At 64.3% G+C, this 115343-nt stretch carries 98 protein-coding genes, 1 tRNA gene and 1 riboswitch (2 of these 100 cut by a window edge); of the genes, 58 read left to right on the top strand and 41 right to left on the bottom strand.

Annotated elements, in window-relative coordinates:
• From OJB03_RS03780 to leuS, 10 genes are all read right to left on the bottom strand, one after another.
• Nucleotides 1-1068, bottom strand: partial view of a FlgD immunoglobulin-like domain containing protein gene (locus OJB03_RS03780; protein ID WP_263785409.1) — the 5' portion only. 549 nt of this gene lie to the left of the window's left edge; 1068 of the gene's 1617 nt are visible here — the first part of the coding sequence; it begins with the start codon at nucleotides 1066-1068; the stop codon falls past the left edge of the window.
• Nucleotides 1065-1586, bottom strand: coding sequence for a hypothetical protein (locus tag OJB03_RS03775; protein WP_263785408.1), 522 nt, complete (start codon nucleotides 1584-1586; stop codon nucleotides 1065-1067). Before OJB03_RS03775 ends, OJB03_RS03780 begins: the two co-directional genes overlap by 4 nt.
• 81 nt (nucleotides 1587-1667) lie before the next feature.
• Nucleotides 1668-2915: a site-2 protease family protein gene (locus OJB03_RS03770; RefSeq protein ID WP_263785407.1), complete on the bottom strand. Its 1248-nt coding sequence runs from the start codon at nucleotides 2913-2915 to the stop codon at nucleotides 1668-1670.
• Nucleotides 2916-2978: 63 nt separating this feature from the next.
• Nucleotides 2979-4193, bottom strand: coding sequence for a pyridoxal phosphate-dependent aminotransferase (locus tag OJB03_RS03765; protein WP_263785406.1), 1215 nt, complete (start codon nucleotides 4191-4193; stop codon nucleotides 2979-2981).
• Between the two features lie 134 nt (nucleotides 4194-4327).
• The gene (accC, locus tag OJB03_RS03760) at nucleotides 4328-5695 is read right to left on the bottom strand and encodes an acetyl-CoA carboxylase biotin carboxylase subunit (RefSeq protein WP_263785405.1); all 1368 of its coding nucleotides are present in this window, start codon (nucleotides 5693-5695) and stop codon (nucleotides 4328-4330) included.
• A complete protein-coding gene (locus OJB03_RS03755; protein ID WP_263785404.1) occupies nucleotides 5692-5856 on the bottom strand; it encodes a hypothetical protein in 165 nt (54 codons plus the stop codon). Before OJB03_RS03755 ends, accC begins: the two co-directional genes overlap by 4 nt.
• A 104-nt stretch (nucleotides 5857-5960) precedes the next feature.
• A complete protein-coding gene (accB, locus tag OJB03_RS03750; protein ID WP_263785403.1) occupies nucleotides 5961-6596 on the bottom strand; it encodes an acetyl-CoA carboxylase biotin carboxyl carrier protein in 636 nt (211 codons plus the stop codon).
• Nucleotides 6597-6641: 45 nt separating this feature from the next.
• Nucleotides 6642-7220, bottom strand: coding sequence for an elongation factor P (gene efp, locus OJB03_RS03745; RefSeq protein ID WP_263785402.1), 579 nt, complete (start codon nucleotides 7218-7220; stop codon nucleotides 6642-6644).
• A gap of 173 nt (nucleotides 7221-7393) precedes the next feature.
• Complete coding sequence (gene bshB1, locus OJB03_RS03740; RefSeq protein WP_263785401.1) at nucleotides 7394-8152, bottom strand: bacillithiol biosynthesis deacetylase BshB1; 759 nt, start codon at nucleotides 8150-8152, stop codon at nucleotides 7394-7396.
• 58 nt (nucleotides 8153-8210) lie between these two features.
• The gene (gene leuS / locus OJB03_RS03735; RefSeq protein ID WP_263785400.1) at nucleotides 8211-10802 is read right to left on the bottom strand and encodes a leucine--tRNA ligase; all 2592 of its coding nucleotides are present in this window, start codon (nucleotides 10800-10802) and stop codon (nucleotides 8211-8213) included.
• 190 nt (nucleotides 10803-10992) lie between these two features.
• Between leuS and OJB03_RS03730 the strand changes: the two genes are divergently transcribed.
• The 10 genes from OJB03_RS03730 to OJB03_RS03685 all read left to right on the top strand — a co-directional run bounded on the left by OJB03_RS03730 (nucleotide 10993) and on the right by OJB03_RS03685 (nucleotide 26515).
• Nucleotides 10993-11424, top strand: coding sequence for a CoA-binding protein (locus OJB03_RS03730; protein WP_263785399.1), 432 nt, complete (start codon nucleotides 10993-10995; stop codon nucleotides 11422-11424).
• Between the two features lie 442 nt (nucleotides 11425-11866).
• The gene (locus OJB03_RS03725) at nucleotides 11867-13171 is read left to right on the top strand and encodes a rhodanese-like domain-containing protein (RefSeq protein ID WP_263785398.1); all 1305 of its coding nucleotides are present in this window, start codon (nucleotides 11867-11869) and stop codon (nucleotides 13169-13171) included.
• A gap of 235 nt (nucleotides 13172-13406) precedes the next feature.
• Nucleotides 13407-13988: a hypothetical protein gene (locus OJB03_RS03720; RefSeq protein ID WP_263785396.1), complete on the top strand. Its 582-nt coding sequence runs from the start codon at nucleotides 13407-13409 to the stop codon at nucleotides 13986-13988.
• A 146-nt stretch (nucleotides 13989-14134) separates the two neighbouring features.
• Nucleotides 14135-15481 (top strand): ABC1 kinase family protein, encoded by a 1347-nt coding sequence (locus tag OJB03_RS03715; RefSeq protein ID WP_263785395.1) that lies wholly within the window; start codon nucleotides 14135-14137, stop codon nucleotides 15479-15481.
• A 257-nt stretch (nucleotides 15482-15738) separates the two neighbouring features.
• A complete protein-coding gene (locus OJB03_RS03710) occupies nucleotides 15739-16440 on the top strand; it encodes a TetR/AcrR family transcriptional regulator (RefSeq protein WP_263785394.1) in 702 nt (233 codons plus the stop codon).
• Nucleotide 16441: 1 nt separating this feature from the next.
• On the top strand, nucleotides 16442-18160 hold the full coding sequence (locus OJB03_RS03705; RefSeq protein WP_263785393.1) for a TolC family protein: 1719 nt from the start codon (nucleotides 16442-16444) through the stop codon (nucleotides 18158-18160).
• A 109-nt stretch (nucleotides 18161-18269) separates the two neighbouring features.
• Nucleotides 18270-19424, top strand: coding sequence for an efflux RND transporter periplasmic adaptor subunit (locus OJB03_RS03700; RefSeq protein WP_263785392.1), 1155 nt, complete (start codon nucleotides 18270-18272; stop codon nucleotides 19422-19424).
• 150 nt (nucleotides 19425-19574) lie between these two features.
• A complete protein-coding gene (locus OJB03_RS03695) occupies nucleotides 19575-23501 on the top strand; it encodes an efflux RND transporter permease subunit (protein WP_263785391.1) in 3927 nt (1308 codons plus the stop codon).
• A gap of 320 nt (nucleotides 23502-23821) precedes the next feature.
• Nucleotides 23822-25009, top strand: coding sequence for a CNNM domain-containing protein (locus tag OJB03_RS03690; RefSeq protein WP_263785390.1), 1188 nt, complete (start codon nucleotides 23822-23824; stop codon nucleotides 25007-25009).
• A gap of 30 nt (nucleotides 25010-25039) precedes the next feature.
• Nucleotides 25040-26515 (top strand): UDP-N-acetylmuramate--L-alanine ligase, encoded by a 1476-nt coding sequence (locus OJB03_RS03685; RefSeq protein WP_263785389.1) that lies wholly within the window; start codon nucleotides 25040-25042, stop codon nucleotides 26513-26515.
• 1 nt (nucleotide 26516) lies between these two features.
• Here OJB03_RS03685 and OJB03_RS03680 read toward each other — a convergent pair whose 3' ends face one another.
• Nucleotides 26517-27587: a cobalamin-independent methionine synthase II family protein gene (locus OJB03_RS03680; RefSeq protein WP_263785388.1), complete on the bottom strand. Its 1071-nt coding sequence runs from the start codon at nucleotides 27585-27587 to the stop codon at nucleotides 26517-26519.
• A 134-nt stretch (nucleotides 27588-27721) separates the two neighbouring features.
• Between OJB03_RS03680 and OJB03_RS03675 the strand changes: the two genes are divergently transcribed.
• Together OJB03_RS03675 and OJB03_RS03670 are read left to right on the top strand one after the other, a co-directional pair.
• Nucleotides 27722-28528, top strand: a complete 807-nt coding sequence (locus OJB03_RS03675) for a helical backbone metal receptor (RefSeq protein WP_263785387.1) — start codon at nucleotides 27722-27724, stop codon at nucleotides 28526-28528.
• Nucleotides 28529-28588: 60 nt separating this feature from the next.
• Nucleotides 28589-29809, top strand: a complete 1221-nt coding sequence (locus OJB03_RS03670; RefSeq protein WP_263785385.1) for a dipeptidase — start codon at nucleotides 28589-28591, stop codon at nucleotides 29807-29809.
• A 340-nt stretch (nucleotides 29810-30149) separates the two neighbouring features.
• On the opposite strand, the gene OJB03_RS03665 is transcribed toward OJB03_RS03670, so the two are convergent.
• The 13 genes from OJB03_RS03665 to OJB03_RS03605 form a co-directional block, all read right to left on the bottom strand.
• Nucleotides 30150-31415, bottom strand: coding sequence for an ATP-dependent DNA helicase (locus OJB03_RS03665; protein ID WP_263785384.1), 1266 nt, complete (start codon nucleotides 31413-31415; stop codon nucleotides 30150-30152).
• Nucleotides 31416-31484: 69 nt separating this feature from the next.
• On the bottom strand, nucleotides 31485-32963 hold the full coding sequence (locus tag OJB03_RS03660; RefSeq protein WP_263785383.1) for an NAD(P)H-binding protein: 1479 nt from the start codon (nucleotides 32961-32963) through the stop codon (nucleotides 31485-31487).
• Between the two features lie 96 nt (nucleotides 32964-33059).
• Nucleotides 33060-33149, bottom strand: a tRNA-Ser gene (locus tag OJB03_RS03655).
• Nucleotides 33150-33241: 92 nt separating this feature from the next.
• The gene (gene atpG, locus OJB03_RS03650) at nucleotides 33242-34168 is read right to left on the bottom strand and encodes an ATP synthase F1 subunit gamma (RefSeq protein WP_263785381.1); all 927 of its coding nucleotides are present in this window, start codon (nucleotides 34166-34168) and stop codon (nucleotides 33242-33244) included.
• Nucleotides 34169-34312: 144 nt separating this feature from the next.
• Nucleotides 34313-35968: a F0F1 ATP synthase subunit alpha gene (gene atpA / locus OJB03_RS03645; protein ID WP_263785380.1), complete on the bottom strand. Its 1656-nt coding sequence runs from the start codon at nucleotides 35966-35968 to the stop codon at nucleotides 34313-34315.
• 59 nt (nucleotides 35969-36027) lie between these two features.
• Nucleotides 36028-36600: an ATP synthase F1 subunit delta gene (gene atpH / locus OJB03_RS03640; protein ID WP_263785378.1), complete on the bottom strand. Its 573-nt coding sequence runs from the start codon at nucleotides 36598-36600 to the stop codon at nucleotides 36028-36030.
• A 54-nt stretch (nucleotides 36601-36654) separates the two neighbouring features.
• Nucleotides 36655-37146 carry a F0F1 ATP synthase subunit B gene (gene atpF, locus OJB03_RS03635; RefSeq protein WP_263785377.1) on the bottom strand — a complete coding sequence of 164 codons (492 nt, stop codon included), beginning with the start codon at nucleotides 37144-37146 and terminating at the stop codon, nucleotides 36655-36657.
• Nucleotides 37147-37479: 333 nt separating this feature from the next.
• Nucleotides 37480-37710, bottom strand: a complete 231-nt coding sequence (gene atpE, locus OJB03_RS03630; RefSeq protein ID WP_011403674.1) for an ATP synthase F0 subunit C — start codon at nucleotides 37708-37710, stop codon at nucleotides 37480-37482.
• Between the two features lie 102 nt (nucleotides 37711-37812).
• Nucleotides 37813-39000: a F0F1 ATP synthase subunit A gene (gene atpB / locus OJB03_RS03625; protein ID WP_263785375.1), complete on the bottom strand. Its 1188-nt coding sequence runs from the start codon at nucleotides 38998-39000 to the stop codon at nucleotides 37813-37815.
• A gap of 108 nt (nucleotides 39001-39108) precedes the next feature.
• Nucleotides 39109-39417 (bottom strand): hypothetical protein, encoded by a 309-nt coding sequence (locus tag OJB03_RS03620; protein ID WP_263785373.1) that lies wholly within the window; start codon nucleotides 39415-39417, stop codon nucleotides 39109-39111.
• Between the two features lie 207 nt (nucleotides 39418-39624).
• The gene (locus OJB03_RS03615) at nucleotides 39625-39936 is read right to left on the bottom strand and encodes an AtpZ/AtpI family protein (RefSeq protein WP_263785372.1); all 312 of its coding nucleotides are present in this window, start codon (nucleotides 39934-39936) and stop codon (nucleotides 39625-39627) included.
• Nucleotides 39937-39987: 51 nt separating this feature from the next.
• On the bottom strand, nucleotides 39988-40443 hold the full coding sequence (locus tag OJB03_RS03610; RefSeq protein WP_263785371.1) for a bactofilin family protein: 456 nt from the start codon (nucleotides 40441-40443) through the stop codon (nucleotides 39988-39990).
• Between the two features lie 95 nt (nucleotides 40444-40538).
• Complete coding sequence (locus OJB03_RS03605; protein WP_263785370.1) at nucleotides 40539-41435, bottom strand: M23 family metallopeptidase; 897 nt, start codon at nucleotides 41433-41435, stop codon at nucleotides 40539-40541.
• 302 nt (nucleotides 41436-41737) lie between these two features.
• Here OJB03_RS03605 and rpsT point away from each other — a divergent pair, with 302 nt between their 5' ends.
• A complete protein-coding gene (rpsT, locus tag OJB03_RS03600) occupies nucleotides 41738-41992 on the top strand; it encodes a 30S ribosomal protein S20 (RefSeq protein ID WP_263785368.1) in 255 nt (84 codons plus the stop codon).
• 338 nt (nucleotides 41993-42330) lie between these two features.
• A complete protein-coding gene (locus OJB03_RS03595) occupies nucleotides 42331-43305 on the top strand; it encodes a PKD domain-containing protein (protein WP_263785367.1) in 975 nt (324 codons plus the stop codon).
• A gap of 271 nt (nucleotides 43306-43576) precedes the next feature.
• On the opposite strand, the gene lysS is transcribed toward OJB03_RS03595, so the two are convergent.
• From lysS to OJB03_RS03580, 3 genes are all read right to left on the bottom strand, one after another.
• Nucleotides 43577-45121 (bottom strand): lysine--tRNA ligase, encoded by a 1545-nt coding sequence (gene lysS, locus OJB03_RS03590; protein ID WP_263785366.1) that lies wholly within the window; start codon nucleotides 45119-45121, stop codon nucleotides 43577-43579.
• A gap of 141 nt (nucleotides 45122-45262) precedes the next feature.
• A complete protein-coding gene (locus OJB03_RS03585) occupies nucleotides 45263-45880 on the bottom strand; it encodes a hypothetical protein (RefSeq protein WP_263785365.1) in 618 nt (205 codons plus the stop codon).
• Nucleotides 45881-46052: 172 nt separating this feature from the next.
• The gene (locus OJB03_RS03580) at nucleotides 46053-46985 is read right to left on the bottom strand and encodes a Rossmann-like and DUF2520 domain-containing protein (protein WP_263785363.1); all 933 of its coding nucleotides are present in this window, start codon (nucleotides 46983-46985) and stop codon (nucleotides 46053-46055) included.
• A gap of 259 nt (nucleotides 46986-47244) precedes the next feature.
• On the opposite strand from OJB03_RS03580, the gene OJB03_RS03575 reads away from it, so the two are divergent.
• The 7 genes from OJB03_RS03575 (at nucleotide 47245) to purF (ending at nucleotide 55153) form a co-directional block, all read left to right on the top strand.
• The gene (locus OJB03_RS03575) at nucleotides 47245-48468 is read left to right on the top strand and encodes an alanine dehydrogenase (protein ID WP_263785361.1); all 1224 of its coding nucleotides are present in this window, start codon (nucleotides 47245-47247) and stop codon (nucleotides 48466-48468) included.
• 13 nt (nucleotides 48469-48481) lie between these two features.
• Nucleotides 48482-48730, top strand: a complete 249-nt coding sequence (locus OJB03_RS03570; protein WP_263785359.1) for a hypothetical protein — start codon at nucleotides 48482-48484, stop codon at nucleotides 48728-48730.
• A gap of 190 nt (nucleotides 48731-48920) precedes the next feature.
• Nucleotides 48921-50303: a sodium-dependent transporter gene (locus OJB03_RS03565; protein ID WP_263785357.1), complete on the top strand. Its 1383-nt coding sequence runs from the start codon at nucleotides 48921-48923 to the stop codon at nucleotides 50301-50303.
• Between the two features lie 169 nt (nucleotides 50304-50472).
• A complete protein-coding gene (locus OJB03_RS03560; protein ID WP_263785355.1) occupies nucleotides 50473-51843 on the top strand; it encodes a sodium-dependent transporter in 1371 nt (456 codons plus the stop codon).
• A gap of 26 nt (nucleotides 51844-51869) precedes the next feature.
• Nucleotides 51870-52337: a hypothetical protein gene (locus OJB03_RS03555; protein WP_263785352.1), complete on the top strand. Its 468-nt coding sequence runs from the start codon at nucleotides 51870-51872 to the stop codon at nucleotides 52335-52337.
• 154 nt (nucleotides 52338-52491) lie between these two features.
• On the top strand, nucleotides 52492-53385 hold the full coding sequence (locus OJB03_RS03550; protein ID WP_263785349.1) for a carbohydrate kinase family protein: 894 nt from the start codon (nucleotides 52492-52494) through the stop codon (nucleotides 53383-53385).
• A gap of 235 nt (nucleotides 53386-53620) precedes the next feature.
• Complete coding sequence (purF, locus tag OJB03_RS03545) at nucleotides 53621-55153, top strand: amidophosphoribosyltransferase (protein ID WP_263785347.1); 1533 nt, start codon at nucleotides 53621-53623, stop codon at nucleotides 55151-55153.
• Nucleotides 55154-55205: 52 nt separating this feature from the next.
• Here purF and OJB03_RS03540 read toward each other — a convergent pair whose 3' ends face one another.
• The 3 genes from OJB03_RS03540 to OJB03_RS03530 all read right to left on the bottom strand — a co-directional run bounded on the left by OJB03_RS03540 (nucleotide 55206) and on the right by OJB03_RS03530 (nucleotide 57978).
• A complete protein-coding gene (locus OJB03_RS03540) occupies nucleotides 55206-55631 on the bottom strand; it encodes a hypothetical protein (protein ID WP_263785345.1) in 426 nt (141 codons plus the stop codon).
• Nucleotides 55632-55735: 104 nt separating this feature from the next.
• The gene (gene ggt, locus OJB03_RS03535) at nucleotides 55736-57529 is read right to left on the bottom strand and encodes a gamma-glutamyltransferase (RefSeq protein ID WP_263785343.1); all 1794 of its coding nucleotides are present in this window, start codon (nucleotides 57527-57529) and stop codon (nucleotides 55736-55738) included.
• A 68-nt stretch (nucleotides 57530-57597) separates the two neighbouring features.
• Complete coding sequence (locus OJB03_RS03530; protein WP_263785341.1) at nucleotides 57598-57978, bottom strand: diadenylate cyclase; 381 nt, start codon at nucleotides 57976-57978, stop codon at nucleotides 57598-57600.
• Between OJB03_RS03530 and OJB03_RS03525 the strand changes: the two genes are divergently transcribed.
• Entirely contained in the window at nucleotides 57977-59125 is a 1149-nt protein-coding gene (locus tag OJB03_RS03525; protein ID WP_263785339.1) for a serine hydrolase domain-containing protein, read from the top strand. The genes OJB03_RS03530 and OJB03_RS03525 overlap by 2 nt on opposite strands.
• 32 nt (nucleotides 59126-59157) lie before the next feature.
• On the opposite strand, the gene OJB03_RS03520 is transcribed toward OJB03_RS03525, so the two are convergent.
• Nucleotides 59158-62154: an AsmA family protein gene (locus OJB03_RS03520; RefSeq protein WP_263785337.1), complete on the bottom strand. Its 2997-nt coding sequence runs from the start codon at nucleotides 62152-62154 to the stop codon at nucleotides 59158-59160.
• A 213-nt stretch (nucleotides 62155-62367) separates the two neighbouring features.
• Between OJB03_RS03520 and OJB03_RS03515 the strand changes: the two genes are divergently transcribed.
• The 5 genes from OJB03_RS03515 to OJB03_RS03495 all read left to right on the top strand — a co-directional run bounded on the left by OJB03_RS03515 (nucleotide 62368) and on the right by OJB03_RS03495 (nucleotide 67585).
• Nucleotides 62368-62517: a hypothetical protein gene (locus OJB03_RS03515; RefSeq protein ID WP_263785336.1), complete on the top strand. Its 150-nt coding sequence runs from the start codon at nucleotides 62368-62370 to the stop codon at nucleotides 62515-62517.
• Nucleotides 62514-62798, top strand: coding sequence for a sensor histidine kinase (locus OJB03_RS03510; RefSeq protein ID WP_263785334.1), 285 nt, complete (start codon nucleotides 62514-62516; stop codon nucleotides 62796-62798). Before OJB03_RS03515 ends, OJB03_RS03510 begins: the two co-directional genes overlap by 4 nt.
• 1180 nt (nucleotides 62799-63978) lie before the next feature.
• The gene (locus tag OJB03_RS03505) at nucleotides 63979-65097 is read left to right on the top strand and encodes a hypothetical protein (RefSeq protein ID WP_263785332.1); all 1119 of its coding nucleotides are present in this window, start codon (nucleotides 63979-63981) and stop codon (nucleotides 65095-65097) included.
• A 132-nt stretch (nucleotides 65098-65229) separates the two neighbouring features.
• On the top strand, nucleotides 65230-65649 hold the full coding sequence (locus OJB03_RS03500; RefSeq protein ID WP_263785330.1) for a type 2 periplasmic-binding domain-containing protein: 420 nt from the start codon (nucleotides 65230-65232) through the stop codon (nucleotides 65647-65649).
• Nucleotides 65650-65698: 49 nt separating this feature from the next.
• Nucleotides 65699-67585, top strand: coding sequence for a methyl-accepting chemotaxis protein (locus OJB03_RS03495; RefSeq protein WP_263785328.1), 1887 nt, complete (start codon nucleotides 65699-65701; stop codon nucleotides 67583-67585).
• 244 nt (nucleotides 67586-67829) lie between these two features.
• On the opposite strand, the gene OJB03_RS03490 is transcribed toward OJB03_RS03495, so the two are convergent.
• The 3 genes from OJB03_RS03490 to OJB03_RS03480 all read right to left on the bottom strand — a co-directional run bounded on the left by OJB03_RS03490 (nucleotide 67830) and on the right by OJB03_RS03480 (nucleotide 73474).
• A complete protein-coding gene (locus OJB03_RS03490; RefSeq protein ID WP_263785326.1) occupies nucleotides 67830-68945 on the bottom strand; it encodes a mechanosensitive ion channel family protein in 1116 nt (371 codons plus the stop codon).
• A gap of 54 nt (nucleotides 68946-68999) precedes the next feature.
• Nucleotides 69000-72560, bottom strand: a complete 3561-nt coding sequence (gene smc, locus OJB03_RS03485) for a chromosome segregation protein SMC (RefSeq protein ID WP_263785323.1) — start codon at nucleotides 72558-72560, stop codon at nucleotides 69000-69002.
• 272 nt (nucleotides 72561-72832) lie between these two features.
• Nucleotides 72833-73474: a PorT family protein gene (locus OJB03_RS03480; protein WP_263785322.1), complete on the bottom strand. Its 642-nt coding sequence runs from the start codon at nucleotides 73472-73474 to the stop codon at nucleotides 72833-72835.
• A 321-nt stretch (nucleotides 73475-73795) separates the two neighbouring features.
• Between OJB03_RS03480 and OJB03_RS03475 the strand changes: the two genes are divergently transcribed.
• Nucleotides 73796-74731, top strand: coding sequence for a 1-phosphofructokinase family hexose kinase (locus OJB03_RS03475; RefSeq protein WP_263785320.1), 936 nt, complete (start codon nucleotides 73796-73798; stop codon nucleotides 74729-74731).
• A 134-nt stretch (nucleotides 74732-74865) separates the two neighbouring features.
• On the top strand, nucleotides 74866-76938 hold the full coding sequence (ligA, locus tag OJB03_RS03470) for an NAD-dependent DNA ligase LigA (protein ID WP_263785316.1): 2073 nt from the start codon (nucleotides 74866-74868) through the stop codon (nucleotides 76936-76938).
• A gap of 123 nt (nucleotides 76939-77061) precedes the next feature.
• Here ligA and OJB03_RS03465 read toward each other — a convergent pair whose 3' ends face one another.
• The gene (locus OJB03_RS03465; protein ID WP_263785312.1) at nucleotides 77062-78057 is read right to left on the bottom strand and encodes an integron integrase; all 996 of its coding nucleotides are present in this window, start codon (nucleotides 78055-78057) and stop codon (nucleotides 77062-77064) included.
• 220 nt (nucleotides 78058-78277) lie between these two features.
• Between OJB03_RS03465 and OJB03_RS03460 the strand changes: the two genes are divergently transcribed.
• The 8 genes from OJB03_RS03460 to OJB03_RS03425 all read left to right on the top strand — a co-directional run bounded on the left by OJB03_RS03460 (nucleotide 78278) and on the right by OJB03_RS03425 (nucleotide 88389).
• Nucleotides 78278-78751 carry a hypothetical protein gene (locus tag OJB03_RS03460; RefSeq protein ID WP_263785311.1) on the top strand — a complete coding sequence of 158 codons (474 nt, stop codon included), beginning with the start codon at nucleotides 78278-78280 and terminating at the stop codon, nucleotides 78749-78751.
• A gap of 837 nt (nucleotides 78752-79588) precedes the next feature.
• Nucleotides 79589-80530, top strand: a complete 942-nt coding sequence (locus OJB03_RS03455; protein ID WP_263785309.1) for a hypothetical protein — start codon at nucleotides 79589-79591, stop codon at nucleotides 80528-80530.
• Between the two features lie 380 nt (nucleotides 80531-80910).
• Complete coding sequence (locus tag OJB03_RS03450; protein WP_263785307.1) at nucleotides 80911-81543, top strand: DUF3667 domain-containing protein; 633 nt, start codon at nucleotides 80911-80913, stop codon at nucleotides 81541-81543.
• A gap of 1593 nt (nucleotides 81544-83136) precedes the next feature.
• On the top strand, nucleotides 83137-83949 hold the full coding sequence (locus OJB03_RS03445) for a hypothetical protein (RefSeq protein ID WP_263785305.1): 813 nt from the start codon (nucleotides 83137-83139) through the stop codon (nucleotides 83947-83949).
• 192 nt (nucleotides 83950-84141) lie between these two features.
• Complete coding sequence (locus OJB03_RS03440; protein WP_263785304.1) at nucleotides 84142-84738, top strand: hypothetical protein; 597 nt, start codon at nucleotides 84142-84144, stop codon at nucleotides 84736-84738.
• 255 nt (nucleotides 84739-84993) lie between these two features.
• On the top strand, nucleotides 84994-85569 hold the full coding sequence (locus tag OJB03_RS03435) for a hypothetical protein (RefSeq protein WP_263785300.1): 576 nt from the start codon (nucleotides 84994-84996) through the stop codon (nucleotides 85567-85569).
• Nucleotides 85570-86126: 557 nt separating this feature from the next.
• Nucleotides 86127-86558, top strand: coding sequence for a hypothetical protein (locus OJB03_RS03430; protein WP_263785298.1), 432 nt, complete (start codon nucleotides 86127-86129; stop codon nucleotides 86556-86558).
• 1312 nt (nucleotides 86559-87870) lie between these two features.
• Nucleotides 87871-88389 (top strand): DUF421 domain-containing protein, encoded by a 519-nt coding sequence (locus OJB03_RS03425; protein WP_263785296.1) that lies wholly within the window; start codon nucleotides 87871-87873, stop codon nucleotides 88387-88389.
• A gap of 75 nt (nucleotides 88390-88464) precedes the next feature.
• Here OJB03_RS03425 and OJB03_RS03420 read toward each other — a convergent pair whose 3' ends face one another.
• The 3 genes from OJB03_RS03420 to OJB03_RS03410 form a co-directional block, all read right to left on the bottom strand.
• Nucleotides 88465-89658 (bottom strand): PorV/PorQ family protein, encoded by a 1194-nt coding sequence (locus OJB03_RS03420; protein WP_263785294.1) that lies wholly within the window; start codon nucleotides 89656-89658, stop codon nucleotides 88465-88467.
• A 44-nt stretch (nucleotides 89659-89702) separates the two neighbouring features.
• A complete protein-coding gene (gene rsmB, locus OJB03_RS03415) occupies nucleotides 89703-91049 on the bottom strand; it encodes a 16S rRNA (cytosine(967)-C(5))-methyltransferase RsmB (protein ID WP_263785292.1) in 1347 nt (448 codons plus the stop codon).
• 76 nt (nucleotides 91050-91125) lie between these two features.
• Entirely contained in the window at nucleotides 91126-91587 is a 462-nt protein-coding gene (locus tag OJB03_RS03410) for a hypothetical protein (RefSeq protein ID WP_263785291.1), read from the bottom strand.
• 264 nt (nucleotides 91588-91851) lie between these two features.
• On the opposite strand from OJB03_RS03410, the gene OJB03_RS03405 reads away from it, so the two are divergent.
• Together OJB03_RS03405 and OJB03_RS03400 are read left to right on the top strand one after the other, a co-directional pair.
• The gene (locus tag OJB03_RS03405) at nucleotides 91852-92343 is read left to right on the top strand and encodes a hypothetical protein (protein WP_263785289.1); all 492 of its coding nucleotides are present in this window, start codon (nucleotides 91852-91854) and stop codon (nucleotides 92341-92343) included.
• 104 nt (nucleotides 92344-92447) lie between these two features.
• Nucleotides 92448-94070: a tetratricopeptide repeat protein gene (locus OJB03_RS03400; RefSeq protein WP_263785287.1), complete on the top strand. Its 1623-nt coding sequence runs from the start codon at nucleotides 92448-92450 to the stop codon at nucleotides 94068-94070.
• Between the two features lie 33 nt (nucleotides 94071-94103).
• On the opposite strand, the gene OJB03_RS03395 is transcribed toward OJB03_RS03400, so the two are convergent.
• Nucleotides 94104-94880, bottom strand: coding sequence for a TrmH family RNA methyltransferase (locus tag OJB03_RS03395; protein ID WP_263785285.1), 777 nt, complete (start codon nucleotides 94878-94880; stop codon nucleotides 94104-94106).
• Between the two features lie 121 nt (nucleotides 94881-95001).
• Between OJB03_RS03395 and OJB03_RS03390 the strand changes: the two genes are divergently transcribed.
• Both OJB03_RS03390 and OJB03_RS03385 read left to right on the top strand, forming a co-directional pair.
• A complete protein-coding gene (locus OJB03_RS03390; RefSeq protein WP_263785283.1) occupies nucleotides 95002-95796 on the top strand; it encodes a hypothetical protein in 795 nt (264 codons plus the stop codon).
• A 168-nt stretch (nucleotides 95797-95964) separates the two neighbouring features.
• A complete protein-coding gene (locus tag OJB03_RS03385) occupies nucleotides 95965-96690 on the top strand; it encodes an SDR family oxidoreductase (protein ID WP_263785281.1) in 726 nt (241 codons plus the stop codon).
• A gap of 59 nt (nucleotides 96691-96749) precedes the next feature.
• Here the strand turns inward: OJB03_RS03385 and OJB03_RS03380 are convergent, their stop codons facing one another.
• A complete protein-coding gene (locus tag OJB03_RS03380) occupies nucleotides 96750-97160 on the bottom strand; it encodes a hypothetical protein (RefSeq protein ID WP_263785279.1) in 411 nt (136 codons plus the stop codon).
• A 222-nt stretch (nucleotides 97161-97382) separates the two neighbouring features.
• Here OJB03_RS03380 and OJB03_RS03375 point away from each other — a divergent pair, with 222 nt between their 5' ends.
• The 17 genes from OJB03_RS03375 to OJB03_RS03295 all read left to right on the top strand — a co-directional run bounded on the left by OJB03_RS03375 (nucleotide 97383) and on the right by OJB03_RS03295 (nucleotide 113860).
• Entirely contained in the window at nucleotides 97383-97997 is a 615-nt protein-coding gene (locus OJB03_RS03375) for an RNA polymerase sigma factor (protein ID WP_263785277.1), read from the top strand.
• Nucleotides 97994-98449, top strand: a complete 456-nt coding sequence (locus OJB03_RS03370; RefSeq protein ID WP_263785275.1) for a hypothetical protein — start codon at nucleotides 97994-97996, stop codon at nucleotides 98447-98449. Before OJB03_RS03375 ends, OJB03_RS03370 begins: the two co-directional genes overlap by 4 nt.
• Nucleotides 98450-98602: 153 nt before the next feature.
• Nucleotides 98603-99739 (top strand): TRAP transporter substrate-binding protein, encoded by a 1137-nt coding sequence (locus tag OJB03_RS03365; RefSeq protein ID WP_263785272.1) that lies wholly within the window; start codon nucleotides 98603-98605, stop codon nucleotides 99737-99739.
• 120 nt (nucleotides 99740-99859) lie between these two features.
• Nucleotides 99860-100507: a uracil-DNA glycosylase gene (locus OJB03_RS03360; protein WP_263785270.1), complete on the top strand. Its 648-nt coding sequence runs from the start codon at nucleotides 99860-99862 to the stop codon at nucleotides 100505-100507.
• Between the two features lie 287 nt (nucleotides 100508-100794).
• Complete coding sequence (locus OJB03_RS03355) at nucleotides 100795-101505, top strand: hypothetical protein (protein WP_263785268.1); 711 nt, start codon at nucleotides 100795-100797, stop codon at nucleotides 101503-101505.
• A gap of 78 nt (nucleotides 101506-101583) precedes the next feature.
• Nucleotides 101584-102543, top strand: coding sequence for a helix-turn-helix transcriptional regulator (locus tag OJB03_RS03350; RefSeq protein WP_263785267.1), 960 nt, complete (start codon nucleotides 101584-101586; stop codon nucleotides 102541-102543).
• A gap of 30 nt (nucleotides 102544-102573) precedes the next feature.
• On the top strand, nucleotides 102574-103422 hold the full coding sequence (locus tag OJB03_RS03345; RefSeq protein WP_263785265.1) for an alpha/beta fold hydrolase: 849 nt from the start codon (nucleotides 102574-102576) through the stop codon (nucleotides 103420-103422).
• A 641-nt stretch (nucleotides 103423-104063) separates the two neighbouring features.
• Nucleotides 104064-104453, top strand: coding sequence for a hypothetical protein (locus OJB03_RS03340; RefSeq protein WP_263785264.1), 390 nt, complete (start codon nucleotides 104064-104066; stop codon nucleotides 104451-104453).
• A 98-nt stretch (nucleotides 104454-104551) separates the two neighbouring features.
• Nucleotides 104552-104898, top strand: a riboswitch (cobalamin riboswitch).
• Nucleotides 104899-105114: 216 nt separating this feature from the next.
• A complete protein-coding gene (locus OJB03_RS03335; RefSeq protein WP_263785262.1) occupies nucleotides 105115-107091 on the top strand; it encodes a TonB-dependent receptor plug domain-containing protein in 1977 nt (658 codons plus the stop codon).
• A 12-nt stretch (nucleotides 107092-107103) separates the two neighbouring features.
• Complete coding sequence (locus tag OJB03_RS03330) at nucleotides 107104-108294, top strand: YncE family protein (RefSeq protein ID WP_263785260.1); 1191 nt, start codon at nucleotides 107104-107106, stop codon at nucleotides 108292-108294.
• 58 nt (nucleotides 108295-108352) lie between these two features.
• Nucleotides 108353-108895: a DUF6580 family putative transport protein gene (locus tag OJB03_RS03325; protein ID WP_263785258.1), complete on the top strand. Its 543-nt coding sequence runs from the start codon at nucleotides 108353-108355 to the stop codon at nucleotides 108893-108895.
• 21 nt (nucleotides 108896-108916) lie between these two features.
• The gene (locus OJB03_RS03320; protein ID WP_263785256.1) at nucleotides 108917-109861 is read left to right on the top strand and encodes an ABC transporter substrate-binding protein; all 945 of its coding nucleotides are present in this window, start codon (nucleotides 108917-108919) and stop codon (nucleotides 109859-109861) included.
• A gap of 27 nt (nucleotides 109862-109888) precedes the next feature.
• Nucleotides 109889-110119, top strand: coding sequence for a (2Fe-2S)-binding protein (locus OJB03_RS03315; RefSeq protein WP_263785253.1), 231 nt, complete (start codon nucleotides 109889-109891; stop codon nucleotides 110117-110119).
• 88 nt (nucleotides 110120-110207) lie between these two features.
• Nucleotides 110208-110957: a PIG-L deacetylase family protein gene (locus OJB03_RS03310; RefSeq protein WP_263785251.1), complete on the top strand. Its 750-nt coding sequence runs from the start codon at nucleotides 110208-110210 to the stop codon at nucleotides 110955-110957.
• Nucleotides 110958-111085: 128 nt separating this feature from the next.
• A complete protein-coding gene (locus tag OJB03_RS03305; protein WP_263785249.1) occupies nucleotides 111086-112144 on the top strand; it encodes a sensor histidine kinase in 1059 nt (352 codons plus the stop codon).
• A gap of 97 nt (nucleotides 112145-112241) precedes the next feature.
• On the top strand, nucleotides 112242-112991 hold the full coding sequence (pgl, locus tag OJB03_RS03300; RefSeq protein ID WP_263785246.1) for a 6-phosphogluconolactonase: 750 nt from the start codon (nucleotides 112242-112244) through the stop codon (nucleotides 112989-112991).
• Nucleotides 112992-113365: 374 nt separating this feature from the next.
• The gene (locus tag OJB03_RS03295) at nucleotides 113366-113860 is read left to right on the top strand and encodes a co-chaperone GroES (protein ID WP_263785244.1); all 495 of its coding nucleotides are present in this window, start codon (nucleotides 113366-113368) and stop codon (nucleotides 113858-113860) included.
• A gap of 48 nt (nucleotides 113861-113908) precedes the next feature.
• Here the strand turns inward: OJB03_RS03295 and OJB03_RS03290 are convergent, their stop codons facing one another.
• Nucleotides 113909-115343, bottom strand: the 3' portion of a protein-coding gene (locus tag OJB03_RS03290) for a hypothetical protein (RefSeq protein WP_263785241.1). Its footprint extends 389 nt past the window's final position; only the last 1435 of its 1824 coding nucleotides appear in the window; the start codon falls outside the window, past its right edge; its stop codon occupies nucleotides 113909-113911.

Genomic DNA, 115343 nt, shown 5'->3' with positions numbered 1-115343 from the left:
CACGAAGAGCCCGTTCTCGGTGGCGGCGTAGACGCGCGTCTGACGGGCCGCCACGTCGTTCACCTGTTCCCCGATGAGGGGCTGCCGGAAGGTCTCGCCCCCGTCCGGCGTCACCGTGAGCCCGCTGCGCTGGAGCACACTCCCCCCGTCGGCCCGCAGGGTGGCGATCCAGATCGGGTTGCGCCCATTGGGGCGCGGCTGCTCGGCCAACCCAAGCACAAACTGCCCCGTCAGGCTGTTGGGGGTGCCGTCCGGCCGAAAAAGGCGCCAGGCCCGGTCCCCAGACGGGCCGACGTCGTCCGGCGTCGAGCGGTTGAGGCCGGCGGCGGTGCCGGCCCATACCGTGCCTGTCTCGTCCACCAGCACACTCAGGGCCCGGTGGTTCTGGAAGCCCCGTCCGTCATCGAGAGGCGGGGCTACCAGGAAATCAGTCGGCGTGGACGGCTCAATGCGGGTGCTCGTGTCCGGGGGCAGCACGGCTCGCGTCCAGGCCGAGTCCTGCTCCGTCCAACGCCGCAGGCCACTGCGCCCCCCAGCAGTCCACACGGTATCGGCCTGGGGCTCGATCGCGAGATCCCGAGGAGGGCTCCCGGCCTCCTGCGTGATCGGAACCGCCGGGAGCGTACCTGTACCGTAGGTGATCGTCGTGTCCGCCGCGTCGTCGAGCGGGACCGGTCGCGTCGCGAAAGACGCTCCGCCGTCGGTCGACACCAAAAATCCGCCCGCCCCAATCGCATCGCCCCCAGCGTCGAACGCGAGGCCCGCCCAGACGGTCGAGGCGCCTCGTATGCCCCCCTCGGCGGCCAGCGAGAACACGACATTGCTTCCCTCTCTGAGCCGACGCTCCACCACCGGATCGTCCGGCGTGAACAGGCGCGCCTCGTCCTCCACGTACACGGTGAGCAGGGGCCCCGCCCAGAGCGAGTCGCCCGCCGACGCTAGCTCCTGGACCGTATTGCTGGCCAGGCCCGTCGTCGGACGTAGTTCCTGCAGGCGCGGCGGCCCCTGTCCCCACGCCGGCGCGGCGGCCAGCCCCAGCACGAAAAGCCACACGAGAATGCGGTTCACGAGTCGTCCGGGCGGCGATTCAGCTGCATACGAAGAGCGTCCCCTGCGGCCTCTGACGTGTCCGTCGGCACAAACCGGAACTGTCCCGTCACCTGGTTGCCCGACAGGCTGTCGTCGTCTACGGCAAAGACGCGGACCGTATAGATCTCGTCGACGAGAGGAACTGAGAGCGGGAGCGTTCCTCCATACAAGGGCGGTTCCACGGCAGACAGAGTCCCTGAGATTGTACGCCGCGGATTTGACGACGGCTCAAAGACAAACGCAACGCGCTCCACCGTTCCGTCCGGATCCGCCACTCGCGCCGACACATCGACCTCGACCTGAGCCATAGTATCTACGACCTGCACATCGGACTCATGGAGGCTGTCCGGGGTCACCCGAAGATCCGTTACCGACGGCCCCCGCGGAGTGCGCTCCGGGGCCGGCACCGTGTCGCACCCGCCCCACAGGACCAGCCCGCCTGCAACCAGCCCGGCCCCCAGCAGACGTCCCAGGATGGACAACGTCGAGTTTTCCATGGGTAAGACGCGAATCGGTTTAGGGGTCTCAAGCGTCCTGCACTAGTTTGCGCGGCGGCGACATGCCCAGAGTGTCCGGCGCTAAACCGTGCTCAGGGGCTGCAGGCTGAAGCAAAGAATGAAGATGGCAATGGCCAGGTACCCCAGGATCCGCCGCCCGGGCGTCAGTCGCTGCGGGCGCAGGACCGGGGGGTGCTTCACACGGACGAGGAAGATAATCAGGAGACTCCACACGAGCCAACCGGTCCATCCGAGTCCCGTCCACCCAAGTGTCATCGCCGCCCCCACCCCCAGCAGCAGGCCCGCCAGCCCAGCCCAGGTGCGCCGATCGGTCCCCCCAAAGATTTTGTATAGGTAGCCGTAGTAGATCGCCGCGAGGATGATCCATGACGCCCTCCCCAGCCATGGACTCACATCCTGGAGGGGCTGCTGCATTCCGTCCATGAATCCTATGCCCCCCGAGAACAGCAGCACGAAGACGAAGGCCTGCGCGAAGCGGCGGTGCCACTTGTCGCCCAGCAGCGCATACATCACATGCCCGCCATCGAGCTGGCCCACCGGAAGCAGGTTGAGCGCCGTGAAGAACAGCCCGAGCCACCCCGCAAAGAGCACCGGGTAGTGGTACAGCTCGTACATTGGCGGGACGTTCGCGAAGACCTGGGACAGGGCCCAGTAGAGCGGCGTGTACCCCACCACCAGGACTGGCACTCCGTTGCCCGAGGTCGGACGCGTGTCCGGAAACGTTCCGTGCTGCCGGATGTGCGCCTTCAGCGCTTCGTGCCCCGGCAGGTCGAGCAGGTATTCCGGGGGCGGGAGCGTCGCGAAGCCGTAGGTCAGTGCTCCGAGCGCAACCACGAAGCCCGCCAGCGGCCCGGCCACCCCAATGTCGAAAAGCGAGCGCGTGCTCGGGATGCGCTGCCGAATGCTGATGACAGCCCCGAAATTGCCGATTCCGTTGAACGGAAAGGGGATGTAGTAGGGCAGCGACGTGCGCACATCGTGGTACCGCGCCGCGAAGTAGTGCCCAAACTCGTGCACCGTGAGGAAGCCGACGAGCGGAATCGCGTAGCGCAGTCCGTCGACGAGCCAGGCCTGATTGAGGGTCAGGAAGAGGAGCGAGATCGTCTGGTCGTGCGCCTCGTAGTGGAGCAGCCGGTTGGCCCACCACGAGGCCCCCACGTACACCGTGGATGCCAGCGTGAGGACGAAGAGAAGAAGGTGCAGCCAGTAGCGGTCGGCCGTCGGTTGGGACGCGGCCGTCGTCGAGGCCGAGTCCGAGTCGGTGTTTACCTCGATTCGGGCGTCACCGGAGGACTGATTTGGTTCCACGAGCGAAAACGTACGTCAGTGACAATCGTGATCGTGCCCCGGTGCCGCTCGGTATCGCCCCCGTTAGCGGAGTGCGTCAAGTCCAGCCTCAATCCGGTCCAGCCCCGTTTCGAGATCTTCCATCGACGAGGCGTAGGACAGGCGAAGCCCATCGGGCTCCCCGAACGCCGGGCCCGGAACGAGGGCGACGTTCTGCTCCTCGAGCAGGTAGAAGCACAGGTCGCCCCCGTCCTCGATCGTCGAGCCGTCGGGGGTCGTGGACCCGAAGAAGGCCGACACGTCCGGGTACGCATAGAAGGCCCCTCCAGGGGTCGGGCACTGCACCCCGTCAATGGCACGGAGGCGCTCCACGACCATGTCGCGTCGGCGCCGGAAGGCCGACACCATTTCGTGCACCGGCTCCTTGTCCATTTCCAGGGCCGCCACGCCCGCCTTCTGTGTGATGCTGCTGGGCGCCGAGGTAAACTGCCCCTGGATCTTCCCCGCGGCCTCGGCGATCGGCTCCGGCGCGGCCATGTAGCCGAGCCGCCACCCCGTCATCGCGAAGCCCTTGGAAAACCCGTTCACCGTGACGGTGCGATCCTTCATGTCCGGAAGCGAGGCGAACGCGCGGTGTTCGGCGTCGTAGAGGACGTATTCGTAAATTTCGTCGGACACCACGTGGATCTGCTCGTGGTCGCGCAGCACGTCGGCGAGCGCCGCCAGCTCATCGGGCGAATAGACGGTGCCGGTGGGGTTGGACGGGGTGCACAGGATGAGCAGCCGCGTCCGCTCGGTGATTGCGCCCTCCAGGGCCTCGGGCGTCAGGCGGTACCCGTCGTCCACGTCCGTAGGCACCGTCACGGGCTCGGCCCCACTGAAGCGTGCCATCTCCGGGTAGCTCACCCAGTACGGCGCCGGAATGAGCACCTCGTCGCCCTCGTCGCAGAGGGCATGGATGGCAAGGGCAAGGGATTGCTTCGCCCCGTTCGAGCATACGACCTGCTCCGGCGTGTACGAGAGGTCGTTGTCGCGGTCGAGTTTGCTACAGATGGCCTCCCGGAGCTCCAGCGTGCCCGGGTTCTCGGTGTAGTTCGTAAATCCGTTCCGGATGGCCTGCACGCCCGCATCCGAGATCGGTTTGGGCGTCTCGAAGTCCGGCTCTCCGGCACTGAGGGCCACCACCGGGTGCCCCTGCCGCCGTCGCTCCTCGGCGCGCGACTTCATGGCGAGCGTGGCGGACGGCTGCATCGCGGCCACGCGGTCGTTAAACTGAACGGAATGAGTTGAGGACGACATGGGGCATCTGCGAACCAGCTAGAAGAAGAATGTGGGCGCGCCCGGACCTCGGAAAGACGGACGCGTTTTCCCTGTCGTGCTGCGGACACGTCGGGCGTGGATTCCTTTCCCGCGCCACACCCATGTCCGGCCCCCTACGCAACCTCCGCGGGGGCGGCGTGCATTTCGAAGTCGTCGAGGAAACGGGTGTCGAAACGACCTTGCTTGAATCGGTCGTCGTTCATGAGCTGACGGTGGAACGGGATCGTGGTGTCGACCCCCTCCACGACGAACTCGGCAAGCGCCCGGCGCATCTTCCGGATGGCCTGCTCGCGGGTCTTGCCGTAGGCGATGAGCTTGGCGATCATGGAGTCGTAGGTGGGCGGGATCCGGTAGCCCGAGTAGGCCGCCGTATCGATCCGGATGCCATGGCCGCCGGGCTGATGAAACGCCGTGATGTCGCCCGGCGCGGGGCTGAAGTTCTGGAAGGGGTTCTCGGCGTTGATCCGGCACTCGATGGCGTGCCCCTCCATGGGGGGGCGCTCCTCACCGTCCACGGTCTCCCCCATCGACACCCGAATCTGGTACTCCACCAGGTCGCAGTCCGTCACCTCTTCGGTCACCGGGTGCTCCACCTGAATGCGGGTGTTCATCTCCATGAAGTAGAAATTGCGGTCGGCCCCCACCAAAAACTCGACCGTTCCGGCCCCCTCGTAGTCAACGGCTTCGGCCCCGCGGATGGCGGCCGCACCCATTTCTTCGCGGAGCTCCTGGTCGACGACCGGCGAGGGGCATTCCTCGAGCAGCTTCTGGTGACGACGCTGAATGGAGCACTCGCGCTCGCCAAAGTGCATCACGTTGCCCTGCCCGTCGCCCAGAACCTGAATCTCGACGTGGCGCGGCCTCTCGACGAACTTTTCGATGTACACCTCCGGGTTGCCAAAGGCCGCGTCGGCCTCGGAACGGGCTCCGTTGAAGGCCCGCTCAAACCCGTCGGCCTCCCGCACCAGCCGCATACCAGTGCCCCCACCGCCTGCAACAGCCTTCACCATAACGGGGAACCCAATATCGGACGCGATCTCGTAAGCAGTGTCCAGATCCCCGACGGTCCCGTCGGATCCCTCCACAATGGGCACCCCCGCCTTGTGCATCTCCTCCTTCGCCTTCGACTTTTCCCCCATCAGGGAAATCGTCTCGGCGGAGGGGCCGATAAACTCGACGTCGTTATCAGCACAGATCTGGCTGAACTCGGCGTTCTCGGCGAGGAAGCCGTAGCCGGGATGGATGGCGTCGGCCCCCGTGACCTCCGCGGCGGCGATGAGGCGGTCGGGCCGCAGGTAGCTCTCTCCGGACGCCGCCGGCCCGATGCACACGGCTTCGTCGGCAAATCGGACGTGCAGCGCGTCGCGGTCGATCGTCGAGTACACCGCCACGGTATTGATGCCCATCTCGTGGCAGGTGCGGATCACACGCAGCGCAATCTCGCCGCGGTTGGCAATCAGAATTTTTTGGATGTCACTCATGTGGGGTTTGGGTCCTGCGGGTGGAGGGGCGTCGTTCCCTGTCGTCGGCCTCGCTGCGGGGACCAGCCCTCGGGGCTGGCGTCGTGGGCCACACGGCGCGGACGATCAAATTGCACGTCGTCATGCATCGCCGTCTGCACGGCGCTGGCTCCGGAGGCCATTCGTGCTCGAAGGCGAAGGGGCGGGAGGCGAGAGTCGTGGGGAGCTCAACATGAAAACGGCCCCGGGCTCCCCGGAGCCATCAACACGACGAAAAGACAATGCCTTACCCTTCATTGAGCACGAACAGGGGCTGGTCGAACTCGACCGGCTCAGCGTCTTCGACCAGGATCTCCTTGACGGTTCCGGACGTCTCGCATTCGATCTCGTTCATCAGCTTCATCGCCTCGATGATGCAGAGCACGTCGCCCTCCTGCACCTCGTCGCCCACCTCCACGAAGGGGGGGTCGTCGGGCGAGGGGGCACGGTAGAAGGTCCCCACGATCGGGGCCTTCACCACGTGCTCCTCCGCGGCGGCCCCCGTCTCCTCCGGCTCGGCCGTTCCGTTCTCGGCCGCATCCGGGGCCGGCGCCGTGGACGTATCGTCCTGGGCCGCCTCGCTGGCCGCCTGTGCGCCGCCCGAGGCCGGGGCGCCCGATGAAGCGGGCGCGGGGGGCGCCTGTTGCTGCGGAGGCTGAGGGGCCTGCTGCCGGGGCGCCTGCTGAGGCGGGGCCTGCGGCGGGTATTGCGGCTGCTGCGGGGCCCCGTACTGCATCTGCGCCGGCGGCGTCGCCGGCTGCATGAGGACCTGCGGGCTGTTCTGCCGAATGGTGAGTTTGAAGTCGTCTTCTTCAATCTCGACCTCCGACACCCCGCTCTCGGCAACAAGTCGAAGCAGTTCTTGAATCTTCGAGAGCTCCATGCGTCTGGGTACGTGTGTGCGAAAGAACAACGGGCGCGCCCCGAGTTACACAGTGGAAGCGGCCGATACGCGGGTCTTGTACTCCTTGGTCTCGGTGCTGAGACGGACAACGTCCCCCTCGTTGATGAAGAGCGGCACGTCGATGGTCGCTCCACTCTCCAGCGTCGCGGGCTTGTCTCCTCCCTGTGCGGTGTCGCCCTTGACGCCAGGCGTGGTCTCGGTAACCTCAAGATCCACCTTCTGCGGAACCTCAGTCCGGAGCGGCTCCTCGGTGTCGGTGCGGAAGAGGATGTCGACATCGCCCCCCTCCTTCAAGAACTCGCGCCCCTCCACCTGCTCCGGCGGCATCGAGAATTGCTCGTAGGACTCCTGGTCCATAAAGTGGAGCCCGTAGTCGTCCTCGTAGAGGTACTGGTGCTCGCGGCGCTCGACCCGCACCTCGTCGACCTTTGCCCCCGCCCGGAAGGTCTCTTCCACCTCGTGGCCGTCCTTTACGTTTTTGAGGGTGGTGCGGACGAATGCCCCGCCTTTGCCTGGCTTGACGTGGAGAAAGTCGACGATCTCCCAGAGATCATCCTTCCAGATGAACGTCATGCCATTTCGAAAGTCACTCGTGTCCGCCATGGGGGGGAGGAAGGTCGCTTCGTGACAATTACAGTACGATAATATACTACGCCATGGGGAGCGGTGTCAACTCACAGCCGCTCGGCGAAACGCTGATTCGGGCTAAAGACGTAAATCGGCCGTTTGTTGCGGATTTCGAATCCATCCCGCCCGCAATTCACGCGGGATCTAGTTTACCGGAACTCCTTCTCCTTGCTGAGCACGCCGGGCAGGTCCGTGACCCCGAAGGGGCCGTGCCGGTACTTGAACGGCTCGCCGTAGGTAGCCCCCACCGTGTAGCCGTGGGTGCGCGCCCGCGACTTCACCCACTCGAAGAATTCCGGGTTGGACACGAAGGTCTCCGGCTCGTCCGAGTTCGACTCGTAGTCGGGATTGTGGAACTGCGACTCGAAGGCCTGCAGCGCCTCGATGCGCCGGTCCCACACATCCGTCACGTCCACCACCATCGTCGGCTCGAAGGAAACAGCCTGCATGTAGTGGAGAACATGGTGCGGCCGCCAGGGCTCCTGCGGGGCTCCATCCGGGCCGGTCGTCTCAATCTCCTGCAGCCCGCTGTAATAGAGGGCGTCGGTGGAGAGGTCGGCGGCATCGCTGTGGTCGGGATGACGCGACTCCGACGCGTTGATGAGCACGATGTGGGGCCGGTACCGACGCACTGCCTCGATGACCCGGCGCTGGTTGGCCTTCGTGTTGCGGATGTCCCCGTCCATCAGCCCAAGGTTCTCACGGGCGCTCAGGCCGATGATCTCCGAGGCCCGCTCGGCCTCCTTCATCCGCTGCTCGGGGGTCCCTCGCGACCCCAGTTGCCCCTTTGTGAAGTCGACGATGCCGACCTCGTACCCCTGCTGAGCGAGTAGGCACATGGTCCCCCCCGCGCAGAGCTCTACGTCGTCGGGGTGGGCAGCGAGGGCAAGAACATCGAGTTCGGCCATGAGGGTGCGGTTCTTCGAGAAGTGCTGAACGTGTCGTGCGTCGCCGCAGGGCTCCAATTCACCCGGTCACGAAGTTGACGATCTGCCCCGGGACGTAAATTTCGCGCTGGATGGTCTTCCCATCGAGGTGACGGGCAATATTCTCGGCGTCTTTGGCGGCGGCGAGCACATCTTCCTCGTCTGCGTCGGCCTCCACCTCGACGGTGGCGCGGACGGTGCCGTCCACCTGGACGGGCATCTCCACCACCTCCCGCTGGATGAGTTCGTCCTCATACGCCGGCCAGTCCGCGTGGGCCAGCGACTGATCGTGGCCGAGGCGCGCCCACAGTTCCTCCGCGAGGTGCGGCGCAAACGGACTCAGTAGCAGGACGAATGGCGTTCCCACCTGTCGCGGCATTGCGTCCCACTTGTTGGCCGCGTTCACGAACTCCATCATCGCCGCGATGGCGGTGTTAAAGTCTCGCGCCTCAATGTCCTCCGTAACCGCCTTGATGGTGCGGTGCAGCGTGCGGAGCTGTTCGCGGTCCGGCTCGTCGTCGCTCACCGCAAGCCCCCCACTGTCCGCGTCAACGACCAGGCGCCACACGCGGTTGAGGAACCGGTGGACCCCCTCCATGTCGTCGGTGCTCCAGGGCTTGTCCTGCTCCAGCGGCCCCATAAACATTTCGTAGAGGCGGAGCGTGTCGGCCCCGTACTCGTCGACTACGTCGTCGGGGTTGATGACGTTGCCGCGGCTTTTGCTCATCTTGTGGCTGCGGGCGTCCACCTGCACCGCCGGCCGGTCCGCAAGGACGAACACGTCTCCGTTCTTCTCGATGTCCTCCTCGTCCACCGGCACGGGCCTGAGGTCGGTGTCGTCGTCCACGTGCTCGGCGGAGACGAAGTCGCCGGCGTCGTCCTGGTACGCCGTGTATTCCGTCTCGCCCAGGATCATGCCCTGGTGCACCAGCGTCTGGAACGGCTCTTTCGTGGAGACGACCCCCGCGTCGTAGAGCACCTTGTGCCAGAAGCGGGCGTACAGCAGGTGCAGCACTGCGTGCTCGGAGCCGCCCACGTACAGGTCGACCGGCATCCAGTACTCTTCTTTCTCCGGGTCAACGAGCTGCTCGTCGTTGTCCGGGTCGATGAAGCGGAGATAGTACCAGCAGGACCCCGCCCACTGCGGCATCGTGTTCGTTTCTCGCATCGCGGGTCCGTCCGTCTCCGGATCGGTCGTCTCCATCCAGTCCTCAATGGTGGCCAGCGGCCCCTCAGGCGTGCCGCTGGGCTCGAACGTATCGATGTCGGGCAGTGTGACCGGCAGCTCCTCCTCCGGCACAGGCTTGTCCTCCCCGTCCTCGGTGAAGACGATGGGGAACGGCTCGCCCCAGTAGCGCTGGCGGCTGAAGAGCCAGTCCTGTAGCTGGTAGTTGACCGTGTGCTCCCCCCTCCCCTGCTCCTCGAGCCACTCGGTGATGGTCTTTTTCGCCTCCTCGTTGTGGAGCCCATCGAGGGAGACCGCCTCGTTGGCCGAGTTGATGTGCGGTCCGTCGCCCGCGTACGCCTCCTCATCGACGTCGCCCCCCTCCACGACCTCCCGGATCGGCAGGTCGTACTTCTCGGCGAAGGCGTGGTCGCGCTCGTCGTGGCCAGGGACGGCCATGATGGCCCCGGTGCCGTAGGAGACGAGCACATAGTCGGCCACCCAGACCGGAATTTCTTCCCCGTTCACCGGGTTCACGGCGTAGCCGCCGGTGAAGACGCCCGTCTTGTCGCCCTGCTGCTGGCGCGTCCGCTCGCTCTTGCGGAGGGCCTGCTGGCAATAGTCGTCCACCTCTTCACGGTGCTCGTCGGTCGTGATCTCGTCGAGCAGGTCGTGCTCGGGCGCCAGCACCATGTAGGTGGCGCCGAAGAGGGTGTCGGGCCGCGTGGTGTAGACCTCCAGCGAGTCGTCTACGCCCGCAAGGTCGAAGTAAACGTTCGCCCCCTCCGACCGGCCGATCCAGTTGCGCTGCATCGCCTTCGTGCTCTCCGGCCAGTTGAGGTCCTCCAGCCCCTCCAGCAGCCGATCGGCGTACTCGGTGATCTTAAGCACCCACTGCCGCATCGGTACCCGCTCGCAGGGATAGCCCCCCCGTTCGCTCTTGCCATCGATCACCTCCTCGTTGGCCAGCACGGTGCCCAGCTCTTCGCACCACCACACCGGCTCCTCGGACTGGTAGGCGAGCCCTTTTTCGTAGAGCTGCAAAAAGATCCACTGGGTCCACTTGTAGTAGTCCGGGTCCGTGGTGTTAATCTCTCGCTGCCAGTCGTACGAGAAGCCGAGGCGCTTTAGCTGCCGCTTGAACTGTGCTATGTTTTTCTCCGTCGTCTCCCGTGGGTGAGTGTTCGTCTTCAGCGCGTACTGCTCGGCGGGGAGGCCGAACGCATCCCATCCCATCGGGTGCAGTACGTTGAACCCCTGTTTGCGCTTGTAGCGGGCCACAATGTCGGTGGCCGTATAGCCCTCCGGGTGGCCCACGTGGAGGCCCGACCCGCTGGGGTACGGGAACATGTCGAGCACGTAAAACTCCTCCTGGTCGTCCGGCACCTCGTTGGGGGTGCGGAAGGTCTGGTGCTCTTCCCAGTGCTGCTGCCACTTGGTCTCAATTTCGCGAAACGGGTAGGCCATGACGGGTGGCGATTGAACGATCTGGTGGGCTGTAGCGCCGAGGACGCTCCCCTGCGGTTCGTGCCCGACACGGGCCGTGACGAGCACCAGATTGTACGGGACAGAGGGGAGAATAGGATCCTGTAGTACGGCATAGGGTAAGCACCGCCTCCCCGCCTCTCCACTGCCCACATACGAATTCAATCGTTCTATGCCCGACGGCCAGTCCTCGGACCTGCTTACTGTGCTCAACACGGCCGACACGATCGCGGTGGTCGGCTGCTCGGCCACGCCGACGCGCACGAGCCACAAGATTGCCCAGTACCTGCAGACGCGCGGCTACCGCATCGTGCCGGTGAACCCGAACTACGATGAGGTCCTCGGCGAACCGTGCTACCCGGATCTGCCCAGCATTCCGGCGGGGGTGGAGCTCGACGTTGTCAACATCTTCCGCGCCCCCGAGCACACGGCGGACATGGTCCGGTCGGCAGTTGAGCGCGTCGAAGAGACGGACGAGCGGCCGGTAATCTGGACACAGCTCGGGGTGTCGACCACGGAAGCAAAAACCCAGGCCGAAGAGGCGGGGCTACCCTACGTCCGCAATCGGTGCATCAAAATTGAGTACGACCGGCTTCTGGCGTGAGGCCCCTGTGCGTGGACGGCCGATCGGTTGCTGCGCGATGCTCTAGACGCCCCAAGTATGGCCTCCGGGCGTTCCCCTACGTTGCATCTCGCGACGAAAAAGAATGCGTCTCCATCGACACGATCAGTAGTGAACTGGATGTCTCATTCTCGGTTCTGACCGAGGCCTTTCAGAAGCTGAGCAATGCCGAGTCTTCTGCCACAGACGAGGACCAGGCGGAGGGGCTGTAGGCGTTGTTCGTATTTCCCACTCTGGGTTGTGGTCGCCGGACGGTCCCGCCGGCTCGTTGATGCTTCTTCCGTCCTCCCCGTCTTTCCGGGAGTTGTTGCGGGTTTTTCTGTATTTGAACCTCTGGGGCCCGCCCTGAAGAGTTGCGTCTTATCGCCCGCTCCCCCAAATTCGTTGCCGAGCGTTCTCCTTTTATGGCTCCTTTCTCGGACTGATGGAAGAAACGATCCACACCGTCTCCACCGACACCTTTGCCCTGCGGGCGGAAGATCCTGACCATACGATTCTCGACGTTCGTCCCCTTGCGGCCTACAATGGCTGGCCGCTCCAGGACGAGTCCCGGAGCGGGCACGTGCCGGGCGCCAAGAGCCTGCCTCTGCAGTGGACGCAGTACATGGACTGGGTGGAGGTGCTCGACGAGAAGGGATTATCGCAGAGCACCCCCGTGACGGTGTACGGCTACACCGCCGATGCCGCGGCGGAGATGGCGGACAAGCTCTCGCGCTTCGGCTTCGAGGCAGTCGGGGTCTACGACGGCTTTCTGGAGGACTGGGCGCCCGACCCGGACCGCCCGCTCCGGCGCATGAAGCGGTACCGACAGCTCGTCTATCCGGAGTGGGTCCAGAGCCTCCGCACCGGCGAGACGCCCCCCGGCATGCAGGGCGACGACTACGTGCTGTGCCACGCGCACTTCGGCTACCGCCAGGACTACGAAGACGGCCATATCCCCGGCGCCATCCCCCTCAACACGAACGCCCTGGAGTCGCCGGAGACGTGGAACCGACGCTCCCCGGCGGAGCTGAAGACGGCCCTCGAAGACCACGGCATTCGCCACGACACCACCGTCGTGCTGTACGGGCGCTTCTCGTACCCGACGTACGACCAGGACTATCCCGCTCAGAGCGCAGGGCACCTGGGGGCGATGCGGTGCGCGGCACTGATGCTGTACGCCGGGGTGGAGGACGTCAAGATCCTCAACGGCGGGATCAGCACGTGGGAGTCCGCCGGATACGACGTGTCAACCGACGACGTGGAGCCGGAACCGGTGGACGACTTCGGGGTCGAGGTGCCGGCCCATCCGGAGTATATGCTGACCCTGGATGAGGCCAAGGATCTTCTGGAGGCCGACGACGGCGACCTCGTCAGCGTGCGCAGTTGGGCCGAGTTTGTCGGGGAGCGGAGCGGCTACCACTACATCGACAAGACCGGCCGCATCCCGGGGGCGGTGTTCGGTAACTGTGGAAGCGACGCCTACCACATGGAGAACTACCGCAATTTCGACTACACGACGCGGGAGTTCTCGGAGATCGCCGGGAAGTGGGCCGAGATGGGCATCACACCCGACAAGCACATCGCCTTCTACTGCGGCACGGGCTGGCGCGGCAGCGAGGCGTTCATGAACGCGTACCTGATGGGGTGGCCCAACATCTCGATCTACGACGGCGGGTGGTACGAATGGAGCAGCCACCCTGAAACCGAGACGGCCACCGGTGTGCCCGAGAATGACGTTCCGGCGTAGGACGCGGGTGCACACCTTCCGGAATGGACGCGCGCCGTCGGGACGGCCTGGACGCCGGCACGATAGACCACGGAAAATCCCACGAGATCGTGCGTAAAGGGTCCCACACTGCCCTTTCATCCTTCTCTCCCTCATCCCCATTCCCGATCCCGACGCGTTCGCCGAGAAGAAGCAGCTCGTTGAAGCGGCCCTCCGTCTCCGCAGAGAGCAGGAGGCGTCCCTGACCGTCTCGGAGGTGTGTGCCGACGCAGAGGTCGAACGGGCCGTGTTCGAGTCCCACTTCGAGACGGTCGACGAACTTCCTCCCGCCTTCTACGACCTTGCGCTTGAGCAGTACCGGATGCTCACGGCGGCCACCACCGGCTACGAGGACTTCTCATTCGAGGAGCGCCTGGCGTCGTTCTACTACATTCTGCTCGACGCGCTCGGGGAGCAACGCGCATTCGTGCGGGCCACCTTCGACGACCAGGTCCGCTACCAGTCCTCATTCCGGACCGGAGTGCGGGACACCCTCCGCGGCCTCTTGACGGAGGACGGCCTCGTGCCGGGCACAAATCAACTCGTCACGGGGCTGTGGCCGGCACACGAGGTGCTGACCGAGGTCACGTTTGCCCTCATCCGCCACTGGACTCGGGACGAGACCGAGGACCAGGAGGCCACCACGGCGCTCGTCGATAAGCTCGTCGCGTTCGTCGCCGAGCTGGTGACCTTTCGCGGCGTGTCCAGTGGAGTGAATCTTGCCTGGCATATCGTGCAGCACGATTCGCTCGGAATCGGGCGGCTCCCGGTCGTAGGACGGTTCTTTCCGGGGCGGTAGTGCCCAGTCGCAGAAGCCCCGTTTCCGGCCACACGGGCGACGCCACGCAGCGGGTCGTGCGCGGCTGAACTTTGCATCCGGGGGGCATCGTCCTCTGACCAGTCTCATTGCTCTTCCGCAGTACCCTCCATAGACCTCAACACAGCATGAGCACCGATGACGCCCCCGACGACTTTCCCGCCTCCAAGCTGGAGCGGAGCGGCCTCTTTGCCAAGACGGGGCTGAAGGTGGGGAAGAACTACGCCCAGTACCTCATGGACCGGGCCACTGGCGCGGACGACCCGGAGGCGCGGAAGCGAGAGCTCAACGCACAGAACGCCCGCGATCTCTTTGAGGAGTTTACTCGGCTCCGCGGGACGGCCCTCAAGCTCGCCCAGTCGATGAGCATGGACACCGGCCTGCTGCCGGACGAGTTCATGGAGGTGATGGCGGAGGCGCAGTACAGCGTGCCGCCGATGAACAAGGCACTCGTGCGCAAGCGGATTCGGGACGGGCTCGGGCGCTTTCCGGAGCTGATCTTCGACGAGTTTGAGCCGGAGGCGATGGCCGCCGCCTCGCTCGGCCAGGTCCATCGGGCGCGCCTGGACGACGGCCGTGACGTCGCGGTCAAGGTGCAGTATCCCAACGTGCGGGAGACCATCGAGTCCGACCTGTCGGTGGCCCGCACGCTGTTCGAGCGCCTGATCCAGGGCGACGGGGTCGACGCCCATTTCGAAGAAGTGAAGACCCGGCTCCAGGAGGAAACGGACTATCTGAACGAGGCCCAGAACATCGACCACTTTGCAGACCAGTACAACGGGGAAAAGCTCGTCGTCCCCCGCCCGGTGCCCGACCGGACGGCCGAAACGGTCCTGACGATGACACACGTGGACGGTCAGCATCTCGATGCCTTCCTCGAAGCGGACCCCAGTCAGGGCGAGCGCGATCGATTCGGGCAACTGCTGTGGGACTTTCTCCACGAGCAGGTGGCGGGCAATGCCCGCACCCTCCACGCCGATACGCATCCCGGCAACTTCCTCTTCCGCGAGGACGGGCGGCTCGGTGTCATCGACTTCGGCTGTGTAAAAACCTTCCCTCAGCAGTTCCGCGACGACATGCTGCGCCTGTTTCGGGCCCGCATGGCCGACGACGAGGACGCGATTACGCACCTCCTCCACACCCTCGACATCCTCCACGACGACCTGCCCGCGGATACCCAGGAGGACCTGCGTCACTTCTTCGACGAGTACGGCTCGCTCATCGTGGAGCCCTACAGCCAGGCCTCCTTCGACTTCGGCGACCCGGCCTTTCGGAATCGCCTGCAGGACTGCTTCGAGCAGGCCTCCCACCTCCGCGCCGCCACGGGGTCCCCGCACTTCATCTTTCTCAACAAGGCCCTGGTCGGCCTTCTCAACCTGCTGACCCGGCTCGGGGCCCGCGTGGACACCACCGAGAGCCTGTCGCTTCTGAACGAGTCGCTCGAGGGGCTCGGCTGCTCCGCGGTGGGGCGCTAGCGCCGGGGCACAGGACACTGCTCCTGGTCCCCGAGGCCTCGCCTCCACACGGGAAAACTTTATCTGTGTCCGGTGTGGTCGACCCGGGCCCAACCGGCCTGCCGTGGGCCACAGTGGCTCCTTCGTGGGATCCCCGCCCAATCTTCATGGCGCGTTTCCCAAACGAGGCGAACGACCCGCCCCGAGAGTGACTACATAGTCACTCGTTGACTCGACGGTCATATTCTGACTTTTCATCCATCCGGGCGCTCTGCTTCATGGCCAACTCCTCCAATCCGTCTCTGTCTCGTCGCGAGCGCGAGCGAAAGCGGCGACGCCAGGCTATGCTCGACGCCGCACGGGCCGTTTTCGCGGAGGAAGGATACGCCGACGCCACGCTCGACGAGATTGCGGAGCGGGCTGAATTCGGCAAGGGCACGCTGTACAACTATTTTGAGGGCGGAAAGGAAGAGCTTTTCCTCGCCGTCTTTGACAAGGCCTCCCAGGAGCTGGAAGGGCTCATCCGAACGGTCTTCCACGCGTCCCCCGACGGCCGCCCACTGCGGGACACGGTCCACGAGTTCGTGGTGCGCTACTTCGAGATGGTCCGCGACCAGCAGGACCTGTTTCTCGTGCTGGTGAAGGAGATTCACACCATTGCGTTCAGTGACGAAACCGGGCGCGTCGAGTTTTTTGAGAAGCAGCAGGAGCGTGTGCTGGGCACCTTTGTGCCTGTGCTCCGCGAGGCGATGGACCAGTCGGAAATTCGACGCCTCCCCCCCACACTGGTGGCGAACGTTCTGTTCACGAGCCTCCGGAGCATGGGAACGCACCACATTCTCGAAGGCGAACACGCCCTCGCCGACACGTCCTTCGGCGCGGTTCGTCCCCTGGACAACCCCGACCGGGCGGCCGACGTTCTAACGACCATTCTGTTCGACGGCCTAGCGGTCGGGGATCCCTCTTCAGCCTCTGCGTGACGTGTTCGATCCTCCATCCGACGTGACGACGCCCTTCATGCGTGCCTTCCATTCCTCGTTTTTCGTCCTCGGGCTCGCCGTGTGCACCTGCGCGGCGCTCTTCACACCGTCGGCCGCACCGGCCCAGCCGGTCGAGCCGCTCTCAACTGCGGATACCACGGCCCGCCCGGACACCTCTCGGGACCGGTCGCCCGCGCGTCGCCGCTCGGGCACTCCACTCTCCGTCACCGACGCCATCCAGGTCGCTCTGGAGGAGAGCTATTCTCTACGGGACGTGCAGCTCGACGTGCGCAATGCCGATGCTCGCATTCAAAGTGCGTGGGGACGGCTGTACCCTCAGCTCGACGCCACCGGCAGTTACACCCGCAATATCAGGACCGCCAATCCGTTCGCGGGCAGCGACGTGACGGGGCTTTTCTCGGGCGGCGGCGCGTCGGAGTGGGTTACGTTCAACGAGCAGGCCCGGACGGATGGTGACTCGAATACCGATCCCATCACCATTCAGGAGTTTCGGAGACGCCAGCAAGCCGGGCGCAGGGAGGCCGGAATCGAGCCGGGCAGTGGGGGAGGAAACCCATTTGGGGTGGCCAACCAGTTTACCGGGGCCCTCAGCCTCCGGCAGACGCTCTACAACGGCCAGGCCATTGCGGCGGTGCAGGGGGCCAAGACACTCAAGGATTTGAACCAAACAGCCCTCGATCGGCAGAAGCGGGTGCTCGTCAACGAGGTGCGGCAGGCCTACCACGACGCCCTCCTGGCCCGTGAGCAGATCGACGTGGCGCGGCAGGGCCTGCAGCGGGCGAAAGAGACGTTTCAGGAGGTGTCCCAGCAGGTCTCGGCCGGCACCGTGCCGAAGTCCGAGCGCCTGAGCGCGGAGGTGGAGCGGGCCAACCGGGAGACGCAACTGGTGCAGGCCCGCTCCGACTACGCCTCGGCCCTCGATGGGTTGAAGCAGACCATGGGAATCGACGCCGACGCCACAATCCGCCTCACCGGCGACCTGGAGGCTAACCAGCGCGACCAGTACACCGAGGTCGCGGTCCAGAGCGCCGTAGATCGGGCCCTCCGGAACCGGGCAGACCTGAAACGGGCCCGCCTCAACGCCGAACTCCAAGAGGTGCGCAAAAACACGGAGCAGGCCCGCTATTTCCCTACCGTGTCGGCGGTGGCGAACCTGTCAATGTCCGGGCGCGTCCCGAGCAACCGGACCTCAGTGATTTCGGACCCGACCGATCCGTTCGAGTTCGACAAACGGGCGCAGGGCTTCTTCGCGGACTCGTACTGGAACCCCTCTCTCAGCGTAGGCCTGGAGTTGAGTTGGAATATCTTCGACGGCTTTCAGCGGCGGTCAAGCATTCAACAGGAGGAGGTAGCGGTGCAGCGCGCGGAACTGCAGGTGTCCCAGCTCCGCCAATCCGTCCGCATTCAGGTGCAGCGTGCCCTGCGGAATCTGGACGCGGCGCGCCAACGGATTCAGTCCCAGTCTACGAACCTAGAGACCGCCCGCACCAACTACCGCTTCGCTCAGCAGCGACTCGGGCAGGGCGTCTCAAGTCCGTTTCGGGTGCGCGAGGCCTCGCGGCAGCTCGACCAGAGCCGCCTCAACTACCTGCAGGCCGTCCGGGACTACATGAACGCCAAGAGCGCATTCGAAACCGCCGTCGGACAGCCTGCCGGGGTGCCGGACGCCGCTTCCTTCGAGACCGCTCGTCTCGAATAACCCGGGGTCTCCGCTCCCACCCCGGCGGTAGGCTTCGGAACGGTTCCTTCTCCCGCGCGACATGCCTTTCGGCCCTCTTTCTACCCCGACAATCTCCACTCGTTTCCCGATGAACCGGCCTACGTTTTCCTCCCTCTCCTGGTCGACACCTGTCGCGGCCGCACTGCTCGTCGGCCTCCTGGCGGGGACAACTGCGTGTACCAATGGCTCCGCCTCGGATGAGTCCGACGAGGGGCGCGCGCCCCAGGCCTCGCGGGTGGAAACCCTCGTCTTGTCCTCCACCTCATTCACCGATGTCATCAGCCTGACCGGCAGCGTGGAGGCCCTCGACGACGCTACGCTCTCGTCCCAGACCAGTGGGCCCGTAACGGTGCTCCGTGACCTGGGCACGCGTGTGGAGGCCGACGAGGTGGTGGCCGAGATCGACGCAGAAGAGGCGGAGGCGGCCGTTGAGCAGGCACGCGCCCGGTACGACCTGGCCCAGGATCGCTTCCAGCGCCAACAACCGCTCTACCGCGACTCCGTGATCAGTGCGCTGGAGTTCGAGCAGGTGCGCTCGGAGCGCAACCAGGCACAGGCTGCTCTTTCTCAAGCCCAAACCCGGCTCAACAACGCACAGATCCGAGCGCCCTTCGCCGGAAGCATCGAAGAGCGGTTTACCGAAGTGGGCGAGCAGGCTTCGCCGGGCACTCGAATCGCCCGCCTAGTGAATACCCGACGGGTCAAGGTGACCGCCGGCGTTCCGGAGCGCTACGCCAACGACATTCGGGTGGGCACCCCCGTACAGCTCGACTTTCGGCGCTACGGGGCGGGGGTCCGCACCGCCGAGGTCACGTTCGTAGGGAACACAATTGACCCTGAGAGCCGCACCTTCAGCATCGAGGCGACCGTGTCGAACGAGCGCGGCACACTGAAGCCCGAGATGGGAGTCAGTCTCCGGGTCACCCGTGCCGTCATCGACAGCGCCATCACGGTTCCCCGCTCGGCCGTCATCCGTGACGAGTCCGGCACGCACGCCTATGTAGCGGAGCGGACCGATTCGACGGGCGTGGCCCGGAAGCGCGACCTTGTCCTCGGTTCCTCCAGCGGGGAACTCGTAGTTGTAGAATCGGGCCTCTCCGCAACCGACGAGGTCATTATTGTGGGGCAGAACGACGTGTCCCCGGGCGCCCCGATCAGCATTGCCCAGCAGTACGACAGCACCACGGCGGCGGGCACGCCGTACGAGGGCAGCTCGTCGCTTCCCACCCCTCCGACCGACTGAACAGGACGGCCTCACAGTGGCACGGGGCAACGCGCTGCCCTTCCGACGCCGGCGTCCCGTCCCTCACAGCGAACGCCCGGGATCGCTCCTGCTGGCTCGTCCCCCACGCGCCGATAGACACTCTGCCTTGTACCATCCGCCCCCTCCGCGATGAAGATCACCAACCTCTCGATCAAGTACCGCACGGCGATCGCCGTCTTCACACTGATCCTGGCGGTCGGCGGCCTGGCAAGCTACCTCACAATCCCGAAGGAGTCCAACCCGTCGATCGAGTTCCCGCAGATCGTCGTGACGTCGGTCTACCCGGGCGCTAGTCCGAGCGATGTGGAGTCGACCGTCTCCCAGGTGGTGGAGCAGGAAATCAGCTCCATCAACGGCATCGACGAGATGAACTCCACCTCCTCAGAGGGGGTCTCCTCAATCGTCGTCGAGTTTACGCCGGACGTGAACACGGACAAGGCCTATCAGGAGGTGAACCGGGCCGTGGACCGCGCCCAGCCCGACCTGCCCGAGGCAGTGGAGGAGCCGCTGGTCGACGAGATCAACACCGACCAGTTTCCCATCATGACGGTCAACCTCTCGGGGACCTATTCGCTGGCGCGGCTGAAGACCGTGGCCGAGGACCTGCAGGACGATCTCGAAGGCATTTCCAGCGTGCTGGAGGCCAACCTGATTGGGGGGCTCGCGCGCGAGGTGCAGGTGAATGTGGACCTGGCGGCCCTCAAGAACTACAACGTCTCCTTCAACAGTCTGGTGAACACCATCCAGCAGGAGAACACAAACATTCCGGGCGGCTCCATCGACGTGAACCGCCTGAACTACCTCGTTCGGGTTGACGGCCAGTTCGACCAGCCTGCCCAGCAGATCGAAGAACTGGTGGTCAAGACCACCGCGAATGGTCGCACCGTGCAGGTGAAGGACGTCGCGGACGTGATTTTCGGATTCAAGGACCGCACGTCGTATTCGCGCCTCCGTGTCTTGAAGCAGGAGGGCGCGGACGGCGAAACCGTGTCTGTGCCCACCTCGGAGCAGCGCACGGCTCAAGTCATCTCGCTGAACGTCACGAAGCGGCCCGGCGCCAACATTCTGGAGACCTCCGACGCGGTGAAGTCGACCCTCGATGCGTTCAGCTTTCCCAGCGGAACGGAGGTATTGCTCACGGGCGATCAGAGTGAAAACGTACAGTCGCTGGTGACAGACTTGGAGAACAACATCATCAGCGGACTTATCTTCGTAATCGCTGTCCTGCTGTTCTTCCTAGGAGTGCGCAACGCCACGCTCGTGGGCATCGCCATTCCGTTGTCCATGTTCACCAGCTTCCTTGTTTTTCAGGCGCTGGGCTACACCCTCAACTTCATCATCCTCTTCTCCCTCATCATCGCACTGGGGATGCTGGTGGACAACGCGGTGGTGGTGATCGAGAACATCTACCGCTTCCGGGAGCAGGGCTATTCACGATGGGAGTCCGCCCGCCTGGGCACCGCCGAGGTTGGGGGCCCGGTGGTTGCCGCCACCGCCACGACGGTCTCGGCCTTCGCGCCGATGCTTCTCTGGCCCGGCATTATTGGGGAGTTCATGAGCTACATGCCCCTCACGCTCATCATCACGCTTACGAGTTCGCTGTTCGTGGCCCTCATCATCAACCCGGTTATTACGGGCTTCTTTGTAGAGGTGAAGGGCCGCTCAGATGGCGATGAGACCGCGTCGGGGTGGCCTGCCCTGGCACGCTACGGCGGTGTGGGCCTCATTCTGCTCCTCGGCGTGACCCTCGGCATCGCGAACTGGAAGACCCTCGTCGTGGTCGCGACAGCGGTTCCGGCGCTCTACCTGCTGCACGTCTACGTCATGTCCCCCATCGGCGACCGGTTCGTCGAGAGCGGCCTGCCAAGCCTGATCCGCTGGTACCGCAGCTACCTTCAGCGGATGCTGGAGCGCGACTACTCGGTTCCGTACGCCTTCCTGCGCAACACAGGCGCGCTCTCGGCCCTCGCAGGGGGCGGGCTGCTGGCCGCCGGGGGCGGCCTGATCACGATGGTGGCCGGCCAGACGGCCGGCATGCTGCTGCTCGTGCCCGGCGGCGTGCTGGCGGCCCTTGGCGCCCTCGGCGTTCTGATACACACCCTCGAAAGCATCTACCTGGGCGGTTGGACGAGCGTAAAGGGGGGCGCTGGTCTCCTCGCCGTGATGCTCCTCGTGCTCGGGCTTAACTACCTCGCCGGTGGCATTGGCCCCGGCACCATTTTTCGCCTGGCGGCGGCCCCTGTGTTCATCGTGGGGGTGGGCCTCCTCGGGGCCCTCTTCAACGCCCGCGACCGCCTTCTGCTCACGGATACCCGGGCGGCGCTGTTGAATAGCTCGCTCGGCGGCCTCGTGCTCATCGCCGGGCTCTACCTTGTCGCCCCCACCGGCCAAGCGTTCTTTCCCGACACGGACCCGAACCGGGTGCAAATTACGGCTGAGGCGCCGCTGGGCACCAACATCGAAGCCTCCAACCGCGTCGCACAAACGATGGGGGACCGCATCCTGAAACTGCTGGATCAGAATCCGGACTCGGAGGCCAACATCGAAAATCTCTTGATGAATGTGGGGGTGGGCGGGGACGCTCAGTTCGGCGGTGGGGCCCAGCAGCCCGAACGCTCGCGGGTCTCGCTCAACATGGTGGACTACGCCGAACGGCCCGAGTCGTCGACCCGCACCCTGGAAAAGCTGCGCGCCCAGCTGCAGGGCATCCCGGGCACTGAGATTGAATTTACGCAGCAGGAGCAGGGCCCCCCGACCGGCCCCCCGGTCAACATTGAAATTTCGGGGCCGGAGTTTGAGCGGATTGTTCAGATCTCGAACGAGGTAAAACGCCAGCTTACGGACGCGGCCCAGAGCGGACGCCTTCCCGGCCTCGTCGACGTCACCGACAACCTGAACACCGGACGGCCCGAGGTGCAGGTCGACGTGGACCGTGCCCAGGCGGCGGAATATGGCCTCTCGACGAGCCAGATCGCCCGGACGGTGCGGACCGCCATCCAGGGCACGGAGGCCGACACTTATCGCAGCGGGGAGGACGAGTACGACATTACCGTACGCCTCCGCGAGCAGGACCGACAGAGCATCGAGAGCCTTGGAAGCCTGACCGTGACCAACCCCCGCGGCCAACAGATTCCCCTCACCTCGGTGGCCAACATTGAGGAGGGCACCGGCTTCGGGTCCATCACCCGAATCGACCAGAACCGGGTGGTGACCGTTTCCGGCGCCGCCGGTCCCGGCTACAACGGCCCAGAGGTGCTGACCCGCGTACAAGACGAACTCTCAGAATACCGTCAGGGCCTGCCTCAGGGCTACACGATGGAGTACACAGGGGGCAACGAGGACCAGCAGGAGTCCTTCGGCTTCCTCACGACGGCACTCCTGATCGGGGCCTCCCTGATTTTGCTGATCCTCATCGTGGAGTTTAACTCGATCAGCGCCCCGTTCATCATCATGGTCGCCGTGGGCCTGAGCATGATCGGTGTTCTGCTGGGCCTTATTCTCACGCGCACGCCGTTCAACCTCTTCACGTTTATCGGCATCATTGCCCTGGCCGGCATCGTGGTGAACAACAATATTGTGCTGGTCGACTACATCATGCAGCTCCGTGGGCGCGGCCAGGACAAACAGGAGGCCATCATCGAGGGCGGCGCGACGCGCCTGCGCCCGGTGCTACTCACGGCCCTCACGACCATTCTCGGCCTCGTTCCGCTTACCTTCGGCATCAACATCGACTTCGTGGGCCTGCTGGCCGACTTCGCCCCGAACTTCCAGTTCGGAAGTGAAAACACACAGTTCTGGGGACCGATGGGGACGGCCATCATCTCGGGGCTCACCTTTGCCACGTTTCTCACCCTCGTCATCGTGCCCGTGATGTACTCGGTGTTTGATTCCGCAAGCCTGCGCCTGACGACAGCCTTCGGCGGCAGTTCGGACGACGCCTCAATCGTCAGCGAGACGGTCGTGACCGACAGCCTGCTCGATGACAGCTCTCCCGGCGATGGGGCCCCGTCAAGCGACCCCTCGACGCCGCAAACGGATCGCCCCTCCAAGACGTGATGGGGAGGGGAACGAACCCTTCCCTTCCTCACGGACACATCGGGTGCGGGAGGCTCCTCCGTCAGCCCGGACGCACGCACAAAAATCGCGCATTGCACTTGCGTTGCCGCGTGGGAGCCGTCGCGAGGACCTGGAGTTCCCCGGCCTCACGTCCACCGCTCTTGCCTCATCGAAGAAACCGAAGGAAACCATCCGCATTTATGAGGGGTCCGTTTGCAACATGACCCGAAGAATGCCTCGGGTACTTTGCGGACGCCCGGGTGGATCCGTTCTTTCGGCCCTGCCCACCTGACTGTTCTCGAGAGCTCCGTTGATCGCGAATGGGATTACTTCTCCTCTACGTTGCGCTGGCGATCGGGGTCTCTTTCCTGTGCTCCGTGATGGAGGCCGTCTTGCTGAGCGTGACGCCCTCATACGTGGCGGCGCTGGAGCGCGAGGGGGGCACGGTCGGCAAGCGGCTGCACCAGTTCAAGGAGAACGTCGACCGCCCGCTGGCGGCCATTCTGAGCCTCAACACAATCGCCCACACGGTGGGCGCGGCGGGCGTGGGCGCGCAGGCTGCCGTCGTCTTTGGGGAGGCCTACACGGGCATCATCGCGGGCATCCTCACCCTTCTCATTCTCGTCTTGTCGGAGATCATCCCGAAGACGCTCGGGGCCGTCTACTGGAGAACGCTTACCCCCGTGCTCGTTCGTCTACTCACGGTGACAATCATCGTGATGTGGCCCCTCGTAAAGCTGTCGCAGGGCCTCACATACCTGCTCTCGCAGGACGAGGACGAGGCCGCCTTCAGCCGCGAGGAGTTTACGGCGATGGCCGAGCTGGGGGAGGAAGAAGGCGTCTTTGAAGAGAAGGAGTCCCGCATCCTGCGGAATCTCTTCCGCTTCAACTCCCTGCGGGTGAAGGATGTGATGACCCCCCGCACCGTCATCTTCCAGATGCCGGAGCACAGGACGATCGGCGACATGGTGGAGGAGCACGACGAGTTCCGATTCTCCCGCATTCCGGTCTACGACGACGACCCGGACGACATCACCGGCTACGTGCTGAAGGACGAGATGCTGCTCCGGGCCGCCCAGGAGGAATTTGACGTGTCCCTCTCGGAGATCTCCCGTGACATTCTGGTGGTGCACGAGACCCTGGCCCTGCCCGACCTGTTGGAACGCCTGCTCGACCGCCTGGAGCACATCGCGCTCGTGGTGGACGAGTACGGCGGCGTGGCGGGGGTCGTGACGATGGAGGACGTGGTCGAAACGCTTCTCGGACTCGAGATCGTGGACGAGGCCGACTCTGTGGAGGACATGCAGGCCCTCGCCCGCAAACAGTGGTTCAAGCGAGCCCGTGAGCTGGGCATGGTCTCCGACGAGGCGTTGGAGGCCCCCGACAACGCCGAGTCGGAGGAATCGAGTGAGACCGTTCTGCAGGACGACACCACCGCCGAGACGGAATCGCAGGTGGCCGCCGAAATGGCGCGGCGGTCCTCGTCGGAGTCTCCGTCGGAGGAGTAGCCCCACCGACCGCCCATGATGTAGCGCCGTATGCCTCGCCCCATCGACGACCTGCCGGACGCGTCGCTCCGCCAGTTTTCACGCCCCGACGTGCCGCCGCCCGCCCAGATCGAGGAGGTTCACCTCATTGGCATCTGCGGGACGGGCATGGGCGCCCTGGCCGGCCTCTTCCACCAGGCTGGGCTTGACGTGCGGGGAAGCGACGACGGTGTGTACCCGCCCATGAGCACCCATCTCGCCGAGCGCGGCATTCCGGTCCACGAGGGCTACGCCCCGTCGCACCTCGCGCCCCCTCCTGACCTGACGGTCGTGGGCAACGCCTGCACCCCGACCCATCCGGAGGCCGCCGTTGCCCGCGAGGAGCGCCTCCCGCAGCAATCGTTTCCGGAGGCCCTCGCCCATCACTTTCTGCGGGACCGGCGCCCCCTCGTCGTGGCCGGCACGCACGGAAAAACCACTACCACAGGCCTGCTCGTGCACCTGCTCCGTCACGCCGGCATCGACCCCGGATTCCTCATCGGAGGGGTCATGGAGGACACGGAGCAGAGCTACGCACTCGGCTCGGACGCTCCCTTCGTGGTGGAGGGCGACGAGTACGACAGTGCCTACTTCGACAAGCGGTCCAAGTTTTTGCACTATCGCCCTCAGTCGGCAATCGTCACCTCTCTGGAGTTCGACCACGCGGACATTTTTGTCGACCGGGACGATTATCGAGGGGCCTTCGAGGACTTCGTCGGCCGCCTCCCCCGCGACGGACAATTGGCGCTTTGCGGCGACCTCCCTGCCGTGCGGGCCCTCGCCGACCACACCAGTGCCTCGGTCCAGACCTACGGGCTCGGCCCCCCAAACGACATTCGTGCCGAGGCCCTGACGCCCACCGGACGCGGCCTGTCGTTCACCCTGCGCATGGGCCGGCACAGTGAAGACGTGCACCTTCCCCTCCCTGGGCGTCACAACGTGCAAAACGCGCTGGCGGCCGCCCTGCTCGCTCATCGAGAAGGCGTATCTCCGTCCACCATAGCGGCGGGGCTCGAATCGTTCGGGGGCATGAAGCGGCGACAACAGGTCCGCGGCCGCCCCAACGACGTACTCGTGGTGGACGACTTCGCCCATCACCCCACTGCCGTCGAGGCCACCGTGGAGGCCCTCCGCACGGCCCATCCGGACCGGCGGCTCGTCGCCATCTTCGAGCCCCGGTCCAACACGAGCCGGCGCAAGCGCTTCGAGGCCGCCTACGGGACCGCCTTCGACGCCGCCGACCGCGTGTTTCTGAAGGCCCCGCCGGTGCGCCACAACGACGACACCGACGCGATGCTCGACCCGACGGCCGTGGCCCACACGATCCGCGACCGCGGCATTCCCGCTGAGGTGTTCGAGGACGTCGACGCCGTGCTTCCCACTCTCACAGACACGCTCCAGCCCGGCGACGTGGCTCTCCTCATGAGCAACGGCAGCTTCGGCGGTCTGCCCGAGCGTCTGCCGGACGCACTGGCACGATCGGGGTGAGTTACACCGAGAGCCCGAGCGTCTGCCGTGCCCGCCTCGTCCCCTCCACTCGCGCTTCGATCTTGTCGAACGCAGTACGTCGGGCGGTGGACCGGTCGTCCCCGAACGGCGAAAAGCCACAGTCATCGGTGGTCCCGAGCCGCTCCGGCGCAAGATGCTCCGCCGCCTGTACGATCGTGTCACAGACCTCCCCGGGCGATTCCACACGCGGACGGGTCACGTCGGTCACGCCGAGGAAAATCGTCTGGTCGTCCGTGCTGTGCTCGCGCACAGTGTCGAGCACGCGCTCGGGCTCGTCCTCACTGGCAAACTGCATGTAGAAGCGCCCCACGTTCAGGTCGAAAAGCAGGGGCAGAAGCTCCGCGTAGTCCACGTCGGCACTGTGGGTCGAGTCCTTATCGCCCCCCGGACAGGTGTGAACGCCGATCCGTTGGCGCGCCTCGTCGGAAAAACGGTCGAGGACACGGTTGTTAAGCGCCACAAACTCGCGAAGCAGTTCCTTCGAAGGATCGAGTTTCACCGCGAGGCGGCCCTCCGTAAAGTCAATCTGGACGGCGTGCGCACCGGCGTCGAGGCATTGGCGAATGTCGGTCTCCACCTCATCGACGAGGTCCTCAAGAAACGCCTCCCGTGAGTACCCGTCGAGGCCGTCGTCCGGGTAGAGGAAACTGAGGGCGGAGGCTGAGATGACGCTCTGCTTCACCGGCACACTCGCGTAGGCCTGTGCCCGCTCCAGGTACTCTGCCGCGTAGGTCTCGTAGCGGAGGGGCCCCTCGGTGAGCCGGGGCAGGGTGCGGGTGTGTCCCGCCTCGAACGGAATCTCGACACCGCCGGGCGCGACGTTGTCGGCCCCCTCAATCGGATAGGTCAGGAAGCTGGGCTTGGCCTGCTCCCCGTCCGTGATGACGGGGGAGCCCGTGTCTTCGAACGCGCCGACGGTGGCCCGCAGGGCGCGGTCGGCAATTCGGTCTAGGGCGTCCTGGCTCAGGTCGCCACGTCGGTACGCCTCCAGTCCCTCGATGACCTCTTCGGGCCGGGGAATGCTGCCAATGGGCTCGGTGGGAAGGGACATAGATAGGACAACTTGGTCAGTGGATGTGGACCGGCCACACGTCCCAGACTCCAAAACGATTCCTTCATCCAGGAACCAACCTGGCTCAGCCCGTCGTTTTGAGGGATCCAGTCTTTCCACAGCCTATTTTCTCAATGCCTACTGCCACCGACGCCCGCGGTCACACCATCGCGCTCGACCACCGGCCCCACCGGATCCTCTCCCTGGTGCCCAGCCAGACCGAGTTGCTGGCGCACCTGGGCCTGGCGGAAGAGGTTGTCGGCATCACCCGCTTCTGTGAGCGGCCCGAACACTGGCGCTCGGAGAAAACCATCGTCGGCGGCACGAAGCAGGTCGATTTCGACACCGTCCGTAGCCTAGACCCGGACCTCATTCTCGCCAACCACGAGGAAAACACAGCTGAGGACGTCGGGACGCTCGACGAAATTGCACCCGTATTCGTCACCGAGGTCAAGACTGTCGAGGAGGCGCTCGGCATGGTCCGGACGGTGGGGACGCTTACCGGAACGTCGGACCAGACGTCCACTCTGGTTGGCAAGATCATTTCCCGCTTCGAGTCCCTGCCCGATTTTGACTCCCTTCGTGCCGCCTATCTCATCTGGCGCGACCCCTACATGACCGTCGGGAGCGATACATTCATTCACGACGTGATGCACTGGGGCGGCCTCAAGAACGCCTACGGCGATCAGACCCGGTACCCGGAGGTGACAATCGACGAACTTGCCGAGCAGGACCTCGACGTCGTTCTCTGTTCCAGTGAGCCCTTCCCCTTCCACGAAAAGGACGAATTCACGGCCGACCTCCGCGAGGCACTCCCCGATACGACGATCGAGATCGTGGACGGACAGCCCTTCTCGTGGTACGGCCCACGGCTCCTCGACACCCCGTCGTACCTGACGACCCTGCGCGAGCGCCTGCCGACCCCTGTCCCGCGTGGTTGAGCCCCTGCGCTCCCTGTCCTCCTATCTTCGGAAAATTCCTCTCTCGCCCCCGCCTTCGTCGTGCCGGCCCCGACCTCTTCCTTGATCGTCGTCTCCTTCGTGCTTCTTCTGATGGGGAGCCGGGTCTCGCAGGCGCAGCCAGCCGCCTCGATCGACGCCCGGGCCGATCGTCTCGTCCAGGCCTCCCTCCTGGTGGACGGCCACGTCGACCTTCCCTACCGCCTGAACGACTTCTACGAGAATCCGGCCGACTCTACGGTGGGGGGCGACTTCGACTATCCACGAGCCCGGGCCGGCGGCCTCGACGCGCCCTTCATGTCGATCTACATCCCCACGTACCTGCAGAGCAACCCCGCCGCCGCGACGAACCGGGCCGATGCCCTTATCGACTTAGTGGAAGAGATTGCGGCGGCGCACCCCGCCAAGTTTGCGCTGGCAACCTCGCCGGACGACGTGCGCCAGATTTCCAAGACGGAGGCCGTAGCTCTTCCTTTGGGGATGGAAAACGGCGCCGGCCTCGGCGGCGAGCTCGACAACGTAGAGCACTTCTACGATCGGGGCGTCCGATACATCACCCTCACGCATGGCACGCACAATCGCCTCGGGGACTCCTCCTACGACGACTCTGAGCCACGGTGGAATGGGCTGAGTCCGTTCGGGGAGCGGGTGGTAGCGGAAATGAATCGGCTCGGCATCATGGTAGATGTCTCCCACGTCACCGACGCCACGGCCATCGACGCCATCGAACAGTCGAACGCCCCAGTCGTCGCGTCCCACTCTTCGTGTCGCCACTTTACGCCCGGCTGGAAGCGGAACGTGAGTGACAACCTGATCAGGGAGATTGCCGGCACCGGCGGGGTCGTGATGATCACATTCGGCTCCTCCTTCCTCCGCACTGCGTACCAGGACCGGGACGATCCCATTCGCAACCGCATGAATGCCCACATCGACGCGATGGGCTGGGCAGAGGACTCGCGCGAGGCAGTCGTCTACGAACAACGGACCCGCCGCGAGCACCCGATCGGCACCGTGCAGGACGTGGCCGACCACATCGACCACGCCGTGGACCTCGTGGGCACCGAACACGTCGGCCTCGGCTCCGACTTTGACGGCGTTTTTGTGCTGCCGGAGGGCCTGCAGGACGCCTCCGGCTACCCCGCCCTCGTCGCTGAGCTCCTCCGCCGCGGCTACTCAGACACGGAGATTCAGCAGATCCTCGGGGAGAATCTGCTCCGCGTGTGGACGGAGGTCGCGGCCGCCGCGGAGCGCCCCTCAGAGTAAGGAGGCCCCACCACGGGTCGCTGTATCTTACGAAACGCCCCCGTCAGGGGCGTGGCGGTAGTGAGGGCGTGTCCGTCTGGGCTCGGCGGTCCTTCGGCATTGCGACGGGCCGCGTGTTCTCCTCTGTGGCAGCAGGGACGGCTTCAGTGGGGGCTCTCGTCCGCCCCCGCTGATACCAGGCTACGGTCCCCGTGACCGATAGCACGGCAGGCGACAGCCCCAGGATCACGTATCGCCACTCTACGACGAGACCCCACGGCCCCGACGTGGAGCGCCCGCCGCATATGCTTCCACCGTTGAGGATGCTTCACCCGACCTAAGTGCTTCTGAGTAGCGGCCCTTACACGAGCAGTGCAAGCCGCCGGGAGGGGCGCGTGACGGCCACGTAGAGAAGTGCCCCGCGCTCTTCGCCCCGACACACACGCAGGTCGCGGTGGTCCACGAACACGGTGTCGTAGGTGGACCCTTGCGCCCGGTGTACGGTCGTGGCGTACGCGTAGTCGACACGGGCGAAGCGCTCGCGGAGCTCGAAAAACCGATCCCACTTGGAGGGATCGTCCTCGGCCTTGGCGCGCCGCCGTTCCAGGTCGTTCTCGTATCGGTCCCGTTCGTCCTCGTGCAGCACCTGGATCGTGCGCGTGAGGCCGCGCCCCGGTGTGCGCACCTTCAGTTCCCAGACGGTCCACTCGCTCTGATCGTCGGCCTCAAACGTCTCAACGTCCGCCCGCTTAACGCGCACTTCTTCGCTGTTGGTCAATCGCTGCGCCCCATCGTAGTACCAAGTTTCGGTGCCGACCAGCCACTCCCCTTCCACGAAGCGATCCGCGTCCGCCCCGTACCGCTCGGCACGGATCTCGCGGTTGTAGCGGCGCACTGTCTTGTTGCGGTAGGCGAGCACACGAGCATGGGTCGCGTCCTCCGCGAACGCGTCGGCGTCGAAGGCCCGGAGGATACTGTCCAGGAATTCGTCCCGGTTGCGCGTGACAGCCACGCCCTTCCCGTCCTCGAAGGTGCTCCCAAAGCGGCCGTCGGCCCCGGTGCGGATTTTGGTCGCGAGTTCGAGGATCGGGTTGTCGGCCGCCTGGCGATGAATGGTTTCCAGGGTGGGGCCCGGCACGTCGAGCGCGGGCGACGGGTCCTCGTTCACCGGGGGCAGCTGCGCCGGGTCGCCCACGAAGAGCCATTGCACCCAGAAGGGCGCATCCTGGATGTGCGACCACTCCTCACGGCCAATCATGGACGCCTCGTCGATGATGACCACCCCTTCGGCGAAGTCGCGCTCCTCCTCGGCCACCAGTTCGTACTCCCCGTCGTCCTTCGGCCGCAGCCGAAGGCCCAGGAAGGAGTGGAGCGTCTGCATCTGCACAGGGGCGTCGCCGAGTTCGTCGCTCAGCACCTGTACCGCCTTGTGGGTCGGGGCACAGACGGTCACCGTGCAGTCCTCGTCCAGCAACTGCTCCACGAGGCGACTCACAAGATACGTTTTCCCGGTGCCTGCGTACCCACGCAGCCCCGTAAACCGCTCCCCCCGCGCAAGGCGGTCGTAGACTTGGTCGTACGCCTCTTCCTGGTCTTCGGTAAACGGCGCGTCGGCAAAGGTGGACATCGAAGGGCAAAACGGCCCGACCGGATCGGGCGAGACAGGGTTCGTGGAACAGAGCAGAGCGGACGAGGCCTACGAGGAAGGCCCGTGGAGGGCGGACGAGACGGACGCCGTCTCGGACTGCCGGTGCGTGAGGCGCTCCAGGTGCTGCCCAAAGCCCCACATCACCACGAGGTGGGCGAGCGCCTGCGTGCTGTTGTAGACGTACCACGGCAGCCGAGGCGAAAAGTCGTGGATGGCGGCCAGAACGGCCCTCCCTCCCAGCACCTTCCGAAATTCAAGCCGTCCGGAGCGCTCGCCTTCGCCTTTCGCCAGCAACCCGCCGGTCACGAAGAAGAGCTGTCGCCCCTCCGGACTGCGGTCGGCCGCAAACCGGAGCTTGAGGAGGGTTCCTACGGGACGCAGCTCGAAGCGCGCCATCCGCTCCTGCTCTACGTCGACTTGAAGCATAGGCCATCCCAGGCGGGGCAACCATCGCATGTACTCGTCGGCCACGTCCCGCGCCGTAAACTCTGGGGGACACGGCATGCGCTGCACCGAACGGACCACACTCTGGTCGCGGATCACGGCGTCTTCTCGCTCTCGCAGATCGTCTCGCGGGTTGGGCAGGGGATGCCCGCGGTCGTCGACCGAGGCCTCCAGGGCCCCCTCAAACGACAGGGCGTCGCGTTGGAGCCATCGGTGCATTTCGTTCGATTGGATGCGCGTCTGAAACCGCAGGCTGTCGATCACGGGCGTCACGAGGGCCCAGGGCACGCTTCCGAAGAGCCACACCCAGAGCTTCGAGAGGCGGGGCGACTCCATCGGCACCGTCGTGGTGCGGCGCTGGAGCCCCAGCACATCGGCGGTGCGCAGCAGCATCTCGTGGTAGCTCATCGCCTCGGGCCCGCCCACGTCATAAGTGGCCTCGTAGGTCCGCGGATTGCCCAGGCTTTTCTTCAGTCCCCGCACCGCGTCGCGCAGGGCAATGGGTTGGGTCTCGGCCCGGGTCCAGGACGGCAGGACCATGACGGGGAGCCGCCGGACGAGGTTCAGCAGCATGCTCAGCCACGTGCCGCCCGCGCCCACAATCAGGCCGGCCCGGAGCGTCGTGAGGGGAACGGACGTGGAGCCGAGGACCTGCTCCATCTCAAGCCGGCGACGGAGCGGAGACGGCAGGGGGCTCTTGTCATCCGGGATGAGCGCCCCGAGGTAGAGAATCTGCTCGACGCCTTCCGCTTCGGCCGCCCGTGCAAAGTTATCGGCCTGCAGGAGGTCGAGGTCAGCCACCTGTCCCTGCGTAAGCCGGGACGACGGGAGCATGGAGTGGACGAGGTAGATGGCGTAGTCGGCCCCCTCCAGCCCATCCTGCACCGCGTAGGGGTCGAAGAGGTCGGCGTGCCGCCATTCCTCATCGGAGCCTGAGCCCGCATTGGCACGGGCCCGTACCGGCGACCGCGTGAGCCCGACAACGTCGTACTCGTCCCGTAGCGCTTCCCGCAGCGCCGTTCCCACGAAGCCCGTGGCTCCGGCGATGGCAACGGTGGGACGGCTGGACATAGACTCGGCCATCAAAGAGGGTCATCGTGAGGAGCGAGCCCACGCAGAACGAAGAAGGCCCGAAAAAGAAAAGGCCCGTCCCGACAGGATCGGGACCGGCGCGGACAGCGGAGAGGGGGGGATTCGAACCCCCGAAACGGCTCATCACCGTTTACTCCCTTAGCAGGGGAGCGCCTTCGACCGCTCGGCCACCTCTCCGTCTTCTACCGTTGTAGTATGGTGCGCCGCGGACAATGTTGCACGGGTGCGGCAGCCCCGCCGCAGACGGGTGGTGTGCCCGCACTTCCTCCCTACCTGGACTCTTCAAGGGCCTCCGCCCCACTGGTGATGTCCAGCAACTCGCGGGTGATGGCACTCTGCCGGGCCCGGTTGTACTCAAGGGTAAGGTCCTCGATCAGCTCCTCGGCATTGGACGTCGCGTTGTCCATCGCCACCATCCGTGCCCCCTGCTCGGCCGCGTTCGACTCCAGAAGCGCCCGCCACACCTGGTAGTACAGGTAGCGTGGCACGAGTTCGTCGAGTAGCTCGGGCGCCCCCGGCTCAAAGACGTAATCGATGGCCCGGCCGTTCTCCGGAAGGTCGAACCCGTCGGCCTCTTCCTCCATCACCGGCGTCTCGAACCGCTCTTCCGGAATGGGGAGCAGGGGCTCCACAATTTGATTCTGGACGATGGTGTTCTTGAACTCGTTATAGACAACCTTCACCTCGCTCCAGATGCCGCGCTCGAAGCCCTCCACGGCGTCCTCAACAATCTCCTGTGCCAGGTCGAAATTGAGACTGTCGAAGACGCCTCTGTAGTCTCCGACGAGGCGGTGGTCACGCTTCTGGAAGTGCTTATGCCCCTTCTTCCCCACACACAAGAGAAACAGGTCGTCGGCCGCCTGCGTCTCCGCGTAGGAGGTCTCAATCAGGTGCTCCGCAGTCTTGATGGCGTCGCTGTTGAAGGATCCGCACAGCCCGCGGTCGGCCGTGATCACGATGACCAGGGCACCAGAGGACTCATCGGGCGCCTGGAAGAACGGGTGGGCCGTAGGATCAAGCTTCTGCTTGAGGTGATTGGTCAGCTCCCCAATCTTGTACGCGTAGGGCCGCGCCCGGAAGATCTTCTCCTGGGCCCGCCGCAGCTTTGCGGCCGCCACCATCTTCATGGCCCGGGTCACCTGCTTGGTGTTTTCGATCGAGTCGATCCGGTTCCGAATGTCGCGAAGGTTCGCCATGGATCAGGCAGGGGGATCATCGGGCAGGAGTGGGAGTGAGAACGGCCAACCGGCGGTGGGAATGCCTCTTCCACAGCCGAGGCTGCGGGCTCGCCAAACACCGGTTGGGCCGAACCGCCAGGCACTGAAGGGCTCAGCCGAGGGTCACGCCGTTGCGCCTTCGTCCGCGAGCACGTCTTCTTCGTCTTCCTCTTCCTCCTCGGCGTAGACGTCGGCCAGGTCCGCGGCGACCTCCTCAAAGGTTTCTTCGGCCGTGTCGGTGAGCTCTTCGGTCTCGCGCACCTCAGCAAACACGTCTTCGTGGCGAAGGCGCAGTCGCTCCAGGTATTCCTCCTCGAAGTCCCCGATGTCGTCGACCGGCACGTCGTCGAGGTGGCCGTTGATGGCCGCGTAGATGATGGCAACCTGTTCCTCCACCGGCACCGGCGAGAACTGATCCTGGTTCAGAATCTCGACGAGCCGCTCGCCCCGGTTGAGCTGACGCTGTGTGGAAGGGTCGAGGTCGGACCCAAACTTGGCGAAGGCCTCCAGCTCCCGGTACTGCGAAAGGTCGATTCGGAGCGTGCCGGCCACATCCTTCATTGCGTCCACCTGCGCCGAGCCGCCCACGCGAGAGACCGATCCCCCCACGTCGATGGCCGGCCGGATGCCTGCGTTAAAGAGGTCGGTCTCCAGGTAGATCTGGCCGTCGGTAATCGAGATAACGTTCGTCGGGATGTAGGCGGACACGTCGCCGGCCTGCGTCTCGATCACCGGCAGCGCCGTGAGCGATCCCCCGCCTTCCACCTTGTCCTCGAGCGTGTCGGGGAGCCCGTTCATCTGGGACGCCACCTCCTCATCGCTGATGATCTTGGCGGCCCGCTCGAGCAGGCGGCTGTGGAGGTAAAAGATATCGCCCGGATAGGCTTCACGGCCGGGCGGGCGGCGCAGCAGAAGCGACAGCTCGCGGTAGGCCACGGCCTGCTTCGAGAGATCGTCGAAGCACACGAGCGAGTCCCGCCCCGTGTCGCGGAAGTATTCACCGATGCAGGCCCCGGCGAACGGAGCGACGTACTGCAGGGGCGTCGGCATGGAGGCGGAGGCGTTCACGATCACCGTATGCTCCAGCGCGCCGTTGCGCTCCAGGTCGCGCTGCACCTGCGCCACCGTCGAGTCCTTTTGGCCGACGGCCACGTAGACGCTGTAAACGGGATCGCCGCTGTTCGTGCCCTCCTGGTGGGTCTTCTTCTGGTTGATGATGGTGTCGGTTAGGACCGCCGTCTTTCCGGTCTGACGGTCCCCGATGACCAGCTCCCGCTGGCCGCGCCCGACCGGGATCATCGAGTCGATCGCCTTGATGCCCGTCTGCAGGGGCTCCTCGACTGGCTCCCGGTAGATCACACCGGGCGCCTTTCGCTCCAGCGGAAGGACTGTCTTCTCCCCCTCGATGGGCCCCTTACCGTCGAGCGGGCGCCCCAGCGGGTCGATGACGCGGCCCAGCATGTTCTCGTTCACGCCGACCGATGCGATGCGTCCGGTGCGACGCGCCTCGTCGCCCTCACTCACCGCGTCCACGTCCCCGAACAGGATGACGCCGACGCTGTCTTCCTCGAGGTTGAGGACCATGCCCTCCACGTCCTGCTCGGGAAACTCCACGAGCTCACTGGCCTGGGCGTTGCTCAGGCCGTAAAGGGTTGCGATGCCGTCACCGGCCTCAAGCACGGTTCCGGCCTCGTACTCTTCCGCCTTGGTTTCAAAATCGCCAAGTTCGCGGCGGAGAATGTCGGTGACCTCGTCGGGTCGGATACTACCGTTGGACATGGAAGGGTCGAGAGATCAAATCGTGAAGAACAAGTGGGACGGTGGCGGGCCGCGGACGGCTACGCCACGTCGTCAAGGGCATTTTCCGAGAGGGTCGTATCACGGAGCCGATCGTGGAGGGCGCTAAGCTGACTGCGCACACTGGCGTCGAAGACTCGGTCCCCGATTCGAACCACAAGTCCCCCAACCAGGTCCGGATCCTCATGTAGGTGCAGGCGGATCTCCTTGCCTGTTTTCTCTTCAAGCACGTCCACCAGCGCCGTACGGTCTTCATCGGTCAGGGAGCGGGCCACCGTGACCTCCGCGTCGACAATGCCACGCTGCTCGTCGCGGAGGGACTGGTACTGATCAAGAATATTTTCCGTTATCGTCTCGCGGTCCTTTCGAATCAGCAGTCGCAGGAACCGCATCGTCAGGCCCTCGACCCGATCGTCCAGAAGTTCGCGAATGATCGAGTCCTTCTTGTCCTGAGGGATCACGGGACTTTCGAAGACCCTCACCAGCGGGGGGTTGGAGTCAAGGTTCTCAAGAAGCATCCGGACATCCTCGTCAACGGCCTCGAGGACACCGTTCGCGTCGGCTTCTTCGTATAGCGCGGCGGCGTACCGCCGTGTGACCGTGCGCTGGCTCATACGGGTATTCGGGATAAGGAGTTGGGCGCGGGCCGGAGCCGTCTTCTCCGGGCGCTAATTCGTCGGAAAGTCGTCGAGGGCGTCGTCCACGAGCTGACGGTGCCGGTCGGCATCCAGGTCTTTCTCGATGATTTTCTGGGCCGCCTCGATGGCGAGGTCGGCCACCTCGTCTCGAAGCTCCTGGAGTGCCGCCTGCTTTTCACGCTCAATGTCGGCCTGGGCCTGCTCCTTCATCTCCTGAATCTCACGGCGCGTCTTGTCTTTCTCCTCCTCGCGGAGTTCTTCGGCCGAGTCGCGGGCCTCGCGAAGGATTTCTTGGGCCTTCTGCTCCGCCTCGCGACGGGCCTTTTCATTCTCGGCCTGTATCTCCTTGGCCTCTTCGAGGGCCTCTTCGGCCCGCTGGATGGAGTGCTCAATTTCCTCCTCCCGCGCCTCCAGCGACTCGGTGATCGGCCCCCACCCAAATCGGTAGAGGAGATATAGGAAGATGAGGAACGCGACGGTCTTCCAGAAAATGAGTCCAACCGACGGGGTGACGAGCTCCATAAGCAAGCGAAGAACCAGACGATGAATTTAAAACCGGACGATGAGCCCAACTGTAGAGAGCGGACACAAGTGCGGTGTCGTGAAGGCCAGTACCTCTCGCCTCCGCCCAAAAAGCTTCAGGGGGGAATCGGAAAGCTGCGACTGCTGCGTCAAAGACCTGTTCTCTTTGAACTATCGCGCTAGAAAAAGCGCACCAGGTAGTCGAATGCCTTCTCCCAACCGGGACGTGAGAACCATAGCACTGGACCCTACCCCCGCCGGGTCTTCAGGCATGCCCGACCCGGTGCAGGGTGAACCGCACTTGCGCCCTCTCGGTCGGTTTCAGTATGGCCGTTAGACGAAGAGAACCAAAAGGAGGCAAATAATGAGGGCAAACAGGGCCACACCCTCAATGAGACCGGCAGAGACAATCATCAGGCCTCGAATGTCTCCGGCGGCTTCGGGCTGGCGAGCCGCCCCGTCCATCGAGGAGCTAGCCAGTCGACCAATTCCGATCGCGGCGCCAACGGCAGAAATACCGGCTCCGAGACCGGCGGCGAGGTATGCAAGAGCAGCGGGGTCCATAGTGTTCTTCTCCGAGTGTGATGTGTACAGTATGCGAAGTGGTCATGCAGCGGTCGTATCGGTACGCAGCCTCACGGCGTTTTCCGGGAATCACTCCCGGGGCTAGGCCGTCGTCGGCTGTACGCGTTCCTCCATCTTGTCTTCCACAGCGTCGAGGCGCTCCTCGACCCGGCCGTCAAGGCCGACGTCGGGCTCTGTCTCCTCCTCACCAGCAGAATGATGTTCCTCTACGGACATCCCGATAAAGAGGGCCGAGAGAATTGTGAACACGTACGCCTGAATGAAGGCAACGAGCAGCTTAAGCAACAAGATGAAGACGGTGAATCCTATGCTAATGACGGTGGTCGACCAGGCCGCCGCCTCCCCCATGATCACGTTCATCATGAAAACCAGCCCGATGAGGCTGAAGATGATTAGCGACCCGCCCATCATATTTGCAAACAAACGAATTGCGAGGGCGAGGTGCCGCATCACGAGACCAATGATCTCAATGGGCACCAGGATGATCCGAATGGGAACCGGGGCGTCCGGTGGGCCCGTCAGCAGTTCCTTGTAGTAGTCGGACGAGCCGTAGAGGAGCACGATGGAGAATGTCATGATGGCCATCACCCCCGTCACCGCGATGTTGGACGTCGCCGCCCCCGCAAACGGCACGAGCCCCAGAATATTGGCGACGAGAATGAAAAAGAACGCCGTCAGCAGATAGGGCAGAAATGTGCGCCACTTTCCGTCCGGAATGTTGGGCTTCGCAATTTCGTCGCGGACGAAAACGACAAGCACCTCCATCATATTCTGAAAGATGCCTTGAGGGGCCTCGGGGCGGTCGTGGGCCTTCTTGTAGCGTTGCGCCAGGGCAATAAAGATCCCCAGCACGATGAGCATCGCCAGCAGCCCAAAGATAAGGTGCCGAGAGATAGAGAGGTCGGCGACGACTTCCCCACTGGTTCGGACCGCTGCGCTGTGGAGGTGCTCTTTCGCCTCGATGGCTTCCGCAAGCTCCGCCGATCCTGTGATTGGACTGGCGTGCCCCTCTCCCTCATCCCCATGGGCGGCGAGGCCGTACGGTCCGTTCTGTAGAAGCCCCTTCGTACTTCCGTAGGCTTCGAGGGTCAGTGCTCCGTCCGCCGTGCGGACGATCATGATGCGCGGGAGTTCGACCTGCGCAAACGGCTTGAAGTTCAAGTAGTAGCCGTCCTTGGCGTGTCCAAGGATGGTATTGTTGACGATGCTCTCAAGAGTCACCTCTCCGTCCGCCGCCTCTGCGGGCGCGGCGGGTAGTGCCAGACTCATTCCCAGCACGAGGAGGGCAACAATTCGCAGAGGACGAACCCGACCGATCATAAGGTCTGTATCTGTGCAACAGCGATCACGTGCGCGCCGGAGTGGCAACCGTTGGCTTCAGGCCATGAGGCCATCTTGCCTCATCCGGCGAACAATCATCCAAATCTCGGAGGCAATACTCACGAATAGCAGCCCGAGGAGGGTCCCCACGTACGTCGGTACGTGGACCGGAGCGTACAGGAGAACCAGAATCATCACCACGAACACGAAGCCCATTCGTCCGCCGAGCCCGCCCAGCTCGATGACCAGGAACGTTTTTCGATCCGATGCCCGCAGAGCCGCGTAGTGCGTCAGCACGCGAGCAAGGACGTGGATTCCCACCGTTGCAATCCCTCCTCCGAGGCCCAGCCACAGCCCAGTTGTCATCGTGGTACCGACGGTTGGTCAATGCAGTCGACAAACGAGCAGTGTGGGAAAATGCCCCGCTTCACCTATATCGACTTTCCTATACTGACACTGAAGCTACGCATCGGGGCAGTGCAGGACTTATGAGAAGCGGTGAATCATGCATGAAAGAATCTCGGAGAGCGCTCCAGGATCTGACGCGCTCGTTACGGCGGCCCGCTGCGACGTTCAGGAGCGAAATTCTTGCTGAAGCCGCCGGAGCTGGAGCCCGGCCCCCACGAGGCCGATCGCGGCCCCGATGAACAACCCCCAGGGGGTGGTCTGGAACTGCACGTCGATGCCCGCTCCGATGAGAGGTGGAAAGGCGGCCACCCCTGCAAGGCGCCAGCCCAGGTCGAGATACGGGGCAATGTCACGAAGGGCACTTCTCCATGGTCCCGCCCCCTCCAAGGAGTTCTCTTGGTCAGGCGGGGGAGCATCGGGGTGGTTGGTCGATGACTCGCCCGATTCAGCGGGAGCCTGGTCTTCTGCATGATTCATTGTCAGCGTGCACCGATGGCCTGGACGGCACGGCCCGGATCGGCCCCGTGCCTACGCCTCAGTCGCTTCCCCGGACGGCTCCGCCTCCTCAGCCCCAGATCGCTCGGAGGGCACGGAGTCGCGCCCCCAATTCTCCTCACCAGAGGGCACCTTGCTTTCGGAGAGGGTCGTGCCCATCTCGCACTCGCCCGAAAACTCCGCCCCCTCTTCCACGACCAAGCGATCCGTCTCAATCGTCCCGTCCACCTGTGCGGTGCTTTTGAGGACGAGGCGCTCGTCGACGTAAATTTCCCCCTGTACCTGACCAGCAATCTCAACATTGGTCGCGATGATCTCCCCCTCGACCTCCCCCTCTTCGGCGATCATTGTTTTGCCATCGACCTCAAGGGTCCCCACGATGCGGCCGCTGGCGCGGACATCACTTTCCGCTCGCACGGTTCCCTCAAAGACGGTGCCTTCCCCGACGAGATTGACCTGATCCTGAACGGTACGTGTCTGGTTAGCCATGGAGGATGAAGCGTCGTCCGTTTGCGAGTTGGCGAAGAGGCCCATTAGCGAAAGGTAGAGGTCCAAAGGGGATGTGGTCGTCGCTCTGGCGTCAGCTACCAGCCTGCAATGTAGGAGTTCGGCCCCTGAGCAAGGCCATTCTGCCAGAGCTCAAAGTGCAGGTGCGGGCCGGTCGTCACCGCGCCCGTGTTTCCGGTCACCGCGAGCGGCTCCTGCGCCGTCACCCGATCGCCCAGTTGCTTGAGCAGGCGCTTGCTGTGTTTGTAAACTGAAAGGTATCCACCGGCATGCTGAACCGCAATCGTGTAGCCGCCATCCTGCGTCCAGTCAGCCCAGACGACGTACCCGGCCCCGATGGACCGAACGTAATCGCCCTCGGACACTGCTACGTCAATGCCGTAGTGCCCGGTCTCTACGTCGAAGCCGCGGGTGGGAAACCCGTTCGCGATCGGAGGCGAGAGCGGAAACGAAAGCCCCACAAGGGCATCCGCGGCGGCGGCCGAGCTGGTGCTCGGCGTGAAGGCCGGTTGCTGGTGGACCTCGCGGGCAGCCTCCCCGGTGCCTCTACCGGCCGTCGACGGCTCCGGCCCCATCGGCGCTCCTGTCTCAGCTCCTAGCCCAGATTCCGAACGGGCCCCGTCCGAGGGGGGCGCCGGGTCGACCCGACCGGTGATGAGTCGACGGAGGCGCTGAATGTAGTCCCGCTGGGCAGAGAGCGAATCCTGAAGCGCCTGCACACGGAGGGTGTTTAGGCGGGCGTTCTCCTCCATTTCCTTCGTTCCGTAGCCCGGAATCTGGGTGCGCAGCGGTGTAAAGACGACCAGAAGGGCCACGAGGAGCCCGGCCCCGACTAAGCTCCCGCCCCACATCGTAATCATGCGCGACGGGCGGACGTGGTAGCGCCGAGTCTTGCCCACCCCTTCCGCGTCCATGACGACGATGGTGTGCTCGGTGCCCACGTTTCGAATGAGGTCCGCGAAGAACGACCACATAACACCTCTTCTTCTGCCAAGTGTCGGATATTAAAGACGTGAAACACCGGTCCAGTCCTGTCACCGAGCAGCCTGAGTGTCGGGGCTGGAGGGAGAAAACAAATCTTATTGGTGAGGAACGGACCACGGGGGTTTCGGTTTCTAAACCGTTATCCAAAAGAAACATCTTTGAACCCCGAGACGACTCGCACAATCTTCTACGGGCGTCAGGAACCCGCCGGCGGCTCGAGCGATGCGTCCGAGGCAATCCTGACCGCCACTGACCACTACTCTCTGCTCACCTACCTCCATTCCCCCAGACCATGCCCCGACACGAATCCGCAAAGAAGCGCATGCGACAGAACGAGAAGCGCCAAAAGCGCAACAAGTCGCAGAAAAGCCGCGTCCGCACGAAGATCAAAGAGCTGCGCTCCCTGGACGACAAGGAAGAAGCCGAAGACCTGCTCAACGACGTGAAGGGCGACCTGGACCGTCTTGCCGCCAAGGGAGTCATTCACAAAAACAAGGCCGCCAATAGAAAGAGCAAGCTTGAGAAGCACGTAGATGCCTTAGAGTAGCATCTTCTTTTTACTCCCCTTTTCCTCTCTCTCGTCAACCCCACGGACACGGACGCACCGCGGGACCTCAGTTCTCGCCCTTATTCGGGACAGAATTGACGCTTCTCCCTGCGGGCGTCGTTGCCCCCCATTTTGAAGGAGAATCGCCGGCTCTATTTCATGGGTGGTTTCTTCTTGGAGACCTCGAATTTATTCTCGGGGAAGCAATTGCGTGTCCGAACCGCGTTCTGTACATTCCTATCGTATGGCAGAACCTGAACTCTCCAGTGGGGGTGGCCCTGGGGAGCCACTGTTTCTCTTCTCTCGGCCTTTACTTCCTCTAAAACACCATCAACCCTATGACGAACCCCAATATCTCTTCGAGCGCGCAATCCCTCTCTTCACTCTGGGCCCCTCTTCTTCTCATTGTCGGAGGGCTGTTCCTCGCTGGTTGTGGATCGACCGCTCCCGTCGTACAGTCGGTGAGTGGCCCCGACACCCTCGAGACTGATGAGACCGGCACGTTCGAAGCCTCAATCAACGAGGAGGAGGCCGACGACCCTCTGACCTACACCTGGGAGTTCGGCGACGGCTCGACGGGCTCCGGGCTGCTGACAAATCACAGCTACAGCTCGACGGGGCAGTATGCCATCCGGTTTCAGGCGAGCAACGAAGGGGGCTCCGATTCGGACACCATCTCCGTGCGTGTAGTCCCGCCGCCGCAGCCCGCCTCCATTACGTCGATCAACGCGACGCCCAATCCCGTCGATGAAGGCGAGACGGTGCGCTTCAGAAGCAACGTGCAGGGGGACTCGCCCATTTCACGGAGCTGGAGCTTCGGAGACGGATCTTCGTCGATGAGCCAGTCGCCCAGACACACCTACGAGGAGCCGGGCCAGTACACCGCACGCCTCGAGACCTCCAACGACGTAGGAGAAGACACCCGGACGGTGACCGTTCGCGTCAACCGCGTGCTTCCGGAGGTTTGCACGACTGTGAGTGAGATGAACTCGGCGTTCTTCGACCGCAACTCCAGCACGCTGACCGAGGAAGGCGAGGAAAGCCTTCAGGAAAACGCTGACATCCTCTCCGACTGCCCGAACCTGAGCGTACAGGTTGAGGGCTTCGCCGCCCCGGGCGAGCGCAACGTGCAGTCGCTTTCGGAGGACCGCGCCGAGGCCGTATCCAGCTTCTACCAGAACAACGGCGTGCCCGGCTCCCGCATCATGACCGGTGGCCAGGGCCGGGTTGAGGGCGTAACCTCAAAGAAGGGCGGCACGCGCCAGTACCGCCGTGCCGACTCGCTGCCGCAGCGTGAAGACGACGGCATGTAGCTCCTTCCGCGTCCATTCGGACCGCCTTTTCGGGCGGATCCCCTGTCGGGGGTCCGCCCGTTTTTTGTTGGGGCCCACCGGACGTGCGCTCATTACGGGCACCACATGGTTCTGATGGCTGGCCTTCTCGACGGACTCACCGGGGCTCGGTCGGCACCGCACCTCCTTTAGCAGACAAGCGCGAGCCATCTTGGCGAGGGACATCCGGGCGCCCAGGCGACGCGCTCCGCACGCTGACGTGCAATGAGCACCGCGTCGCCTGCGCTGCCAACTACTGCTCGGGGCGGAGGAGGGGAAAGAGAATGACGTCGCGGATCGACTCTTGACCGGTAAGGATCATGGTGAGGCGGTCGATGCCAACACCCAGCCCGGCTGCGGGCGGCATCCCGTACTCCAGGGCCCGCAGGTAGTCTTCGTCGATGAGGGCTTCGGGGTCGACGTCCTCGTCAACCTCCGCGGCACGCTGGCGCGCCTGCCGCTCAAATCGCTCGCGCTGGTCCTGCGGGTCGTTGAGCTCGCTGAACGCGTTGGCCACCTCACGCCCCGCGACCACGAGCTCGAAGCGCTCTACGAGCCCCTCCTTCTCGCGGTGCTTCTTGGCGAGGGGACTCAACTCGATCGGATAGTCGGTCACGAAGGTGGGCTGGATGAGCGTCGGCTCCACCGTCTCGCTAAAGATTTCGTCGAGGAGCCCTCCAAGGTCCATGTCGGCCTCCACCTCCTCCAGCCCCAGCTCATTGGCCGCCACGTCGTAGACCCGATCGGCGTCGGCCTGATACAGATCGAAGCCGGTCGCCTCCTCAATGGCCTCGAAGAACGGAATGCGTGCCCAGCCCTCCCCGAAGTCAATCGTGTCCCCCTCAAACTCCACCATGGGCGTGTCGTGCAGCGCGGTGGTGGCCGTGCGGAGAAGGTTCTCCGTCAGGTCCATCATCCACCGGTAGTCCTTATAGGCCACGTAGCACTCCATCATGGTGAACTCCGGATTGTGGAACCGGCTCAGGCCCTCGTTCCGAAAGTCCTTCCCGATCTCGTAGACGCCCTCGAAGCCCCCCACCAACAGCCGCTTTAGATAGAGCTCATCCGCGATTCGGAGGTAGAGCGGCATGTCGAGCGCGTTGTGGTGCGTCTTGAACGGAGAGGCCGACGCCCCACCGTACACGGGCTGGAGGACAGGCGTCTCCGCCTCCAGGCACCCCTGCTCGTCCAGGAAGCTACGCATCGTGGAAATGAGCTCGGACCGCTGCCGAAAGACGTCCCGCACGTCCTCGTTCACTGCGAGGTCGACGTACCGCTGCCGGTATCGAAATTCTTTGTCCGTCACCTCGTAGTAGGTCTCTTCCTCGGTCTCCTTCACCACCGGCAGCGGCCGCAGGGCCTTCGCGAGCAACTGAAACTCGTCGGCGGCCCGGACGGTCACCTCCCCCATTCCCGTGCGGAAGACAAATCCCTCGACCCCCACGATGTCTCCAATGTCGAACAGCTCCGTAAAGACCTCGTCGTAGAAGTCTTCGCCCAGGTCCTGGGAGCGCACGTAGACCTGAATCGTGCCCGTCTCGTCCCGAAGATCGAAAAACGCCGAGCCCCCCATTACCCGAAGCCCTGTAATGCGACCGGCGATCGAGACCTTGTATCCTCCGACTTCTCCGTCCTCCGGCTGATGCAGGTCATCGTCGAACGTATCGAGAATCGCATCGGCATGGGCATCCACATCCCACGCGTAAGGGTAAGGGTCGATGCCGCGCCGTTCGAGTGCTTCGCGCTCTTCACGTCGGCGCTGTTCTTGTTCGCTGAGCTCTGAGGATGCGGAGGACATTCGGAAACTGGATCGTCAATGGAAGAGAGCAAACGTACACGAGCAGTCGGACGAGGCACTCGGCCACGGGAGGTCTTCCCTTCGACGACGGGCCGACGACCTCCTCTAAGGACATCGCTCCGGACGGAGCGCCAGGCGTCTCTACGAGATCCACCCTTCGGCCTCCAACAGCAGTGCATCGTGGTGGCTCCGGAGGAGTTGCGCGATGAGTTGACTCAGCTCGCGGGCGGCACTGCCCGGTGACTGGCCCGTCGTGAGTGAGGTCATCTGGTCGGTGCCCTGCTCCAGCACCTCCAAAGCACTGGACAGCGTGAACCACCAGGGCTGGCCCGCGTCGTCGGAGGCCGTCGCCGGCTCGGTCGGGGACTTCTCGGTGCACAGGTGCATCACCTTGTGCCCCTGTGCGGTAAGCGTGTCGCGCAGCACCGATACGGCCCGCTCCGCCGTTTCCACCATGGACCTCATCTTCTCCTGCTGCCCAAGGGAAAGGGCCGCGCTCGCCGCTTGCCGCTCGTAGCGAAGGGCCTTCTCCAGAATCTGTACGGCGGCCACGGCCACCGACTGGTATGGGGCACACTGGCAGTCGGCCTCCTCCACGAGGGTGCGGAGGGCCTCCACGTCCGGATTCGGCACCTCAGACGGCGCGTCTTCGGCGTCCATCAGCAGAAGCGGCCGCCCAGAGAATTGCTCGGGGCCGGCCTCTTGTCCCTCTTCGGTCGCCGTCGATCCGGATTGATGCTCGTGTGCCTCGTTACTCATGCAGAATATCGCATTAGGAAACAACAGTGGGGGATGCCCATGGCGGCACCTACGGCGTCCCCAACTGGCACTTAGGGGACGCTCGAAAACAGGCCCGCATAAAATCACAGGGCGGATGCGGGTTCCAAATTTCGCGTGATGCTTGTCAAGAAAGGTTCAGTCTCTCAAGCGCCTAACGCGAACAGGGGGACGACCTTTCCGAGTCGGGGTCCGCGACTGTTCTCAGAGAGGCGAGGAGCGCCTCTGCCTGATCGTCGGACAGGTGCCCCCCTCGTACCGCCACGCGCACCATCTCTCTGGAAAGGGCTGCGTAGACGGGCACAAGGTGCGGGGTCTCACTCTCCAGCGCGTCAAGGTGCGCCTGAACAGTGCCCTTGTCCCCCCGCATCACAGGTCCTGTGAGCACCTCCTCCGGGCGCCCCTCCTTGAGGTTGGACCACGTGTGCTCCACGAGGGGCGCGACGAGGTCGGCGCCCGACGCCGAAGCGGCATTTTCCTCCAGGCCCCCGAACACCTCCTCCACGACGGCCAGAAGCGCAACGAGGCCGTTGGAGGCGAGAGCGGCGGCGCAGTGGTACCGTGCCTTCTCGTCGGGCGTGAGCCGGAGGGGCTGCGCTCCCAGCACGTCGGCCAGTGCCTCCCCCACGGCAAGGGCCCGGTCCTGGCCTTCGAGCCCCACGACGATCCCCTCGAACGCCTCGGGGGGCGTCTCCCCCGCGAAGGTCTGCATCGGATGGAAGCTCATGGTCGCGGCGCCCTGTCGGGCGAGGGGATCGAGAACCGCCGCCCTTTTCGCCCCGGACGTGTGGCCCACGACGGTGTCCGCCCACGGATGATCGTAGCGCCCAAGCGCCTCCGCCACGTCCTCGATTGCATCGTCCGGCACGCAGATCAGCACGAGCCGGACGGTTTCCGGCAGCACCGCCCCCGTCGCTCCTGCCACGGACGCCCCGACCCGATTGGCCAGCGCCCGGGCGTCTTCTTCGTTCCGGCTCACCACTGCCTCAACCTGTCGCCCGTTTTCTGAAAGCCCCCGCGCAAGGGCCGTGCCCACGGCCCCAGCCCCAACGATGGCGATTGGACCGATCGGGACGACGCTGGACATCTCCTAGACGGAGGGATCGATTCGGGGGCTGATGGAAGTCCGAACATAGGGGCCGGGATGGAAAAGGTCTACTGTTTCACCGCTCCGGTGATCGTCTCCTGCGGCCGAGAGGGGATTTCCCCATTCCCACTTGCCATCTCGCCCTTGAGTGTGCAAAAGCGATACTGCTTTCATAAGTTGAATCGTTTGCACACCTAATGTCCGAATTTTCGGGCGTTTGTACCCCGAACTAACTGTACCTCGCGGCCCACCCATCTACATGGAGATTCCTTCTCTACAGCAGGGCTTTGAGCGTGAGCGTGGCCTCATGACCCAGGAGAAGCCCCTCAAGCAGGACGACGAGCAAGAGTCTCTCCGCATTGGCGTTCCCCGGGAGGTGGGCAACGAAGAGCAACGCGTGGCCCTGGCCCCGAGTGGCGCAGGGGCCCTCGTCGCCAATGGGCACGAGGTGTATGTGGAAGAGGGCGCCGGGCACGAGGCCCATTTCCAGAACGACGAATACGTCGACGCCGGGGCCGAGCTCGTGTCGGCCCCCGACGACCTCTACGAACGGAGCGACCTAATCGTGAAGGTCGGGCCGCCGGTAGAGGACGAAATGGACCTTCTTCAGGAGGGTCAGATTCTCCTCTCGGCGCTTAACCTCGGGGGCACCACCCCCGAGTTTTTGCATCATTTGATGCGGCTGAAGATTACGGGCATCGGGTTTGAGTTCATCCGCGACCCGGACGGAACCTTCCCCCTCGTGCGGATGATGCACGAGATTACCGGATCCATGTCGATTCAGATCGCCGGGCGTTACCTAGAGAGCAACGAAGGAGGGAAGGGCGTCATGCTCGGGGGCATCTCGGGCGTCCCCCCCGCTACGGTAGTCATTCTGGGGGCCGACGTGATCGGCCAATGGGCCGCCCGCACCGCCCTCGGCTACGGGGCACATGTCATCGTGCTCGACACCGAGCTCGGCTCTCTACGCACCCTGGAGAACACGCTGGACCGCAGCGTCACCACCGCCGTCGCCAGCGAGCACTATCTCCGCCGGGCCGTCCGCTCGGCCGACGTGGTGGTGGGGGCCATGGTCACGGGCGGCGAGCGCTCGCCCCTCCTCGTAACGGAGGACATGATACAGTCCATGGCTCCAGGGGGCGTCGTCGTGGATGCGGTCATGGACCAGGGCGGCTGCATCGAAACGAGCCGCCCCACCACTCACTCCGACCCCACCTACCGACGGCACGACATCATCCACTACTGTGTGCCCAACATGCCCTCCAACGCCGCCCGGACCGCCTCGTACGCCCTCACACACGTGCTCGTCCCCTACCTTCTCCGCATCGGCGAGGCCGGCTCCATCAACGAGGCCCTGTGGCACGACGAGGGACTGCGCAACGGCACGTACGTGTACCGGCAGCACCTCACGAAGCAGAACCTGGCCTCGATGTTCGGCATGAGCCACCGCGACATCGAGTTGCTCATCGCCTCGGGCATCTAGTCCAGTCTCGCCGATGGCCCTTTCCGTAGCCCTCCGGAAGGTGGACGAAACCCCGCGCTACTGCCTCTACGATCTGGGCGCCGAGGACGCAGTGGCCGGCCGCGTGAAGCTATACAAGACCTCTGGCGATATGGAGGTGGTGCACCTTTCGGACGAGGGCGTGCCGGCCCGTCCACCCTTCTACCTCGCGCAGGGCGTTCCTCGACTCCGGACGTACTGTGAGCGCGGCCGGTACCCGGACGAGGACACGTGGACCGCGTAGGTCGCCTCATCGGGTTTCTGTTTTCCATGATTTTCCGTGGAGAGGCGCTCTCCGCCCATCGTTCGTCGTTGTGTTCAGGGGGAGCACCCTTTATCTTCGCGGTCTAATTGCCTTGCTTCTTCCGGGCACTCCCAGCCTGGTAGGCCGCGCTCGGCGCGGCGTTTTTCTTCGTTCAACCGCCTGTCCCGAAATGGCCTCTCCTTCCCCGGAACGAGAGCAGTGGAGCTCTCGGCTCGGCTTCGTCCTCGCCGCGGCGGGGTCGGCCATTGGCCTGGGCAACATCTGGCGGTTTCCCTTCAAGACCGGCGACAATGGGGGCGGCGCCTTCGTGCTGATCTACCTCGCCTGCCTTCTTTTCCTCTGCGTTCCGTATCTCTTCGCGGAACTGGCCCTCGGGCGCAACAGCAAGCGGAATCCGGTGGGGGCCATCCAGGCCATTCGGGGCCACTCGCCCTGGTCACTCGTCGGGGGCCTCTGCGTGGTGACGGGGCTCGCGATTTTCAGCTACTACGCGGTGGTGGCCGGCTGGGCCGTGGGATATGTGTTTCAAGACCTCGCCGCCGCGGAAGCGTCGGATACCGCCTTTGCCCGATTCATTGCCGATCCGCTGTGGGTGGTTCCGCTGTTCGGCGGCTTTCTCGTCGCCACGGCCGGGGTGGTTGCTCGGGGGGTCCGTCGGGGCATCGAGCGATGGGCAAAAATTTTGATGCCGGTGCTGTTCGTCCTCCTCTGCCTGATCATCTTTCGGGCCGTTACCCTGCCCGGCGCAGGCGCCGGGCTTAGGTTCTATCTGATGCCCGATTTTTCGGAGGTGTCAGGACTGATGGTCGTAGAGGCCCTCGGGCAGGCTTTCTTTTCCCTGAGCCTCGGCATGGGGACGATGATTACCTACGGCTCGTACCTGCCCGACGATGAAAACCTGGTCGTCGCCGGCGGATGTGTTGCCGTCTTCGACACCCTCATCGCCCTCATGGCGGGCCTGATGATCTTTCCCGCCGTGTTCGCAATGGGCCAAGACCCAGCGGAGGGCCCCTCACTCGTGTTCGTGGTCCTGCCCGACGTGTTTGGGGCAATGCCGCTCGGGTCGTTCGTCGGGACGCTGTTCTTCCTCTTTCTCGCCATCGCCGCCTTCACGTCGGGCATTTCGCTGCTGGAGGTGTTTGTCTCGTACCTCGTTGACGAGACGACCTGGTCCCGCCGCACAGCGGCCTGGAGCGCCGGGGGGGTCGCATTCGTCATTGGCCTGCCGTCGGCCCTGTCTCAGGGAGCCGTGCCGGCGCTCAGCGACCTCTCGTGGCTCGTCGGAGATCGGCTCCTCGGGCCCAGCCCCGGCGTGCTGGATGTCGTGGACTTTCTCTGGGGAAGCGTGGCCCTCATCCTCGGCGCCGTCCTTCTGAGTCTGTTCGTGGGATGGGCGTGGGGGGCCGACAACGCCCTGGCCGAACTGCGGACCGGCGACGGGCACACGATGGGGCGGTGGGTCGGCTCCATCTGGCGTGCCACAATCAAATACGTCTTCCCCGTCACGATCCTGACCGTGCTGGTCGTCGACCTGCTCTACGACGTACTGTGACGCGCACCGCCGGTGGCGCACGCCGCGACGCGGCCGTCCACCTGCTCATTGGCCATTCCCCGGCTCGCGATTGCGATCACGTTCGTCACCTTTTAACTTCGGTCGATGATGAATGCACCAGGCCCGTTCTTACGGGCTCTCTCTTCCACGAGCCAACCCGACGATTCCCATGAGCACGACCTCGACCGACCGCGAGCAGTGGTCGTCCCGGATCGGTTTTGTTCTCGCCGCCGCCGGGTCCGCCATCGGGCTGGGCAACATCTGGCGCTTTCCCTACCTGGCCGGGGAGGGCGGGGGCGGGGCCTTCGTCCTCATCTATCTGCTGTGCATCCTCTTCATCGGGATGCCCTACCTGTTCGGCGAGCTGTCGCTGGGACGCAATAGCCAGAAGAACCCGGTCGGCGCCATCAAGTCCATCACCGGCGGCGGCTCCGCCTGGATCGTGGTGGGGGGGTTCTGCGTGCTCGCCGGGTTCGTCATTCTGAGCTACTACAGCGTGGTGGCCGGATGGGCGGTGGGGTACGCGGTGAAAGACGTTATTGCCCCCGCCATGGGCTTCGAAGCGTTTGCGGCCTCCCCGTGGCTGAACGTCGGGCTGGTGGCTTTCTTTCTGCTGCTCACGCTCCTCGTGGTGGTAGGGGGCGTGGAGAAGGGCATCGAGCGGTGGGCCAAAATCCTGCTCCCCGTCCTGTTCGTGCTGATTCTCCTCGTCATCGTCCGGGCCGTCACGCTCGAGGGGGCCGCCGAGGGGCTGCGCTTCTACCTCGTGCCCGACTTCTCGCAAATCACCCCCGATCTCGTGATTGCCGCCCTCGGGCAGGCCTTCTTTACCCTCAGCCTCGGCATGGGGGCCATGATCACCTACGGATCGTACCTTCCCAAGCGCGAGGACATCGCCGTGTCGGGGGGCTACGTGGTCCTGTTCAACACGCTGATTGCCCTCATGGCCGGGTTCATGATCTTCCCCGCCCTGTTCGCGATGGACGCCGATCCGGCCACGGGCCCGGCACTCGTGTTCGTGGTCCTGCCCAAAGTGTTTGCCCAGATGCCCCTCGGTGGGATCGTCGGATTCCTGTTCTTTGTCCTTCTGTCGATCGCGGCGCTCACCTCCAGTATCTCGTTGCTGGAGGTCGTGGTGTCCTACTTCGTCGATGAGAAAAACTGGTCCCGCCGCAAGTCGGTGGGCATCGTCGGGGCCATCACGTTCCTCATGGCGCTCCCCTCCGCCCTCTCCTTCGGCGCGGTGGACGCGTTCAGCGACCTGACCTATCTCTTCGGCGAGGGCGGCCTGTTTGGCCAGAACAATGTGCTCGGCGTCCTCGACTACCTCATCGGAAGCGCTGGACTGGCGGTGGGGGCCTTCCTTCTGAGCGTTTTCATCGGGTGGGTGTGGGGCGCCGACCAGGCGGCCGACGAGCTCCGTCAGGGCAGCTCGACACTGGCCGACGGCTTCCTACGGGTCTGGATCTTCGGCATGCGGTACATCATTCCGGTCGTCGTCTTCGGCATCGTGATGGGCTACCTGACCGGCACGCTGTAGGCAGTTCTATTAGAAGGATGCGACCGATGCACTTCGTTCGGGATTGGCTGTGGGTTTGGGCATGGGTGCTTCTTCTCGTCGGTGTGCCGACGGCCGGCACCGACGCCCGGGCGGTTCTCGCATCAACCATCGACTCCGTCGCCTCCACGCCCGCCTCCCTGCCGCCCACCCTCGCCGGGCTCCGGGTCGCCCTTCTCGTGCCGTCGACGCGCCCTGCCCGGCAGCCGGCAGACCGCGACCGGTGGTGGGCCCGCGACAAGGCCCGACACGTCGTCTTTAGCGGCCTCTGGACCCTGTCCACGCAGTACGTGCTCGTGCAGAAAGCGGGCTGGCCGACCGGGGACGCGCTGCCCGTTTCCGTCGCGACCAGTGCCACGGTGGGGCTCGGAAAGGAGCTGTACGACGCGTCCCGCATCGATGGGCGGGCCAGCGGAAAGGACCTCGTGGCCAACGCCGTGGGCATCGGGCTCGCCGTGGGGGTCACCGCCCTCTGACTCTTCGTCCATCGGTCCCGGGGCATCCCCGGATCGCCCTCAACATCGCCAGCGACGACGCTGAGCCTCCGGCGGGGCCAGACTCGATACTCATACACGCCGGCCCGTCCAGTCTCCCCATGCGTCCTTCCGATCAGCTCGTTTTCGTCCTGCGATGAGCGACACAATTCTCTGCGTCGGCGAGGTCCTCTGGGACGCTTTGCCCGACGGGCTTTTTCTCGGCGGCGCACCGTTCAACGTGGCCTCCCACCTGCGCGCTCTGGATCAGGAGGTCGTGTTCGTGAGTCGGGTGGGCGACGACCGCCTCGGCCACGAGACTCTCCGTCGCATGCAGGCCCGCGGCCTAGAAACGCGGCTCATGCAGATCGACGACTCGCTCCCGACGGGATTCGTACAGGTACAGCTCGAGGAAGCCGGCGGCCCGGACTACGAGATTCTGGAACCGGCTGCCTGGGACGCCATCACGCTCAGCGATCCCGTTCAGGAACAGGCTCGGCACGCCGACGCCCTCGTCTACGGGAGCCTGGCTCAGCGGTCCGCCTCCTCCCGACGGACGATTCAGCACCTCTGTGAGCCCGACCTCCTGCGCGTATTCGACGTCAACCTCCGCCCTCCCTTCGTAGACCCGGCGGTGGTCGAGCAGTCCCTAGAGCTCGCCGACGTGGTCAAGTGCAACGACGACGAGTTCCGGCGCCTACAGGACTGGTTCGCCCTCCCGGATGTCCTCGACGCGGCGACGGCGGAGCTGGCTGCCTCCGTCGGCTGCTCGGCGGTCTGCGTGACCGCGGGCCCCGAGGGCGCATGGTTGTGGATGCGCGGCACCTGCACGCACCACCCCGGATACCCTGTCGACGTGCACGACACGGTGGGCGCGGGCGATGCCTTCTTGGCCGCCCTGCTTACGGGGCTGCTCCGTGGCGAGAGCGCCCCCACCCTGCTCGAGCACGCCCATCGGCTGGGCGCGTTCGTGGCCGCCCGGCCCGGCGCCCTTCCATCCTGCCCCGCCGACACGTTTTCTGAACTTTCGCGCCTGCCCCTCAACGCGTAGTCTCTTTCCATTCGCCGGACTCGGTCCCGGGAGCAGTCGAATTGCCCCCGCTCCGATCTGCCGTCTAGTGCGCGAGATTTTTACGCAGGCGACGGCAGCGGGCCCGCACGAACCGGGATCATCCAGCCGCGTCCCTAGTTTTGGATTAAGCGACCGTTATCTCTACATTGGTCGCCGAAAAATTTCCGCCCAGCGCCCATCCCACCATTCCGCGGCCTGTCCTCGCCGCTGCCCCATGAGCGACGCCGTTCAAGAGCACTGCGGCATCTTCGGCATCTTCAACCACCCCGAGGCCGCCCGGCACACCTACTACGGCCTGCATGCCCTGCAGCACCGGGGCCAGGAGGCCGCCGGCATCGTCACCTCCACCTACGACGAGCAGCAGGAGCAGCCCACGATGCCGGCCTACAAGGACTTCGGCCTCGTGCTGGACGTGTTCGACGACCCGGCCCTCTTCAACGAGCAGTTGCTCGGGGACGTGAGCATCGGGCACAACCGCTACTCCACGAGCGGGGCGTCCTCCAACCGGGACAACATCCAGCCCCTGGTGGTGCACCACCGGAAGGGCAACCTCGCCCTGTCGCACAACGGCAACCTCTCAAACGCGAAGGAGCTCCGCGAGAGCTTCCGCGAGCAGGGAACCCTCTTCCAAACCACCAGCGACAGCGAGCTCATTCTGCACCTGACGGCCCAGAGTCGTCGGCAGAACCACCTCGACCAGATCGTCGACGCCCTCATGCAGATTGAGGGCGCCTACTCGCTGCTCCTGATGACGGACGAGCACATGATTGCCGTCCGCGACCCAAACGGATTCCGGCCCCTCGCCCTGGGCCGCCTGGAGACGCCGGAGCACCACGACGGCCCGGCCTATTGCGTGGCCAGCGAGACGTGTGCCTTCGACATGATCGACGCGGAGTACGTGCGCGACATTGAGCCGGGCGAAATCCTGGTAATCGACCGCGAGGGGTGCGTGAACGACGGCGACTTCGAGAGCCACGAGATCCCGACGAAGTACGGGGTCAGTCAGTGCGTCTTTGAGTACGTCTACTTCTCGCGCCCCGACTCGCAGATCTTCGGGGAGATGGTGGACAAGGTGCGGCGCCAGCTCGGCATCCAGCTGGCACAGGAGGCCCCCATTCCCGAGGAGGCGGAGGACGACGAGAAGACCCCCATCGTGGTGCCGGTACCGGACTCGGCCAACACCTCCACGCTCGGGTTTGCGGAGGAGTGTCAGGACATGGGGCGGCGCTGCCGGTTCGACCTCGGCCTCATCCGCAACCACTACGTGGGCCGCACCTTTATTGCCCCCGGCCAGGACCGCCGCGAGATGAAGGTGCGCTGCAAGTTCAACACGGTGCAGGGCCTCCTGGAAGACCGGACCGTCGTGGTGCTCGACGACTCGATCGTGCGGGGGACCACGGCGCGCTACCTCGTGAATATGCTGCGCGAGTCCGGTGCCAAGAGCGTCCACTTCCGGGTGTCGTCCCCGCCGGTCATCAGCCCGTGCTTCTACGGCATGGACTTCCCCGACGCCGACGAGCTGCTGGCCAACAAATTCGACGACATTGGAGAGATGCGGGACTATCTCGGCGTCGACTCCCTGGCGTACCTCTCCGTGGGCGGCCTCATGAAGGCCGTGAAGCGGGCCAACCACAGCGGCCTCAGCTACTGCAACGCCTGCTTCACGGGCGACTACCCGGTCCCGGTCGACAAGGACATGAGCAAAGAGGAATTCGACTGGCAGGCGCCCGCGCCCCGAACGCAGTAAGGTGCTCAACCAGTACCCCGTCGCGTACGGGCACCTCCGTTGCTCTTCTCGGTCATTTCCCCTCCAATGCGGCGTCCCAGTCCGCCTTCTGGATACCCAGGTACTGCCGCGCCGTCTCCATCGTCTTCACCGTCTCAAACAGTTCGTCGGGCCGATCGGCGCGGTGCTTGTAGAGGGTGGGCGTGAGGTGCAGATTCACATCTTCCGTCCGGACGATGACGGACGCACTGCTGCTCGCTACCCGTCCCTCTGCCCGGTAGGTCGAGAATCGTTCGAGGATGTGCTCCATGTCCTCCACCCCGATTACCACCTCCTGAACCGATCGGAGGTCGTAGATCCAATCAAGGCCGGGATCCATCCGCTCGTCCGACACCACCTCCCTCGCGCTGCCTAGAATGTCCCTCCCGGCCCACAGGTCCCCTTCATTTCGGATGAGAAGGATGCCAATTTCAGGATAGAGGTCGTAAGTATATGCCACTTCAACGCTGCGGGTGGCTCAGAAAACCCTTTCCTTATTCGGCGTACTACGACCCGACCGACGCCTAGAAACACTCGTTCGTTCGGGGCACTCTGTGCAGGACGTCAAAACCCCACCGCTGCGCCGTCGGCCCGCGGGTCCGATCCGCCGTAGAACACCCGCCCCTCATCGCCCGACTGCGTCACGCGAAGGCCCTGTGCGCGTCCCCAGCGCGGGATGCCCCCGAAGACCCCTTCTTCCACCTCCCACCCACGCGTCCGAAGATTCCGGACCGCATCCCTCGAAAGGGCGAACTCCTCGTGGCTGAGGTGACGCGGCTTCCACTGGTGGTGCAGGCGTCCGGCCGTCACCGCCTGCTCGATGTCCATCCCGTGGTCGATCACATTCATGATGACCTGGAACGTGGTCGTGATGATGGTCGACCCGCCCGGCGCCCCGATCACCAGGGAAAGCTCGCCGTCCGGATTTTCGACGATCGTGGGCGACATGGAGGAGACCATGCGGCGATCCGGCGCCACAAGGTTGCGCTTCGTCCCGGAAAGGCCGAACTGGTTGGGCACGCCCGGCTTCAGCACGAAGTCGTTCATCTCGTTGTTCATGAAGAAGCCGGCCCCATCGACCATGACCTTCGAGCCGTAGCCGCTGTTGAGCGTGGTGGTGACGCTCACGGCCATGCCGCTGCTGTCGGCGACCGAGTAGTGGCTTGTCTCCATCGACTCGCCCGCCAGCATGGGCTCGCCCGCCCGCACCGAGTCGGTGGGCGTGATGCGGCTGGAGTCGAAGGAGGCCATCCGCTTGCGCATGTAGTCCTTCTGGATGAGCCCCTCCGTGGGCACCTGCACATGGTCGGGGTCCCCCAGCCACTTGGCACGGTCGGCAAACACGCGGCGCATGGCCTCCCCGAGGTAGTGGGCGGTCGCGCTGGAGTTGAAGCCCATCTGGTCGATGTCCCTCATCTCGGCCGCGTTGAGGAGCTGGGCGATGGCGACGCCCCCGGACGAGGGCGGCCCCATCGAGTGTACTTCGTAGCCGCGATACGTGGCGGTCACTGGATCCCGCTCCACCGCCTCGTACTCGGCCAGGTCCTGCTCGTCGATCAGCCCCCCGTTGGCCTGAAATTGCTCGGCGATGAGCGAGGCCGTCTCGCCCTCGTAGAATTCAGACTTTCCGTCGTCACGAATGCGCTTCAGGGTGCGGGCCAGGTCCGTCTGCACAAACTGCTCCCCGGCTCGGTACCCCTCCGACGAACGGCCCTTCGTGAAGTACTGCTTCGTCGCCGGAAACTCGGCAAACGCCTCGTAGCGGTCGTTCAGGTCCTCCGCCATTGTGTGCGGCAGGGGGAAGCCCTCTTCGGCGAGCCGAATGGCCGGGGCCATCACCGTCGCGCGGTCGAGCGTGCCGTGCTCGTCGAGCGCCTTCAGCAGGCCCGCCACGGTGCCCGGCACCCCCGAGGCCAGATGGCCCCGCCGGCTGCGCTGGCGCACAGCGTTGCCGTCGTCGTCGAGGTACACGTCCTGGGTGGCCCCGCTGGGCGCATCCTCGCGGTGGTCGATCGTCGTGACCGAGCCGTCGGGCCGGCGGATCACCATGAAGCCGCCCCCGCCGATGTTGCCGGCGTAGGGGTGCACGACGGCCAGGGCAAAGCCTGTGGCGACGGCCGCGTCGACGGCATTGCCCCCCTTCTTGAGCATCAACACCCCCGCCTGGGAGGCGCGCTTTTTCGCGGAGACCACCATCCCGTTCTCCGCATACTCAGGAACCGGAGCGGGGCCGGCCGTTCCGGATGACGAGCCGGAGCGTGGGGGGTTCGGGGTCGTCGTCCAGGCCGGGAGGGCGAGGACACCGATCACGAACAGAAGTGCACAGCCGAGAATGCGAGCCGTCGAGCGTACAGGCATGGCATGGTGGGGTGGCCGGAGAAGAACAGCGCTTCAAAAGTAGGTGTCCCCTGCCCGAATGACAACCTTCACTCCGCCCGACTTAGCACGGTCACTTGATCGTCACTGCGGATGAGGACAGGGGCGTCGGTGACACGCGTGATGGCGGCGGCCGCCCGGTGGCGACTGCCCAGTCCGCCAGGGATGTCCAATCCACTCGCATCGGCGTCGCCTACGGTAAAAATGGTTCCGACCGTGCGGTCTTCGCACCCCTCTCGGGCCAGCTCCACAGCCAGGGTGACAACGTGCTCCAGGGGCTCGCTGTCTACCGACTCGCGCTCGGCGGAGACGCGCTCGAGGACGTCAGAGTGACCCCCGTCGGATGTGACGGCCTCTGCAGATACGAACACAATGCGGGCCCCAAAGTACGCACGGGCGGTTTGCCACGCTCTCAAATCGCCCGTGTCCATGTCCTTCTGTTCCGCGACATCTCGCAGCGCGCTTTGCTGGCCCCTCGCGCCTTCGGCCCTGGGCGGCCTGCTCCTCTTGTGCCTGGTGGCGGCCCCGGCGCATGCACAGTCCGGCCCCACGACGGAGACGTGGAGGGCCCACCCGCCCAAGTCGTACGGATTCGACGCTTTCGCGCTCGCCACGGCTGTGGACCGGGCCGCCGACCTCGCTCCTCCCCTCACCAGCCTGCTCGTGGCCCGCGGCTCGACGACGGTGGCCGAGGTCTACTTCAACGGACGCAGCCCCGCTCAGGGAGCCAACCTCAAGTCTGCCAGCAAGAGCGTGTTGAGTGCCCTCACCGGCATTGCCGTCGAAGATGGCATCCTGGATGGCGTCGAGCAGCCCATTGGTCCGTTTTTCCCGACCCTCCTCGCCGACGCCCCCCGCAAGCAACGCATTACGATCGACCACCTGCTCACGCAGCAGACCGGCCTCGAATCGACGAGCTTCGGGAACTACGGCGCGTGGGTCTCAAGCCCCGACTGGGTGGCAGACGCGTTGCGGCGCCCCATGGTCGACCGGCCGGGGGGCGACATGATTTACAGCACCGGCACCACGCACATTCTGGGGGCTGTCCTCGCCGAGGCGAGTGGCCGGTCGCTCCGGTCCTTTGCACAGGACCGCCTCTTCGACCCGCTCGGCGTGCGCGTCCAGAGCTGGCAGCGGGCGCCCACGGGCCGCTACTTCGGCGGCAACAACATGGCCCTCACGCCCCGCGCGATGCTGCGGTTCGGGCAGCTGTACCTGAATGATGGCCGCTTTCGGGGCCAACAGGTTTTGCCGGCGGACTGGGTCGACCTGTCGTGGCGGACCTACGTGCGCTCCACCTACCGCGATCACCAGTACGGATACCTCTGGTTTACGCACGAACTTGGGGGGGAACGCGTGGCGTTTGCCTGGGGCTACGGCGGGCAGTACGTCTTCGTGGTCCCCCGGCTCGATCTCGTCATGGCCTGTACCTCGTCGCTCCGGGACCGCCCCCGTGGCAGCGAGGACCACAACGAGCAGATCATGCGCCTGCTGGCAGAGAACATCATCCCCGCCGCGCAGGGGCCTCTCGGGCCCTCCGAGTGGCCCCCGCTCCCCCAGCCCGTGTTCGGGTGGTGAGACCCTCCGCGGGACGCTTCCGGACGGCTGCCCTACTCTCCTCCGTCGCCCCCAAACAGGTTTCGGAGCCGGTTGAGCCCCTCCTCCTTCGCCAGCGAGCGGATGTTCGACGTGATGGCGTCCTTATTCAAGACCTCCACGGAGGGGTCGCGCATCGTCCCCCCGAGGCGGACCGTCACCGGTACGGCCTCGGCGCCAGCGTCTCCCCCGACGAGCTTGTTGAGGAGGGTCCCGACCTGTCCATCTCCTCCCCCCAAACGCCCGGCCAGCCCAGAATTGTTGAGGACCGAGAGGGGGACCTGAAGCGTCATGTCGAGATCCACGCCGCCGCTCAGGCCCAACGCGCCGTCCAGCTGCCCCTCAACCCGCGCCCCCCCGAAGTCCCACGTGTTGAGTCGAAACTGGCCGTCCTCGATGGTGAACGGGCCGCCGAGGCGGTTGAACTTCTTTAGGGAAGACGACGGCAAATTCAACGCGTCGACCAGGGCCTGGGCCGGCCCCGCGTCGAGCGATAGCCCGCCGTTGGCGACCAGCGACTGCCCGATGGCAGTAAAGGCCTCCGCCCGGGGCAGAAAGCCGTCCGTCAGGGCCGTTTCTCCATCGGCGTCAAGGGTGAGCGTGCCGGTCACGAAGCGCCCCAGTGTCGTCCAGTCTGCAAGGACGGCCCCGGCTTGTGCGTCCCGCAGCTCAAAATCGTACATGAGCGCCGACGCAGGCGCGGGGGCAGTCGTCGAGGGGACACGCCCCGGAGCCGTCGCGGCAAGCCAGACTGAGCCGGAGGTCGGCCCCGTGGAAGCGGACGCCGAGGCCCGTTGATCGAGCGTGAGCGAGCCGGCAAGGGTGCCCTCGTAGGTGGTCCCCGCCAGGTTCTGTACCCGCAGCCGCCGGTCGTCCATCTGCACGTCGAACGACAGGGCGTCGAAGCGCTGGGGGTCGTTCAGCAACGTACCGACCTCGACGCGACCCTCCACGGCGTAGGCCGGTAGCTCGACGCCTCCATATAATTCTTCGGCTACGGCCTCGGGCGACTGCCCATCCAGTTTTGCCCCCGACAGGTGGGCGGCGAAGAGCTGTGAGTAGGTGGCGCTCGACGTGTCGGCCTCCGGGTAGAGAGACACGAGGTCGAGGCGGTCGGCGGTGAGTGTAAAGGTCGCGGACAGCGCGGGGTCAGTCTCCGCCATCCCCGCCGAAAGGGGAAACAGATCCTGTACAGTGGCCCGCAGCGACGCGGCCTGATCGCCCGACCGAATCGAAAACCGGTCCATCGAGAGGCCCGTGCCGGTCAGCTGCACGGTCGCGTCGGGAATCTCGACCGGACTCCGAAACGACTCGTACGGGACCTGGACATCGGCCAGACGCACCGAGCCCTGGGGCTGAATCGCGTCGGGCGTATCAATCGGGCCCTCGAACTGGACGTCGTAGTCCGCTTCTCCCTCGATCGCCCCCACCGTGGCGGCGTCACCCGCGAGCGAGGCGAGGCGGGGCAGGTTCGCCGTTCCGGCCAACTGCCCCTCCACCTGCGGCTGGCCGAACAGATCGCGTACACTGATCGCCCCTGAGACCGGACGGCCCAGAAGCTGTCCGTCCAGGCCGCGCACCGAGGCCGTCGTGCCTGAAAACCCGAGCCCCGCCTGCAGGTCGCGGAGGAGCGCCTCCCCCTCATAGTCCACGCCTCCACCCGCGAGCCGTCCGGCCCCGTCAATGACGAGCTGCTGCATCGACGCCACGTCCGACGGCAGCGGCCCCCGTGCCGTCGCGTCGAGGCGGAGCGTGCCCTGCGGGTTGTACCTGCCAATCTGCTCCGGTGGGGCGAAGGCCGCAAGGTCCGCGAGATCCATCGCGCTCGTCTTCAACTGAAGGGTGAGACGGGGGGCGTCCCCCAGATCGCGCACCGACAGGTCGCCGGTGAGCGAGGCCCCCAGCAGACGCCCGTCCATGGACCGCACGGCCACCGAGTCGAGCGCGAGCGACAGATCGGCGCTCAGGTCGCGGAGCAGGGCCGTGCCCTCGTAGTCCACGCCCGCCTCGGCAAGCTGCCCCGTGGCCGACAGGGTCAGGCTCTCCGTCGTGTCGGCCAGCGGCCCCGTGACTGTTCCCTCAAGGGCGAGCGTGCCCTGCGGGTTGACGCCCGCCACCGCCGCGGCCGGCGCGAACGCCGCAATCTCGGCGAGGTCCGTCCGCCCCGTTTCGAACGTGAGGTCGAGCACAGGCCGCGTGTTCACCCCCGAAATCGTGCCGTTCGTCGAGACCGTGACCGGCGCCGTGTTAAACTGGAGAGTTTGGACATCCACCTCGCCCTCGGAGGGCATCACACGAACACTGTACGTGGCCTCTGCCTCCTGCACCGCGAGGGTGTCGGGCCTCACACTGGGCAGCAGCGCCCGTACGGACCGCAGGTCGACGGTCCCCTCGCTCGTGATGGCCGGCCCATCGGGACGCGCGCTCAGTTGCGCCCCGAAGTCCAGTCGGAGGGCCTGCCCGGTGGACCGGTCCGTGTAGTTCATCTGTGCCTCGGACACGCGAAAGCTCGACACGGGGATGCCGGCGAGCGGCGACCCGTCGGCCGCCGCGGTCGTGTCGGTCGCCCCCAGATCGTCGAAGTTGGTCGTCCCGTCTTCGCCCACCTCGTAGCGCACCACCGGCGCCTCCAGGGCCACGGCCGTCGGCCGAATGTTCAGCAGAAGCAGGGGCCACAGGGCCACGTCTACGTTTAGCGCCCGGGCCTCCACGGCGGGTGCGGGCCCGTAGCCCTCGGCGTTGGCGAGGCGAAAGCCGGAGACGCGGACGGTAGGAGCGGGCAGCACGCGCAGCCCAATCGCGTCGATGTGTACCTGTCGCCCCGTCGCCTCCTCCAGCGGCGGCACGACGTACCCCTTCAGCTGCTCGGAGGTAAAGAGACGAGGCAGGATGAGGGCCGCGGCGAGAACGAGAACGACAAGCCCACCGAGGAACCCCCCGCCCCACTTCAGCAGGCGGCGCGAGCGTCCAGAGTCGGAACGGGATGCGTCGGGGAGGTCTTCTTCGGGCATGGCGACCGGGACAGAGCGTTGGAAAAAGACGGGAGGAAGCCACTGGAGATATGGAGACGTGCCATAAAACCCACGACACAGGCATCCGATCCAACGACGTGGTCCACGCAGGGGCTTTCCTGATCGCCCTCCATTCGCGCTCGGCGCGGCCTGCCTCCTAGCACACTGGATCAGAACAACTGGATCGTCGGGGTGAATTCAACTGGACGGGCCATGTTGCGACTTCTCGACGACGCAACTGGCCCGTCCGTCGCGGACCTTTTACCGGATGACGCGCTCCGCGACCACATGCAGGAGGCCACTGGCCGACGAGGTAGCATTCAGGTTGAGAACGATCGGTCAGGTCCCGGCTTCACCAGTTGATCGAGAACCTCGTCCGCAACGCCGTCGAACACGGGGGAGACACGGTGACGATCGGGAAGCGAGCGGACGGGTTCTACATCGCCGATAATGGTCCGGGCATTCCGGCCGACGAGCGGTCGGAGGTGTTCGAGACTGGCTACTCGACCCGCGACGCCGGGACGGGACTGGGGCTGAATATCGTCCACGAGGTCGTGAAGGGTCACGACTGGATCGTCCGCGTTGACGAGAGTGCAAAGGGAGGCGCCCGGCTCAACGTCGGCGGCGTTGAGTTCGTGGAGTGACCGAGCGTCCCTCCTCCTACACACCATCGCAGCAGGCACTGGGCCCGGACGAGCGGCCTGCCTGCTGCACATTTCCCCTCCCTCGTCCCGTCTCCCGACGCGCCCGGCTGGCTCTACGAAATCGGCCATCTTGTCGTCGGCGTCCCCCAGGCCACGCCCGATGTTCATTGGGGCTACGACCGCAACGTCTGCGAGGGGGTGCACAGCATCGCGACGTTCGGGCCTCGTCGGGTGAACGGCCACGAGCAGAAAGTCTGCTGCACCGGGAGGGCGCGACACGGGCACTGCCGACGGGGAAGGGCCCGTCGAGGGCGTCAGGCTGTCCGAAAAGGCTGCCCGGCTTCGTCCCCTGGGCGTGATCAAGGGCTGATCGTCACGCGCAGTCGAGACGGCTTCCTTCACGCCCAGCATGGGACGGGAGCATGCGGACACGCGCGGACCCGATTTCTCCTTCTTTCTTCTCGACGATCTCGTCTCCGACGTCAGTGAGTATCGTTTCAGTGGAGTAACCACTCGGCCCACGCCTGGGACATCCCTGTCTTTCAGGCGCTCTGCTCGTCCGAATCAGCGTGCGAGCGTTCTGTCTCTCGCCCATCGTGGAGACACATCTTGGGCGTTCAGAGGCCGGCAGATTATCACGATGAGTGGGCCGGTCTCGTGCGGTCGCCCCCGCCGGAGTATGCAGCTCTCGTTCGCCTCAATCGGAGGAAAGCCCGATAGCGGCACCGGCCATCCACTTTTCACCGGTGCCTCACCACACCATTTGTCATACCCGAAATGTTATGTCGGGGTAGGTCTGCGTCTTGCAGACCACCGACAGTCCTCGACAGATTTTCCCTCTACTCTCTTCCACCACGGCCGAAAAGACTTGAGAGGAAGACTGAAACCGGAAAGAATCAACGAACGGTGAGGGAGGCGGCCCGAAGGAAGCTGCGGGAGACACAGGTAATGAATTCAGGGCTTAATTTTGTGTTGTTTTGTTACGTTAGGTTTTTGTCATTTTAAAAAAATGAATTTGGTCTAATAGAGGGACCTTGATTTAAGACCGAGACCTGACTGTCGATAAGCACAATAACGCTTCTAGATTTGTCTTCCACTTTTTCTTGGATAAAGTCAGATAAGTATCATGTCAACTGGCAGGACCTCCCCTTTGTACGCAGGCATCGTTGCACTAGCGCTGATGTTCACTTTTGCCCCCAACCCGGCGCACGGGCAGTCGGACGATCTCAACATCTACGGCTTCTTTCAGGCGCAAGGTAGATACGTCGCGGAAGACGACGGTAGCGGCGACAGCGGGTACAGCTCGTTCCGGCTTCCTCAGCTCAACCTATTCTTCGCGAGAGATTTCGGGGACGACTTCGGGGCGTTCGTCAGCGCTGAGTTTCTCAACAGCTACAACTCCGGGGAAGACTTCGGCATCGCTCGTCTTGGGGAGGGATGGGTGCGGTACGAGTACGGTCAGACATTGAAGATAAAAGGAGGCCTCCTCATTCCGAAGTTTAACAACCTGAACGAGATCAAGAATCGGACGCCTTTGCTTCCGTACGTCACTCGGCCCTACGTCTACGAGCAATCCTACAAAAACCTGATCGGCAATGGGGACTACGTGCCCCAGCGGGCCTACGGCCAGGTGTACGGCACCCTTCCCGTCGGGGAGGTCGAGGTCGATTACGCAGCCTACGTGGGCAACAGTGACCCCGGGTATCTAACTTCCGGGGATGCAAGCTACCCCGTGTCCGGAACCGACACGACCTACTCCAAGCTCTTCGGGGGACGAGTCGGCGTTCAGTACGAGGGCGTGAAGGCCGGGGTCTCAGGCACCATTGACGAGGCAAACATGCGCGAGGTGGATCTATCTATCGCGCAGACCTCCGTGCCCGCTGGTCTGGGAGACGTGGACCGGTATCGAATTGGAGCTGACTTGTCCTTCGACATCAACGACTTCTTCGTCGAAAGCGAGATCATTTCGGTCACGTACAGCCTAACCGACGAGCAGGAGGCCAAGTGGGACGGGCTGCGGCAGAGTCCTTCTCTCAGCGGCGTCCTGGGTGAGAACCTGGACCAGCTGTTCTACTACGGTGTGGCCGGGTACCAGGTCACCAGCAACTTCGATGTCCACGTACTCTACAACGCCGTCGAAGAGAACCGATCAAATGTCGATCTTGCGTCCTTCGGAGGAGGTGTCTCGTACCGCCCGGTGTTCCCCGTACGGTTGAAGGCAGGCTACCGACGGTCTAGGATCCGGGACGGGGACTACACCGGAAACTTCTTCAGTCTCGCCGCCAGTGTCACCTTTTAGGCAGAAGTCGCCCGGCAGAGCACAGTCCCGAGCCGGCCATGCGTCCGTCACCAGTTCGGAAATACGTCGAGACGCATGTCTTACTCTCTACCCTACACCGTTTCCTTTGCCTCAGATCCACGCGAGAAATTTATGAAGCGCCTACTTCTCTTATTCACCGCCCTGCTGTTCCTGGGCACGGCTGGCACAAGCCACGCCCAAGTTGCCGTCATCGCCCACCAGGATGTCCCGGTTGAGGAGATCGATGCTGATGCCCTCGAAGACATCTACCTCCTCGAACAGGGGAAATGGGACAATGGATCGCAGATTGTTCGCTTTGACCTAAACTCCGACAGCGAGACCAAGTCTGGCTTTTACGACTACTTCGGGCAGTCCGTAGGCGACGTCAAGAAGGTATGGCTGCGGAAAAAGCTTTCGGGGGAGGCTCAGCCCCCCGAGAAGGTATCCCCCAACCAGATGATTGATGAAGTAAGCAGCACCCCGGCGGCAATTGGGTATGTGCCGGCGGATGCGGTGACGGACGCCGTCAAGGTTATCGCGACCATCGAGTAGTACTCCACTCGCTTTCACCTTTCTCTGACGCAGCAGAGTCTTTCCGATTATGATCGACCGGTTAAGCGAATCCCTTCGGGCCAAGTTAATTGTTGGCTTTGCCGTTCCGTTCGTCGCTCTCGTTTTGTTCGTGTCGATTTACTATCCACTCAATCAGCGCTCGGATAGTTTGAACGCGGCCCGGAATCAGGTCAACGAACTCAGCGAGATGGTTGCCCTGTCGGTGGGGACCGGCCTGGCCGACTCAAACTACGACCTGGTGAAGAAGACCTTCGACTGGGCCACAAACGACTCGAAGGTGCGATACGTCGCGATCCTCGACGAGAAAGACGCGGTTCTGTTCGACCACAATCCCGACGAGCTTCAGGTCGACACGGGGGCGTTGCTTCAGGCCGAATCGACGATTCGCCAGGGCGGGCTACTGCGCACCTCCCACCCGATCGAGTACGACGGGGAACGCTACGGCAACGTGGTTTTGGCGTACTCGCTGGAGGAGGCCATGTCGGAGATTTGGTCGGAGACGATGCTGACAGTGTTCATCAACCTCTTGATTCTGGGCATGGGCATCGGGGCTGTTTTCTGGCTCGCCGGCCGCATCACGGGCCGCATTCGGCGCGTCCGTGACGGGGCTCAGGCCGTTAGCGAGGGGACCCTGGACGTAGAAGTCTCGGTCCAGGCTGACGACGAGATCGGGGAATTGGCCGGCGGATTCAACGAGATGATCCGCGACATTCGCACCACCCAGGAGGCGCTCGAGGAGGAGAAGGCCTCCGTCGAGCGCCGCGTCGAGGAGGCCGTCGAGGAGTCCGAGCGCCAGAAGGAGCGCCTCCAGGACAGCGTCGACACGATGCTGGAGGCCATCGGCCGCTTTGCCGAGGGGGACCTCACCGTCCGCCTCCCGGCCGGCCGGGACGGGGCCATCGGGCGCCTCTTCGAAGGTTTCAACGAGGCGGTCTCCGGCCTCCGCTCCATTGTCGGTCAGGTGCGGGAGGCGGCCACCTCCACCGCCACGGCGACCGAGCAGATCAGCGCCTCCTCCGACCAGATGGCCGCCAGCGCTGAGGAGCAGTCCGCCCAGGCCGAGGAGGTGGCCGCCGCCGTCGAGCAGCTCAACCAGACGATCAACGGCAACGCCGAAAGCGTCCAGAAGACCGCGGAGGTCGCCCAAACGGGCAGCACGAAGGCCCATCGAGGCGGGGAGACGGTCCGCAAGGCCACCAACCAGATGGAAGGCATCGCGTCCGCCATCGAAGACACGACCGAGACCATCGAGCGCCTCGGCACCTACGGGGATAAGATCGACCAGGTCGTCGACCGCATCGACGAGATTGCCGATCAGACCAACCTCCTGGCCCTTAACGCGGCGATCGAGGCCGCTCGGGCTGGTGAGGAGGGCAAGGGCTTTGCCGTCGTGGCCGAGGAGGTGCGGGAGCTCGCGGAGGAGGCCGACGCGGCGACCGACGAGATCGCGGGCATGATGGATGAGGTGCGCGCGGAGATCGATGGCGCGGTCGGCACTGCACGTCAGAGCAGCCAGCGGGCGGAGAAGGGGCTCGACCTGGCCGAGGAGGCTGGGCAGGCGATCGAAGAGATCGTGACGGCAATCTCGAAGGTCGAGGAGCGGACCGACGAAATTGCGGCGGCCTCCGAGCAGCAGTCCACCACCAGTGAGGAGATTGCCCGGAGCGTCGAGTCGATCTCGACGGCCGCCCGGGAGTCGGCAGCCGGGGTCACCGAGGTGTCCGACACCGCCAACCGCCTGAAAATGCTCAGCGAGGAGCTTGAGGAGACAGTCCGACAATTCAACATTGAGCGTTCTGCCAGCGACGATCGGACCCCGGCGACACCCTCAGCCAACGACGTAGGGGGAGGCGGCCAGGCGCTGGCAGAGCAAAACTTCGGCGACGGTTCTCCCTCCGGCTCCTCTTCAGCGTAGCGTGCGGTCGGCGTGATCAACGAGCGCACTCTAGCGAGCAGACCGCAAGGGGGGTGCCCGTTCGGTATTCGACGTGATATCGCCGTCCCGGTTGGGGGGGTGTTGCCTCCCCGAGCATCCCGACTCGTTCGTGAGAGGGCGGTACCCTCTCGGGCCCAACCCCGCCACCGGCATTTCGCGAAAGGCAGCCGGCAGTGGTTCGGGCGACGGATGAACAGCCCCCGTCCTCTACCTTGCTAGGCGCTTATGCCTCATCGTTCTCCGCCGGGCCTTTGCCCTCCCCCGGCCTGTCGAGCCGCGTCCGCAGTGCCGGCAGGGCGTCGGGGTAGTGCTCGCGGACGTAAGCCACGAGCTGCTCGCGGATCTCGCAGCGCAGGCTCCACAGCGTGGAGGCATCCCTGGCGCTCGCGGTGGCCCGCAGCGTGATGGTGCGCTCGGAGGCATCGGTCATCTGAAGCCCCACCACGTCCTCGTCCCAGTGCTCCGACGCCTCCACGATGCGCCGGAGCTCGTCGCGCAGCTCTTCGACCGGCACTGTGTAGTCGAGGTACAGGAAGACCGTGCCGATGAGATCCGACGAGGTCCGGGTCCAGTTCTGAAAGGGCTGCTCCAAAAAGTGCGTGATGGGAAGGACGATGCGCCGCCGGTCCCACACGCGCACCACGACGTACGTCAGCGTAATTTCCTCGACCCACCCGAACTCCCCCTCCACGATGACCACGTCCTCGACCCGGATGGGCTGAGTGAGCGCGATCTGAATGCCGGCAATGAGGTCCCCGAGCGTGCGCTGGGCCGCGACGCCGACGACAATGCCCACAATGCCCGCCGACGCCAGGATGCCGGTCCCCAGCTCGCGGAGGGGGTCGTACTGCATGAGCACGATGCCGCCCGCGACGATAACGACGGCCGTCGCGGCGATCCGGCGGAGGATGCGCGTCTGCGTGACAATCTTTCGGGCCTCCAGGTTGTCCGGCACGTCCGTCTCGTACCGCTCCGAAACGGCCTCCTCCACGGCGTAGAGCACTGCGAGAAGCGCCCAGGCCACCCCCACGACGAACAGCGCCTGCAGCCCGTTGTCGAGCACCACCCGGGCCGTGTCGGAGAACGCCCCACGGACCGTCGGAAGCGCCAAGTAGACGCACACCACGGGCACCAGCACACGCAGCGGCCCGCGGGTCCGACGAAGGAGCGCCCCGCGCAGGGGGAGCTTCCATTCCACCCCTCGCGTCAGGGCACGAAGGCCGCGGTGCACCGCGGCGTAGACGAGCAGCCCCAGCACGGCGGCCCCCGTGAGGACCAGCACGGCGTCGAGGCCGGTGCGGCGCAACACGTCGAGCACCTCCGTGAGCAACGTGTCCATTTGACTCGGGTCTCTGGGATGCCAGGGTACACGACGCGCCTCACCGCCCCCGCCCTACTCGGTCAGCTCCGTGGCCTCGTCGAACTCTACCCCCACGAGCGTCGACACGCCCTGCTCCTCCATCGTGACCCCGTACATGCGGTCCGAGAGGTCCATGGTGCGCTGGTTGTGGGTCACAAGCACGAACTGGGTATCGTCCTCGAAGCGCCGGACGAGGTTCATGAAGCGCTCCACGTTGGCGTCGTCGAGCGGCGCGTCCACCTCGTCGAGGACGCAGAAGGGGCTCGGCTTCACCAGGTAGATGGAGAAGAGCAGCGCGGTGGCCGTGAGGGCCTTTTCGCCACTGGACAGCTGGTCGAGCGTCACGGGCCGCTTGCCCCGCGGCTTCGCCACGATCTCAATCGCCGAGTCGATGGGGTCGTCCGGATCTTCGAGTTGCAACTCCGCCGAGGCACCCTCCCCAAACAGCTCGGTAAAGATGGTGCCGAAGCTCTCCTTGATCTCGTCGAAGGTCTCCATGAAACGCTCCGAGGCCTTCGTGTTGATCTCCTGAATGGTGTCAAGGAGCGTGTCCTCCGCCTCTTCCAGGTCCGCCTTCTGCTCCCGGAGAAAGTCGAGGCGCTCTTTTTCTTCCTCGTACTCTTCGAGGGCGAGGGGATTGACATCGCCCAGGGCGTTGATCGTCCCCCGTAGGCTCTTGACTTCGGACTGCGCCTCGCTCTCGTCGAATGCGTCGGGCACCGACACCGGGTCGTCCGCCAGGTCGCGGTCGAAGTCCGCCTCCATGCTGTCGAGCAGGTCCTGGGTGCGGGTCTCCACCTTCGTGAGCGCCACGGCGGCCTCGTTTTTCTGCTCCAGGGCGGCCTCGCGCTCCTGCCGGATCGACCGGAGCCGGGACTCCACCTCTTCAATCTGTGTCTTCGTCTCCTGGAGCGCCGCTTCGGCCGCCTCCACGGACTGGTCGCGGTCCTCGCGCTCTTCGCGGAGGGCCTCGATCTGCTCGTCCAGCTCCGTCTGCTTGTCGAGGGCCTCCTCGATGGTGGCCTCCAGGTCCTCAAGGGTGGCCTTGCGCTCGCCGGTCTGCCGGTCGAGCTCGTCGATCTGCCCCCGCGCCCGCTCCAGGTCCTGCTCCAGGTTGTCGACGCGGTTCCGAGCTTCTACGGTCGCCACCTGCGCCTCGCTGAATGCGTCGACGGCCGCCCGCTCGCGCTCCTCCGCCTCGGCGAGGGCCTCCTCCGCCTCGGCGCGCTCCTGCCGCCGGCGCTGCATCTCCGCCTCCGCCGCCTCCACCGTCTCTCGAAGGTCATGGACGCGGTCCTCGTGGTCGGCGAGTTCGTCGTCGATCTCGTCGAGGCGCTCTTGCAGCTCGGCGCGCCGCTCCTCCGTCGACGTTCGCTCGTAGCGGAGCCGCTCCAGGCGCTGCTCGGCGTCGGCGAGGGTCGCCTCGGCCTCCTCCACCGCGGACTCGTGGGACGCCAGGTCAATCGCGTCGAGGGCGGCCTCCGCCTCCGCCACCGCGGCCTCCTGCTCCTCGCAGGCCGCCTGCAGGTCCGTCTGCTGCTCGCGGGCACGGGCCAGTTGCTCGCGGCGCCCGAGGCGGCTCGCGGCCGGCGACACGTCGTCCTGCCGGCTCCCCCCGCGAAGGACGCCCGTCGAGTCGACCCACTCGCCCGTGCGGGCAAAGACCCGCATCGAGCGGGCTGCGTCCTGCGTCTGCCCGGCGAGGGCCTCGGCCTCCTCCAGCGTGTCGACGAGGTAGCAATCGCGCAGCAGCGTGTCGGCCAGGGGCGCGTACGCCGGGTCCGTCGTGCGGACGACCTCTCGAAGGGGCACCGCCCCGTCGGGCGCCGACGCGGACGGTGGCATATCGGGAAGCCGGTCGAGCACGAGGAAGGACGTCTGACCCTTGTCGGCGTCGCGCAGGCGGGCCACGGCGGTCCGTGCGTCGTCGACGGTGGGCACGACCACGCAGGACGCGAGGTCGCCCAGGGCCGCGTCGAGCGCCACACGGACGTCGTCGTCGCACCCGAGCACGTCGGCCACGGTGTAGAGGTCGTCGAACAGCTCCTCAGCGGCCAGGAACTGCACGGCGTCCGAAAACTCATCGTAGCTGCCGACGAGGCCCTCGAGAAGCTCTACCTCCGCCTCGGCGGCGTCCCGGCGGCGTTCCAGCTCCCGAAGCTCCTCCTGCGCCGCCTCCAGAGCGGCCCGCCGCTCGTCGCGCGCCGTGGTGGCCTCCGCTCGGGCCGAGCGGGCCTCGTCGAGCGCCTGCTGGGCGGCGGTGCGATCGGCCTCCGCCTCCTCGATGCGCGTGTCGAGCCCCTCAATCTTCTCCGCCAGATCATCGTACTGAGCACGGGCGCGGGTCCGCTCGTCCTCCAGCAGTTCGTGTCGGTTCGTGCGCTGGTCGAGTGCCCGGCGCTGCTCGGCGTGCTCCGCCTCCGCCGCCTCGGCGGCCTCACGGAGGCCCTGAACATCTTCACGGCGGTCGTTCGCGGCCGCCTCCGCCGCGTCCCGCTCCTCACGGGCCTCATCGAGGGTGGCCTCGGCGTCGTCGAGGGCCGGCCGGGCCTGCTCCAGGGCGCTCTCCAGGCGCTGCACCTCGTCGGTCAGGGCCCCGCGCCGCTCGCGGGCCTCCTCCTGGGCCTGTCGCGCCTCGTCGCGGTCGCCCCGGGCACGGGTGAGGCGCTCGCGCTGCAGCCGCTGCTCCGCCTCCAGCTCCCGGACGCGCGCCCGGTGCTCCTGCAGCGCCTCCCGACGCTCCTGCAGCGTGGCCTCCCGGGTCGCGAGCGTCTCCCGCAGCTCTTGAAGACGGGCCTCGGTCTCCTGCTCGTCGCCGGCCATCGCCTCGGCCCGCTCGGCATGCTCCGCCTCCTGGTGCGCCAGCGTGTCCCGGCGCTCTGTGAGCCGATTGTACTCCACCTGTGCGAGCCGCAGCTCCAGGCGCCGCAGCTCCGTCTCCGCCTCCTGATACCGCTGGGCCTTGTCGGCCTGCCGCTCCAGGCGCTCGACCTGCGTGCTCACCTCGTCGGTCAGGTCGCGGATGCGCTCCAGGTCCGACTGCGTGCCGTCGAGCTTGCGGAGGGCCTGGCGCCGGCGCATCTTGTAGCGCGTGATGCCGGCCGCCTCCTCAAACATGCGGCGGCGGTCCTCGGTGGAGCCGGACACCAGCTCGTCGACCATCTTCAGCTCGATCACCGAGTAGGCGTCCGCCGCCATTCCAGTGTCCATAAACAGGTCCGTGATGTCCTTGAGGCGGCACGTGGTGCCATTCATCAAGTACTCGGACGTGCCGTCGCGGAAGAGGCGGCGCCCGATCGTCACCTCGGCGTACTCTGTGGGCAACACCCCGTCGGTATTTTCGATCGTCAGCTCCACCTCCGCCATGCCGATCGGGCGCCGGTCCGCCGTGCCGTTAAAGATGAGGTTCTCCATCTTCTCCGACCGGAGCACGGTGGGGCGCTGCTCGCCGATGACCCACCGGATGGCGTCGACGATGTTCGACTTGCCGCACCCGTTCGGCCCGACGATGGTGGTAACGCCGGGGTCGAACGTGAGCGTGGTCTCGTCCGCAAAGCTCTTGAAGCCCTGCAGTTCAAGTTTGCTGAGGTACATGTGCCCGGGAGGTCGTCGTCAAAAACAAAAAGTCGACCGCACGGCCGGACGACGCCTGGAGGCGCTCCGCCGTGGGACAGAAGGGAGTTGTGGGGGAGACTAGTTTAAGAAAAGAGGCCGACTGCCGTTTTGCAAACGACCCGCCGCCGCCGAACGTTACCTCCAGCGGCGGCTGAGGCCCGATCGCGCCCCGAGACGGCCGACGCTTCTGTTATTGATCCCGCCGGAGTGGTCCTCTAGCGACGGGTCTCGACGGGCGGCCCCCTCCCGTGCTACAGGCCGAGACGCAGCACCAGCGACCACGCCCGCGTCTTCCCCTCTCCGGGGAAGGGCGCCTCGGGAAACGGCTGGTCCGTCCCGTCACGGGCCACGTCCCGCAGGCCCCACACCCGGCGCACGGTCAGGTTAAGCCGCTGCCCCCCAATCGGGAGGGCGGCTCCCACACCGGCCACAACCCCCGCGTCGAATCGGCGGTAGAACGACCGGCCCGTGTTGAAGGACAGGTTCACATCGCCCCCTGGCGTCTGCCGCTCAAAGAGCTTGACGGCCCCGAACCCCCCGGCCTCCCCGTGCACCACGACCGACTGGATGGACGGTGTCTCCAGGTGCAGGAGGAGGGGCAGTTTGAGGTACCCGGCCCCGTAATCAATCGCCCCGCCCTCCTCACGATCGACCCGGGTGCCCTTCTGGCTAATCAGGAGCTCGGCCTGCGCCGACACGGGGCCGTACAGGGGCTGGCGCACCACTCCCCCTCCGACCGCGGCAAAATAGCCCCCCAGGTCGGACGCCGGAGACTGCAGGGTGACACGGTTGACGCCGATCGTAAATCCGTACTGACGGGTGTCCTGGGCCTGACTCGCGGAGCCCCCTGCGAGCAGCCCCATGAGAACCAATGCGCAAAAAACAGAACGCATGCAAGAATCGGGACCGGAGCGGCCCAATTCGTACTACAGAACGCGAACCGCCCCTCCAAACAGCCCGGCCGCCCGACGGATCCCCGCCCGGCCCCGGGCCCAGTCCCGTCCGCCTTCGCGTCCTCGACGACCAACCCGCCGTTCCCTGCGTCCGGCGGCGCGGCCCCCGATAATCCGATCGTTCTTCAACGTGACCGCGCTCCGGCCTGGGTACGTTTGAGATACCTTCCGAAATTCCCCAAAAATGCCCCTGATAGGGCGGACACCTCTCCGTGCGCCATTCGAGCGCCGCCCGGCCCAGCCCCCCATTCCGTCTCCGCCATGCCCCCGATTGTAACCCTCACGCTGAACCCCGCCGTCGACAAGAACACGGAGATCGAGCGCGTCGTGGCCGAGGACAAGCTCCGGTGCGACGCCCCGAGCCGCGAGCCCGGAGGCGGCGGCCTCAACGTGTCCCGCGTCGTCGATCGGCTCGGGGGCCAGTCGACCGCCCTCTACACGGCCGGCGGCCCCACGGGCACGACGCTGGCGTCCCTGCTGGACGACGAGGCGCTCGACCACGTCCCCCTCCCCATCGACGACTGGACCCGCGAGAACCTGATCGTTTACGAGACGTCGACCGACCGGCAGTTTCGGTTCGGCATGCCCGGCCCGACGCTGACGCCCGAAGAGGTGGAGAGCGGCCTCGCGGCGCTGCGCGACCTCGACCCGGCCCCGGACTACCTCGTGGCCAGCGGCAGCCTGCCTCCGGGCGTGCCGGACGACACGTACGCCGCGGTCGCCGACACCGCCCACGCAGTCGGGGCACGGCCCATCCTAGACACGTCGGGCGCGGCCCTGCGAGCGGCCGCACCGGCGGGCTGGCACCTGCTCAAGCCCAACCTCTGCGAGCTTGAGCAGCTGGCCGGGGACACTCTTGAGACGGAGGCCCAGCGGACCGGCGCCGCGCGCAGCTTCATCGAGCGCGGGTGGTGCACAGTCGTCGTCCTCTCCATGGGCGCCTCCGGGGCGCTGCTCGTTACCGCCGACCGGGCCGAGCACGTCCGCTCCCCCACCGTGCCGATTGCCAGCCGCGTGGGGGCGGGCGACAGCATGGTGGCCGGCCTCACCGTCGCCCTCGCCCAGGGCCGGGGCCTGGGCGCGGCCGTGCAGTTTGGGGTGGCCGCCGGGGCCGCCGCCGTCATGACGCCGGGGACCGAGCTGTGCCACCGCGACGACGCCGAGCGCCTCTTCGAACAAATTCGTGACAACGCGTAATTCCGGCGCCCGCCCCGAACGTCCGCCCCCCGCTCGAATTTGAGAAGGGGTCAGCGGAAGGCGGGCCGCCGACCGGGTCGCCCCCGACGAACACATCCTCACGCCCTCTCCCTCGCACCCCCGAAACACCCAGGATGCCCGACGCAGACCCGACGCCCGACCTCGACCTGGCGGCCATCGACTCCGAGCCGGCCGCGGCGGAGGCGGCCGAGCACCTTCGCGCCGCGCTCCGGCACCACAACTACCGCTACTACGTCCTCGACGCCCCGGTCGTCTCCGACGCCGAGTACGACCGGCTCTTCCAGCAGCTCCAGACCCTGGAGGCCGAATACCCCGAGCTGCAGACGCCCGACTCCCCTACTCATCAGGTGGGCGGCCCGGTGCGCGACGAGCTGGGCACAGTGACTCACCCCGCGCCCATGCTCAGCCTGAAGGCCGTCTACGAGGAGGACGAGGTGCGCAACTTCGCCGAGACGTGCCGCGAGGAGCTGGGGCGCGAGACGGTCACGTACACCGCCGAGCCGAAGTTCGACGGCCTGGCCGTGGAGCTGATCTACGAGGACGGGCGCCTCGTGCAGGGCGCCACCCGCGGGGACGGCACGACGGGCGAGGAGATTACGGCCAACGTGAAGACCATCAAGGGCGTCCCCCTTCGCCTCCGAGACGACGCACGGCCCGTGCCCGACCGCCTCGTGGTGCGGGGCGAGGCATACATGCGCAAAGACGAGTTCAACGCGTTCAACCGGCGGCGCGAGGAGGAGGGCAAGAAGGTGTTCGCCAACCCGCGCAACGCCGCCGCCGGCTCGCTCCGGCAGCTCGACTCCAATATTACCGCGCGGCGCCCCCTCCGCATCTACTTCTACGAGATTGCGCCCGTCGACGGGCGCGACTTTGCGACGCACGCCGAGGTCCTGAACGCCCTGCCGGAGTGGGGCCTGCGCGTCTGCGCCGACCACATCCGCCGCTGCGACGGCATCGACGAGGCGCTGGCCCACCACACCGCCCTCGTGGACCGGCGCGACGACCTGCCCTACGAGATCGACGGCCTCGTCATCAAGGTGAACGACTTCTCGGGGCACGAGACGCTCGGCATGCGCGACCGGGACCCGCGCTGGGCGGCGGCCTACAAGTTTCCGCCGCGCCGCGCCACCACCACGATCGAGGACCTCTTCGTGCAGGTGGGGCGCACCGGCCGCATCACGCCCGTCGCCGTGCTGGCGCCCGTGGAGGTGGGGGGCGTGGAGGTGACGCGCGCCTCGCTCCACAACCAGAACGAGATCGACCGCAAGGACATCCGGGTCGGCGACACGGTGCTCATCGAGCGGGCCGGCGACGTGATCCCGCAGGTGGTGAAGGTGATCGAGGACGAGCGCGACGGCACCGAGACGCCCTACCATATCCCCGACGCGTGCCCCATCTGCGGGTCCGAGGTGGTGCTCAGCGACGACAAGAAGCAGGCGTTCTGCACGGGCGGCATGACGTGCCCCGCCCAGTTCCGCGAGCGCCTGAAGCACTACGCTTCCCGTGAGGCGACCGACCTCGAAGGGCTGGGCGACAAGCGCGCCGAGCAGCTCATCGACGCCGGCCTGATTCAGGACATCTCGGACCTTTACGAGATCGAAAAGGCGGACCTCCTCGCCCTGGAGCGGTACGCCGACAAGTCGGCCCAGAACCTGCTCGACGAGATCGAGGCGAGCCTGGCGCAGGACCTCGACCGCTTTCTCTACGCCCTCGGCATCCCGCTGGTCGGCTCGGCCACGGCCCGCCTCCTCGCGCAGCACTTCGCCTCGCTCGACGCCCTCGTGGACGCCGACGAGGACGCCCTCACGGAGATCGACGACATCGGGCCCGAGGTGGCCCACAGCATCGTCACCTTCTTCGCGGACGCCGACAACCAGCGGGTGATCGACGAGATTCGGGGCGCCGGGCTGGACCTGACCAACCCGTACGCGGACGACGAGGCCCCCCTCGACGGCCTCACGTTCGTCTTTACCGGCAGCCTGGAGGACTGGACGCGCAGCGAGGTGCAGCGGTTCGTGGAGCAGCACGGCGCAAACGCGACCTCCAGCGTCAGCGGCAACACCGACTACGTGGTGGCTGGGCCCGGGGCCGGTAGCAAGCAGGACGACGCTGAGGAACGGGGCATTCCAGTGCTGGACGAGGACGCCTTCCACGACTTGCTCCGGGAGCAGGGGATCGACGCGTAAAGTCCCTCCAGGCCCCGCGCTGGAGCCTACCTGGAGCGACGGTTTTTGTCAAAGCAGGTGAGCAGAGCCAGCGGGTACGTCGGACGCGCGACGTGGGGCACGCGTCGAGAAGGCGGGGGAGCGCTATGTTGAGTCCTTGGGCAACGTGTCGAGCGGGCTCGTCACGTCCGCGCCGCTCTGTTCCAGAACGTGGACGTACTGCATGGTGGTGCGCAGCTGCTCGTGGCCCAGGAGCTGCTGAATGGTCCGGACATCGGTGCCGTCCTGCAGCAGGTGCGTCGCAAAGGAGTGTCGAAGAGTGTGGCAGGTGGCGTGCGTTTCAATTTCCGCCGCGTCGGCGGCCTGTTTGACGGCCCGCTGCACGGCGGAGTCGGAGCGGTGGTGGCGGCGGACGGCCCCGCTGCGTGGATCTTCCGAGAGCTTCGTAGAGGGAAACACGTACTGCCAGCGCCACTCCGTCGCCGCATTCGGGTACTTTTCCGCCAGGGCGTCGGGCAGGTAGACGCCGCCCACGCCGTCGGCGCAGTCCTCTTCGTACTGGACCTTCACCTTCCGCAGGTGGCGCCGGAGCGGGCCGTGGAGGCGCTCGGGCAGCACCGTCGTCCGGTCCTTCCCGCCTTTGCCGTCCCGCACATGAAGGCGGCTGGTTCCAACGTCGAGTTCTTTGACCCGGAGGCGAAGGGCTTCGGACAGTCGGAGTCCGCTTCCGTAGAGAAGATGCGCGATCAGGCGATTCGGACCTGTCGACATGGCGTCGAACAGGCGATGGACCTCCTCGCGGGAGAGCACCGTGGGGAGCCGCTTGGGCCGGTCAGCACGGTCAAGGGGACCAACGTCGTCGAGTTCCACGCCGAGCACCTGTTCGTAGAGGAAGATCAGCCCATTGAGAGCCTGATTCTGAGTGGAGGCCGCCACGTTGCGGGTCGATGCCAGATGGTTCAGGAAGGCCCGGATATCATCCTCGACGAGGTGGCGGGGATGGGTGGTGTCGTGGAAGCGGACGAAGCGGGTGACCCAGCGCACGTACGCTTTTTCCGTATGGTAGCTGTACTGGCGGCGCCGGCAGGTCTGCCGCACCTGATCGAGGAGTTTGGGCGACTGGTCTGGGGCATCGGGCATGGCGACCGGCAGTTGGCTCCGACACGACGTATGGCTTGAAAATAATATTGCCAATATTGAGTATGTCAAGCGGTAGGCGATATTCCGTGGATCGAACCTGCTTGACATATGAACAGTCCTGTTCGCCCAACTGCGTTGGTTTCACGGAGTTACGAAACGAGTGCGTGGATATGTTGAGTGCTCTGATATAATTGTAGGTTATGCATACTCGTTTTATTCTATGTCTCGTGGGTCTCTCACAGGATTAGGAACCTATCGGGCGATTCGGTGGGGCTACCCGCCGCTGTTGCTTTTCCTGCTTGTTGGGATTGCTGCGATACTTCCAGAGCTTCAGAAAGGAAGTTCTTTCGCTGTAGAGGCACTCATCGCAGCGCTACTCTTCAGTGGGTTGGTTCTTCTTCTTTCGATTATATATTTCAAGCTCGTCCACGTCGAGATCGACGAGGATGGTCTTTATGCGGGCGGACGCATGATTCCGTGGAAACGGGTGAAACGCTTGGCTGCGTGGAAGCATAGGCCACCGCTTCTAATCGTGAAGTATGTCGCGGAGGGACGGGACCGATACGTCGTCACGACCACTCCGGCATTTGATCAGAACGAGACTATAGAGAAAGTACTTGAATTGTGGCAGCAGGAAATCGGAAGGCAACTCGTCCGAAGGGAAAACATGCTGCGTACATTGCTGACGGCATAGTGGGTATGCATAACCCTCGATGTAGCTGACGAAAAGCTCGGACCGTTTTGCCCCCTTCAGGCGAATGACGTTTCTAATGCTTGAAGCGACAGATCTACCGCGACTTTTCGCGAGCTAATCGATTCCGTTATGCCTCTTAAAAATAACTCTGTTTTGCATCGACATTTCGGCTCTGTGTGATCGAAATGGATAGGCGACGCGAACCACTTTCATTTATTCTAATCGGCTGAAGCAAATAAGATGGGACAAAGCGACTGTACGAGTAATACGGCGAGTAACCGTAAAGGTACTAGAAATATAGGACTTCCGCTGATTATAATATCGATCTCATTGTCTATGATAGGATCATCTTTAGGAGATGGAATACGAGTGGTCGGATTCACAATCACAGAAGTAGGGTTTTATATTTTGTCAATAGTATTTGCGATTAGCGGACTCGTAGTAGTGGTGTGGTCGGAGGTTCAAAAGGGACGAGATGAAGGATAAACTACGTGAAGTGAAAACGCTGGGCTGAAGCCATAGGACGTTGTAGAAAAGATAGGAGGGAGCGAAAAGATCGACACGATGCTAAAAAAAGCTTCGTCGAAGCAACCTTTCATAGGTGAGAAGAGAAAAGTCGAAGAGGCATAACCCCCGCTAGAGCTGACGGAGGGCTGATGCTGTCATCGATCGAGGTTTAGTAAGCAGTTTCGCCTTCGCTGGTCGGGAGTGACGATGCTGGAGACTGGAAACTACATCCGGCGTTGTCATTTCAGCCAGCTGGATTTCCGTTTGACATTTTTCCACCCTCCGCACCTCAGCTAAATCGTTATACGCACCAATAAACTTTCAGAACGAATGAGTGCCCTCGTCTTCGACAGCAATGTGTATCGCAATCTATTCCGAGAGCTCGATTTCGAAGAGGCGAGAGATTTAGGCACCAAGCTTTCAAAAAAGCAGTCGGAACAGGGGGATACCTCGTACGCTCAGCTGTACGTTGTATGTGAGCTCCTTTCCCATCTCGCGGATACAAGTGATCCTGCCTTCGGAGACTGCCGACATGCTATTTTGGGCTTATGGAATCACTGCTTGCAGGAGTCCAAGGAGATGATGCGCTTCATTCCAGATCCCGAACTCCAGTTTGCGAAAGAGTTTTACGGAGAAATTGATGACCAATATGGGGCGCTTTATAACAACGTGATGTACCTCTGCAAAGAGGTGAATGAGAGAGGAGAAAGCGACGAATTAACCGATATTAGGGGTAATCTGAGCGAAGTTAGTAGAGCAATCGAAATGTCAGAAGCTAATTTCGTCGACGATGTTTTGAGGCAGGTGGTAAACCATACAGATCCGAACGCCTCCAATTGGCAAATTTTTGAAGATGACGAGGAGGCAAAAAGCGAAATATTGTCTTTTCTAAATAGCGAAGATTCCGACGTAATAATAGGTATTTCTAATGCGCTACGGTTTAGAGATGCTGCTGGAGTAGGTGAAGAATCACCTGATGAAATTCGTGCTAAAGGAAAGTATCTTGCCGAGAACTACAAGGTGCCAATGAAGATGTACAAAGAGATACTGAAGCGCATCGTCGAAACTGGATGTGACCTGACCAAAAAGAATAGGGCAAACTGGCTGTGGGATATGCAAATTTCATTTTTCCTTGGACCGAATAATCATGTTCAGGGAGAACACCTGGTTCTCGTTACTGACGACGGCGATATTCTTGACGCTGCGGATGAGGCGGGAGCTAGTAATTATGTGATGGAATTATCCCACTATCGGAGTAGCGTCGGTGTCTAAATGATTTCTAGAACTGTAGAGGCATAACACATCGCTACACCTGACGAAAAGAGGAGGCCGATTTGCGTTCTACGAACGTTGGTGCTTCCGTTGCCTTCGATAATGGAAGCGCCGCGACTTTTCGCAGGTGAGCTTCACGTTATGCCTACGTGGAAAACAAAAGGTTGTAACCCATGTCATCTTCAGCCTCAGAAACAAGCACGTCACCCGGTACTCCGCCCCACGAGGCTGATGCAGAACCAGGTGGCAGGATGGAGACTGAGTTGTCCTCATCTGCCGCTTCGAATCGGTGCATGAATTGCCAGGCCCCGCTACAGGGCGACTACTGCTATCGTTGTGGCCAGTCGGCTCAGACTCAGCGCCTACGTTTCTCACAACTTGTGGGTAGCCTCCTACAGGGGCTCTTCGATCTGGACTTCAAGACACTCCAAACTGCATGGAATCTGTTCACGCGTCCCGGCTCGATGGTTCGGGATTACGTGGAGGGAAACCGCGTGACTTACCTGAATCCACTGCGCTACTACGTTCTCATCGTTGCCCTAAACATCGGTCTCTCGGCTCTATTCGGCATGTTAGATGTTGCCTCGGCCAGCGCGAACAGCGGAAACGGGTTCTGGGACGCTCATTTCGTGGCTCTCCAGATTAGCCTCTTGTATGCGGTCATCGCAATACCTATTGCCGCGAGCCAATGGCTGCTCCACCGCAGTGGTCGTTTGACCCTTGCTGAGCACTACGCCTTCTTGCTGTATCTTCTGGCGCAAAGCATTCTTGTGGTGGCAATTATTGACGTATTTGCGATAGTTGGCACGGGTGCTGAATTGAGCGGTGACGTGGAGGGACTCACTTGGCTGGGAGTGTTCACTACTTACGTCGTTTGGGCAGGGCGGGCTTTCTACCGAGAAGCTGTCTGGCATACCGCATGGAAGACTATCGCCTCATACGTGGCCACGCTAGTGGTGGGGGGATTCTGTACAGCTGCGGGAATCGGTCTATACCAGTTGCTAGTGATTTGATGTTAATGTAGGCATAACCCCCTATTACAGCCGACGACGGGCGGGTGCCACTTTGATAGTTGGCGTCTACTCTGCTGTTTTCCTAGGTTTCGAAGCCCGTCGCGGCTGAATGTCCCCGTTATCGCGCGTCTAGCATTCTGAATTGATTCCAGAGGGCGATGTCAAATTGGTTCGCAAAGATGTCAGACTGGTTCACCAGGGCAGGAAATGGAGACGACCTAGTAGTCCAGTCTCTTCTCATTTTCACCATGACCCTTGTTATGCTTCGCACCGGCTTGAATGATCCAGTGGGAATTGCTGCACTAATTGTGCAGTTTGGAATTCTCGTCCGGGTCAACTACGTGCATGGAAGCTCAGCCCAAGAGGACGAGAAAATGTCAGGCATAACCCGACGCCAAAGGCCGTAGGACGCGCCATAACCATCACTGTAGCTGACGAGCGGCCTGTGCTAATTATCAAGTGTTTTCGGTGATGCAATTCGTCTTCGTTGATCGGTACCGGCCTTATGAGCGAATGGACATTGCCCCATCTATATTGGTCTACCGGAGTGCAATATTGCTGACCTCTTCCTGGCCGCTCGCGAGCTAAGTTCGTCCGTTATGGAGAAGCACTTTACTACCAAATTTATTTCCACGTACCTGGTTCAAAACCCTCGTCTTTCAGACGAGCCGCTTTAGCATCGCTGTATGGAAGACGAGGTCTTGCTGAGAGACCGAGTCTTTCGCATTCGACAGCTGGATGGAGAATTGGATCGAAAGGCAAGAGAGAAGTCGGCACCCACATTTGAAGGTTGAGCCTTTAGCCGACTTCCAGTCGTCACACCCTCCACAAAACCCCTCGACTTCCAGTCGAGGGTGGTTTAGTAAACTTTTGTCTCAGAAGTACCGTATACTAATGTTGTAAACTCTCGCTTCGGCTCATTCACAGGTTGTCACCTAGCTATGGGAATCTCAGGTTCTTATAAGAGGGCCGTACGGTACAGCCGGTACCTCGAGGCGCTTCAGACGGTGCACACTGAGCAGGCGCGACTGCTGAATTTTCGCGTTGGCCTGCCCGCATTCATGATAGCCACCGCGATACACTTCGCTAATGGAGGCTGGATATGGGGACAGCTCTCACTCATTTTCCTGACTCTCACTGCTTGCTTCTGTGCAAAGTTACCCTATAGTACAACGGAGGGAACTAATCTCGAAGCTAAGGATGAACTTGATAAAGATGTAAGAAGCGATATAAAGAACTTTGTTTTTAGTACGAAAAAAGTTATCTCAAAGTCGTACGTCGCATACTCCGGTATGTCAATACTCTGGTTAACTGTTGTGCTTAGCGGCACTTAAAAATACGCGCATGGGATAGTGTACGGAATATTTATCTCACCAGGCATTTGCCATAACCCACGGCTACAGCTGAAAATGGACTGGTGCCGTTTTCGATCGAGTCCAGTCAAGCGCGTTCGCCTCCACGGGTCCAATTTAACGACGCTGGTGGATGGCAACTGCGCCCGGCGAAATCGTTCTAGCGATCAGAATCTGTCAGGCATTTCTGTGTCCATTTCAGCTGAGCGTTGTCGTTATGGCACACAGTCGAGTGTCGAATATGGATGCAAATAGCAGTGACTCACCGCTTCCCGAAATTATAGAAACTAGTGTTCGGAGTACTGGAAGAGGCGTTGGGGTTCTTCTCGGAGGCGCACTAACTAAAGGTGATCCAGCAGGAGCTGTGCTCGGAGCTTCATTAGGACCATGGTTAACCGATGCTCTTCATCGACTAGTTCTTGAGTTCAATAGTCGTTTTCTCAGTAGTCGAGAAGAGAAGCGTGTTGTTTCCGCATTATACTATGCTGCGCAGCGAATAGAACAACGACGAGATAGTGGTGACACGCTTCGGTCAGATAATTTTTTTGACGAGGAAACGGACAGATCCTCTGGTGAGGAAGTACTTGAGGGCGGAATAATTGCGGCCCAGCGTGAACATGAGGAAAGAAAAATTGAATACATTGGTTATCTTCTAGCTAATATTTGTTTCGATTCCTCCATAGACCAATCCAGAGCTAATGTGCTAGTTGAGGCAGCAGAGCGCATGAGTTGGAGGCAGATGACGTTGCTGTCGTATCTAAATCGCCTGTCAGAATTCGCGCTTGGCTGGAGAGATACCCCTGAGGTTGATTCTGCTAACCTGCAGGATTTAGAATCGCCCCCTTTCGATTTCCTGCATGAGGCTGCAGAAGCCCAGCGCATGAGAATTCTAATGGGTGTAGAAGCATATTTGGATTATCCTTATGAACCACGCAAATATGCAGTCTCGAAGTTAGGCGAGCGGCTATACACGCTTATGGAGCTAGGAAATATTCCTCATTCAGAACTTGAAGAGCTGGAGTCGTTGTGCATGTTTGGGCGCTACACAACGTAATGTGCGCCATAACCCTACGCTACAGCTGAAAATGGGCTGAGTCCGTGTCGGTCGAGTCAAATTCTGTCGAGCCTTTTCCTACCCATTTCAGCTGAGCTCTTCCGTTATGCCGCATATGAGGCGTTACCTCTCCTCTGCTTTGAGCGGCCTTTCAATGAGGGTTCAATAGATGCACCAAACACATTAGCTACCATGAGTCAGTCTTTTAGATTAGGTATAGTCCTAAAAAGGACCACCTTCTTAATCACAATATTGTCAATACCTTTTCTTGCTACACCTGGGGACACCGCAGCTCAAAAGAGGAGTCTGACGCTGAAAGCTGGTTATCCGTTGACTATTGGAGATACATTCCTATCTGAGTATGACGGAATCGTGGGAGGCGAACTTATCTATAACTATCCCCTCTCACAGCAGTTAATATTTCGCCCCGCTGTTAGATACGGACGCCTCAACCTCGACCGTACTGATGTGACAGCAAACCTATATTCGGTTAGATCAGGATTTGGATACTATATTTCTTTGACGCGCTCTTTGAGTGTAATTCCGGAAGCCGGGATTGGTTATACCCGATTCAGCTTCCAAGCCTCGGAAGACGCTATGGGAAGCAACAGCATTTCTACGTGGGTAGCACTCACCCCCACGCTGAGCATTAGTCCCTCAATCGATATTGGGGTTTCGTTCGGTTACAAGGCATCCTTTCTAGAAGAGCCAGAGGAAGCACTGGATACGCCCTATAACCGCCAACTGCATGCACTCATGTTTGAAGCAACTCTCACGTACGGGTTTTGAGTAAGAAGCCAAAGGGGGACTCAAGATTTTCCCAATATTTGCGGCATAACCACCACTACACCTGAACCCGGGCTGCTGCCGCTTTCGAGCGGTCACGGTAGAGCAGTTCGGCTTCGCTGACCGAGAGTGACGATGCAAACGAATGGATACCGCGTCGTACGTTTCAGTTCTAGCGGCACCGGGCGCAACTGAACGGTTCCTCGCCCGGGTCAGGTGAGTTTTCTCGTTATGTGTCTCTGATGAATCAAGTCGTCTATGGAACCCAAAATTGTATGGACAGCCGTATCCGCAGTCGCGGGAGCCATCTCGGCAATTGCAGCTCTGTTCACGGTATGGAATGCACGGAAATCTGCTGAGGAGGAGCGAAAAAATAAGAGAGTCTTCTTCACTATTTCGGAGCCGGGAATCAAGCCCCTACCTGACAGTCCTCCCTTTCGAGTCCAAATTACGCTTGAGAATACAGGAGTCTACTCAGCAACTGATGTGAAGGGAATACTTCTCTTCGTAGAGAGCGATCTTTCAGGTGACCCCGACTATAGTTTTGAGTTCTCAATAGGTAATGTTGTCGACGCAAACGCTCCAACCCCTTGGTACAATGATGGATTACATCTACCTAACGAGACTCCCCCTCACTTCGTCGTATTGGGGATAAAATACTTAGACGTAAGGTTGAGGAAAGAATTTAGCCAGTGCTTTTTCATGAAGTGGCACGGTGTCACCAATGGGGAAACGCATCCTGATTTCGTTCACGTCTCAATTGAAGAAAAAGAAATGGTCACCGAACACCTCCGAGATGAGCTTGCTCCATATTTGGACAAGGAGGACACATAACCCCCGCTAGGGGTGACGGAGGGCTGAGGCTGTCATCGATCGAGGTCTGTTGAGCAGTCTCAACTTCGCTGGTCAGGAGTAGCGATTCCGGAGAATGGAAACTCCGTCTGGCGTTGTTATTTTTGTCGGTAAGCGCTTCGGTTAGCGTTTTTTCGCCCTCCGCACCTCAGCTAAATCGTTATGTGTATTCAGTAGGAGCGAACTCTCCTTCGTCTCCTCGCCATAGTCCAAGCCTGAATCTAATTGAACTGGAATGGGCGAAGATTGCGATTCCCGTCAAGTGGTTCCGTTCGGAAACCGCAATTCAACGTTTGATAGCTATCTCCTTCAGGGTTTTCTTAGTACAAAATAGTGACAGCGCAGGGTGGTTCAAGATGTATCGCTATTCTAATCGAGGTTACTTGCTGTGTGATGAGTGATGCCACACCTTCTCGCACGGTCAATCTCGCGTGTCGGGGCTTACTGGGAAGTGGACCACACAGTAGCTTGACTACTCAAGTCAACGGTGTTCTAGATGGTGCTCGCCTTCACATTCTTCACACTCACTGAGAGGTACGATGTCAGGTTCAGCGAACACACAAAATCAGCGACGGGGCCTTCGCATCGTTCGAATTGCGCTGCTGACGGGCATCGTGGTCTTTGGAGTCATTACCTGGATTCTTGGTCGGGTCGTGCTACCAGGACCAGCGACGCCGCCACTGGCGGCTGGTCTGGTTCAGGAGATTGGAGCATACGTAGAGTACGGGTTCGTTCTTACGTTTCTTGGCGTCTTCGGTGGCGTGATTGCACTCCGATCACGTTGGAAAGCCGCCGAAGATTTCGAAGCGGAACGGCAGATCAACCTCGCCGGCTGGGCGCTTGCTAATTTCACGGCTCTTTCCGGGGGAATCTATTTGATGCTCGTTGGAGATCCTACGTTCTTCGGGGCTGGTCTGGCCCTCATGGTTCTTACTGCCTTTGTGCTACTTCCTATTTCGGAATCCGACTGATCGGTGACGACGCACATAATCCCCGATGTAGATGACGAAAAGTTGGATCTGTTTTGCCTCCTTGGGACAGAGGTCATTTCTTGTGCTCGGGCGGCAGATCTGCCACGACTTTTCACGAGCTAATCTCGTCCGTTATATTTACTTCGGAAAAATCTCCTAATCGTGTTCTTCCTTCTTTTTATATCGAGAGTGGCTTTTCTCTGTATAGCATCCATTTTATCTGTTTTCGCAATACATAAATTGGGTGGATGGGTGGGGTCGTTTAGTATGGCGGCTATTTTGGCGTTTTTAATGTTGTCCTATCCGGCCTACGCTTTGTACCATAATTATCAGTAGAGTTCGGAAAAGTTAAAGATTAAGTCGGGAGAAAATATTTATTTTCACTACTTTCCACGCATTTCATATCTTATTCCGCCAGGGTTTAGGGTCCAAATTAGAAATGACGAGACGGTAATTTTAGAGAATAGCAAGATGAGGGTTACCCCGATGAAGGTATATATGAACCCAGATTCCGATCTTGCCGCTCGTGAACTCTATTTCGAGAGTCGGAAACAGACCTATCGCGTTAGCCTCACTAGAGGAAACCCACCTATAGCGGATACTTTTTCCAAATCTAAGGTGGAACGGGGGAAATACATCGGATCGCTGGAGAAAACGAGAGGCTCTATCGAGTTTGTACCAGTCCCTCATTCTGAAATACCTAGATATTCAGAATGACATGTCGCAGGCGCTGTTGCGAACTGAACCGATAAGTTTAGAACGACTCCTCCTGGATTTTCGATAGGGCCCATACGGGCGTCGATCTGTTACAACAAGTCGAGAATACTTCGCTACGAGTTTGATGTCCAATTCGTGCTTTAACTGGCTCACATAACCACCACTGCACCTGAACCCGGGCTGCTGCCACTTGCGTGTGATTGCAGTAGAGGTGTTCAACTTTGTTGATCAAGAGTGACCAAGCGAACGGATGGATACTTCGCCGTACGTTGCAGTCCGAGCAGTGGTAGTTGAAGTGAAACGTTTTCCCACCCGGATCAGGTGAGTTTCCACGTTATCGCGACCAAACGCCCGCAGGCTCGCCCTCCAATGTCCCGCCGGATCCCCCACGCCTGCTGTGATCTTCCCTCCTCGGGGTCGGTGCCCCCGTCAACGAACAGCACCTCCCGGACGGCACCGATGGCGGGTCTCTGCAGGCGCCGGACGGAGCCCCACGTCGCCGCGGTTGGAACTGCGGCCGCCCCCGCTCCCCATTCCTTGAGTACGCCCGTACAATGATTGACTGGACATGGATGACCGGCAGTGATCCCTCCCGATGATCCTGCTCACAGGGATCGGCATCTACGCGGCGTTGCTCGTCCTGACGCGCCTGACGGGGCTGCGGAGCTTCTCGAAGATGTCGAGCTTCGACTTCGCGATCACCGTGGCCATCGGCTCCGTCGTGGCCTCGACGTTGCTCGCAAAGCGGCCGTCGCTGTTGGTCGGGGCCGCCGGCCTCGCCGTGCTCTACGGCATGCAGTGGATCGTCTCGACCCTCCGCCGGGCCGCCGCCCTGGTCGAACGGCTCGTCGACAATGAACCCCTTCTCATCATGGCCGGGGAGGAAGTGCTGTCCGACCACCTCGACGCCGCACGCGTGACGGAGGACGACCTCCGGTCGAAGCTGCGCCAGCACGGCATCGCCCACCCGGCGCAGGTGCTGGCCGTGGTGCCCGAGACGACGGGCGATGTCTCCGTCATCCCCCGGAACGAACCGGTTTCCGGGTGGGCCTTCGAAGACGTTCGGAGGGCCGAGCGCCTGACCCCCTTGATCGATGCGGAGCCGACGGGCTGACGCTCCTTCTTTATCCCTCAGGACCGCTTCCATTCCCGGGCGGCTCCCCGTCGGAAAGCAGTAATCGGGGCAGCATCACTCCTCCGGCCGCTCCAGGCCGGGCTGTTCGAGGCGGAGCTGGGCCGAGATGCGGTAGGAGTAGCCCAGGTCGTCCGCCACAATCCCCGCAAAGTCGCCAAAGCTAAAGTCGACGGACACCTGCTCCAGGTCGAGCCCCGCCCCGACGGACGGTGTCAGGTCTACCCCGATCGGGTCGCCCACCTGGAGGCGCTGCACGCCGCCCCGCAGCTCCACCACACCGGCGTAGCGGAAGGCCATCCCCAGCCGCGGCCGGAACGACACGTCGCCAATGTTGGGCACGAACGCCCGCCGCCCATCCACCGCCACGTCCACGTCGAGCCCCACAGTGAGCGTGTGCCCGTCGCCCACCGGCCAGACGGCCCCCGAGCCGAGGCGTGCCACCGGCAGCACGAGCGCCGTCCCCCCCTGCGGGATGCGCTGGTCAAACACGGCCTGATAGCGCGCCGCGTTCCCCTCGATGAGGGTCCCAGTGTCGTCCAGGCACGCGTCGAACGGCTGCTCATCGATCGGGTTGATGCAGTTGACCTCAAAGGCACCGGGCGTGATGCTCCAGCTCTGCAGCATGGTCGTCACGTCGCGGACCACGGCGCCGACGCGGTACGGCCCCGCCCGGTAGCGCGCCGCCACGTCCATGCTGTAGCCCCAGGCGTTGGCGAAGTCGCCGATCGAGCGGTGGATGCCCTTGAAGTTGACGCCCACCGCGAGGCGATCGCTCACCGCCCGGCTGTAGCTCACGAAGAGGGCCCAGTCGGCCGCGGAGAAGCGCGTGATGCGGCTCTCGTAGTCGGGCAGCGGCTGCCCCCGGTCCGGGTTCCAGGCCGCGAGCGTGTTCACGATGTCGTTCACCCCGCTCCGAAAGACGGACACGCCGACCGTGGAGCGCGCCGTCACCGGCATCGCGACGCCGCCGTAGTCGAACGAGACGGCCCCGGCGAAGCGCTCCACGTGCATGTAGCTGATCTCGGGGTAGGACAGGCCGTGCAGGCCCGCCGGGTTCCAGTACCCCGCGCTCACCTCGTCCGCCAGGCCCACGTACGCCCCGCCCATCCCGAGGGCCCGCGCGTCCACGCCGCCGGCCAGAAACTCGGCCCCGTACTTGGCGATGCGCTGCCCGTGGGCGGGCCCGGCCCCGAGGGCCGCGAGCAGCAGTAGGACCAGCACCGATCGCCCGAGACGCTGTACAGGCATGGCGAGGCATGCACATCTAGGGAAGAGCAGACGGGGCGCTCCGATCAGTCGTCGGCCCGTCGCAGCCGGGCCGCAAACGCTCCATCCATTCGGTGGCGGTGCGGGAAGGTCGCGAGGAAGCCCGCGTCCGAGACCATCTCGTCCGGCACGTGGCCGTCTGCGGACTCGACCGTGAAGCCGTCGTGGCGGGCCAGGAAGGCCTCGACGCGCCGCTCATTCTCTTCGGGCTCGGTGGTACAGGTGCTATAGACCAGGAGCCCCCCCGGCCGCACGAGTTGGGCCGCCGCGTCGAGGAGCTCGTCCTGCAGGTCCGCCATCTCCTCCAGGTCCTCCATCGACCGCCGCCACCGCAGGCCGGCCCGCTTCGCGAGCACGCCGATCCCCGTGCAGGGCACGTCCAGCAGCACCCGATCGCCCTGGGGCGGCTCCGGCTGGGCGGCCCAGGCGCGCAGGTCGGCCGTCTCCACCTCGACCATCTCGGACGCGCCCTGCGCCTCCGCCGCCTCCTCGACCCGCTCCAGGCGCTGCTCGTCGCGGTCGACCGCGTAGATCGTCCCTGTCCCCTCCATCCGGGCCGCCGCGTGCATCGCCTTGCCGCCCGGCGCCGCGCAGCCATCGATCAGGGTCTCGCCGGGCTGGGGGTCGAGCAGTTGCACCACGAGGCCGGCGCTCTCGTCCTGCACCGCCACGTGCCCGTCGTCGAGCAGGTCGCCCGCGATGAGGGCCTGCAGGCGCTTCAGGCGCAGGTACTGGTCGAGGTACGGCGAGTCCACGTTCACCACGTCGTGCTCGTCGAGCCACGCTGCCACCTCGTCCTCGCTCGTGCGCAACGGGTTGATGCGCACGCTGTACATGGGCCGCCGGTTGTTGGCGCGGAGCAGCTCGGTCGTCTCGTCGAGCCCGAAGCGGTCCAGCCAGCGCTGCGTCATCCAGGTGGGATGCGAGTAGCGAAGGGCAAGGTCCTCCGCGTCGTCGCCCGTGTCGGGCATCGGGATGTGCTCGCGGTCGCGGTCGATGGTGCGGAGCACGCCGTTGACGAGGTTGCCCGCGCCGGGCCGGAGCGCCTGCTTGGCAAGCTCCACGTACTCGTCGACGGCCGCGTGGGTGGGGGTGGACTGAAACAGCAGCTCGTAGAGCCCAAGTCGCAGGATCTCCTGGAGCCTGTGCTCCATCGACTCGTAGTCCCCGTGGTACGCCTCCCCCAGTACGAAGTCGAGCCACCGGCGCTGCCGCGTGACTCCCGCCACCAGTTCGCGGGCCTGCCGGCGGGTGCGGGCCTCGGCGTCCTCGATCGTCAGCTTGTCGACGAAGGCGTCGTCCTCGCGCACCCGCTCGAGGTGGTCGAGGGCGTGAACGCGGGCGGGCGAGACGGTGTCGATCGTGACGTCCATGGACGGTCGGGAGCCTTGAGGGGAGTAATTGTACACGGGGTCTAACGCACAACCCCCGCGGCCGTTTTCCGGGCCGTCAGCCGCCGCCCCGCAGACCCGCAACCCGGTTCTCGATGGCGTCCAGATACGCATCGTAGATGGCACTGCTGCGGAGGGCCTTGTCGACGACCGCTTCGTCCTCGTCATCCAACCCCCGCTGCCACGTGGTGCGGCCCTGATCCCTGAACGTGAGAAACAGCCGCACGTCCACCTCTCCCCCTTTGTCTTCGACGCGGGCCCGTGCCCTCTCGACCCGACGCCGCGCCTCAATCCCCTGCACCGGCCGCGTGCCCGTGATGATGCGCCCTGCGTCCCGGTCGGCCTCCGTGATCGGAAACTGCCGCCGTTCGAGGGTCTCGAGGGTGGCCCGAAAGACCTGATCGTACGTTCCCTCGATGGCCCGGTCGGTCGCCCCCGGGTGCAAATGGGAACACCCCGCGAGGAGGAGCACCGACGTGAGGCCGATGAGCCGGCGAATTGCGACGGGAGTGGCACGCATGGCGAACCGCTGGGGCCGTGAAAAAGACTGCGTCTGTCCCGTGAGCCGTCCGGCCCGGCCAAAAAGTCACACGCCTGGAAAACGAAGCGAGGACCGTCCCCGCGCACTGAACCCCGCCTGGCCGCAGCGGTACCGGCCAAATGTCTCAGTGTCCCGTCCTGAGGGCACGTTTCGCCCATCAGCGGCCCCAAGCAACGGGAGCGCGGCGGCGATCCAGACCGGCCCCGCGACGCCCCGTGCTCTTCTTCTCCTGTGCTTCTGCCGATGCGCCACCTCCGCCGCAAATTAACGCTGCGTGCCCACGACGAGCAGATCGTGCTCGTCAAGCGCAAGCAGGAGCGCATCGAGCACGTCTGGATGAAGGCCTTCCTGTGGGCCCTCCACCTCCCCCACTATCCGGACCTGGACGTGGAGGTCGCGGTCGACGACAAGTACAAGCCCGACGTGGTGGCGATGGACCGGCGGCGGGGGCGGCCGCAATTCTGGGGCGAGGCCGGGGCCGTGGGCCCGGACAAGACCGAGCACCTCGTCACCGCCTACCCCGATACGCACCTCGCCTTCAGCAAGTGGGACCGGTCCCTGGACGCGGTGCGGGCCCCGGTGGAGCGCGCCCTCCAGACGACCGACCGGACGGCGCCGATCGACCTCTTCCGCGTTCCCGCCGACGGCGCCGAGCAGTTTGTAGACGCGAAGGGGCGGATTGCCGTCTCGCGCGACGAGCTGACGTGGGTACGGGTGGACGACGCCAACGGATAGGGGCCGTCCCCGCCGTCCGACGCGCCACTCGTCCCCTCGAACCTTTGCGAAGGGCGGATGTAGGCAGTGCACGCGTAATTCTTCTCACTTCCGCCTCCCGTGTGATGCGTCGTCTCGCCCGCAGCGCTGCCCTCTTCCTCCTCCTCGGCCTCCTCGCCGGTCCGGCCCTCGCCCAGCCGACCGAGTACGGCACCACCGAGTTTACAAACTCGGGCGCCGAGGCGGCCCAGGAGCCGTTCCTGCGCGGCCTGTTGATGCTGCACAGCTTCGAGTACGACGATGCCCGCGCGGCCTTCCAGGAGGCCCAGGAGATCGACCCCGACTTCGCCATGGCGCACTGGGGCGAGGCAATGACGCACAACCACCCGGTGTGGATGGAGCAGGACCGCGAGGCAGCGCTCCAAGCCCTCCGCGGCCTAGGCCCCACGCCTGACGCCCAGCTGGACGCGGCCGCCACCGACCGCGAGACGGCCTACCTCCGCACGCTACATGTGCTGTACGGCGTCGGCGCCGACGATCCGAGGAGCAAGGAAGCACGTGACGACGCCTACGAGGACGCGATGGCGGATCTGGCCGCGCAGTACCCCGACGACCTCGACGCACAGGCCTTCCACGCCCTGTCCATCCTGGGCACGGCCCACGAAGGGCGCGACTTTGCCACGTACATGCGCGCCGCGTCGATCGTGGAGGAGGTGTTCGACGCGAACCCGCAGCATCCCGGGGCGGCCCACTACCTGATTCACGCCTACGACGACCCGGTTCACGCCCCGCTCGGTCGACGCCCGGCCCGCGTGTACGCCGACATCGCCCCGGCGGCCCCCCATGCCCTGCACATGCCGTCCCACATCTTCTTTGCCCTCGGGCAGTGGGCCCGCGGCGCTTCGTCGAACGTCGACTCGTACCGGGCCGCCCGGCAAAAGAGCGACGCGGCGGGCGAGGGGCTGAGCGGCAGCGGCTTTCACGCCCTGCACTGGCTCCACTACGCGCGCCTCCAGCAGGGCCGCCACGCGGACGCCCGGGCCGTCCTCGACACGACCCAGGTGCATGCCACCGATTCGCGGGTAGGCACCGGCTACGCGGACTACATGCGCTGGTACATGCCGGTCGCCTACGTCGTCGAGACGGAGCACTGGGACCGGTACGACGCCCTCGCCGAGGCGATGGGCGTGGACACCTCCGCCCTCGACGCGCGGGGTGCCGTCACCTTGCACGCGGGTCGGGGCCTCGCCGCCGCGCAGCAGGGCACCCTGTCGGCCGCTCGCTCGGCGCTGGAGAAGGCACAGTCAGCCCTGGGCGACGATCCGTCGGAGGCGCTTCGGATTCAGGTGCTCGAGCTAGAGGGCCTGATCGCGCTGAAGGCCGGCGACAACGAGCAGGCCCTCTCGCACCTGGAGGAGGCCACGGCCCTCGAAACGGACCGGCCGCTAAACTTCGGCCCGCCCTTTCCGGCGAAGCCCGCCCCCGAGCTGTACGGCGAGGCCCTTCTTTCGCTCGACCGACCGGCCGACGCCCTGACGCAGTTCGAGACGACGCTGGAGCGCTATCCGGAGCGGGCCCGCTCGCTCTGGGGCAAGGCGCGTGCCGCGGCTCAGGCCGACGCGCCCGCGGTGGCTGAGTCGGCCCGGGCGGCCCTCGCGTCGCAGTGGGATGACGCCGACGCCTCCGTCCGTCGCCAGCTGCGGTCGCTCGCCGGCACAGCCGACGCGGAGGCGTCGCAGTCCAGGTAGCCGCATTGCCCGCCCGGCACGGTGCCCCACCGCCTAGGGCTGCTCTTGGTCTCCGAGCTTCCGCTCGATAATCTGCTCTGCGTTGTTGACGCTGCGGAGGCAGAAGCGGGCCTCAAGTCGGGCCCGCGCCTCGTCACTGAGGTCAGCGTGGTGGCCCTGGCGGTCGAGGCGATCCTGCTGGGCGTGATAGAGCGCCACGGCCGCGGCCACGGATACGTTGAAGCTCTCGGTGAAGCCCGGTAGCGGCACCTCGCACGCTGCGTCCGAGGCCTCGAGCATCGTGTCGGTCACACCCGCATCCTCGTTTCCGAAGACGAGCGCCGTGGGCCGCGTGAAGTCAAGATCCCGAATCGGCACCGTGTCCGCGTGCAGGTGCATGGCCACGACGCGGTAGCCGGCGTCTTGGAGGTGCGTCGCGCAGGCCGTCGGCGCGTCCCAGCGCCACACGTCGAGCCAGTGCTGCGCCCCCTGAGCCGTGCGCTGGGAGTGCTTGTACCGGTCGTGCTCGCCACTTACCACGTGCATGTCCTGGTGCCCCAGCGCCTCCGCCGAGCGCATGACGGCGCTTACGTTGCCGGTGTTCACGAGCCCCTCCACCACCGGCACCACGCTGCGCGTCCGGTTGCCCACGACGGTCTGGATGCGGTCCAGCCGCCGCTCCCGCATGTGGGGCCGGAGCAGTCCGACGATGCGTTCGGGCGACAGGCGCACGTCGCCGATCGTGAAGGGATCGCCCTGGACCGGCGGCGTCCCCCCCGCTGCCAGCAGCCGGTTCATCTCTTTCTCCGCGTCCACGTCGTGGTGACTCATGAATCCTGGAATGCAACCGGGCGTATTGAGATCATGTCGAGAAGCCTCTCTGAGTCTTATCCTCAGGCCCCTCGGACAAGCTGTTCGTGACACACCTCCCCTGACTCACTTCTACGCTGCCATGTTGCACCGTCGCTCGCTCGCCGTCGCCCTTTCTCTCGTTTTTTCTCTCCTCCTGGGGGCCCTGCCGGCATCGGCCCAGTCCGTCGCGTCGGTCGTCGACGACATGCAGTCCGTCTACGACCGTCAGATCGAGACGGTCGATACGTACATCGTGGAGACCAACCTCTACACCGCCTACAACCAGAAGGTCATGCAGGACGGGCGCCCGACCTACCGGACCCAGACGCAGATGAAAGGGAGCGAGGCCTCCTCGGTCACCGCCAACACCACGCCGTCGGCGGCCTACGGCATGCAGTTCGACCGACTTCGGCAGCACGCGACCTACGCGGGCACCAACACGATCGACGGCCTGCGCTGCCACGTCCTGCGGGTGGACGACCCCTCGGCGGTAAACCCTGACATGGGCAAGAACGCGACGAGCATGACCTACTACGTCGACGCCGAGCGGCACGTGCCCGTCCGGATGGTCACAGAAACCGCCGCGTCCGGGCAGGGGGGCCCGGGCCCGTCGTCCGTCGCCATCCGCTTTCGGAACTACCAGACGACCGACGGCCTCACCCTTCCGCATCGGATGGAGATCCATCTCAACGCGAACATCTCCGACGAACAGCGCCAGCAGATGCGGCGGGTGATGAAGAAGATGGAGCAGCTGCCGGAGCAACAGCGCAAGCAAATGGAAGAGATGATGGGGGACCAGATGGAGATGATGAGGCAAATGATGTCCGGCGACCCGATTGCCATCGAGGTGCAGAGCGTACAGGTGAACGCAGATGTGCCGGACGGCGTGTTTTAGCGACGGCCCGGCGCGGGCAAACCGGTTCGGCCCCGCCTCGTGCCGTACAGGCCGCGGGCCCCACACCATCCATTCCCGAAGTAATCACTCTCCAACCGGCAACCCCGCCCGGACCCGATCGATAGAAGGAGACTGTCTCATCAACTGTGTCCCAATCCTTCGTCCCCCATGGATCTGACCGACGCCGTCGCCGTCGTCACCGGCGCCAGCAAGGGCCTTGGTGCCCGCATCGCCCGCACACTCGTAACCCAGGGCGCCACCGTCTACGGCCTTGCCCGGAGCACCGACTCGCTCCAGGCCCTGCACGACGACCTTGGCTCCGCCTTCGTTCCCGTCTCGTGCGACGTCCGGAACGAGGACGAGATCGAATCGGCCTTCGAGACCGTCGACGACGAGGCCGGGCGGCTGGACGTGCTCGTCAACAACGCCGGGCTTGGGCAATTCGGCCCGGTCGACGACCTCGACACCGACGCCTTCGACGTGCAGATGGAGACTAACGTGCGGGGGGTCTATCTCTGCACCCGCGAGGCGGTCCCCCGCATGCGCGAGCAGAACGAGGCGACCGGCTTTGGCGGGCACATCGTCAACATCGCCTCCATCGCGGGCCTCCTGGGCAACCCCAACATCAGCGCCTACAACGCCAGCAAGTACGCCGTGCGCGGCTTTAGCGAGGCGGTGATGAAGGAGGTGCGCGAGGACGGCATCCGCGTGACGTGCCTCTACCCCGGCTCCGTCGAGACCAACTTCTTCGACGTGGCGGGGGTCGACATGACCGAAAATCCCCTCGACCCCGACGACGTCGCCGCAACGGTCCAGCACGTGGTGGAGGCCCCGGCCAACCACCTCATCTCGGAAGTCGTGATGCGCCCGCTTCGCCCACACCGTGAGGAGTAAGGCAGAATACAGAGCCCCTAGCGTTTGGGGAATTCCTCTTCATACATCCCGGCCTCCCGCTACAGGTCCGGCTCCCCAACTGTCTGCTCCCCAACTGTCTCACGCGTCGGGGCGTCACGGGGCGTATAGACGCCGCCGGGCCGGTCCTGGTCGTCCTGCTCGATGAGGTAGTAGCCGAGCAGGGCGACGCCGGCCCCCACGAGCAGAATCGCATAGGCCACCGGCGACTCGAACGAGATCGCGAGGAGGTCGACGAACAGAAGGCCTGCTCCGATGGCAAGCACCACGAGGCCCCACTTTAGGGCCGCCTTGGTGCTGGGCTCGAACGGCCCACCCTGCACGAAGGCCTCGGCGGCCTCCTCTGAGAGTGGGGCGTCGAGCGCCTTGCGCCGGATGCGGGTGTCCCGGATCAGCTTGGCGATGTAGGCAACCAGGGCGAAAAAGCCGAGGGGAACGAGGACTTCTTCCATGGGCAGTGGGAGAAATCAGTCAACAAATCGAGACGCTGCGCACAAATCTTCTGGCGCTGCACCCGTAGCGGACAGGCCCATCGACGGATCGGTTGCACGGGGCGATGAACCGGTTGCCTGGCCCCCGCGCGTCGGCTACCCTTCAGGACAACAGGACCCCGGACGGCCCTCGGCCGACGCGGTGCAACCCATTCGCCCTTCCCCTTGTCTCCTGGGGACGCCATGGCCGACAGTATCTCTGACATTGACGAGCGCGAGCTGGTCGAGCGAATCCTTGAGGGGGACCGCGAGGCCTTTCTCGCCTTCATCGACCGCTACGAGCGGCTCGTGAAGCATGTCGTCTTCCGCATGGTCGACGACGACCGCGACCGCGAGGAGCTCTGCCAGGATGTGTTCGTGCGGGCCCACCGCTACCTCGACGGGTTTCGGTTCGAGTCCAAGGTCTCGACGTGGCTGGCCCGCATCGCCCGCAATACGTGCCTGAATCATCTAGAGAAGAAGGAGGTCCCCCTCTACGCCGACGAGGCCTGCGCCCCCGATGGCGGAACGCCCGACGCCCGTGCGGCACTCAACCGCGTGCCCGATTCCTCCGAGGACGTGGCCGCGGCCACGGAGGGCCGGCATCAGCGCGACCGGGTGCGCGAGGGGATCCAGGCCCTGTCGGAGCACTACCGGACGGCCCTCACCCTGTACCACCTGGAGGGGATGAGCGTATCCCAGATCAGCACGGCCATGGAGAACCCTGAGGGCACGGTGAAGAGTCACCTGTACCGGGGCCGCAAGAAGCTGAAGGAGTGGTTACTGGAACGCTACCAACGCGAGGAACTCATACTATGACGGACCGCGATCGAGACCTACAGGATGCCTTCGATCGGCACCTCCGTGGGGATGCCTCGCCGCCGGAGACGGACGGCGATCCGGAGGCGTCGGCCTACGAGGCGGTCTACGCCGCCCTGGGCGAGGCGCCCGAGGGCACCCTGCCGGACCAGTTTGCCGAGCAGGTGGCCGACCGGGCGGGGCTGACTCCTGAGCCCAGCATGGGAGGGACCGAAATCGCCCTCCTGCTCCTCATTATTGCGGGGGCGGGCGCCGGCCTCGTGTGGATGCCGCCCCGCTTCGCGGGCCTTCAGCGGGGGCTGGGCGAGCTGGTGCTGTCGCTCCAGGCGCTCTCCGGGGCGGTTCGGGGCGACGTCCTCCTGGCCAGTGCCCTCGCGTTCTTTCTGACCGTGGGGCTGGACGCCCTCCTCCATCGCTGGCGCCCCGGCCCCTCTTCTTTTTCCTCGTCGTAATTGGCCCGTTGCCGCCCCTCAGACGGCGCGGAGCGTTGCCGCCTCCACTGCTTCCGCGGGAGATTCGGCGCAAAAATGTGGTTGCGAGGGGGTGGGCTGGCTCCTATACTAAACGGCCCCCTCACAGGCCCCACACACTGATCTCGTCCCTCCATGGAACGGCGCGACTTTACCCGGAAAGCCCTGCTCGGTGCCGCCGGGGCCGGCCTCCTGACCGGCTGTGGCGACGACGAATCTTCGGCGAGCGACGGCGCCCCCAACGTTCAGACCAACAATAACGTGCGGTGGCGGCTCGCCTCCAGCTTCAGCCGCTCCCTCGATACCATCTACGGCGCGGCCGAGGTGCTCTCCGAGCGCCTGAAGGCGCTTACGGATGGCAACTTCGAGATCCTCTCCTACCCGGGGGGCGAGCTGGTGCCCCCGCTCGAGGTGCTGGGCAGCGTGCAGAACCGGACCGTGGAGATGGGCCACTCGGCCAGCTACTACTTCATCGGGAAGAACCCCGCGCTGGCGTTCGACTGCACCGTCCCGTTCGGCCTCACGGCCCGCCAGTACAACGCCTGGGTCTACTCCGGGGGCGGGATGGACCTGCTGCGCGACCTCTTCGCCGACTTTAATATTCTGAACCTGCCCGGCGGCAACACGGGCACGCAGATGGGCGGCTGGTTCAACGTGGAGGTGGACGCCCTCGCCGACATGAACGGCCTCAAGATGCGCATCCCCGGGATGGGGGGCAGCGTAATGAGCGAGATGGGCGTTAACGCGCAGGTCCTGCCAAGCGGCGAAATCTACCCATCGCTGGAGCGGGGCGCGATCGACGCGGCCGAGTGGGTGGGGCCTTACGACGACGAAAAACTCGGCTTCCACGAGGTGGCCCAGTACTACTACTACCCCGGCTGGTGGGAGCCCGGGCCGGCCCTCACGTTTTACGTGAACCGGGACGCCTACGACAGCCTTCCGACACAGTACCAGGAGGCCCTCAAAACGGCCGCCGCCGAGGCGAACGTCCGGATGATGGCCGAATACGACCACCGAAACCCTGCGGCCCTGGACCGCCTGCTCGACGAAGGGACCACGGTCCGCCGCTTTCCCGACGGCGTGATGGAGCGCGCGCAGGAGGTGACGACCCAACTCCTGGAGGACAACGCCTCCGGCAATCCGCAGTACCGCAAGATCTACGAGGCCTACAAGGACGCCCGGGAGGATGCCTACCGGTGGTTCGGGACCGCCGAGATGGGCTACGCCGACTTCGCCTTTCCCCGCGTTGGCGACCCCTCCGGTTCCGCGTAACTCGGGGGCGCCCTGAACCTGAATGGGAATCAGGGGGCACTCCGAGGCGGCCAGTTCTTGGGCACTCCGCCCCCCATTGCTTCTCTTTTTTCGCTTTTCCCGCACGCCTCCGCCCCCCGTATGCTCCCTGCTGTCTGGGACCTCTTCGAGACGCACGTCTTTCCGGCCTCTTCCACCGAGGAGCGCTTCAATCCCTACCGCAACCGCCGGGACGATCTCGACGTCCCCGACGCGCCCACCCATCGCCGCGACAACCTGCGGGCCTACCTGTCGTGCTTCGACACCGCCCCGCCCCTTTTCCTCCTGCTCGAGGCCCCCGGCCCATGGGGCTGCCGCTTTTCCGGCGTGCCTGTCACGAGCGAGTCCCAGCTCACCGACCCCGACTTCCCCATCGGGGGCACCGCCACGAGCCAGAAGGACGTGCCGATCACCGAGTATAGCGCCTCCATCTTCTGGCGGGTGCTCCAGCCCGTCTTCCCCCACTTCTTCGTCTGGAACAGCCTTCCCCTCCACCCCCACGACCCGGACGACCCGCTCTCGATCCGCACGCCCCGCCGCTCGGAGGTACGGGACTGGCACGAGCCGCTCCGCGCACTCCTCGACGTCCTCGCCCCGGAGCGCACGGTGGGCGTCGGGCGAAAGGGTGAACGGGCCCTCGACGAGATCGGCGCCGAGCCTACCTATGTGCGCCACCCATCCCAGGGTGGGGCCAACAAATTTGAGGCGGGCATCGAGGACATTGTGGACGAGATGGACCTTTCTCGGTAGATGCCGCCGGGGCGCACGGCTCCGGCCCATCCCCCGACGCGCCACTCGCCACGCACCCTGCCCCTTTCCTTTCCTGCGACGGGCACACCTCTGGGTCTGGTGCGACGGACCCATCGACGACGCACAAGCGCTTCCAGGCCCCTCTCCATCAATCTTTCACGGGCTCCCCTTGACAGTTCAACCAAATTTTATTGTACGTTGGAGCAGTCTCGCATCAAAAACTGGGGTGAATGCCCCAAAACGCTCGTTCTTTTCGTCCTCGCTCCGACATATACGCAATTGCACTCGTGATCACATTTCTTGCCGTGTCGGGCCCACTGGCTGGGGTCCTAATTGGGTGGTTCATCCGTAGGCAGTCCGAACGCACGTCGCCCCAGGCCGCAACTGCCCAACGACACATCGACCACATCTGCGAGATCGACCGGCTTGTGTCTTCGGCCATGGCGTCGCTGCAAACCTACGAGAAGCGAATACTGGTGGGACGCCATCTCGACCAGAATGGGCAGGCGTCGACGAAAGAGACCAGGTCAGATCCGGGGCCTGCGAGAGGCATACCATCCCCACCGTCCGTTGCCCCCGGTCGACATCGTCCCCAGGAGCCCCTGGACGGCCAGACGCTCTTGGACATCAAACGGGACGCCGACCGGCACATTCGGGAGTGTGCGAACGCCCTCACGCGGGCCACCGCGTTTCTGGACGACGAGACGGTGTTGCGTGCCCAGGAACTGGTGGAGGCCCTCGTCGCGACCCGGGAGACGCTGGAGACGCTGGAGGCAAAACGCGACGCCTCATCTAGGCAAATGCCCGATCACGTGGCGTCGCTCCACCAATCTCGCATCCGCTTTCTCGAAACGGCCCGCGAGCGGCTGCATGTGGAGCCCTTGGGGGAGGCGATCGCAGAGCGGGTGGGGCGCCTCACCGAACAGACGTTCTCGCCCTCGGAAGTGCCCCGCCCCTACATGGCCACGGGCGTCCGACTTTCCGAAGAACGCCTATGACCCCGGGTGACACTCCGGTCTCGGGTTCGTTATCTTGGCGGGTCCGCACCATCTACGCCCCTTCCCCTTCGGCCCGCCATGACCCCGTCGGAACGCTGGCCCGCCATCCTGCTGCAGCTGGAGCCCGACGCCTGGACGCGTGCGACCGATCTGGCCCACGCCCTGGGCGTCAGCGAGCGGACCGTGTACCGCGACGTACAGGCGATGGTGGAGGCCGGGGTGCCGCTGCAAGGGGTGCCGGGCAAGGGCTATCGGCTGCCGGACGACTATCTGCGTGCCCCAATCCGACTCACGCGCGACGAGGCGGTCATGCTCGTTCTGGGGAGCGCTTACGCCGCCCGAAATTTCGGCGGGCGTTACCAGGCCGCGGCCCGGGCGGCCCGGCACAAGATTGAGGACGTGCTCTCGCCCGACGACCGGGACCGCGCGCTCTCCCTGCGGGGAAGCGTATCCCTGGTTCCCTCCAACGTCTTTGGCGACTCGACCGAGGACGGCCTCTTGCGACAGGCGCGCCACGCCCTCGTGGAAGAGCGGACCCTAACGGCCACGCTGGCCGGCACGCCCGACGACGGCCCCACCACACGGCGAATCGATCCGTACGGGCTGGTGCAGCAGGGCAGCGCGTGGCACCTCGTGGGGTACGGCCACGACCGCGACCGGGTGGTTCACCTTCGCCTCGAACGGATTCGCGGCCTGGACATGACGGGCGCCACCTTCGAGCGTCCGGCCAGCTACGGAGCGCGCTCACAGGGCCCAGCGGCCCCGTCCCGGCGACGCGTCCAGGTCGTCTTCACCGACGAGGCGGCCGCGGACGTGCGGGTCCCTTCGTCCATTAATGTGGAGTCCCGCGAGCATCTTTCCGACGACCGCCTGCTGCTCACCCTGACCGTCGACCACGTGCTCGAGGTGATGCCGTGGCTCCTGAGTTGGGGAAGCCACGCGCAGGTGCTGGAGCCGCGCGCCCTCCGCGAACGGATCGCCACGGAGGCCCGCGCCGTGGCCGACCAGTACGAGTCGGCCCCCACGCTGCTCGACTAAGCACGCCGCCGGGCCAACAATCTTTGTCCCATGCCCTCCGCCCCAGCCGCTCCGGTCCCCACACAAACCGTTCGCACTCCGAGTGGCCCCCTTGCCTACACCGACGTGGGCAGGGGGTCGCCGGTGGTCTTCCTCCACGGCAACCCCACGAGCGCCCGCCTCTACCGGCACCTCCTCCGCGACCTGGCACGGGACCACCGGTGCATCGCCCCCGACTACCTCGGATTTGGGCGCTCGGCCGCCCCGCGGGCCTTCTCGTACCGTCCCCCGGCACACGCAACCCTGATCGAGCAACTCCTTTGCTCGCTGGGGCTTTCGGATCTCACCCTGGTCCTGCACGACTGGGGCGGGCCGATCGGCATGGCCTACGCCCTCCGCCACCCCGATGCCGTCCGGCGCCTCGTGCTGATGAACACCTGGGCGTGGCCGCTTACGCACCGACCGCTGATTCAGGGGGCGAGCCGGCTGCTCGCCACTCCCCCGGGCCGCCTCGCCGTCGAGCACGGCAATGCATTCGCCCGGCTCGTCATGCCCGCCACCACCGGCGCCGGCCGTCAGAGCGACTGGATCGCAGCGTACGCCGATGCCCTGGACTCCCCAACGCGGCGACACGCCTGCTGGGCATTCGCCCGGGCCCTCCGGACCGAAACCGACTGGCTCCGGGCACTGTGGACACAGCGACACCAACTCCGGGAATGCCCGGCCCTTCTCTGCTGGGGCATGGCCGATCCGGCATTCGGCACCGAGGCGTGTCTGCGGCGCTGGCAGGATGCCGTGGGGCCCGCCGTGGTGCACCGCCATCCCTCCATTGGTCACTACGTGCCGGAGGAATTGGGCCCCGCGCTCGTTGACGTGATACGCCCATTTCTCGCCTCCTAGCCCCCTCGCGTCGGGGTGGCCCCTCTCCCATCAGGACGTCTGCCCCTCGGCAACGGCCGGGCTGGGCTCCGCACTTCCCGTTAACGACGGCAGTTCGACCGTAAACACACTGCGCTCTCCACCTCAATGGCACCCCCGAGTAGATCCACCAGGCGCTTCGTAAGGGCGAGGCCGAACCCGGGCAGGGACACGGCCAGACGCCCGCGCCCCGCTGTGGCCCGCCCCGCCACCGTTACAGCATCTCCCCTCCGGTCTGGCACATGGTCCTCGTCTGCCTCAGTTCGGACATCGGCAATGGACTCCGCCGGCCCCAGCCGGAGGCTATCCTCAGAGGTCGGACGGACGGTGCCCCATGCCGGACCAGTAATCCATAGGAATCCCCCCTCCGATAAACAGCAGGTGCCAGGCGAGCGCTCGAGACACGACAGATGCTTAGTTGGTGGGAGGTGGGCAGACGTGCCCGTTTAGTTTTCCAACTCTAAAAGCGAAGCGGGCACTCGTCGAAATCAAGTGTCCGCCCCCGTCGCCTCGAGGCGCGTCCGCCAGGAGCGCCCCCTCGCACGCTGCCCTTCGTGCAACAGGAGTGAAGTCATCGGCATATAGTGTTGGCGTCCCGACGCCCCAAACCCGGCCCTGTGCCCATGGCCCTTGTTCCCCTCGTTGCGGTCATCATGGTTTTTGCCATCCCCATCCTGGGCATCGCCCTCGCCGGATACAAGGAATGGCTCAAATTTAAGACCAAGCACCGGGAGCTGGGCAGCTCCACGCGGGAGGTCGAGGACCGAATCGACGGGCTGCAGGACCGTCTCGTCCGCCTGGAGGAGGAACGGGATGCCCTTCAGGAGCGCGTGCAGAACCTGGAAACAATCGTCACCAGCGAGGCCTGGATCGCCGAGCACGACGAGTCCGCCGACCTCTCGTCTCTGGGCGATACGGGCGACGTCCTTCTCGAGGCCCCCGACGACGAAGACACTACCCCGGGCGACACGGAGAACACCGCGAAACTGGCCCGACGTCTCCGGGGCCGGTGACGCCTTCCGCGGCCTGGACAAGCACACAAAAGATCCCGTGAAGGGATTGTGCTTTGCCGCGTCGAGCGTCTACATTGAGACTGTATTTGAAACTCGTTCTTTCACACACGTCACAGGTTCTCGCCGGGCACCTGCCGGGCGGGATGAAAAGGGAACACCAGTGCTGCCACGACGCGCGCTGAAGCGGTCAGGTCGTCTCGACGACTGCTCTTCAGTCCGCCGTCGCGGCCAGTCTGGGGCTGTACCCGCAACTGTGAATCGAACGACGGACGCGCGCCAGAGGCGATCCGCCACTGCCCGGCCGAGTGACCCCGACCACCCTTATCGGGACAGCTCGTCGTGGCGGGAAGGGGAGCCGCCGAGCGCATCCGTCAGCCATGGGTCGCCCTCTTTGCGACCTGTGGGTTCGACGAGCCAGGAGACCTGCCTGTGTGCGTGACGAGAATCCCGACCGCCATCGCGGATTCTCTCACCGCCAACAACCTCCGGGACCCGAGGCTTGTGGCGTGTCTGCCCCCGATCATGGCCCTCGTTTCCCGGCGCGTCCCATCCGTATCGGACGCCGGTATCGCCTCGCCCTCCTCTACAGCGGACGCTGGGGCATCCTCCGTGGGTCCTGTGCAGCCGCCCGAGCCTCCGTACTGAGGTAAGGGCTTTTTCTATGGCTGCATTCATCTTGCTTATCGCTTCGGCGTTCCTCCTGCCCCTCTCTGGGTGGGCCCAGGAGCCCGCTCCCGTCGACACGACACGGCGTCCGCCGGTTGTGTCGGAACCGCCGGACTCGTCCATCGCGATGTCCGTGACCCTTCCCGAAGTGACGGTGGAGGGCGTGCTGGACCGTTCCGCCTCCATCCCGACGGCCGCCCACGTCACGACGATCGACGCGGACGCCGTGGCCGAAAGCGGCGCGCAGTCGGTAGCCGATCTCTTGTCGATGCGCTCCGGGGCGTTCGTCAAGCAGTACGGGAGCACGGGCCTCGCCAGCCTCTCGATGCGGGGCATGGGCGGCACGCAGACGCAGGTGCTGCTTGACGGCCTGCGCGTCGCCAACCCGCAGACGGGGCAGGTGGACCTGTCGCTGCTTCCCACTCTCCTCATCGAGTCGGTCGAGGTGCAGCACGGGGCCGGATCGGCCCGGCACGGCTCGGGGAGTCTGGGAGGCACCGTCCACCTCCGCACGCTGCGTCCACAGACCGATCCGCTCCTCCGCGTGGCGGGCGGCGGGGGCGCATACGACGAACGGCACGTGTCGGCCCTCGCGTCGGGCGGGCAGGGCGCCTGGTCCGGGCTGGTGGCGGGCCGCTACTACCGCACGGACGACGACTTTCAGTACCGCAACTCGTTTCTGGTGCCTACGCAGACGCTACGGCGGAACGGAGCCGGCGCCCGTACCATGACTCTCTTCGGGCGGGGGACCTGGCGGGGGGATGAACAGCGGTGGCACCTGTCCGGGTGGTGGACAAAGGCGCGGCGCGGCCTTCCGGGCCCGGCCAGCGCACGCAGCGGCGGGGCCCGTCAGTGGGACGAACTGGGGCGGGTGTGGACAGAGGGCACCCTCCCCCTAGGAGCGGGGACCCTCGATCTTTCGGCACAGGGACAGCGCTCCCGCCTGCGCTACCGCAACCCCCCAACTCAAACCGACCGCACGACCGTCACGACGGCCACGGACGCGAGCGCCGAACTGCGCTATCCCCTTTCGTCCCTTGGGTCGATCACGGCAGGCACCACGGTCGGCTACGACCACGCCTCGCTGGACGGGGGCGTTGATCGGTTATCTGGAGCCACGTTCGTGGACGCAACCCTCTCTCTCGCTCCGTTTGAGCTCCAGCCAGCGATGCGGCTCGACGCCATCGGGGCGAACGGCGAGCCCACGGTCGTACCAAGCCCTCGTCTGGGCGTCCGCCTGCGTCCGTTCGACGAGATCGGCCTTACGGTCCGCGGCCTCGTGGGGCGGGCCTTCCGTTACCCCACCTTCAGCGAGCGCTACTATGAGCCGGGGGGCTCCCCTGGGCTCCAGCCCGAAGACGGCTGGACCACGGAGGGCGGCGTGTCTTTCCGTCTCGCACGTCCCAACGCCCTTCTCACGGCAGAGGCGACCGTGTTTTCGACGCGTCTGACCGATAAGATCGTGTGGCGGCCCAGTTACGTGGTGAGCGGCGTCCAGGTATGGAGCCCGTCCAACGTGTCCCGCGTCCACAGCCAGGGCCTGGAGCTGAGCCTGCGGGGGAGGCGACAACTGAGTTCTGACCTGTCTCTGTCCGGCGGCAGCCACTTCACCCACACCGAAGCCCAAAACCGGGCAAATCCCAACTCGCCGGCCTACGGGGCTCAGTTGCCCTACGTCCCCCGGCAGACGTGGAAGCTGTGGACCCGTGCGGAATGGCAAGGGCTGTCTGTCTCCGCGACGGGTCGGCTCGTAGGTCCCCGCTTTTACTCCTCCGACGAATCTAAATCGCTCGCACCGTACCGAACGGTTGACGTCCGGGCTGCCTATGAATGGGCCTTCGATGCGGGGCGGCTCGCCCTAGAGGCGCAAGTTAAGAATGTGCTCGACCGCCGCTACGAGATCATCCGGCTCTACCCCATGCCGCCCCGCCACGCGACCCTTCGACTTCGTTTTTCTTTTCCCTCTTCCTGAACTCAATCGACGATGCGTTCTTCTTCCTCGTCTTCCGTTCTCACGTCTCTTCTGAATGCGCGGCTGCGCCGCCCCGCCGTCTGGATCGCATTTCTGGCCGTCGCCGCCCTCTCGCTGACGGGCTGTGACCTCTTCGGCTCGAACGACGACGCTCTCCCTGTAGACCCAGACGTGGTGATTGGCAATTCTGGACCCGGCGTCGACGCTGCGGACGGCTCTCTTACACTGTACAATCGCGCCAACTCTACCGCCGCACCTTACGATATTGAAGTGGGCTTCATCAATAGCCTGGCTCTGCATGACGATCGTCTCTTCGTGGTTGACAACACCGGTCCCGCCTCTGGCCGGATTACGACTTTCGGCGATGACCGGTTGCAGCCGCTCGGCCAGTTTTCAAATCCGCGCGCACCTCGGCGCATCGCTTTTTCGACTGAGAACAAGGGATACGTTCCTAACCTGAGCCTCTTCGATGACGAGACTTTCGTTCCTGATACGAGCACCGTGTCCGTGCTCGACCTGCAGAATAACTCAGTGACGAAACAGATTGATGTTGGACGGTCGCCAGAGGGAATTGCCGTAGTTTCCGGAAAGGCGTTTGTGGCAAATTCTGCGGACGGTACTCTCTCGGTTCTGGATACGGAAGCGGACACCGCGACGAGCACTCTGTCTCTCGAAGGCTGCCCTAGTCCGAAGAGCGTGTTCGTGGACGGTGAGGATGAGGTGACCGTGGTTTGCCAGGGGAGCGCAGATCGGTCCTCCGAGGTTCTATTCCTCGATCCGAGCGCCGAACAAGTCGTAAATCGAGCGGAGCTCGGTGCCCCTGTTGGATCGGCGAATGCCACCCAGTCAGCCTACTACTCAGAGGAGGCTGAAGAGTTGTACGCCGTCAGTGGTGTCGAGACGTTCGGAAACAGCGAGCTACCGGGCACGGGTGAAATCTTCCGTGTAAATACGAACACCAACACGCTGGATGCGACCTTGGAGGTTCCGCAGGATGACGGATTAGTCAATATCACTGCGGTCGGGTACGACGACGTGAATCAGAATCTTTACGTCACGCGTCTTCCCGTAGGCCCCGACGATGGCCCCGATTTTGAGGCAAAAGGTGCAGCAATAGTACTCGATCGGGAAGGGAATCAGGTCACTCGCTTCGAGACGGGTATCGCTCCAGCCCATATCATCTTCCTGCGCGACCGGCAGTAGGTTCTCTGCTCGTTTTAGTGTGCCTCTGCTTCTGTCGGCAAATATCTACTAGGCTCCCATGCTAACTCGCGATCGTCTGGTTCGCTTCGCCGTCCTGACCGGCATCGTCCTGCTCGCCGCAGCCGCCCGCCTGGTGCCGCACCCGCCCAACGTCACGCCCATCGCCGCGCTGGCCTTGTTCGGCGGGGCGCACTTTGCGAACCGGTGGGTCGGCCTCGGCGTGTCGCTCGTGGCCCTGTTGCTGGGCGACCTCGTGATTGGCTTCCACGCGATGGTGCCGTTTGTGTACGGCGGATTCGCGGCCATCGGCGTGCTCGGCTTTGGGCTTCGGGCGAATCGAAGCATGGGGCGCGTCGCCGGGGCCACCGTGGCCGGGTCGCTGCTGTTCTTTCTGGTCACGAATTTCGGGATGTGGTGGCTGTTCGACACCTATCCCCCGACGGCCTCCGGCCTCTGGGCCTGCTACGTCGCCGGACTGCCGTACCTCGCCAACAGTCTCGCGGGAAATGCCGTGTACGTGGGGGTCCTGTTTGGCGGTGTGGCTCTGCTGAAACGAGGAGTGCCGTCGCTCCAGTTGGACTCGGCGACCGCCCCGGCGTAACCCTCACTGCCCCTTTTTCCCATGCCCCGGATTGTATCGCTCATTCCCAGTGCCACCGAGATCGTGGACGCCCTCGGCTACGGGGACGACCTGGTGGGGCGCTCGCACGAGTGCGACCATCCTCCTGGAGTGGAGGCACTGCCCGCCCTCACTGCCCCGAAGGTGCCGCTCGAGGGGTCGAGCCGGGAGATTGACGACCGGGTGCGCACCCTCCTGGATGAGGCCATGTCGGTCTACGACGTGGACGAGGAGCGGCTGAACGCCTTGCGCCCGGACCTCATCCTTACCCAGTCGCAGTGCGAGGTGTGCGCCGTGTCCCTGCCAACGGTCGAGCAGGCGGTGGCCGACCGCATGGAGGGCGACCCGACGGTCGTGGCCCTGGAGCCGCGGTCCCTGGCGGACGTGCGCGACGACATCCGGCGCGTGGCCGAGGCGCTTGGCTGCCCTGAGCGTGGCGACCGGGTCGTCCGCCGGATGCGCGACCGGATGCAGACGACCTCGAACTCAGTGACGCCCGCCGACACGGCCAACCGCCCCACGGTCGCGGCCCTGGAGTGGATCGATCCGTTGATGGGGGCCGGGGGCTGGGTCCCGACGCTCCTGGAGGCGGCGGGTGGGACGCCGGTCTTCGCCCATCGCCGCGGCGACCTCGACGCCCTGCACGACGCCGACCCGGACCGCGTCGTCGTGATGGCTTGTGGGTTCGGCCTGCCCCGGACTGACACGGAGATGGACGTTCTCCGGACCGACCGGCGGTGGGCCACCCTCCGAGCCGTCCAGGCGGGGCACGTATACCTGACCGACGGGAATCACTTCTTCAACCGGCCCGGCCCGCGCCTGGCGACCTCGCTGGACATTCTGGCCGAGATCCTCCACCCGGACCGCTTCCACGCCGCGTTCGATCGCTCTTATCGAGAAACGGCCTGGCGGAACGACCCGGCCCCGGTTCCCTCATCGACTCAGTAATTCTTTCTTATCCTCGTCTCTTCTACGATGACCATCGACCGCTGCTACTGTTACGAGCAGACGTTTGCGGCCCTGAAGACCGTGGCGGAAGAAACGGGGGCGGACTCCATCGGCGAGCTTCAGGCCCACGTAACCTTCGGCGAAAACTGCCAGCTCTGCCATCCCTACGTGCGCCGCATGTTGGAGACGGACCAGACTGTTTTCCACGAGGTCATCGAGGAGGACGAAGATTCCGGTACAGGGCCCGCCTCTTCTTAGTATAGTCTGCGTGCCCCCCGCGGCAACCAAGCGAGCAACTCGTGCATAGGAGAACGCGTGTTGTCTCTTGAAACCCCCTCCTGCCCCGATGGCATCCCTGCTGTACGTCTTTCCGCACCCCGACGACGAGTGTTTTGGCCCCGTGCCCGCCCTCGCCCAACAGCGCCGCGCGGGACACGAGGTGCACCTGCTCACCCTCACGCGGGGCGAGGCAACGTCGCAACGGGAGCGCCTCGGGTACTCAAAAGAGGAAATGGCGGAGGCGCGTTACCAGGAGATGCAGGGGGTGGCGGCCACCCTGGACGTCAGCTCCCTGACTGTCCTGGAGTACCCGGACGGCGGGCTCGCCGAGCTCAATCCGCTGGTGCTGGAGGACGAGGTGATCGCCCACATCCACGCCCATGAGCCGGACGTGGTCGTCACGTATCCCGTCCACGGCATCAGTGGACACCCCGACCACCTCGTGTCCCACGCTGTTGTGAAGCGCGCAGTGTGTGCCCTTCGCCGGGACGGGGCGGCCTTTCCCCGCCGCCTTGCCTTCTACACGCTCCCCCCTGCCCCCGAGGACACGGATCGGCCTCCTCACCTCGGGCACTCGCCCCCGGCGCTCATCGACTGCCAGCTTCCAATCCGGGACGAGGACCTGGAGACGGGACGCGAAGCCCTCCACTGCTACGAAACCTACCGCCCCGTCATTGAGGAGCACCGCCCCCTCGACACCGTCGGCGACCACGTGTCGTTCGAGCTGTTCGCGGAGGCCCACGATCCGCCCCTGTCCTCACTCGTCGACCGCCTACCTACCCGCGACGAGGAGGAAGGGCTCCCCACCACCCCGTAACGCCTCGCCGGAAACGGTTTTCGGTTTGTTAACGCCTCCGGCCCCGAAACAGCGGAACGCGAAGCTGGGGCAAGGAAGTATGACCCGAACCGATCTCATTTTGGGTTTCCGACAGCTCCACAGAGTCCGTGTCGTTCGTTCCACGGCTTCCTCCATTCGTGAGTCGCCTGGGCCTCAAAATTGGAGGCGCGGCGGGCATCGTTGCCGGGGGGGGCGCGGTGCTGGGGACAAACCTCTCGGTCGAGGGCGCCGCCCTTCTCGGACTGGGCACCGCCGTCCTCGTCTACGCCACGAGCCACATCTGGCTCCACCGCCGCCTCCGTCACCTCCAGTCCGTGCTGCACGAGATCCGCACCCACGAGTTTGACGCCCAGACACCGCCCTCCGGCCCCCACGGCGATGAGCTCAGCACGCTTCTCTGGGAGGTCTACCGCACGGGCCAGAGCCTGGAGACCGAAATCCAGGAGCTCAAGGAGATGGAAAGCTACCGGCGCGAGTTTATCGGGAACGTGTCCCACGAACTCAAGACCCCGATCTTTTCCGTTCAGGGCTTCGCCGAGACGCTGCTGGACGGCGCCCTCCACGACGAGTCGGTAAACCGCACGTTCCTCAAAAAAATCCTCCACCACGCCAACCGCCTGGACAACCTGGCCCGTGACCTCTCGACCATTACCAAAATCGAGACGGACGAGTTGGACATGTCGAACGAGGCGTTTAACGTGATGGAGCTGTTCGACGCCGCGGTCGAGTCGGTCGAGATTCGAGCCGAGGAGAAGGGCATCATGCCCCGCCAGAAGGTCGCACCGGACCTTCCCCAGGTTTACGGCGACTTCGACCGTCTCCGCCGGGTGCTCGTGAACCTGGTGGACAACGCCATCAAGTACAACGAAGAGGACGGCACGGTACAGTTGGAGGCCGAGGTTCAAAACGACGAGGTCGTGATCCGCGTCGTGGACGACGGCATCGGCATCTCGCCCGATCATCTTCCCCGCCTCACCGAGCGCTTCTACCGCGTGGACAAGAGCCGATCCCGCAATCAAGGCGGAACCGGGCTGGGTCTCGCCATCGTGAAACACATCCTGGCCGCCCACGATCGCGAACTTCACGTCGAGAGCGCCCCCGAAGAGGGCTCCACGTTTCATTTTACCCTGCCGACCTCGCCCCAGCCCAGCCTGCAGCCGGCGTGAGTCGTCCCGAATGCTGTACTCATCCGGGCCGACTGAGGCCTGCCGCCAGGCTGCCGAGTGAGTCCAGCCCTTCGTTTTCCTAAATCCGCACATCTGCATGTCTCAATCGCCCGCGTCTGTCGTTCACCGGTTTCCCGACCTCGAAGCCCTGAGTCGGGCGGCGGCCCAAGACCTGACGGCAGACATCCGGGAGACCCTCCGCTCTCAGGACCGCTATGCCCTCGCCCTGGCGGGCGGCAGTACGCCGCGGCGCCTCTACGAGCTTCTCGCGGCGGAGGCCGAGGCTCCCCTGCCCTGGTCCCAAATTCACCTGTTCTGGGGGGACGAGCGGGTCGTCCCTCTCGACCATCCCGACAGCAACGCCCGAATGGCGACCGACGCCCTCATTGATGCGGTTCCCATTCCGGCCGACCAGGTGCACCCCATGCCGACCCACCTGGACTCCCCCGACGCGGCCGCCACAGCCTACACGGAGACGCTTCGGCGCCATTTCCCCGACCGCTCCACGACGTTCGATACTATTCTTCTCGGCCTCGGGGGCGACGGCCACACGGCCTCCCTCTTCCCCGAGACCGGCACACCCGAACAGCGACGCGCCGACGAGGAATGGGTCCGGCCCGTCACCGCTCCGCCCCGCCACGAGATCTCCCGCCGTCTGACGTGCACCCTGCCGGTGCTCAACGGCGCTCGGCGCGCTGTTTTTCTCGTCGCCGGCGAAGGAAAAGAAGACGCCCTCACCCGCGTGCTCGACCGGGACGACTCCTCCCTGCCGGCCGCTCAGGTGCGTCCCCGTGCCACGCTGCTCTGGTACGTGGATGCGGCGGCACGCCCTCAATCCTCAGGATGAGGGCCAGCGCAGCCTCGTCCGCTTTAATGCCCTTCGGACTCGCCCACTGCCCTTCGCACTCCGCTGCGACCCTCTCGTGAGACGCGATATCTCTTCAGAATAAGCTATGAACTTACAATGTGCCCAGTTTGAATAAACACGACGGGCTTGTACGTTTGGAACTGACAAACCCATTTTTCCCCACCACTTCTGGTCCCTCCACCTCCACCATGGAGAACCCGATTGACCGCACGATCCGGCTGATGGCCATTGCTGCGGGCGTTGTGAGCCTTCTTGTCTACGCCGTTTTTCAGTTCGTCTAGCGAAGGACATCTCGGTTCGTCCGGGTCCGGCGCCAAGGGTACGTATGGTTTTTGTGCAAACCCTGTGGGAGCATGAACCTGCGCCCGACGGCCTCGTTAGGTCTGTCGTATTTTTTGCTCCGTTCCCTCTACGAGTTCACGCCTTTGTTTATGGCGGACCTGCTTGTCGTCGGCGATCGCGTTCTCATCGAGCCACAGACTGGCGAAGACAAGACGGACACTGGTCTTGTTCTCCCCGCGTCGGTATCTCAGCAAGGAGAAGTGCTGAGCGGGCGGGTCGTAAAAACCGGCCCGGGCTACTTGACCCAGAACCCCGAGTATAGCGAGAGCGAAACCTGGAAGGAGTCCGAAACGCCCGTCCGGTACCTGCCGCTCCAGGCCGATCCGGGCGACTATGCCTTCTTCATGGGCAACGAGGCGATCGACCTGCGCTACGAGGACACGAACTACATGATCGTCCAGCACAACGCCATTCTTGCCCTCGTGCGCGGCGACGACACCCCCGAGGAAGAACCGTCGGATACGACAATCGACGACCTAGAGGACCTCTGGGACGAGGATGAGTAGTTCGGGAGGACCGTCCCCCTGGCGGTGCGTTCCCCCTCGCTCCGGCCTCTACTCCCACCACGGGCGGTCGTCCTCAACTGGCTCCGGGACCGGCGCGCGATCAGGAGGCGAGTCGGCTTCGGAACGTGGCGCGGGCGTGGGGGGCCCTTCTGCCCGGTCCGGTAGCGTGTCGATCCGAAGCAAGTAGCGCACGTAGCGCCCGACGCTCAGGTCTGGCATCTCGTCGAGCCGCTCCTCAATGCGCTCGCGCTCCGTCCGCTGCGTCTGACTCTTCTCACGGGTGCGGGCGATCTGTTCGTCAAGATCCTCGATCCGGTGCTCAATGTAGCGTTGAAGGCGTCGCTCCTGGGCCGGGGACAACGCGTCCGGAATCTCGTCGGTGTACTTCTCCTCCAGCGCCGCCCGCCACATCTTGAGCCGAGCGCGGGCCCGGTCGCTAATGCGGCGCACCTTTTCGACGGCCTCCGGCGTGACCTCCGAGGCGGTGCGGAGATTGGCGGCCTTCAGCCGCACGACGTGCTTGTGGGTGAGTCCCTCGACATTCCGTACCTCCTCGACAAAATGGTGCTTCAGCCGGTCGTGGAGCACCTTTGCCTGGATCTCCCGCAGCCGCTCCTGCCGCCGCTCGTCCATCGACGTGCGCAACTCCGCGCGCTTCTCCTGGAGGCTCTCGACCTCGCGTTCGAGCTCCCGGATCGCAGACGCGAAGCGGCCGGCCTCCTGCTCCAGCCGGCGCCGACGCCGGACGAGGGAGAGACGACGGTACCGCGTCGCGACTACCCCCACCCCCACACCCATCCCGACCAGAAGCACCCCGGCGGCGACGAGGAACCATCCCACTGCGGCCAGTCCAAGAGCAATTCCCCCACCCCCAATCGTCGTGGGCAGGAAGACGCGGGCGACTGTGCTCCGCTCGGCCGCGTCGCGCCCCTGCCGCGCCCGTGACCGGGAGACCGAGACTTGGCTTGGCTCCAGGCGTCCCTCCCGCACGTCCGCCAGCGGCGGCACGTCGGCGGGCTCCACGTAACAGGCCGTCCGCAGCGCGTCCGTCAGTGCCCGAAGGGACTCAGTCTGGGCCAGGGCGTCGAAGAGAGACGACTCTTCGGGGGCGTAAAAGTCGGCGTCGCGGAAGAGCAGGTTTTCTCCGGTATTGTACTCGTCCCACAGCTCGGGCCGGGCGGCACAGGCCCGCAGGGCGGTGTAGACGACGAGGCCGGAAAACCGATCAAGGGCAGGCCCAAAGTCGGCGTCGGTGCGGTCGGGGTGCTGGTAGTTGCGGTGCCCCACCTCCGCACTCGCCCGTCCCTCCAGCGCCGGGACATACATGGTATCGTAGTCGACGAGCCGGAGCCGCAGCGCCTCGCCCGCCGTCTCCACCAGTACGTTCCCGTGCTGAAGGTCGCCATGGGCCAGGTCCATTCCCTCCAGGTCCGCCATGAGGCGGGCCCAGGCCTCGACCAGTCGGTCGAGCACGCCGGGCCGG

It is taken from the genome of Salinibacter grassmerensis (genome assembly GCF_947077765.1).
GTDB lineage: Bacteria > Bacteroidota > Rhodothermia > Rhodothermales > Salinibacteraceae > Salinibacter > Salinibacter grassmerensis.
The sequence above is the reverse complement of the archived record's forward strand: the minus strand, read 5'-3'. Positions and strand labels throughout refer to the sequence as shown.

Coding starts and splice junctions, on each gene's coding strand:
- OJB03_RS03775 (WP_263785408.1), bottom strand. CDS start 1,586: ATGGAAAACTCGACGTTGTCCATCCTGGGACGTCTGCTGGGGGCCGGG.
- OJB03_RS03765 (WP_263785406.1), bottom strand. CDS start 4,193: ATGTCGTCCTCAACTCATTCCGTTCAGTTTAACGACCGCGTGGCCGCG.
- accC (WP_263785405.1), bottom strand. CDS start 5,695: ATGAGTGACATCCAAAAAATTCTGATTGCCAACCGCGGCGAGATTGCG.
- OJB03_RS03755 (WP_263785404.1), bottom strand. CDS start 5,856: ATGGCCTCCGGAGCCAGCGCCGTGCAGACGGCGATGCATGACGACGTG.
- accB (WP_263785403.1), bottom strand. CDS start 6,596: ATGGAGCTCTCGAAGATTCAAGAACTGCTTCGACTTGTTGCCGAGAGC.
- efp (WP_263785402.1), bottom strand. CDS start 7,220: ATGGCGGACACGAGTGACTTTCGAAATGGCATGACGTTCATCTGGAAG.
- bshB1 (WP_263785401.1), bottom strand. CDS start 8,152: ATGGCCGAACTCGATGTTCTTGCCCTCGCTGCCCACCCCGACGACGTA.
- leuS (WP_263785400.1), bottom strand. CDS start 10,802: ATGGCCTACCCGTTTCGCGAAATTGAGACCAAGTGGCAGCAGCACTGG.
- OJB03_RS03730 (WP_263785399.1), top strand. CDS start 10,993: ATGCCCGACGGCCAGTCCTCGGACCTGCTTACTGTGCTCAACACGGCC.
- OJB03_RS03725 (WP_263785398.1), top strand. CDS start 11,867: ATGGAAGAAACGATCCACACCGTCTCCACCGACACCTTTGCCCTGCGG.
- OJB03_RS03715 (WP_263785395.1), top strand. CDS start 14,135: ATGAGCACCGATGACGCCCCCGACGACTTTCCCGCCTCCAAGCTGGAG.
- OJB03_RS03710 (WP_263785394.1), top strand. CDS start 15,739: ATGGCCAACTCCTCCAATCCGTCTCTGTCTCGTCGCGAGCGCGAGCGA.
- OJB03_RS03700 (WP_263785392.1), top strand. CDS start 18,270: ATGAACCGGCCTACGTTTTCCTCCCTCTCCTGGTCGACACCTGTCGCG.
- OJB03_RS03695 (WP_263785391.1), top strand. CDS start 19,575: ATGAAGATCACCAACCTCTCGATCAAGTACCGCACGGCGATCGCCGTC.
- OJB03_RS03690 (WP_263785390.1), top strand. CDS start 23,822: ATGGGATTACTTCTCCTCTACGTTGCGCTGGCGATCGGGGTCTCTTTC.
- OJB03_RS03685 (WP_263785389.1), top strand. CDS start 25,040: ATGCCTCGCCCCATCGACGACCTGCCGGACGCGTCGCTCCGCCAGTTT.
- OJB03_RS03680 (WP_263785388.1), bottom strand. CDS start 27,587: ATGTCCCTTCCCACCGAGCCCATTGGCAGCATTCCCCGGCCCGAAGAG.
- OJB03_RS03675 (WP_263785387.1), top strand. CDS start 27,722: ATGCCTACTGCCACCGACGCCCGCGGTCACACCATCGCGCTCGACCAC.
- OJB03_RS03665 (WP_263785384.1), bottom strand. CDS start 31,415: ATGTCCACCTTTGCCGACGCGCCGTTTACCGAAGACCAGGAAGAGGCG.
- OJB03_RS03660 (WP_263785383.1), bottom strand. CDS start 32,963: ATGGCCGAGTCTATGTCCAGCCGTCCCACCGTTGCCATCGCCGGAGCC.
- atpG (WP_263785381.1), bottom strand. CDS start 34,168: ATGGCGAACCTTCGCGACATTCGGAACCGGATCGACTCGATCGAAAAC.
- atpA (WP_263785380.1), bottom strand. CDS start 35,968: ATGTCCAACGGTAGTATCCGACCCGACGAGGTCACCGACATTCTCCGC.
- atpH (WP_263785378.1), bottom strand. CDS start 36,600: ATGAGCCAGCGCACGGTCACACGGCGGTACGCCGCCGCGCTATACGAA.
- atpF (WP_263785377.1), bottom strand. CDS start 37,146: ATGGAGCTCGTCACCCCGTCGGTTGGACTCATTTTCTGGAAGACCGTC.
- atpE (WP_011403674.1), bottom strand. CDS start 37,710: ATGGACCCCGCTGCTCTTGCATACCTCGCCGCCGGTCTCGGAGCCGGT.
- atpB (WP_263785375.1), bottom strand. CDS start 39,000: ATGAGTCTGGCACTACCCGCCGCGCCCGCAGAGGCGGCGGACGGAGAG.
- OJB03_RS03620 (WP_263785373.1), bottom strand. CDS start 39,417: ATGACAACTGGGCTGTGGCTGGGCCTCGGAGGAGGGATTGCAACGGTG.
- OJB03_RS03615 (WP_263785372.1), bottom strand. CDS start 39,936: ATGAATCATGCAGAAGACCAGGCTCCCGCTGAATCGGGCGAGTCATCG.
- OJB03_RS03610 (WP_263785371.1), bottom strand. CDS start 40,443: ATGGCTAACCAGACACGTACCGTTCAGGATCAGGTCAATCTCGTCGGG.
- OJB03_RS03605 (WP_263785370.1), bottom strand. CDS start 41,435: ATGTGGTCGTTCTTCGCGGACCTCATTCGAAACGTGGGCACCGAGCAC.
- rpsT (WP_263785368.1), top strand. CDS start 41,738: ATGCCCCGACACGAATCCGCAAAGAAGCGCATGCGACAGAACGAGAAG.
- OJB03_RS03595 (WP_263785367.1), top strand. CDS start 42,331: ATGACGAACCCCAATATCTCTTCGAGCGCGCAATCCCTCTCTTCACTC.
- lysS (WP_263785366.1), bottom strand. CDS start 45,121: ATGTCCTCCGCATCCTCAGAGCTCAGCGAACAAGAACAGCGCCGACGT.
- OJB03_RS03585 (WP_263785365.1), bottom strand. CDS start 45,880: ATGAGTAACGAGGCACACGAGCATCAATCCGGATCGACGGCGACCGAA.
- OJB03_RS03580 (WP_263785363.1), bottom strand. CDS start 46,985: ATGTCCAGCGTCGTCCCGATCGGTCCAATCGCCATCGTTGGGGCTGGG.
- OJB03_RS03575 (WP_263785361.1), top strand. CDS start 47,245: ATGGAGATTCCTTCTCTACAGCAGGGCTTTGAGCGTGAGCGTGGCCTC.
- OJB03_RS03570 (WP_263785359.1), top strand. CDS start 48,482: ATGGCCCTTTCCGTAGCCCTCCGGAAGGTGGACGAAACCCCGCGCTAC.
- OJB03_RS03565 (WP_263785357.1), top strand. CDS start 48,921: ATGGCCTCTCCTTCCCCGGAACGAGAGCAGTGGAGCTCTCGGCTCGGC.
- OJB03_RS03560 (WP_263785355.1), top strand. CDS start 50,473: ATGAGCACGACCTCGACCGACCGCGAGCAGTGGTCGTCCCGGATCGGT.
- OJB03_RS03555 (WP_263785352.1), top strand. CDS start 51,870: ATGCACTTCGTTCGGGATTGGCTGTGGGTTTGGGCATGGGTGCTTCTT.
- OJB03_RS03550 (WP_263785349.1), top strand. CDS start 52,492: ATGAGCGACACAATTCTCTGCGTCGGCGAGGTCCTCTGGGACGCTTTG.
- purF (WP_263785347.1), top strand. CDS start 53,621: ATGAGCGACGCCGTTCAAGAGCACTGCGGCATCTTCGGCATCTTCAAC.
- ggt (WP_263785343.1), bottom strand. CDS start 57,529: ATGCCTGTACGCTCGACGGCTCGCATTCTCGGCTGTGCACTTCTGTTC.
- OJB03_RS03525 (WP_263785339.1), top strand. CDS start 57,977: ATGTCCTTCTGTTCCGCGACATCTCGCAGCGCGCTTTGCTGGCCCCTC.
- OJB03_RS03530 (WP_263785341.1), bottom strand. CDS start 57,978: ATGGACACGGGCGATTTGAGAGCGTGGCAAACCGCCCGTGCGTACTTT.
- OJB03_RS03520 (WP_263785337.1), bottom strand. CDS start 62,154: ATGCCCGAAGAAGACCTCCCCGACGCATCCCGTTCCGACTCTGGACGC.
- OJB03_RS03515 (WP_263785336.1), top strand. CDS start 62,368: ATGTTGCGACTTCTCGACGACGCAACTGGCCCGTCCGTCGCGGACCTT.
- OJB03_RS03505 (WP_263785332.1), top strand. CDS start 63,979: ATGTTCACTTTTGCCCCCAACCCGGCGCACGGGCAGTCGGACGATCTC.
- OJB03_RS03500 (WP_263785330.1), top strand. CDS start 65,230: ATGAAGCGCCTACTTCTCTTATTCACCGCCCTGCTGTTCCTGGGCACG.
- OJB03_RS03495 (WP_263785328.1), top strand. CDS start 65,699: ATGATCGACCGGTTAAGCGAATCCCTTCGGGCCAAGTTAATTGTTGGC.
- OJB03_RS03490 (WP_263785326.1), bottom strand. CDS start 68,945: ATGGACACGTTGCTCACGGAGGTGCTCGACGTGTTGCGCCGCACCGGC.
- smc (WP_263785323.1), bottom strand. CDS start 72,560: ATGTACCTCAGCAAACTTGAACTGCAGGGCTTCAAGAGCTTTGCGGAC.
- OJB03_RS03480 (WP_263785322.1), bottom strand. CDS start 73,474: ATGCGTTCTGTTTTTTGCGCATTGGTTCTCATGGGGCTGCTCGCAGGG.
- OJB03_RS03475 (WP_263785320.1), top strand. CDS start 73,796: ATGCCCCCGATTGTAACCCTCACGCTGAACCCCGCCGTCGACAAGAAC.
- ligA (WP_263785316.1), top strand. CDS start 74,866: ATGCCCGACGCAGACCCGACGCCCGACCTCGACCTGGCGGCCATCGAC.
- OJB03_RS03465 (WP_263785312.1), bottom strand. CDS start 78,057: ATGCCCGATGCCCCAGACCAGTCGCCCAAACTCCTCGATCAGGTGCGG.
- OJB03_RS03460 (WP_263785311.1), top strand. CDS start 78,278: ATGTCTCGTGGGTCTCTCACAGGATTAGGAACCTATCGGGCGATTCGG.
- OJB03_RS03455 (WP_263785309.1), top strand. CDS start 79,589: ATGAGTGCCCTCGTCTTCGACAGCAATGTGTATCGCAATCTATTCCGA.
- OJB03_RS03445 (WP_263785305.1), top strand. CDS start 83,137: ATGGATGCAAATAGCAGTGACTCACCGCTTCCCGAAATTATAGAAACT.
- OJB03_RS03440 (WP_263785304.1), top strand. CDS start 84,142: ATGAGTCAGTCTTTTAGATTAGGTATAGTCCTAAAAAGGACCACCTTC.
- OJB03_RS03435 (WP_263785300.1), top strand. CDS start 84,994: ATGGAACCCAAAATTGTATGGACAGCCGTATCCGCAGTCGCGGGAGCC.
- OJB03_RS03430 (WP_263785298.1), top strand. CDS start 86,127: ATGTCAGGTTCAGCGAACACACAAAATCAGCGACGGGGCCTTCGCATC.
- OJB03_RS03425 (WP_263785296.1), top strand. CDS start 87,871: ATGATCCTGCTCACAGGGATCGGCATCTACGCGGCGTTGCTCGTCCTG.
- OJB03_RS03420 (WP_263785294.1), bottom strand. CDS start 89,658: ATGCCTGTACAGCGTCTCGGGCGATCGGTGCTGGTCCTACTGCTGCTC.
- rsmB (WP_263785292.1), bottom strand. CDS start 91,049: ATGGACGTCACGATCGACACCGTCTCGCCCGCCCGCGTTCACGCCCTC.
- OJB03_RS03410 (WP_263785291.1), bottom strand. CDS start 91,587: ATGCGTGCCACTCCCGTCGCAATTCGCCGGCTCATCGGCCTCACGTCG.
- OJB03_RS03405 (WP_263785289.1), top strand. CDS start 91,852: ATGCGCCACCTCCGCCGCAAATTAACGCTGCGTGCCCACGACGAGCAG.
- OJB03_RS03400 (WP_263785287.1), top strand. CDS start 92,448: ATGCGTCGTCTCGCCCGCAGCGCTGCCCTCTTCCTCCTCCTCGGCCTC.
- OJB03_RS03395 (WP_263785285.1), bottom strand. CDS start 94,880: ATGAGTCACCACGACGTGGACGCGGAGAAAGAGATGAACCGGCTGCTG.
- OJB03_RS03390 (WP_263785283.1), top strand. CDS start 95,002: ATGTTGCACCGTCGCTCGCTCGCCGTCGCCCTTTCTCTCGTTTTTTCT.
- OJB03_RS03385 (WP_263785281.1), top strand. CDS start 95,965: ATGGATCTGACCGACGCCGTCGCCGTCGTCACCGGCGCCAGCAAGGGC.
- OJB03_RS03380 (WP_263785279.1), bottom strand. CDS start 97,160: ATGGAAGAAGTCCTCGTTCCCCTCGGCTTTTTCGCCCTGGTTGCCTAC.
- OJB03_RS03375 (WP_263785277.1), top strand. CDS start 97,383: ATGGCCGACAGTATCTCTGACATTGACGAGCGCGAGCTGGTCGAGCGA.
- OJB03_RS03370 (WP_263785275.1), top strand. CDS start 97,994: ATGACGGACCGCGATCGAGACCTACAGGATGCCTTCGATCGGCACCTC.
- OJB03_RS03365 (WP_263785272.1), top strand. CDS start 98,603: ATGGAACGGCGCGACTTTACCCGGAAAGCCCTGCTCGGTGCCGCCGGG.
- OJB03_RS03360 (WP_263785270.1), top strand. CDS start 99,860: ATGCTCCCTGCTGTCTGGGACCTCTTCGAGACGCACGTCTTTCCGGCC.
- OJB03_RS03350 (WP_263785267.1), top strand. CDS start 101,584: ATGACCCCGTCGGAACGCTGGCCCGCCATCCTGCTGCAGCTGGAGCCC.
- OJB03_RS03345 (WP_263785265.1), top strand. CDS start 102,574: ATGCCCTCCGCCCCAGCCGCTCCGGTCCCCACACAAACCGTTCGCACT.
- OJB03_RS03340 (WP_263785264.1), top strand. CDS start 104,064: ATGGCCCTTGTTCCCCTCGTTGCGGTCATCATGGTTTTTGCCATCCCC.
- OJB03_RS03335 (WP_263785262.1), top strand. CDS start 105,115: ATGGCTGCATTCATCTTGCTTATCGCTTCGGCGTTCCTCCTGCCCCTC.
- OJB03_RS03330 (WP_263785260.1), top strand. CDS start 107,104: ATGCGTTCTTCTTCCTCGTCTTCCGTTCTCACGTCTCTTCTGAATGCG.
- OJB03_RS03325 (WP_263785258.1), top strand. CDS start 108,353: ATGCTAACTCGCGATCGTCTGGTTCGCTTCGCCGTCCTGACCGGCATC.
- OJB03_RS03320 (WP_263785256.1), top strand. CDS start 108,917: ATGCCCCGGATTGTATCGCTCATTCCCAGTGCCACCGAGATCGTGGAC.
- OJB03_RS03315 (WP_263785253.1), top strand. CDS start 109,889: ATGACCATCGACCGCTGCTACTGTTACGAGCAGACGTTTGCGGCCCTG.
- OJB03_RS03310 (WP_263785251.1), top strand. CDS start 110,208: ATGGCATCCCTGCTGTACGTCTTTCCGCACCCCGACGACGAGTGTTTT.
- pgl (WP_263785246.1), top strand. CDS start 112,242: ATGTCTCAATCGCCCGCGTCTGTCGTTCACCGGTTTCCCGACCTCGAA.
- OJB03_RS03295 (WP_263785244.1), top strand. CDS start 113,366: ATGAACCTGCGCCCGACGGCCTCGTTAGGTCTGTCGTATTTTTTGCTC.